Below are 115,343 nucleotides of genomic sequence, written 5' to 3'. Positions count from 1 at the left end.
CTGGACCAGCTTGCGGATGCGGGTGTGATCGGGCGGCACGCGGGCCGACAGGCCGGAATAGGCGGTGAAGCCGCCTTCACGCATGATGCGCTTGCCTTCCTCGCACATCGGGCGCAGCGGCGCCTGGGCGTTCTCCGACGAGAACGTGCGCCAGTCGTCGAACACGGCCTTGATGTCGGCGTGGCGCGCGACGACGTAGTACTTGAGCTCGTCAGAGAAGAAGACCGGCGCCTCGGCGCGTGCCCATTCGTAGAACGGGAACGGATCGCGCATCTCGAACGGGTCGAAGTCCTTCGCGGCGTCGTGATAGGGGCATCGCGCCAGCTGAGCAGCCGAACCTGGCATGTGGTCCTCCCATTCGCCGCCCTCGACGGCGACCGTTTGTTATGGGCCCACTCTAAGCGGCGGCCTTTGGGTTTTCTTTAGTCGATAACTATATGATAAATCGAAGTAAATTGTCAATTTGGCGGGAAGGATGCTGTATTGCGGAGGCGAGCGGCAGGCCGCGTGATCGACTAGTGGCCAGCGTGCGGGGCTCAAGCCGTCAGCTTGCGATGCAGCTCCTGGAGCGAGGCGCTCTTCGGCCGGTTGTCGAAATGTTTCAGCGAGTCGAGGTAGAGCTTGAACTGGCGGTCGATCGCCTCGCGTCGTCCTTGCGCCTTGAACACCTGCATCGCCTCGGCATGCGCCATCTCGCACAACGGGTCGATCGCGAGCGCCTTCTGGCAATGCGCCAGCGCAGCCGAGTAGTCGCTGCGTTCGAGATAAATCCGCGCCGCGTCGCGCTGCACCTTGAAGAACATGTCGCGCAGCCAATAGCGCTTGCTCCAACACCAGTCGCGCTCGCCATCATCGGCATATTCAACTGGAATGTCCTCGAACAGGTCGCCGGTGTAGAGACGATCTGCCGCCTGCAGGCAGATCAGCGCCTCGTCGCTGGCGCCGGCCTTGATGTGTCCCTGGGACTGCCGGCATAGCTGCTCAAACGTCGAAATGTCGAGCCAGCTTCGCTCGGGCGGCACCAGCACGTAGCGCGAGCCCTCGCGCCGGACGTAGTTGCGGCTGCTGTCGCGTCCGTCCGATTGGCCGAGCGCCAGCCGTAGATAGCGCACGGTGTGATACAGGCGGTTGCGCGCCGCCTCGATGTCGTCGGCGTTGGGCCAGAGCAGATCGGCGAGCTCGTCGGTGCTGGCGCCGTGGCCGCCTTTTTGCAGTAGGTAGGCGAACAGCGTCTTGGTCTTGCGGGTGGCACCGCCCGGCGGGTCCCAGTTCACCTGGCTGCCGTCGTTGCGATAGATGCGCAGACGGCCGAAGCAGCGGATCTTCCAGCGGTCGCGGCTGTCGAGATGAACCGAACTCGGCTCCTCTGCCGATCGGCGCAACAGCCACATCGGATCGGCTCCCTCCGCGGCGTGCAACGCGGCTGCCGACGTTCCGATCCGCAGCTCGGGCGCGATCGCGCCAAGCCAGAAATCGACCTGCTCGCGCAGCGCGCCGCGTGTCTGCAGTCGCGACGGGAGCCAATGTGGGTTGCTGACCAGTCCGGCGCTTGTGAGAATCTGCGGATGGCCGCGGAGGGCGACGAGCAGCTGCTCGTCGATCAGCAGCCGGCGGTTGTAGAGCGATGCAATCGAGAGCGCGGACTGTCGCGTGAGCGCTTCCGCAAGCGCCGGCCAGCCCTCGAAATTGGCGGTCGCGGAGTTGGTCTCAAGGCCCCAGCTCATGTCAACCACGAGCATCGCAGGGCCGTGATCACGAGTGGGCGAGACCCACGTCTCGATCTGGGCTGCGACGTCTCGGAACGAGATCGGTACCCGCAGCAGCGCCATGTCGACGAAGGTTCTTCCCTCGACGCATCGAATCTTGTTGACGCGCTTCGCAAGCCTTTCGGCGATCGTGATCGCTTTTGCGTCCGCCGCGATCACGAAGATCCGCGAGGGGCGTGCAACGGCGAGGTAGTGTTTGAAGAAATCCGCAAACAGCAGTCTTTGCTGCGTCGCAAAATGGGCGAGGTTGACGCAACTGTTCTCAGCCATCGGTACCGACCCGCAACAACCTCTATCGGAGGAGGCAGTCTAAGAGGGGCCGTTGGAAACGTGCAAGGCCCTGTTCGCAAGCACGCGTCACGAGCTCGAAGTGGTCTATGCGGATTTCGAGCGCATTGTGGCGCCGGCGGACTTTTTTGCTCGTCGTATCAATTCACACCGCAAGTTCGACAGCGAACAAGTCAAACAGACTCTGTTCAAAATCCTGCACCAGCCGACACTCAGTTTCGCCCTCGATCGGGTAGCGTGGAAGGTGACTTACTTGGTGCGCGTCATATCCGGGTCCGGACAGCTGGTCTGCAAGGACGTTGTCCGGACGATCGTGAAACGAGCTGGTTGGATGCAAGGATCTCGTCCAGGAGGTCTGAGTTGTACGAGGCGTTGGCCATCCCTTGCCGATATCCGCCGGCGGCAGAAGAGGGCGCTGGCATCTCAGCTCTGCCCAGCTTCGTTGCGCCACCTGTGCGGAGTCTCCCGCACGTGGAGAGTCCAATTCTCGGGCGATGATGGGGAAGTCGGCCTTCCCCTCACGGTGATGGATCAAGAACTGCAATTCTGTGCATCATACCTTTGTCCTCGTGCTCGAGAATGTGACAGTGAAAGACGAAACGCGCAGGCTGCAGCACATTGTTGCCATCCGGCTGCGCGGAGAGCCAGGCGCCTGTCAGCGCGATGTTGACGAAGATCATGCCGCTCCCGTCGGGCGAAGCGTTGGCTTGCGCCAGCGGACGCTGCGCCCGGTCCAGCCCGGTACAGGCGGTGTTCGCTGCGCTTCGGTCGAGAATGAAGGCTTCCACCGGGTGCATTCCAGCGCCGCCACCGACAGTGCCGACGAACTTCAGGCTGGTCTTGCCGGTGGCGTCGTTGCGGCAGTCGGTGACACCACGCGGCACGATGATCGTGTCGTGCTGGAGTTCTGCGCGGGAGCCGCCGGCGGTCAGCAGCAGCGATGCTGGCAGCTGAACCAAATCCAGTGCGGAGGGCGCACGCATGATCGGTTGTCCATTGTCATCTCTTGCGACGGTGAACTTCATCTGGTGGACGTGGAAGTTGTGAACTTCCTTGGAGACGTTCACCAACTCCCATTGTTCCACGGTGGCGCGCTTGAGCGCACAGAGCCCCTTGTGAGGATTGAAGGTCGTCAGAACGACCGGGTTGCTCGGCGAGATCGGACGGCCGTAGAGATCGGTCTCGATCAGTTCGGGACCGTCCGGATCATGACTGGTCGAGATGAATGTCTCGCCCAGCGCGAACTGCTCGTTGGCGCCGTCGGTCTGGATGCCGAAATAGATCCGCCGGTGCGTTGTGCGCGGGTCGAAATGCATGCTCTGCCAATAACGGGAATGCCGATCTTTGTTGGCGATCGCATGATGCCCCGGTACCTTGCTCTCGATCAGGACGTCGATCGCCGCGCGGGCGTCGCTGTTCTCATAGCCGTCGCAATTGTCCTGCAGCCAGCGCGCCATGCGCGCACCGGAGGACTCTGGATAGGCAGGGACCATTGCCGGTGACGCGCCGTGCGCCATGGGCGCAAGGGAAGGCGCCGGCGTGCGTGGGGCCGCTTCGGGCAGCGGCGGTACGCTGCTTGGCGCGGTGCCCGGAGGTGACGCCCGGCGCGAAGCCAGGGCGCGCGTCAGTGGCGTGCCGCGTAGCGCCGCCGCCTCGCTCGGCTCGACGGTGACGTGAACACGGTCCGGTGACGGCGTCCTGCCGGCGCGCCGCAGCGGCTTCGGCGTTTCAAGAGTCGAAGGCGGCGGTGCTGCGTTGCCCGCAACCGGCGCAGGAGCGGGGAAGACAATTCGGGCCAACGCGACATGCGGCCAGATGTCGGCATCATCTGGTGCGAAACCAGCCTGGAATGACTCGTTGACCAATTGATAGATGAGGTCGCCGGTCCCGCCGTCCTCGGGACGTCTCACCCTGAGATCGGCGCGGCTGCCCGGCATGAGCAGGATCTCCCTTGTCTCCGGCGCCAGCGGGCCGGTTCCGGATGCGCCGGCAAGCCCGGCTCCGTCCAGGGAGATCACTTCGAATGGTGCGTCGGCCACGACGTCACCCGCCGCAGGATTCAGCGCGCGCAGGCTCAAGCGATAGGTGATGTTGGACGATGCGTTCTGAACGCGCCAGACCTGAGGTTGGTTGGCGACGATCGTCGGGTATTGGGCGCCGTTGAGCGTGAATATCCAGCGCCCGGCAGCTGGTTTCATCGTGGACTGGGCGGTCGTGAGCGACTGACCTTCCGGCAATGCGCAACTGCCGAGATTGGTCGCGGCAAACGGAGGGCCACCGCAGAATCCAGGATCCTGGTCAGCGAAATTGACCCAGTGCAGCGCGTCGCGGTCTTGCACCTGCACCAGCTGGATGTCTCTGAGCAGGATGGGGCGTACGACGCTGCACTGAGTGGGATCGGAGCAGGCTGGTTCGTCGATCAGGATCATGCCGGCCATGCCGCTCGCGACTTGCGGCTTGGCAATGCCGTGAATGTGCGGATGGAACCAGTCGATGCCGCGCGGATGCGTTGCTGGTATGGCAATCTGATAGGAACGCTGGGCCGTCGCACCGCTTCCTGAGGTACAAGTCAGGATGAAGTCGCCGAACGGCTTCGTCGCATCACCAGGCTTGCCTTCCTTCGGCGGGACGAGCAGGCCGTGAAAATGCTGATTGCCGAGGCCGCCGGCGCTGGCCCAGCCTCCGCTGTCGCTCCAGGGGCCGGTCTCGTCCATGCACATCGCAGCCATCGGACCGCCGCTGCCGCCAAGCTGGTTGTCGAATGTGACTTTCAGTGTCGCGCCGGGCCTGAGCTTGAGGGCTGCGCCGACATAGGGCTGTCCGCAATCTGTCGGCACTGCCGTGCTGCAGACCGTCAATGTATTCAGACCATCGACGGCTATCGGGTTTCCGCTGGCATCCTTGCCGATAGTGATCGGCGCGGTCTCCCGTTTCATGGTGAAGGTCAGATCGAGGACGTCGGCAGCGTCAAATTGCTTTAGAGCCGGCAGCGTATCCACTTCTGCGCTGGCTGGAGCGATCGTACACCCGAGTGCAAGAGCAGCAGCACAGAGCAAACGCCGGAATTTTGGACTGGGCAACGACATGCGGGGCTCCTACCTGCTTACGTTACATTCGTCGTGCAAACAAAAGGACGGTAAAGGCCCCCTGAGTTGTCTGCAGTCTCTTGTAAGAAGTGGATTGTTTCGGCCGAGTCTCCTAACGCCCTAGAGGCGACAAGCAGCGATGTCGCTCGCTCGTTCGCAACGCAGTGATCTGAGCAAAAGCGGAGTTTCGTCTGATCAAAATAGCCTGTTCGAGGATCATGTATGAAACGGGGGCTGCATATCCGCTCAATAAAGATACCAAGCAAATAAAACCCGTAACACGCCAAGACATGGCGCGCCCATCTAACTATGCAAAAGTGATTTTGCGATTTAGCTAGTGACTGATTTTTTTGTCAACTGAAAGTTGCGCAAAATAAGCACGGATGATTTTGCGCCGTTGCAAAAACAGGACATTGCGAAGCGCAACCGTATTCGGGCAATCCTGCGTGCTGGCAGCGTGGCCTTGTCCGCGATATCGCGAGTGTGACCTCGTCCAAGTGATGCGAACCGAAGAGCAGGGCCAGTGATTTGTCCCGCTTTGCTGAACGGGTTTCGGCCCGTCTCATGGCAGAGCAAATTCTTAAGCGCCGGGGTCACAGCCGCGCCGACGAAAGAAGCGAGGCGACGGCGAAAGCTGTGGTCCTGGCGTCCCGACGCTGACGCCAAGCCGGCGGTGATGATGAGCCGCGGGCGAGGGAGTGTGCAGAAGGGGCTCGTGACGATGTCTTGCCGCAACGCGGAGAGGCCGCCAGCATGCGTCCGGACGTCAATGACTCATCCGGAACAGGTTGCGCACGGCCGGGCGCCATTCTCCTGTCATGGTATATTCGAGGCCGAGGCGCGCACCGCAGGCGATCGCCAGCATGGTCAGCGGCGCCGACAGCGCCAGCGTCGAGAAGGCCGACAGGCCCTGGCCGATGGTGCAGCCCATCGACAGGATGCCGCCGGTGCCCATCAGCAGCGCGCCGGTCATGTGGCGCTTCAGCTCGCGGGCGTCGTCGCAGGCTTCCCAGCGGAAGACGCGCGAGACCATCGCCGCCGCAAACGAGCCGAGGATGACGCCTGCGACCGAGCCGATCGCAAAGTCGGCGTGGCTGCCGGAGAGCGTGGCGATGTACAGCACGGTGTTGCCGAGCGGCGCGACGAAGGTGAGCGAGGCGACCCGCTCCGGGTCGAAATCGTCGTGGCCCAGCCATCCCGTGGCAAACCAGCCGAACGCGACCGCGCCGCCGACGGCAAGCCCGGAGACCAGCAGCCGCGGCGATTTCAGCAGCCGGCCGTCGGCCAGCGCCCAGGCCGCCAGCGCCAGCGCCGCGACGGAGACGACGACCGGCCGGGCGTATGCCCCGAGCGCAGGCGACAGCAGAGCGTCCATGCCCTGGGTCATCGCGTCGGGCAGACGCACCGACAGCGGCTCGATCAGGCCGACGCGCATGAAGCCGATGAGCCCGCGCATCGCCGCCAGCGCCGACACGCCGAGCACGAGAAACACGACGATGGCGCGCAGGTCGCCGCCGCCGATGCGCACCAGGGTCCCGAAGCCGCAGGTGCCGACCAGCGCCATGCCGATGCCGAACAGCAGGCCGCCCAGGATGGCGCCGCCGAGCGGAATGGAGGAGGTGAGGTAGATCGAGCGGGAGAGATCGACGAGGCCGAAGCTGGCGAGCAATTGTGTCGCAACCAGCGCGACAGCCGCAGCCAACGCGAAGGATTTGAGCCGCCGCGTATCGGCACCGAAGAACGCGTCCTCGAGCATCGCGAGCGTGCAGAAGCGTCCAGCGCGGCCGGCGACCCCGAGCACGGCGCCTGCCAGCAGCCCGCACATGAACGTCAGAGCTGACGGACTGAGCATGCCTCCCCGATGTCCTTGTTCTTGTCCGGGCGATTGTGCGCCAGGATCGACGGCGAAGCCAGAGCTGTTGCGACGTTCGCTGCCGGCGCTCGCGTGTTGCGCGCGGCCGAGGACATCGCCGCGAAAAGAAGCGTTCAGCGGCGGCGCTTGCGGACCGGCTCGCAGAACACGTCGTAGATCGCGGTCAGGATCTTGCGGACGTCATCGCTCGCGAGGCTGTAATAGATCGTCTTGCCGTCGCGCCGGGTCGTCACCAGCCGATCGAGCCGGAGACGGGCGAGCTGCTGCGAGACCGTCGACTGCCGCTCGCCCAGGAACTGCTCGAGCTCGGTGACGGATTTCTCGCCTTCGGAGAGGATGCACAGCAGCAGCAGCCGGGACTCGTGGGACAGCGCCTTCAGCATCTCGCTGGCCTCGCGCGCCCTCTCGATCATCTGCTCGAGCTCGGCGGAGGTTTCGATGTCCTTCAACTTCGGCAGCGGCATGAATGTGGGATCCTCGATTGTCCGTCAGGAGCGGGCCGGCGTCCCGCTTGTAGCATTTATGAAGCGTCCGAGCAGCCCAAAGAAGAACGAGTCGCCCGGATAGCCGCGGATCCGGCCGATCTCGCGGCCCTGGTCGAGCACCACGAAGGTCGGCGTGAAGGCGCCGGGGTCGATGCCCGCGAGATCCGCCGGCAGTGGCTGGGTGAGGTCGACCCGTCGCAGGGGAAGGGCGCGCCCTTCGTCGGTCTTGGCATAGATCGGCGCGATCTCGGCATTGAACCGGGCGCACCAGCCGCAGCCGGGGCGCTCGAACATCACGAGCTCGGAGGCGGGGACCGGGGACGACAGGCACAGCACGGCGAGCGCGGCCGAGGCGAGTGCTGCGAGCCTGCGAGCGGTGATTTGACCGGACATGCCACCATCCTCTCTGGACTTGCCGACCAATCTATCATTAAATTCGAATATGTACTAGTGCGCGATTTCCGAAGTTGCGGTGCAGGCCGGGGCCCGCAGCACTGGCCACGGGGAGGACAAATGGATCTCGACGTCACGCTCGGCGCTGCGCTGGCCGCCGGCCTCCTGTCGTTCCTGTCGCCCTGCATCCTGCCGCTGGTCCCGCCCTTCCTGTGCTACATGGCCGGCGTCTCGGCGGCCGACACGATCACCGAGGGCGGCGGGGTGCAGCGGCGGCGGACGGTGCTGACGGCGCTGTGCTTCGTCGCCGGCTTCTCGCTGGTGTTCATCGGCCTCGGGGCGACCGCCTCCGTGTTCGGGCGCTTCATCGCCGGCCATCTCGGCCAGCTCGGCATCGTCGCGGGACTCGTCATCATCGCGATGGGGCTGCATTTCCTCGGGGTGCTCAGGATTCCCTTGCTGTACCGGAGCGCGACGATCGATGTCGGCCGCAAGCCGGCCGGCCTGCTCGGGGCGTTCGTCATGGGGCTGGCGTTTGCGTTCGGCTGGACGCCCTGCGCGGGGCCGGTGCTTGCGGCCGTGCTGATGATGGCCGGCGCGGAGGCGACCGTGGGGAAGGGCGCGCTGCTGCTCGCGGCCTATTCGGTCGGAACGGGAATCCCGTTCCTGATCGCGGCGGCCTTCACCGGGCAGTTCATGACCATGCTGAAGGGCATCAAGCCGCATTTGCCCTTGATCGAAAAGACCATGGGCGGCTTTCTCGTCCTCACCGGCATGGCCTTTCTCGCCGGTGTCATTCCGGAGATGTCACAATGGATCTTCGAGCGCTTTCCCTCGCTCGCCACCATCGGCTGATCAGCCGAAGCGGAAGTCGAGCAGGTTGACGAAGGATTGCAGCTCGATCTCATAGCGATGCACAAGGCCGGCATCGCCCTCACCAGCGGCGCGGCCGATCTCGGCTGCGCTCGCGGTGGCGCTGTCGATCAGGCGGCGGAATTCGGCCTGGCTCGCGACGTCGGGCGCGGCGAGGCCGTTGCAGCGTTGCAACTGAGCGCGCAGCGCGGCGCCCGCCTCCACGACCTCGCCAGGCCCGGCTTTGGTCGAGGCGAAGCGCGCCGCGACGTTGCGCACCGCGTCCATGACCGGCGCAAGTTCGAACACGCAGTCGCTGAGCTCGATCACACCCGCATCCCGCCTCAGCGCGTGGATCGACTGGCGCAGCGCGGCGATATCCGCCGCGGCGCGGGCGCCATCACCCGCGGTCAGCGCCGCGTCGGCCTTGCTCAGGCGATCGTTGCCGCCGGCGATCAGCTGCGAAAGCGACTTGTCCGAATAGGGGGCCAGCGCGCGCTCGGTCACTCCGCCGAGCTTCGCCCAGGCCCGCCGGGCATCGTCGAGCTCAGTCTGCGCGAGACCGATATTGCCGGTGCGCGCATAGCTCGCAGCGGCGCGGAGATTGGCCATCGCAGCCGGCATCAGCGCCGCGATGTCTGCTTTCTCTGCGGCATGCAGATGGACGCTCGGCGCGAGACACGACAGCACGAGGGACAGAATGATGGCGCGGCGCAGCATCGAATGTCCTTTTCACATTCTATTATTCGAATATGGTGTATCGAACTTCAGCCGATTTGGCAAAGCGCGTGAGCAGGCTCATGACCTCGAACCCGACGATGACGCGGCGCGATCTGATGGTCATGCTCCCCGCCGTTTCGGTGCTCGGCGCCGTGCCGAGGCCGGCGCAGGCGGATGCGGTGCTCGGTGACGACGGGCTGTATCATCAGTCGTGGTTTCTCAACAGCTTCCTCGACCTGCGCGAAGATCTCGACAGCGCGGCATCGGAAGGCAAGCGGCTCGCGATCATGTGGGAGCTGCGCGGCTGTCCGTATTGCCGCGAGACGCATCTGGTGAACTTCGCCGATGCCGGTATCGCCGACTACATCCGCGCGAATTTCGAGGTGCTGCAGCTCAATCTGCTCGGCGCCCGCAAGGTCACCGATTTCGACGGCAAGGAGCTCACCGAGAAGGAGCTCGCCGAGCGCTATGCCATCAGGTTCACGCCGACCTTCCAGTTCTTTCCGCCGTCCGCCGATGGCGTCGCCGCCAAGGAGCCGCTCGCGCGCGAGGTGGCGCGGGCGCCGGGCTATCTCAAGCCACCGCATTTCCTCGCGATGTTTCGTTTCGTGCGCGAGAAGGCCTATGAGCGCGGCACGTTCCGCGACTATCTCGCCGCGTCCAAAGGTTGAGTGCACCGCCGCATCGAATTCGGTTGACATCAATCATATTCTCAAATCATAATTCGTGAATATGACGGGCCGTAAGTCCGTCGGGTTAGCAGGCGAGGGGAAGCCTCGTCGGTCAGGGTGGAAGCATGCGCCGTTTGATTCCGGCCGCCTTGTTCTGCGCGTTGCTTTCAGCAACGGCGCGGGGCGACGAGCCGATCAGGCTCGATGTCGTCGACTACGCCATTCCGAAGTCACTGACGGGCGCGCCCGGCAATGCCGATGCCGGCAAGAAGGTGTTTTTGACCAGAACGCTGGGCAATTGCCTCGCCTGTCATCAGGTCTCGGCGCTGAAGTCCGAAGAGTTTCACGGCGAGTTCGGTCCGTCACTCGACGGCGTCGCGACCCGCTACAACACAGCGCAGCTGCGCCTCATCGTTGCCGATCCCAAGCGGATCTTCACCGATACGGTGATGCCCGCCTTCTACAAGAACGACGGCCTCAATCGCGTACGCCCGGAGTTCGCCGGCAAGCCGGTTCTCACCGCAGCGCAGGTCGAGGACGTCGTGGCCTTTCTCGAAACATTGAAATAACCGCCTCTGGAGGATGATGCATGGGCGCAATCAACAGACGACAGGCGTTCCTTCTCGGCGGCGGTTTCGTCGCCCTGACGGTCCTGCCGATGGCCGCCAACGCCGAGCCGAGCAACGACGCGGCCGAGCTGATCAAGAAGTTCACCGGCGGCAAGGAAGCCGCGAAGGGCAAGATCACGCTGGATCTGCCGGAGATCGCCGAGAACGGCAACACCGTGCCGCTCGCGCTCACGGTGGAGAGCCCGATGACCGCCGAGAACTACGTCAAGGAGGTGCTGTTCGTGGCCGACGGCAATCCGAACGCCGGCGTTGCGACGCTGATGTTCACGCCGATGTCCGGCAAGGCCGAGGCTTCGATCCGCATCCGTCTGGCGCAGACCCAGAACGTGATCGCGGTCGCCAAGATGAGCGACGGCTCGCTGTTCACCGAGCGCAAGACCGTCAAGGTCACCATCGGCGGCTGTGGCGGCTGAGACAGGGGAGAGACTGATATGGCAGACAAGCCGCGGATCAAGCTTCCGAAGGAAGCCAAGAAGGGCGAGATCATCCAGATCAAGACGCTGGTCTCGCATCTGATGGAATCGGGCCAACGCAAGGATGCGCAGGGCAAGCCGATCCCACGCAAGATCATCAACAAGTTCGCCTGCGAGTTCAACGGCAAGCCGGTGTTCTCCTGCACGCTGGAGCCGGCGATCTCCGCCAACCCGTACATCCAGTTCGACGCCAGGATCGACGAGGAAGGCACCTTCAAGTTCGCCTGGACCGATGACGACGGCTCGGTGGTGACGGCCGAGGAAAAGATCGCGTTGAAGGCCTGATCGGCCGGCTGCCGATCGCTACGGGGAGTGACGGATGTCCATTCGCTACGGTTCTCTCGCTGTCCTGGCCACGGCCGCGCTGACCCTCTCGGCCATGGCTGTGTTCGGGCAGGAGGCGGAACGGAAGGGCATTCCGGCGCCTCCCGGTCATGTCTTCAAGACCATCATCTCGGGCTATCAATTCCGCACCAAGGAGACCCGCGCGCTCCAGGACGACGACCTGGAGAACCCGGGCTTCCTCGCGGTGGAGCGGGCCGCCGACATGTGGAAGACGGTCGACGGCAGCGAGGGCAAGTCGTGCATGAGCTGTCATGGCGAGGCGGAGACGACCATGAAGGGCGTCGGCGCTGCGATGCCCAAATGGAGCGAGAAGCTCAACAAGCCGGTCAATCTCGAGCAGCAGATCAACATCTGCCGCACCGAGCACATGAAGGCGCAGCCTTGGGCGTTCAAGTCCAAGGAGCTGACGGACATGACGACCTTCATCCGCTTCCAGTCCCGCGGAATGCCGGTGGCGGTGAAGACCGACGGTCCGATGTCGCCGTGGTTCGAGAAGGGCAAGGAGATCTACTATACCAGGGTCGGCCAGCTCGATCTCGCCTGCGCCTCCTGCCACGAGAAGAACAACGGCAAGTTCATGCGTGCCGACTTCCTCAGCCAGGGCCAGACCAACGGCTTTCCGACCTACCGGCTACGTGATCAGCGCCTGATCCCTCTGCACGAACGGTTCGAGGGCTGCATGTTCGACGTGCGCGGCGTGCCCTACAAGCCGCTGTCGGATGAATTCCTCGCGCTCGAGCTCTACGTCGCCTGGCGCGGCATCGGCCTGCCCGTCGAGACACCGTCGGTCCGCAACTAGCGGACACAAGGAAGAGACATCATGATATCGCGTCGCGAATTCGTTCAGGTCGCATTGGCGGCGGCTGCCTTGACGGGCGGCACGTCCCGCGCCTTCGCCCAGCAGAAGCTGACCGAGAAAGAGCTTCTCGCGTTCGAGCCGGTCGGCAACGTCACGCTGGTGCATGTCACGGACATTCACGGCCAGCTCATGCCGCTGTATTTCCGCGAGCCCTCGACCAATCTCGGTGTCGGCGACGCCAAGGGCCAGCCGCCGCATGTCACCGGCAACGAGTTTCTCACCCGCTTCGGCATCGCGCCGGGCTCGTCGTCGGCCTATGCGCTGACCTCGGAGGATTTCGAGGCGCTCGCCAAGACCTATGGGCGGATCGGCGGGCTCGATCGTGCCGCGACCGTCATCAAGGCGATCCGCGCCGAGCGCGGCGACAAGGTGGTGCTGCTCGACGGCGGCGACACCTGGCAGGGATCCTGGACGTCGCTGAAGACCCGCGGCCAGGACATGATCGACTGCATGGCGCTGCTGAAGCCCGATGCGATGACGGGGCATTGGGAGTTCACCTACGGCACCGAGCGCGTCAAGCAGGCGGTCGATGCGCTCGGCTTCCCGTTCCTCGGTCTCAACATCCGCGACACCGAGTGGAACGAGCCGGCGTTCGAAGCTTCGACGATGATCGAGCGCGGCGGCGTCAAGATCGCGGTGCTCGGCCAAGCCTTCCCGTATACGCCCGTCGCCAATCCGCGCTGGATGATTCCGAACTGGTCGTTCGGCGTGCGTGAGGAGGACGTCCAGACCCAGGTCGACAAGGCGCGCAAGGACGGCGCTGGCTTGGTCGTGCTGCTGTCGCACAATGGCTTCGACGTCGACCGCAAGCTCGCGAGCCGCGTCAAGGGCCTCGACGTCATCCTGACCGGTCACACCCATGATGCGCTGCCTGAAGCGGTCAAGGTCGGCAAGACCTTGCTGATTGCGTCGGGCTCCTCGGGCAAGTTCGTCTCGCGGCTCGATCTCGACGTTGGGGATGGCGAGGTGAAAGGCTATCGCTACAAGCTGATCCCGCTGTTCTCCGACGTGATTACACCTGACACGGCGATGGCCGCCAAGATTGCCGAGGTGCGCAAGCCGTTCGCCGCCGAGCTCGCCCGTCCGCTGGGACGTACGGAGACGCTGCTGTATCGCCGCGGCAATTTCAACGGCACCTTCGACGACCTGATCTGCCAGGCGCTGCTGCAGGAGCGCGACGCGGAGATCGCGCTGTCGCCGGGCTTCCGCTGGGGCACCAGCGTGATGCCCGGCCAAGACATCACCTTCGAGGACGTCACCAATGCCACCGCGATCACCTATCCCGCGGTGTATCGCATGGGCATGACCGGCACGCGCCTCAAGGAGATCATCGAGGACGTCGCCGACAATCTGTTCAACGTCGACCCGTACTACCAGCAGGGCGGCGACATGGTCCGCATCGGCGGCATGTCCTATGCGATCGATGTCAATAAGCCCCAGGGGCAGCGCATCTCCGACATGCGCCTGATCAAGACCGGCGCCGCGATCGATCGGGCGCGCGAATATCAGGTCGCCGGCTGGGCCAGCGTCAATGAAGGCACGCAGGGCCCGCCGATCTGGGAGGTCGTGTCGAACTATCTGCAGCGCCAGAAAACCGTGCGTCTCGAGCCCAACCGGGCCGTCAAAGTCTCCGGAGTGTGACGACGATGTCCAAGGACAAATCTTTTTACTCATCCCCTCGCGCGTCGCGCCGCGGCTTCCTGACGGCGGCGGGCGGCCTCGCAGCGACCGCGCTCGCGACGCAGGCGCGTGCGGGAGCCGGCAATCCCGCCAACCAGCCGCCGAACGTGCCGGAATGGACGCGGACGCTCGGCGAGGGCGTGGCGGTGCGACCCTACGGCAAGCCATCGAAGTTCGAGAAGGACGTCATCCGCCGCGACGTCGAATGGCTGACGGCGTCGCGCGAATCCTCGGTCAGCTTCACGCCGCTGCATGAGCTCGAAGGCATCATCACGCCGAACGGGCTGTGCTTCGAGCGCCATCATGGCGGCGTCGCCGAGGTCGATCCGGCCGATCACCGGCTGATGATCCACGGCCTGGTCGAGCGGCCGCTCATACTGTCGCTCGACGAGCTCAAGCGCTACCCGCGTGTCAACCGCATCCACTTCATGGAATGCGCGGCGAATTCCGGCATGGAATGGCGCGGCGCCCAGCTCAACGGCTGCCAGTTCACCCACGGCATGATCCACTGCGTGCAGTACACCGGCGTCTCGCTGCGCACGCTGCTGGAGGAGACCGGCGTCAAGCCCAGTGGCAAATGGCTGCTAGTCGAGGGCGCCGACTCCGCGTCGATGGATCGCAGCCTGCCGATCGAGAAGGCACTCGACGACTGCATCATCGCCTACAAGATGAACGGTGAGGCGCTGTATCCCGAGCAGGGCTATCCGATGCGGCTCGTCGTGCCGGGATGGCAGGGGAATCTCTGGGTCAAGTGGCTGCGGCGCATCGAGGTCGGAGATCAGCCCTGGCAGACTCGCGAGGAGACCTCGAAGTACACGGACCTGCTGCCGAACGGCAAGGCGCGGCGCTTCACCTGGTCGATGGATGCGAAGTCTGTCATCACCAGCCCGAGCCCGCAGGCGCCGATCAAGCATGGCAAGGGCTTTACGATCGTCTCGGGCCTGGCCTGGTCGGGCAACGGCAAGGTCAAGCGCGTTGACGTGTCGTTGGATGGCGGCCGCAACTGGTGGCCGGCGCGGATCGACGGTCCGGTGCTCGACAAGGCGCTGACGCGCTTCTACTACGAGTTCGACTGGAACGGCGAGGAGCTGCTGCTGCAGTCGCGTGTGCAGGACGAGACCGGTTACGTCCAGCCATCCAAGGCCGAGCTGCGCAAGGTGCGCGGCTACAACTCCATCTATCACAACAATGGCATCCAGACCTGGCATGTGCAGGCAAACGGTGAGGTCGAGAATGTCGAGGTCGCCTAAGCTGATCATTGCAGTCGCGCTGGCCACCTTCACGGGCTCGGTCGCGCTCGCCGGTGGTCCGCAGGAGAAGATCGCGGCCAAGACCGAAACAAAGACTGAGGCCAATGCGCCGCAGCGCTTCAACATCGGCCGCGCGCCGACGGTCGAGGAGATCCGCGGCTGGGACATCGACGTGCGTCCGGACGGGCAGGGTCTGCCGACCGGCAAGGGTACCGTCGCCCAGGGCGAGAAGCTGTTCATGGACAATTGCGCCAGCTGTCATGGCGAGTTCGGCGAGGGCGCCGGCCGCTGGCCGGTGCTCGCCGGCGGCAAGGGCTCGCTGACCTCGGACAACCCGGTCAAGACAGTCGGCTCCTATTGGCCTTACGCTTCCACCTTGTTCGACTATGTCCGCCACGCGATGCCGTTCGGCAGCCCGCAATCGCTGAAGGTCGACGAGTACTACGCGCTAGTCGCCTATGTGCTCTATCTCAACGACGTCGTTACCGATCAGAACTTCGAGTTGACCGACAAGAATCTCGCCACGATCAAGATGCCGAACGAAGGCGGGTTCATCATGGACGACCGGGCGACCAGCGAGAAGGCGTTCTGGCAGAAGGAGCCGTGCATGAAGAACTGCATCGCGCCGGTCAAGATCACCGGACGTGCGACCGCCGTCGACGTCACGCCTGAGGACAAGGACGGCAAGCCGCGGGGCGTCGAGTGACGAGCGCCGGATGCAGCCGTCGCCAGATGCTGCTGGCGGCCGCATCCGTTGCCCTGGCCGCAAGCGGGGCCGCTTCGATGGCGACCGCAGCGGAGCCGCACAGGCTCGCGCTGCAGATCAGCGATGAGGATCCGGTCAAGATGCGCGCCGTGCTCGACGTCGCCGCAAATGTCTCCCGTCACTATTCCGGCGAGGGTGACGAGGTCGAGATCGTGGTCGTGGCGTTCAATGGCGGCCTCGACATGCTGCTGGCGGATCGCTCGCCGGTGAAGGAGCGTGTCGCTGGCTTCGCCAAGTCGATGCCCAATGTCAGCTTCATCGCCTGCGGCAACACATTGGAGACGCTTGCGAGCAAGGAGGGACGGCAGCCCCCGCTGCTCGCCGGCGTGACCGTCGTCAAGACCGGCGTCGCGACGTTGCTGGAGCTATCCGAGAAGCACTGGACGGTTGTGCGTCCGTGAGGGAAATTGCGATGCGGTGGTGGCTCGCTCTCGTCGTTAGTCTCGTTGCCTCGGTTGCGCTGGCGGCTGAGGAGCCGCGCGAGCTCGTCATCGGCGGCCGCACGGCGCTCGCCACGCTGAGGCTGCCGGGGCGGCCGGGGCCTGATGTCCCGCTGGTGCTGATGACGCACGGCACGCTCGCGCACAAGGACATGGAAACCATCCAGGGCCTGTCGAAGGCGCTGGCGGAGCGCGGCATCGCCTCGCTCGCGCACAACCTCGTGCTCGGCCTCGATCGCCGTACCGGCATGTACGACTGCGCCAAGCCGCATGACTACGCACCGGACGATGCGATCGAAGAGATCGCCGCCTGGCTCGCCGAGGCGCGCAAGATGTCGTCGCGGATCTTCGTGCTCGGGCATTCGCGCGGCGCCAATCAGCTCGCACGCTATCTGGTCGCCAACCCGAAAGCCGCCATCGCAGGCGCGATCCTGCTGGCGCCGGCCACGGTGGGCATCGAGACCAGCCTGAAGGCTGCCTATGCGGAGAGCTATGGCCAACCCTTGGCGCCGCTGCTCGACAAGGCTGAAGCTGCTGTGTCTGCTGGACGCGGCGGCGAGTGGATGTCGGTGCCGGGTTTCATCTATTGCCGCGACGCCAAGGTGACGGCGCGCGCCTTCGCCGCATTTTATCGCGCCGACCGGCGCCAAGACACGGCGGCGCTGATCGAAGACGTGAGCCTTCCGGTCCTGGTGCTTGCGGCCGCGCAAGACAAGACCGTACCTGACGTGGCAGCCTCGTTCGCGCCGCTGGCCGCGCGCGCCGGCAGTCGCGTCCGGCTGGAAACGATCGACGACGCCGATCACTTCTTCCGCGATCTTGCCGCCGAGGATGCCGCTGATCGCATCGCAGGATTCATTGCAGCCGCGCGTTAGGAGTGACCATGGAACGACGATCCTTGATGCAAGCCGGGCTTGCCAGCCTGTTCGGACTATTGGGTGTCGGCAGCGCTCGCGCCGCGACGGAGTCTCCGCGCCAACGCGTGGCCTATCATCTCGCCGATCAGGACCGCGCGCTATTCGTGCTCGGCAACGTCCAGAACCACGTGGATGGCACCGGCGGGCCTGGCCGCGCCGACATCCGGCTGGTGATCCACGGGCCGGGCCTGCGCGCCTTTCATGCGATCTCGGCCGATCAGACCATCTCGGATCTGGCCGAGCGGCTGATGAAGGCGGGTGTGGGCTTCGAAGCCTGCGCCAACACCATGAAGGCGCAAGGTGTCAAGCTCGACGACCTCTTGCCTGGCTTCGCGGTGGCGGAGAAGGGCGGCGTGGTGCGCCTTACTGAACTACAGCAGAGCGGATATTCCTATCTGCGCCCGTGACGGGCACCCACGTCCCAGCCGATGCCGCCCGGTTCGATCGTGGCGGACCTGAACGACGAGAGCGCTCGTGCTCACCGCATTGATCGACCTGTTGGGTGAGGAACTGGTGTCGCTGCTGGGCGGCCTCGCCGTCGGCGGCACGTTCGGCTTCTTCGCCCAGCGCAGCCGCTTTTGCCTGCGCGCGGCGACGATCGAGTTCGCGCGCGGGCAGGGCGGGCCGCGCCTTGCAGTGTGGCTGCTGACCTTCGCCTCGGCGCTGCTCGGCACCCAGGCGCTGGTTGCGATGGGCCTGCTCGATGTCTCGGAAGCCCGCCAACTCGTGCAGCAGGGCAGCATCTCCGGCGCGATGATCGGCGGCACTTTGTTCGGCTGTGGCATGATCCTGGCGCGTGGATGCGCCAGCCGGCTGCTGGTGCTCTCGGCCAATGGCAATTTACGGGCGCTGCTCTCGGGACTGATCTTTGCGGTGACCGCCCAATCCGCCTATCACGGCCTGCTCGCGCCGGCGCGCGAGTGGCTCACCAATCTCTGGCTCGTCGACGGCGGGCCGTCGCGCGACATCATGAGCCTGTTCGGCGGCGGCACGCCGGAGAAGCTCGGCTTCGGCATGCTGTGGTTCCTGGCAGGTCTCGCCGCTGTGTCGAAGTTTCATGTCGGCGGAAAGATCCTGCGCTCGGCGATCGCCGCTGGCGCGGCAGTCGCCGCGGGCTGGCTGCTGACCTATCAGCTCGGCCAGGCGTCGTTCGCGCCGGTGCCGCTGAAAAGCCTGACCTTCAGCGGCCCGTCTGCCGAGCTCCTGATGCAGGTGCTGGCCAGCCCGCAGCTGAAGCCGGGCTTCGATCTCGGCATCATTCCGGGCGTCTTCATCGGCTCGTTCATCGCCGCCGCGCTGGCCGGAGAGCTCAATCTCGAAGGCTTCTCGGACGGCCGCGGCATGCGGCGCTATCTGATCGGCGCCGTCCTCATGGGCTTCGGCGCGATGCTCGCCGGCGGCTGCGCCGTCGGGGCCGGCGTGACCGGAGCGTCGGTGTTCGCGCTGACGGCCTGGATCGTGCTCGGCGGCATGTGGTGCGGTGCTGCCATCACCGATTTCGTTGTTGATCGCTGGCTGTTCGCCACCAAGCCGGCGGCAAGCGATCTGCGGAGCTCTGCATTGACGAAGCTATCATAGATTATCTTGCGACAACTCAGCCGACGCCAGCTCGCTATGCGCTAGCGAGGCAGTCTGTTAACTAATCCGCGAAGGTTGAATGTTACTTTCACGAGTATCACGGCGCCATCATGCGGTGGACCGATATGAACCGCTGTTGCAACGAAAGGCGCATGCGATGTCGCAACTCTCAATTCGAGCAAAGATGGCTGCAGTCATTGCGCTGCTGCTGCTGGCCATGGCAGCAGTCGGACTGCTGGCGGTCCGCGGCATGCACACGATCAACACGCATACTGAACAAATCGCCAAGAACTGGCTGCCCAGCGTCCGTGTTCTCGGCGAGTTGCGCTCCGCTATCAATCTCAATCGCGCGCAGCTTCGCGCCTATATGACGGCGGACACGGCCGAGGAGCGGGACAATCTGGACCGCAACATGAAGGCGACGCTTGCGGTCATTACGACGGCACGCCGCTCCTACGAGACGATGATCTCGTCTGCCGACGAGCGCGCCCTGTTCGAGAGCTGGTCGCGTGCCTGGGAGCAATATCTGAAGACGGCGGACGGCGTGCTCGACGTTCTGCGCGCCGGGAACGGCAATGCGACCAAGCAGGCGAGTGATCTGTTCAACAAGACGGTTCGCAGCATCGCGAACCAGTCGGATGAATATCTGAAAAAATCCATCGAGCTCAACAACCGTGGCGCCGACGCGGAGACAAAGATCGCCGCCGATGGTTACGCGGAGACATTCGTGCTGATGTCGACGGTCATTGCCGTGGCTGTCTTGGCCGGCGTCGGGATCGGAAGCTGGTTCGTTCGCGACATCTCCAGGTGTATCGCCTCGATCATCCGGCCGATGCAGGCGCTCGGCGAGGGGAACCTGGCGACGGAGATTCCGTACCGCGGCCAGAAGACCGAAGTCGGCATGATGGCCGATGCCCTGGAGGTCTTCAAGGTCGCGTTGATCGCCAAGAAGGCAGCCGACGACATTGCGTCAAGGGAGGCGGAGGTGAAGCTGGATCGCAGCCGGCGGCTCGACGAGATCACGGGCCGTTTCGAGACGGTGGTCAGCGAGATCGTCGAGACCGTCTCCACCGCATCGAGTAAGTTGGAGGGGCACGCCGGAGGACTGAGCGACACGGCCAATCGCGCACGGAACCTGGCGACGTCCGTCTCTGCCGCCTCCGAAGAAGCCTGCAGCAATGTGCAATCGGTGGCCTCCGCGGCGGAGGAGCTGTCCGCATCCGTCAACGAGATCAGCAGACAAGTGCAAGACTCGGCGCGCATGGCCACCGAGGCGGTGGCGCAAGCCCGCAAGACCAATGAGCAGGTCGGCGAGCTCACGAAGTCCGCTGCGCGCATCGGCGACGTCGTCGAGCTCATCAATACTATCGCCGGGCAGACCAATCTGCTCGCGCTCAACGCCACGATCGAGGCGGCCAGGGCCGGCGAGGCCGGCCGCGGGTTTGCCGTGGTGGCATCCGAAGTCAAGGCCCTGGCGGAGCAGACGGCCAAGGCTACAGGCGAGATCGGGCAGCAGATCTCGGGCATCCAGTCCGCGACCCAGCAGTCGGTCGGAGCAATCCGGGAGATCAGCATCACGATCGAGAAGCTGTCGGAGATCTCGTCGACGATTGCGGCGGCGGTGGAGCAACAGGGAGCCGCGACGCAGGAGATATCGCGCAACGTCCAGCACGCGGCGTCCGGGACGCAGCAGGTCTCGGCCAACGTCACGGACGTGCAGCGTGGCGCTGTCGACACCGGCACCGCGGCGTCCCAGGTTCTCGCGGCCGCGAAGTCGCTGGCCGGCGACAGCGCTAGGCTGAGCATCGAGGTCAAGAAGTTCATCAGTGGTGTGAGGGCGGCCTAGCAGGTCGCCGTTACGGGGAGGCGGGGAGAGGTGGGTGCCCGCCTTGAGCCGCTGCGGCGGCCAGGATAGGCCCGTCTGCATCAGCAATGCTGCGCATGCGGCTGCGGGATTGGGCCCGCGTCGCAGCCTGCTCGCGACCAAGCGGCTCGCTCATCTTTGCCTCGGCGACGAAGCCGCTCCGGATCGACGGAGCTTCGGCTCAACGCGCCGCATGACGTTCCCAAAAATACATTCACAAGTTCGAATATAAGTATATACTGCTTCCTTATCGATCGCGGCACCGCGCCGCGCGAGCAGGGAGGACAGGCGTCATGACGATGATGACCGACGTCGTGGTCGAAAATGCAGGGAAGTCCGGGCGGATCGATTGGTCGCCCTATCTGGTCGGCACAGGCATCGGCATCCTCAGCTGGGTGGCCTTTGCCGGATTCGGCGATCCGCTCGGCGTGACGACCGCGTTTTCACGCGTCGCATCGCTGTTCGCCGCGCCGGTGATCGGATCCGAGGCCGTCGCCGCCAACAGCTATTGGAAATCGATGCCGCTTAAGTGGGACTATGGCGTCTGGTTCCTGGTCGGCATTCCGCTCGGTGCGTTCCTGTCGGCGATCATCTCGGGGACCTGGCGTCTCGAGCTGGTGCCGGAGGTCTGGAAGGAACGCTTCGGTCCATCGGTGTTGAAGCGCTTCGTCGCCGCGTTTCTCGGCGGCATCGTCATCATGTACGGCGCACGTCTGGCCGGCGGCTGCACCAGCGGACACGGCATTTCTGGCGGGCTGCAATTGGCGCTGTCGAGCTGGCTGTTCCTGGCGGTGATGTTCGCGACCGGCCTGGTCGTGTCGCGCCTCATGTTCCGCAAGGCGTGAGAGGGAGAGAGATCATGACGTCATTGATGAGCATCGCCGGTCCGATCCTGATGGGCGCCGTGTTCGGCTATCTGCTGCAGCAGGGCAAGGTCACGAGCTGCAACGTGATCGAGAATCAGTTCCGGCTGCGTGACTTCACCGTCCTGAAGGTGATGGGCACCGCGATCGTGGTCGGCGGCATCGGCGTGCTGCTGCTGGTCGATACCGGGAACACCAAATACTACGTCAAGGATGCCAACATGCTGGCGGTCGCGCTCGGCGCGGCCTTGTTCGGCGTCGGCATGGTGGTTTACGGCTACTGCCCGGGCACCGCGCTCGGGGCCATCGCCAGCGGCAGCGTGCATGCCGCCGTCGGAGCATTCGGCATGATCGCCGGCGCCATCCTGTATGCGCTCAGCTTCGACTGGGTGAAGGCTCACATCCTCAATGTCTGGGCGCTCGGCAAGGTGCGGCTGCCCGATATCACCGGCGTGCCGGACGGCGTCTGGTTCGCCGCGCTCGCGATTGGCGCCGGCGCGTTCTTCGTCTGGGTCGAGGCTTCGGAGGCGAAGGCGAAGCGCGCGCAAGGTTAGGCCGCTTCGCCCGATCCGCCCATCATCAACAGTCGAGAGGTTGCTCCAATGCTAGCAGGATTGTTCAACAGACTGACGGGATCGACCAGTGTGCCGGCCATCGAGCACGACGAACTGGTCAAGGCGCATCAACAGCGCAGCTGCGTCATCGTCGACGTCCGTGAGCCGCACGAGTTCAAGGGTGGCCACATCCCGGGCGCGATCAACCATCCGCTGTCGTGCTTCGATCCGGGCAGCCTCGCGCACGACAAGCCGGTGATCCTGATCTGCCAGGCCGGCGGCCGTTCGGCGACCGCGCTGCGACGGGCGCTGGCGGCAGGCCGTCAGGACATCCGTCACTACGCCGGCGGCATGAGCCGCTGGCGCGCGCATGGCGGTCCGGTTGCCTAGCGCGGCCGGACGAACCGCGTGCAAACCGAACAGCCAGCGCCGGCGCCGCAATCCCCGCCGCGAGGGACGAGGGAACCGCAAGACCACGACGATCTCACCGCCGATCACGATCGCTTCGTCATCCAGCAGTAGCAAGCAGTTGCGCATGGGAATGTCGAGATGGCACGCGGTGGTCGTGGGCCGCCCAGTTCGTTCCCCGCCGCGGAGCGCTTGGTGGTATGGACAAGTCGTAGGCTAGACGAATCGGAAGTGACACGATTTGAGCGCGAGAAAGTCCGGCACGGCATGGCGACACGCCAACATGGGTCGTCTGCTCAATAATGCGGTTCGTCGGTTCGAGACGCGGGTCCTCGAGCTGATGAGTGCTCGGGGACATTCCGAAACGAGAAGCGCCCATGTCAGCTTGACCCGGAACCTCGACATCGAAGGCACCCGGCTGACCGAGCTCGCCAGAAGAGCCTCGATGAGCAAGCAGGCGATGGGCGAACTGGTGGATCAGTGTACCGGATTGGGCCTGATTGAACGCGTCCCAGACCCGAGTGACGGCCGTGCGCGCATCATCATGTTTACTCCGGCCGGCTTGACCTGGCTCAACGCCTTCCGCGAAGCGGTGGACGCTGCCGAGCGTGAGATGCGCGCTGAATTGGGAGGAAGCACCATGGATGTGATCCTGAAAGGCCTCCGGGCCTACGGTGCGCGCTTCGATACCCTTGAAGACAAATCCTGACGCCAATCGGCTTGATTATATTGTCAGGTAACCTTACCATCTGCGGAAAGCGGGGGTAAGGAGACGAAGCTTGGAGAATGGTCTCACGGCGTCAGTGCTGATCGTCGGCGGCGGTCCCTGCGGCCTGATGCTGGCCAATGAGCTTGGGCGTCGTGGTATCTCCGCCATTTTGGTGGACGTCAAACCAGGGACGGCCTTCAATCCGCAGGCCAACGCCACGCAGGCGCGCTCCATGGAGCACTATCGCCGCCTGGGCTTTGCCCACGAAATCAGGCAGGCGGGCTTGCCTCTCGACTATCCGACTGATGTCGCGTACTTCACCCGTTACGCGGGCTATGAACTCGCGCGCTTCCAACTGCCATCATCCAGCCGAGCGACCGAACTGATCAAGGGTCTCTCTGGGTCCTGGAGCGCCGCTGAGCTGCCTCACCGGGTTTCGCAGAAGTATGTCGAGGCCATTTTGCGCAGGCATGCAGAGCGGCTGCCTGGCATTCGAATTCACTACAGTCATCGCCTTGTGCAATACACGGAAGATAGCCATGGCGTCGTGGGGGAGGTGGAGAGCCTCGAAGACGGGCGTCGCTTTCGTGTCACCGCAGAGTTTCTGGTCGGTGCCGACGGGCCGCGTTCGACGGTCCGTCAGTCGCTCGGCATTCAGTACGGCGGCGAAACCGGAACGCGACGTGATTTCATGGGCGGCCGCATGTTGGCGGTCTACCTGAAGTCACCTGAGTTCTACAGCGGCGTCCCGCATCCGAAGGCGTGGATGTACAACTGCTTCAACCGCAACCGCCGCGCCTTCATGGCGTCTGTGAACGGGCAGGACGAATTCGCGTTCCACACACAGCTGCGGCCCGGAGAGGACGAAAGCGCGATCGGCGTAGCCGACGCGAAGGCAGCCTTTCAGCGTGCCTGCGGAATGCCGATCCCGTGTGAGGTTCTGTCGCATCTCACCTGGACCGCCGGCCATGCGCTGGTTGCCGATCACATGCAAAGAGGAAGAGTATTTCTCGGCGGCGATGCAGCTCATTTGTTTACCCCCACGGGCGGACTCGGCTACAACACCGCGATCGAAGATGCCGTCAATCTCGGTTGGAAGCTGGCGAGCGTCATCAAGGGCATCAGCCCGAAATCGCTCCTCGACAGCTATGAAATCGAGCGGCGTCCAGTCGCGGTGCGAAATACGAGCTTCGCTCGGCACTTCGCCAATTCGCTCGGGCACTACGAGGCACCTCCGGATCTCGAAGACGCGACGAAGGCGGGCGAAGCGGCTCGACGGCAGGCCGGCGCGTACCTCGATAGACATGCGCGCGCGGAGTTCAGTATTCCCGGCATCACTTTCGGCGGACGTTATGACGGCTCGCCGATCGTCGTTGCCGATGGAACCTCGCCGCCGCCGGATAGCGCGAATGAGTATGTGCCAAGCGCCTGTCCCGGCGGGCGAGCTCCGCACGCGTGGATCGATGACAATGTCTCGCTCTACGACAGGCTTGGTTTCGAATGGACTCTGCTGCAGTTTGGCGAGGTGCTTTCAAGCACCGAAACCATAGGTGAAATGGCGCGCGCGGTCGGGATCGACCTCAAGATCGTGACTTTGCCGAGAGCCCTGCGCGATCTCTATGAGGCAGACTTCGCGCTGATCCGTCCCGATCAGATCGTAGCGTGGCGAGGAAGTGCATCGACCGCTCTTTCATTCGGTCCAGTGCTCGACCGTGTTCTCGGCAGGCCCTTGAAAAACTAGTGTACTCATACACTCGCTCGCGCAGACATTGGTGTCGGTCCGGTTTCCGAACTGCTCGATACAACGTGTATTCGCACCCCGAAGGCCGCTTCACCATTTCGTCGGGCGCGCTGCCAGTCGGCGGATCTCGAAGAGAAGCTGTGCTGCTGGTGCCGGCAAAATGTCAAGACGGCGCTTGAAGGCCGTCAACGTCCTCACGCTCGTTGTTCCGGCGTGAGACCGCGACGCGAATTTGCGAATGGGGGACCGTGTATCGACACCCCAGCAGTCGCTGCGCAAGTCCGGCCTGCATCGAGCCCCTCAAACGAGCTCGATGTCGGCAGGATAGCCGGCATCGTTGAGCTTCTCGAATAGTGCTCCGGTCGGGATGTGTCGGGGCTCTCGCAGGCCGCCGGGCGTTCCCCATGCGCAGCCGGTGCTCCGATGCGCCTCCATGTCGTAGACGAAGGTGGCGGCAAGATCGATCAGGATCTCCCGCCAGGTGACGACATAGACGTCGTCGCGGATCTTCCAATAGCTCGCTTCGTCCGTGCCGCAATCGCCCCGGCGCATTCCCTTCAGACACTGATACGAGTACCAGTGGGTGTTCAGGTAGATGTGCTCGTAGATCGTATCCTCGCTGTAGCGGTAGATCGCCCGCGTTCCGATGAGATCGCGGGTCGGCGCGGGCGCTGGCGAGTGTGACGTTAGCGGCTGGCCAAGCAGGCGCCCGGTGGTGAATCGCTGGGTCACTCGGGTCTTTCGTTCGAAAGGCAAATCAGCGTCGGCAAGCTGCGAGGCGACGAACAGGACATGGTGGGTGCTATTGTCGAGTACGATCGCCATGGTCTCACGCCCCGATGCGGGCAGCATCGCGATGATCAGAAGAACGTCAGGTGCGGCTTCGACCACATCGACCGGACAGGTCCCGCTCTCGCCAAGCGCGAGGCCCGGAAGACCCCGCCAGCTGAGGACGCGATTGGGCCGGAATTCGAGCGCGGCCTCATCATGGCCGTCCAGTTCGATCTGCAAGGTCTGGCCTTGCAGTCGATCAGTGCTGGCCTGCCGATTGACTGACAACCCGCTGGCGACAGCGGACGAGGACGGCGGACCCGCGGTTGAGGTGAGGCTGTTGGCAACGGAGCTGCTTGAAAAGCTCTCACCGACGAGGCGCTCCGACAGTGACCAGACCGCCTCGGCGTGCGCATGGTCCAACGCCCAGGGCATCACGCCGTTTGGCAGGCGCGGATCGGGGTTCACCTCCGAGAAACTGCAGTCTTCGAGGAACCGGCCGCCTTGGCCTGCGAGCGCCGGATGGACCAGAGCCCACACGATCGTCGCCGCGCCAGCTGCAAGGCGCTTGCGCGGGAGATTGACGACTTCGGGCTGACGACGTCGCAGCGGCGCGAAATCCTCCTGTGTCAGGTGATGGTGAAGATTCGTGTCCGTGATGATTCCGGGTGCGACGGTGAAGGCTCGCACCCCTTTGTCGCGATGGCGCGCATCGAACAGCAGGGCGAACTGCGCATTGGCTGATTTCGACTGACCGTAGGCGTCCCAGCGGTCGTAGGGCTTGTCGCGGAAATTGGGATCCGCGACGTCGACGTTGTGCAGCCTGTGAGCACCAGAACTCATGACCACGAGCCGGGACGGCGCGCCGGCCTCGAGCAGCGGCGCCAGCCGATTGACGAGCAGGAAGTGCCCGAGGTGATTGGCGCCAAACTGCATCTCGAAGCCATCCGCGGTGAGGGCATGGTCGATCGCCATCACGCCGGCATTGGCCACGATGCCGTCGAGCCTGTCGTATGACGCAGCAATGGCGGCAGTGAAGGCGCGCACACTGGCCAGCGATGCCAAGTCGACGAGGCGGACTTCCAGCGCAGCGCCCGGCACATTGGTCCTGATCGCGGCGGCTGCTGCTTCGCCTTTCTCGCGCGAGCGGACGGCCATGATCACACTTGCACCGCGCAAGGCGAGGGCACGTGTGGTCTCCTGGCCCAGGCCCGATGAAGCGCCCGTCACAAGGTAGACTTTGCCCGACAGGTCGATGCCCGCGAGCACCTCGTCTGCGGTGGTGTCACGATTGAAATTGGTCATCGCGTTCATCGGCTAGGGCCTTTTCGAAGAGAGAATTACAAGATCATGTCCGAGCCGTACGCCACGGCGTGAGCCCAATTTCGAGGAGCCCAAGAAGCGCATTGTTGGCCGCACCGACCACGCCGAGCAGCACGATCCCGGCATAAAGATCGGTGCTTCGAAACGAGCGCGCCGCCATGATGATGGTGGAGCCCAGCCCTTGCTGCGCCGTTATCATTTCGCCGACCACAGTGATGATCAGACAGGCGGTCAGTGACAGCCGCATTCCCGCGATGATGTCGGGGAGCGCGTTGGGCAGTCCGAACTTCAACGCGAAGGCCAGGGGGCCGATGCGGAGAGTCTTGGCAACCTCGCGGAGCCTTGGCTCGATCGAGCTGAAGCCGTGGATGGTAGGCAGCAGCACAGGCCAGATTGCGCCAAACGCGATGATGCCAAGCAGCATCTGCGGATGTAGTCCGAACAGCGCAATGCCGACGGGGAGAAGTGTCGACGCAGGAAGTGGACGAAGCAGCTCGAGCGTGGGGCTGAGCCAATAGCGCGCACGGGACGACAGGCCGATCAGAGCACCAAGCAGGACGCCGCCGAGCGACGCCAACAACCAGCCGAAGATCATGCGTTGCATGGTCGACATCGTGAGAGCCAGCAGGTCGCCTTGGGTCAAGCCGCGCCAGAGGTCGACAAATGTTGCGGCGGGCGTCGGCATGAAGATGGGCCGGACGAGTCCGGTGGCCGTCACCAGCTGCCACAGCAGAAGAACCACCGAGGTCAAGAGGATCGAGCCCGCGCGCAGCAACCAGTTGTTCATCTCGGCGCCTCGCCATACGCAGCGCCGAACAGGTGCTGATGCATCGCGACTAGACCCGTATTGAGCAGCCATCCGAGGATGGCGAGCCAAAAAAGGAAAGCGTACATCACCTCGGGACGGAGACTGAGCCCGGCGGAGATGATCGCGTAGCCGATGCCGATCGGGTTGGCAGCAATCTCGGTCGTCACTGCGACGATCAACGCGATGCCGAGGGTCAGCCGCAGCGCCGCGAAGATTCGCGGAAGCGCCGCGGGCAAGGCAATCTTGGTGATTTGCTGGCGGCGTGGAAGGCCGAGCATACGGGAGACTTCGATCAATTGCGGCTCGACCCCGAGCACGGCGTCGCGGCTCAGGAGCAGCATCGGCCAGAAGCATGCAAAGGCGATGATCGCTGCTTCCATTTTGATGCCAAGTCCGTAGATCAGCATCATCAAGGGAATGATCGCCACCGGCGGAATCGGGCGAACCAGTTCGACCGTTAGGGAAGCGAGCCGTGCCGCCGTGGGTGAGAGGCCCATCCACACGCCGAGCAGCAAGCCGAGCGTGCCCCCGACGGCAACCCCAATGGTGACGGCCCCGATTGTCTCCGCCGTTCGCAGGACAATCTCGCCATTACCGATCAGGCCGAGCAGCGCGGTCGCAACCTCACTCGGCCGTGCGAGCCCGTCGCTCTCGATGCCCGAGGCGCGCATGGCGAACTCGGTGACGGCAAGCATTGCGAGCGGGACCAGCCAGGCCGGTAAGGCGCGCAGGACGGGATCAATGCGTGTTCTGGACATGGTCGAACAGCACGTGGCGAAGGCGCAGGAATTCCGGCTGCTCCCGCGTTCCAAGTTGGTCGCGGGGCCTCGGCAAGGCGACGTCGATCACCTGAGCCAGGCGGCCTGGATTGGCCTGAAGCGCGAACACCCGGTCGCCGAGATAGATGGCTTCATCGAGATCATGGGTCACGAAGAGGGCGGTCGCGCCGCTATCCCTCACCAGCATCGCGATCTCGTCCTGGAGAGCCTGGCGGGTCAGTGCATCGAGGGCACCGAACGGCTCGTCCATCAGGAGGATGCGCGGCTCCTGAGCCAGGCACCGGGCGATCTGCACGCGCTGCTGCATGCCACCCGACATTTGCGCAGGATATTTATCGCCATGCCCGGCGAGACCGACCTTGTCGAGGAGAGCGGCAGCGCGCGCGGCGCGTTCAAGTCGTGGCGTCCCCATCGCCTCCAGCGCCAAGGCAACATTCCCTGCGGCGGTGCGCCACGGCAGCAAGGCGCGCCCATAGTCCTGAAACACGATCGCCACGTCGGGCGACGGTCCGCCGACGAATGCGCCAAGGCGATGGACAGTGCCTCGGGTCGGCGACAGCAAGCCCGTCACCAGTCGAAGCAAAGTCGTCTTGCCGCAACCGGAAGGACCGACGACGCAAGCGAACTCGCCAGGAGCGACCGAAAACGATAGGTCGTCAACGACGCACTTGCCGCCCAAATCCAGTCGGATCTTGTCGAACGCAATAGCGGGCACCGCGCAAGCCGCTGCGGAAGGCGCGAACCGGGAGGTCATCTGGTTCATTTCAGGAAGAGCGCGTCGGGTGACTTGAAATTGCGCAGCATGTCCTGCTTGTCCATCATGTCGACCCACAGCTGGACCTGTTGCGGAGTGACGTTGGTATCAAGCTTGTTGATCGTCAGCGTCTTCAGCACCTCCGGAGGCATCTTCACGTATTTGCCGAAGATCTCGAGCGCAGCCGGCAGGTCGTGCTGTTGAAAGGCGATCGCCTCGTCCATCGCGCGCTTGAAGCCGGTGGCTGCCTCGCGGTGCGCGTCGGCCCAGGACCTGCTGCCAGCATAGACGAACGGCGGAAGCCGGTCGGGGAGGTCGGCCGCGATATAGAAGACCTTGCCGCCGATCCCCGGTATGGCGGCGCGCTGCAGAAACGGGTTTGTCGAGAGCACAGCGTCCACCGTCCGAGCCTTCAAGAGGTCGCCGAGTTGCGGAAAAGTGCTTTCGACGAAGGTGATCTTCTTCCAATCGACGCCTTTTCGCCGAAACCATTCGCGCGCCATGATATGAAAGAAGCTTCCCAGGCCCGGCGTCCCGATCCTCTTGCCGATAAAATCTTCCGGCTTCTCAATTTCGGAATTTGCGCCGGCCACGATCCCGTAATTGGTGTCATCGACAGAGGCGATCGCGCCGCCCGAGACGACCACGAGATCGAGGCCGCTGTCAGTCACCTGGATCAGGGACGCCGTACTCAGCGCCGCGATCTGGAGGGAATCGGACTGCAGCGCAGCGGGCATCGATTGCCCGCCGGGAATGATCTTGATCGTGGCGTCGATGCCGTGATCCTTGAAGTAGCCCTTCTCGACCGCGATCATCGGCAGCACGAATTCGGGCACCGGTGGCACGCCGATCGTGATCTTGGTCTGAGCCGCGGCAAGGCCGGTCATCGACAGCTGGACCGCGAGAGCCGCCAGCATCATCTTGAGAAGAGTGGGAACGGCAGCTCGCATCGTGGAACCCGCTTGTTCGGAAATTTCCGCAACGATAGCAGCGGGCGCAGGTCAAACCACCTCCCCAAGATTGGGGAGGTGCGAGGTTGGGATATCTATCGGACTCTGGTTTTTGCGGTCTCGCCGGCGATCAAGCCTCTCACGTCCGAGCCGGTCAGTGTGTGACGCTGCACGGCGCGTCGCGTTCGGCGTCGGCCCGGTGCAGCAGACGCGCGAGCTGTGTCCGGTTGCGAACTCCGAGCTTGGCGAATGCCTTGTCGAGATGAGCCCTGACCGTCGCAAAGCTCACGTTGAGGTTCCGGGCGATTTCCTTGTCGGACAGGCCATTCGCGGCGAGCTCAGCGACGGCCGCCTCGCGCGGCGACAGCTTGACCGGAATGCCTGGCCTTGCTCCTGCTGTTATCGAAGGCGCCGTGCGTTTGAGCGCCTGGACGAATCCCGGTTCAATCAAGCTCAGAAGCCCAACATCGTTGGCGTCGAAATCGGGGCGTCCGTTTGTCCGCCATATCCTGACGTCGCCAATGCTCTCCTGTCCATCGAAGGCGAAAAGATTGATGCCATAGTGGTGTCCAAATGGACGTAGGAACTCGTTGTAGATCTCCGTCTTCATCAGGTCGGAGTGAGAGATCAGCGCGCTGACGGGCGTTACGCCCTGACGCATCCAGCGGGACAATCCAGCCCTATGGCGATGCTGAAAATGGCGTTCGTAGTTCAGGACGCAGGCATCGTCCAGATTGACGGATACACCGAGCTCGAACGCTTCCTTCTGCGTGTTCCAGGCGTAGGACGCATAGAAATCGGCATCGAGAAGATCAAGCAAAAGCGGGCCGATTGCGCTTCTCAGTTCCTGATTGCTCGCGTGCTCGGCAGAAAGCATCCCGATGATGCCGGACAGCACGCGCTGCTTCTTTGTGCTTATTTTCATCGCCATCCTCCCGTCGCGAACATAGGTCAGGGTGAGCGCAACTGTCCAGTTCTGAGGCCTTCAGCGTTCGCCGCAGAGCTCGTCGGATGAAGTCTTCCGCGGCGAGGCGAACCCAAGAAGGGGGGCGGGCTGCCGAGCTCGATCAGTATCGTTTGCGTCGCGGCCGGGACGATGGGGCGCTCGGCTTCGAGGGGCTCGTCTCAGCACTCCAGTTTCGGATCCAGGGAATGAGAAATTCGCCGAACGCTTCGGCTGCCGGCGGAATCGAGCGCCTGGCCGGCCGATACAGGCACACCTCACGAACCGTCTCTGGTTTCGTGATGCGGCGCATCGTGAGTCCGAGCGGGCGCGCGAGGACGCCGACATAGGCGGGCGCCGGTGTCGCCGCGAGTCCCTGCGCTGCGATGCCCAAGGCCGTGGTGATGTTCTCGACGATCTGCGGCGATGTGGTCGAGCTTGTCCCTGGATCGGAGTGGCGCATCTGGGCGACGCTGACCTCGTGATCCCGGCTCGCCGCGACCAGCGTGATGCCGCGCAGATCGTCCCACCGCAGCGTCTTTCGTGCGGCCATCGGATGGTCGGGGGCACACCAGAGCACCCAGGGACTTTGAAAGATCGTCTCGGCACTGACCGCGGGATCCGGCGGGCGGTCAGGTCCAACAGCAAGGTCGAGATCGCCTGCCGCGACGCGATCGACGGTCAGCTCGACGGTCACGTCCCGGATGTGGATCGCCACGTTGGGCCGCTGGCGCCGGAATTCCCGCACGGCTGCCGGCAGAACCGCGCTGGCCAGAACGAGCGGAGCTCCGATGCGCACGACCCCCGCCGCCCGGTTGCGGACGTCAGCGGCTGCCGTCTCGGCCAGCTGGACATGCCGCAGGACGCTCTGGGCAAAGCCGAGAAAGTCGCGGCCGGCGCTCGACAGCGCCACCCGCCGCGTGCTGCGGTCGAAGACGCGGAAGCCAGCCGTCGACTCCAGCTCGCTGACGAGCTGGCTGACGGCCGATGAGGTCAAGCCGAGCCGCTCGCCCGCCGCGGAGAAGCTCAGCGTCTCGGCGACGGCGACGAGCGCCTCGAATTGACGGATGGTGATGCGCGACAGGGGCATGTCGTCATTATTAAGCATCTCTAATCAATTGAAAAGAATCAATCGGTTTTGTGCGGCGCCCTCCTGAGCAAAGATCGTCGCAGGCGGGACGACGAGGAGTCGGCGGCAATTGGCTGCCGACCTGCACACCAAGGGGCCGCGTGAGAGCCCATGGCGTCCGCATTCGCACCGGGGAGGCAGCGATGATCGAATCTCAGGAGGCGCCGCGCGCCGGCCTCGTTGCAATTGAGCTGCGCGCAGCCGCGACACTGGGAAATGCGGGAGCGGCAATACCGCAGCGTAAGCCATGACGGACCACGAGACAGTTGGAGAGAAGGTCGCACGCTCGTTGATCGCGCACGGGGTCGATACGGTCTTCGGCATTCCCGGCGCGCACATGTACGATTTCAACGATGCGCTCCATGGCCGTCGCGACGCGCTTCGCTTCATTCATACCCGCCACGAGCAAGGTGCCGGGTACATGGCCTATGGCTACGCCAAGTCGACGGGAAGGGCCGGCGTCTACACGGTCGTGCCGGGTCCGGGCGTGCTGAATTCCAGCGCGGCGCTTTGTACCGCTTTCGGGGCCGCTGCGCCGGTGCTGTGCGTGACCGGCAACATCATGTCTCATCTGATCGGGCAGGGGCGCGGACAACTCCACGAACTGCCTGACCAGCTTGCCACCTTGCGAAGCTTCACCAAGGGCGCTGAACGGATCAATCATCCCAGCGAAGTCTCTTCCGTCCTGGCGAACGCGTTTACGCGCATGCTCTCCGGCCGCCAAGGTCCCGTCGCCGTCGAGGCGCCCTGGGATGTCTTCGGCAAGAAAGGCCCGGTAGGCGATCTCGCGGTCGGTCAACCGGACAAGCCGCCGGAGATCGATCCTGACTCTGTCGCCGCAGCCGTGGCGCTGATCGCCAAGGCGAAAAATCCGCTCGTCATGGTCGGCGGAGGGGCGGTGGGGGCCGCGCAGGAGGTCGCCGAGCTGGCGGCGCGTCTTCAGGCGCCTGTGACGGCGCATCGGTCGGGCAAGGGAATCATGCCCGACGATGATCCTCTGGCGCTCAACTCGGTTGCAGCGTTCGAGCATTGGAAGCGCACCGACCTCTTGATCGGGATCGGTAGCCGCCTGGAGCTGCAATATATGCGCTGGCGGTGGTTGCCGCCGGGCATGAAGGTCATTCGCATCGACATCGATCCGACCGAGATGGTGCGCCTGAAACCTGATGTCGCGATCGTTGCGGACGCAAAGGCCGGGACTGCGGCGCTGGCCGCGGCAGTCGATGGGACGTCGCCGGGATCACGGCATTGCGAGTTCCTCGCCATCAAGGCCAGAGCGCGCGCTGCGTTCTCCGAGGTGCAGCCTCAGATCGCCTATCTCGATGCCATTCGTGCCGTTTTGCCCGCCGACGGCTTCTTTGTCGAAGAGGTCAGCCAGATCGGGTTTACGGCGCGGTTCGCCTTCCCCGTCTACGAGCCGCGCCAGTATGTGACCTGCGGCTACCAGGACAATCTCGGCTTCGGCTACGATACGGCGCTCGGGGTCAAGATCGCCCATCCCGAGAAGGCCGTGGTTTCCGTGTCCGGCGACGGCGGCTTTCTGTTCGGACTGCAGGAGATGGCGACCGCCGTGCATCACGGCATCAACGTCGTCGCGATCGTCTTCAACAATTCTTCTTACGGCAATGTGTTGCGCGACCAGCGACAGGCCTATGGCGGGCGCTTCATCGGTTCCGACCTGACCAACCCCGATTTCGTGAAGCTCGCCGAGTCCTTCGGCATGCGCGGCTATCGTGTGTCGTCGCCGGATGCCTTGAAGCAGGTGCTGGCGCAGGCGCTCGATCTCGACGCGCCGGCACTGATCGAAGTGCCGATCGAAAAGGGGTCGGAAGCGAGTCCCTGGCCCTTCATCCATCCACCCGCACCGGTCGGCGGCAACTCGAATCCTTGAAGAGGCAGACATGAGCGAGCCGAATTCGCTTGTTGCGAACCAGACGAGAGCCTCCAAATATCTGGAACGGTTCACGCAGGGCGTGGTGCCGCACGTCATCAATGGCGAGCGCGTGGTGTCCCTGGCCGGTCGGACCTTCGAGACGCTCGACCCGACGACGAACGCCAGGCAATGCACGGTCGCTGCCGGCGATGCCGCCGATGTCGACAAGGCGGCTCGGGCCGCGGCCGATGCATTCCGGATCTGGCGTGATGTCTCCGGTCAGAAGCGCCGCGCGATCCTTCACGCCATTGCCGATGCGATCGAGGCGAGAGCGGACGAAATTGCATTGATCGAGTCCTCGGACACCGGCCAGCCGATCCGCTACATGGCCAAGGCGGCGCTGCGCGGCGCCGAGAACTTTCGCTTCTACGCTGATCGGGCGCCTGGTGCCGCTGATGGCCAGTCGCTGCCCGATGCCGACCACATCAACTACACGATGCGCCAGCCGATCGGGCCCGTCGGAGTCATCACGCCCTGGAATACGCCGTTCATGTTGTCGACCTGGAAGATCGCGCCGGCGCTGGCCGCGGGCTGCACGGTCGTCCATAAGCCGGCCGAGTGGAGCCCGCTGTCGGCAGTTGTTCTGACCGAGATCATGGATGAGGTCATCCGTGCGCATGGCGGGCCGCCCGGAGTCGTCAACCTCGTTCACGGCCTTGGCGAAAGCGCGGGCCGGGCGCTCACGGAGCACGACGCCATCAAGGCGGTGGCCTTTGTCGGCGAGACCACGACGGGTTCGCACATCATGCGGCAAGGTGCTGCGACCTTGAAGCGCGTTCATTTCGAGCTGGGCGGCAAGAATCCCGTCATCGTCTTCAACGACGCCGATCTGGATCGCGCGCTCGATGCGGTCCTCTTCATGATCTATTCGCTCAATGGCGAACGCTGTACATCGTCCTCGCGCGCGCTGGTGCAACAAGCGATCTATCAGACCTTTGCGGCCAAGGCTGCCGAGCGCGTGGCCGCCATCAAGGTTGGCCACCCGCTCGATCCCGCCACCGAAATCGGACCGCTGATCCATCCCCGCCATGCCGAGAAGGTTCTGAGCTATCCCGCGCTCGCACGGGCCGCCGGAGCAACCGTCGCGACAGGCGGCGGAAGGGCTTGCGACGGCGCAGGCAACTATGTCGAGCCGACACTGTTCACGCACGCGGCCAACGACATGCGCATTGCACAGGAGGAGATCTTCGGACCGGTCCTCACCATGATTCCGTTCAGCGATGAGGCGGAGGCGGTCCGGATCGCCAATGACGTGCGTTACGGCCTCACAGGCTACATCTGGACCCGTGACGTCGGCCGCGCGCACCGCGTCGCCCGCGATCTCGAAGCGGGCATGGTCTGGGTCAATTCGGAGAATGTCCGCCATCTGCCGACGCCGTTCGGGGGCGTCAAGAACTCCGGCATCGGACGCGACGGCGGCGACTATTCGTTCGATTTCTACATGGAGACGAAGAACATCGCCATTGCATACGACAGTCACAAAATTCCGCGTGTTGGCCTGTGAGGACAAGAGCTATGTCGGTTCCCGCGAGCGTCCTGTACCCGCCGTTCAACATTGTTCGGCTGAGCCACATCGTCCTGACGGTCACCGATCTCCAGGCGGCACGTGCCTTCTATGCCGACACGCTCGGCCTGCAGGTGACGGCGGAAGATGAGAGGCGCGTCTATTTGCGTGCGCTCGAGGAGCGTGGTCACCATTGCATCGTGCTGGAAAAGGGCGATCGCGGCGTCGCTAATGAGCTGGGCTTCAAGGTGTTCGACGAGGAGCATCTGGAGCGCGCCAAGGCGCATTTCGATCAGCAGGGGCTGCCGACGGAGTGGGTCGAGGTTCCCTTTCAAGGCCGCACGTTCCGCACGCGCGATCCACTCGGCATTCCCCTCGAATTCTACGCGCGGATGGATCGGCTTCCCCCGATTCATCAGCAATACGCGCTCTACAAAGGCGTCAAGCCGCTGCGGATCGACCATTTCAACTGCTTCTCGCCTGACGTCCGAGCCTCGGTCGAGTTCTACAATTCGATCGGCTTCAGGCTGACAGAATACACCGACACCGAAGATGGCGCTGAGCTCTGGGCGGCCTGGATGCATCGCAAGGGAGGGGTGCACGACATTGCGTTCACGAACGGCCTTGGGCCGCGGCTTCATCATGTCGCATTCTGGGTGCCGACGCCGCTGAACATCATCGATCTGCTCGATGTCATGTCGACGACCGGCTATGTCGGCGACATCGAACGAGGACCTGGTCGCCATGGAATCTCGAATGCATTCTTCCTCTATGTCCGTGACCCCGACGGACATCGGGTCGAGATCTATTGCTCGGACTATCAAACCGTCGATCCGGATCTGGAGCCGATCCGGTGGGATCTGAAGGATCCGCAGCGCCAGACCCTGTGGGGCGCTCCCGCGCCGCGATCCTGGTTCGAGGAGGGAAGTCCGTTCCGCGGCGTCGGGCTCACGGCTTCAAAGCTCAAATCCACTCCGATCGTCGCACCCTGACCGGACCGGCGTGGCGAGCAGCCAAACAGGAGCGCCCAGTGAGAGAAAGCGCCGAGACTCGCGAGACACCGGCAAATTCGCATCATGCGATCTGGTCGGTGTCGGCTGAGCACGTGCCGGCTGAGCGATCGCAGGCTGCGATCGAGGCGGCCCGAGGTCTGCTTCGTGAACGGCTCACGACCAATGTCACGCTGCGCGAGCAACACGGGCATGGCGAGGGGCCGGTGCGGGCTCACGCGCCCGATGCGGTGGCCTTCGTCACATCCGTTGATGAAATCAGCGAGATGTTGCGCCTGTGCCATCGCGAAGGCGTTCCGGTGGTGCCGTTCGGCGCGGGATCGAGCCTGGAAGGGCAGGTCAATGCCGTGTGCGGCGGCATCAGCCTCGATCTTTCGCGGATGAACGCGATCATCGAGGTCAATCAGGAGGACATGGACTGTCTGGTCGAGCCAGGCGTGACGCGCGAGCAGCTCAACGCGTTCGTCCGGGACCGCGGGCTGTTCTTTCCGGTGGATCCGGGTGCCGCGTGTACCATTGGCGGAATGTGTGCCACGCGGGCCAGCGGAACGAACGCTGTTCGCTATGGGACGATCAGGGAAAATGTGCTGGGCCTCGAAGTCGTGCTGGCGGACGGTCGCGTCATCTCGACCGGCGGGCGCGTCCGTAAGGCCGCCAACGGATACGATCTGACGCATCTGTTCATCGGCTCGGAAGGCACGCTCGGTGTCATCAGCAAGATCCGGTTGCGTCTGCAAGGTATACCCGAAGCGACCAGCGCGGCCGTCGCTCAATTCCCAACCCTGTCCGCCGCCGTCGAGGCGGTGTTCGCGACGATGCAACTCGGCATCCCCGTCGCCCGCGTGGAGCTCCTGGACGACGTGCAGATGGCGGCCAGCATCGCCTATTCGCGGCTGAATGAATTTGAGCCGCTGCCGACCCTGTTCTTCGAATTCAACGGCAGCGCGTCGAGCGTCAAGGAGCAGGCCGAACTGGTAGAAGCGACGGCGGGCGAGGCGGGATGCATCCGATTCAGCTGGGCGAGCGAAACCGAGGCGCGCAGCCGGCTGTGGGCCGCGCGTCATCGCGCCTATCCTGCAGCCGTGGCGCTCCGTCCGGGAGCGCGGGGCATCGCGACCGACGTCTGCGTTCCGATCTCGCGCCTGGCCGAGGCGGTCCTCGGCGCCAAGGAGGACATCGCTGCCTCCGGCCTGATTGCGCCGATCGCCGGTCACGTCGGTGACGGCAACTTCCATTGCTGCATTCTGGTCGATCCGGACGATCCGTCCGAACTCGAGCGTGCGCTCGCACTCGACCACAGCATCGTCGCGCGCGGCCTGGCGCTCGGCGGCACTTGCTCCGGCGAGCACGGGATCGGTCTCGGCAAACGCGCGTTCCTGCAGCGCGAGCACGGCGACGATGCGCTCGATGTCATGAAATCAATCAAGTTCGCGCTGGATCCAAAGGGCATCCTTAATCCAGGGAAGGTCTTTCTCGATACGTCCCTGCCAAATCGCGGCAGCGGCCGCGTCGAATCTTGAAGAGGATCAAATCATGTCGATGCCTGCTATCAATCTTGGTCGGATGCCCGCAGTTGCGCGGTCTCTGGTCTTCGGACGGTCGCTGCGCAATTTGGCGGCGTTGACGGCGGGGTGCTTGATGCTGGGAGCGGCTCTGGCTGAGCCGGCGACGGCAGAGCCGTTCGAGGGGTGCCCCTCGAACGACATCCGCGCGCGCTTTGAAGAGTTCGGCCGTACCGGAAAGATGCCGCCGGACATGGGGGCTTGGCTTTCAAATCCGAAGGCGCAGTACATCGAGCCCTGGAAGGCGTTCGACAACGTCTACTATGTGGGGATTTGCTGGGTATCGGCCTGGGCTATCCGAACGAGTGACGGCGTAGTTCTGATCGACACTCTGCATGAGCCACATGTCGATCAACTGATCGCCAATCTGCGCAGGGTCGGGGTCGATCTTGCTGAGATCAAATACGTCCTGATGACGCATGGACATTTCGACCACGTTGGCGGCGCCGCCAAGCTCAAGCCGCTCCTGCCCAACGCCAAGTTCGTCATGACGCAGACAGGGTGGAACGAAGCGATCGAGGCAGCCAAGAAGTCCGAGGCGACGCCGCGCCCCTGGTCGATGATTGCGCAGGATGTCGTCGCCAAGGGCGGCGATATGATCCGGGTCGGCGACAACAGCTTCGGTGTCGAAGAGACGCCGGGACACACGCACGGGACCGCGTCCTATACCTACGATGTCAAAGATGGTGCAAAAACCTACCGTGCGATCACCGTCGGCGGTCTGGGGCTCAACGCGATCGAGAACTCGAAGCAGGTCGAGGAGTACATCGCAAGCATCGACAAGATCGCGGAGCAGGTGAAGCGGCCGACCAATCCCGTGACGGTTCATCTCACGACGCACCCGTTCTCGAATGGTCTGACAGAGCTTCGCGAAAAGGTGCTGGCGCGAAAGGCAGGCGAGCCAAACCCGCTAGTCGATCCCAAGGGACTGCTTGAACAACTGGCCTATCTGCGCAAAGGAGCCGAAGAGCGGCTGGATGCGGAGCGCAAGGCCGGTCGCTGAAGCAGCCGGGGGTTAGCGCAGGGTTGGCCGCCGCACTTGGACGCAATGCGGATTCTCCACTCTTCGCGATCGAGCCCATCGACCGAGGAACGCGCTTCCAAACTGACGGCGGCTCCTGCCCGGGTTCGCCGTGCTCGAAACAACAAGACTAAAGTGGAGAACACAATGTTGAAGGCAGTCGCATCGATCGTAGCAGCCGGCACTTTGCTATGGGCTCACGGCTCGTCGGCCAGTGAAATCAAGGTCACGCTGCTTGGAACGGGCACGCCGACACCACGGGTCGGAAGCTTTAGTGCGTCTACGCTCGTCGAGGCCGGACCTGAAAAGCTGCTGTTCGACATTGGTCGCGGTTCGACCATCCGCCTCTTTCAGAAGCGGATTCCCCTTGGCGCGATTACGGCCCATTTCATCACCCATATGCATTCAGACCACATCGTCGGTCTGCCGGACCTCTGGTTGAGCGGTTGGATCGCGACTCCTTGGGCGTCACGCAAGTCGCCCATGGTCATCTTTGGTCCGGCCGGAACTGTCGCTATGACGCAAAACCTGACCAAGGCGTTCTCCGAGGACATCCGCATCCGTGAAGACGACGAACATCTTCCGCCGGAAGCTGTGGCGTTCGAAGCCAAGGATGTCGAGCCTGGACTCGTCTACGACAAAAACGGCGTGAAGGTTACGGCAATCGAAGTCAATCATGGCGAGAAGATCAGACCGGCCTTTGGCTATGTGATTGAATATGACGGCAAGAAAGTTGTCCTGTCCGGCGATACCAAATACGACGAACGGATAGCAAACGCCGCAAAGGGGGCTGATCTCCTGGTTCATGAGGTCGCCATCATCGAACCCGAGCTCTCCAAGGCGTATCCCTCCTATCGCGATATCGAGGCGCACCACAGCTCTCCGGAAGAGGCTGGGCGCATCTTCTCGTTGGCAAAACCGAAACTGGCCGTCTACTCGCATATCGTGTTTGCCACGAAGATACCGGTGCAGGACGTTCCGGATCAGGCGCTTGTCGAGAGGACGCGTGCGACATACCAGGGACCCCTGGTGATCGGCCGCGATCTGACGTCGTTCGTCATCGATGGCGATGTCTCCGCAGCGGGCGCCAACGGCGAGCCGATCAAGCCGCTGGAACAAGCACGCTGACGGTCTGGACCAGAGCGGCTCGAGCATTCTTGCGCTGTCGGCAGCAGCGGCGAGGCGCTGAGTTCACAGGCGGCCAATTGTCTTCGGCTCAACATGTGGTCGATGGCCCAGAAATCGATGCGGCGGATGATCCGCCGTCGCAAGCTCCGACATGTCGGGTCGAATGATTGCTGCAGATCCTTCGGTGCAGCTCAGTCGGCGCCTATGGCATGTCGGCGTGGGCGCGCGGCCTGTTCAGGTTCGGAACCGCTGACAAAGCCGAGGCTGCCTCGCCTGGTCTCTGCTGGAGAACTGATGCGCGGTACTTAGTAGTCAATTAACGGCGAAGTAGCGTTTCTACGCTAGACGATGACGATCGATTTACCAGTCTGAAAGTGGGCGGATGAAGATGCGTATCCGAGGTCTGTTTGCGCTTGGCATGGGCATCATCTGCGTGTTCGCGCTGGCGCTGGCGGGAATGGTGATCGCAGGGGAATGGTCGCGCTATTCGCAGTCCCAGGCGAGCATACTGATGGTCAACGATTTCGCCCGCGTTCTCGTGACGATCGAAAAGCTGACTGCCGAGCGTTCGCCGAACCAGCTCTGGATGGTGGCGAGCAGCGCGGACGAGCCGGAGAAGAAGGCCGCTCTGCTCAAAGCGCGTGACGCCGCCGATCGCGCGCTGGCCAATCTCCGCGCCGGCCTCGCCGACGGGGCCGCGCCGTATCGCGACATCGGCCTCACTGTCATCCGCGCCGTTGTGGACAAATTGCAGCTTGCGCGTGCCGGCGCCGAGCGTGCCAGGGCGTTGTCCGACCAGGCGGCGCGCAGCGCCGCGATCGGAGAGTCGGTCAAGCAAATGCTCACCGTCACTGCCGACCTGTCGTCTCTCATCAACGACGTTCAGCGGCATATCGCGCCGAACGACCCCGACTCCCTGACGTTGTCCGACATCGCCCGGCTCGCGATGGACTTGCGCGACACCGCCGGCAAGTTCGCCTCGGTCGTTGGACTGGCAGTGGCGGAGAGCCGTCCGTTCACAGCCGACGATGCGCTTCAGGTTGAGGAGTTACGTGGGCAGCTGAATGCGCTATGGCGGCTGGTTCAGCAGAAGGTGGCCTCGGTGCCGCAGAGTCCCGCATTGGACGCGGCAGTCGCGACGACCCGCAGCCGCTATTTCGGCGACATGATGACGGTGATGCGCGATGTGATCGCGGCCGGACGGGATCATGGCCGCTACACGATTACGTCGCCGGAATATCGCAAGCTCAACGTGCCTGCTCTCGACACTATCGTCGGCATCCGCGAAGCGGCGCTTGACGTCGCGGCCGCTGGCGCGGCGGAGCGCAACGCCGGAACGCGAAACCGGCTCGTGCTAGCGCTCGGCCTGATCGCCCTCATCATGGGTACGGTCGCCGCGACGACCGTCTTGTTCGGCCGCAGGATGATCAGGCCGCTGATCGCCCTGACCGGCGTTGTCGTCGAGATTGCGCGCGGCAGACGCGACATCGTGATACCGTTCGAGCGCCGTAAGGACGAGATCGGCGAAATCGCCGGTGCGCTCGGCGTTCTGCTCGAGAGCGCGCGCACCGCCGATCGTCTCGGCGCCGAACAGCAGGACGCGAGCCGTGCAGAGGCTGCCCGCGGCCAGCGGCTCGCGACCCTGACCCGCGATTTTCAGGCAGGCGTTGCGAGGCTGGTCGACAAGCTCAGCGGCGCGGCCAGTGGCATGACCGAGACCGCTGCGGTGATGAGCAAGGCGGCGGGCAAGGCCGTCAACCAGTCCGCCAACGTGTCGAATGCGTCGACCCAGACCTCACAGAACGTGACCACCGTCGCCTCCTCGACCGAGGAGTTGTCGATGTCGATTCGCGAAATCAGTCAGCAGGTGTCGCAGTCGGCCACGATCGCGATGCAGGCGTCCGCAGACGCCAATCGAACCGGCGAACTGGTCCGCGCGCTGGCGGAGCGTGCGCAGCAAATTGGAAAGGTGGTCGAACTGATCAGCGGAATTGCCGGCCAGACCAACCTGCTGGCGCTCAACGCCACCATCGAGGCTGCGCGGGCGGGTGAAGCCGGAAAGGGGTTTGCAGTGGTGGCGACGGAGGTGAAGAGCCTGGCTGGGCAGACCAACAAGGCCACGGACGAAATCACGGCGCAGGTGAACGAGATCCAGGCCGCGACGGAATCGGTGGTTGGTGCCATCGGCAGCATCGCGGCCACGATCTCGCAGTTTAACGAGATCGCGGCGGCGGTGGCAGCGGCCGTAGAAGAGCAGGGCGCGGCGACCGGCGAGATCGCCCGCAACGTCCAGGAGGCGGCCCGCCTGACCCGCGAGGTGACCGGCAGTATCAGCGAGGTCCGGGCCACCGCCGAGGAAACCGGCAGCGTCGCGAAATCCGTGCTGGATGCGGCCGGAATGCTTTCAAACCAGGCGGCAATCCTTCGAACCGAAGTCGAGCAGTTCATCCAGGCGGTCGAGGCCGCCTGACGTAGGTCGCGCAAGGCGAATGGCGGAGGTCGCATCACTCCTCCGAAAAACACCGGATATGATTTTGAGGCAAAGATCACATCGGGTTGCAAGCTACCCACAGCGGTCCAGGACAAACGCCCGACTCAGCCTCAGGAGCAAACCTCACCGGACCCGGCATGCAGTTCGGCTATGGCCACAAGTCGATCTGAGGCGTCCCTTCCAGGGAGCCAACCTCGGCTTGCGCGTCGGCCACTGCAGCTTCGCGGCGCAGCCGCCCACGAGCCGCAGGGGCTGACGCCACGGCGTCTTCACAAGTGGTATTCGGCCATAATCTGCCCGCTGCCGGAGGACGGGAAGTAGGGACACAGCAGTTCGGTCTCACCCTTGTAGCCGTCCCACCCGAGCATGCCGAACATCATGTGGGTGTCGGCCATCAATGCTTCGCCGTTGCACTTGGCGGAGTATTCCGGAAGCATGCGGACGAACTCCGCATAGCGACGTTCCTTCCAGAGATCCAGGACGCGCATGTCGACCTGGCGGTTGAATTCGCTGCCGATCTGTTCCCATTGGCCATCACCGACTTGCTCGTTGGCAACGAGCTTGTGCGACATCGAGCCGGACGCAAGAACGGCGACCTTGCGGTTGGACGCGGCGATCGCCGCGGCGCAGGCCGCTCCGAACGTGCGGTTCTCCTCGACGCTGGCGAAGATCGGCGCGGCGACCGATAGGACGCGTGCCCAGCTCCCTTCATTCATGTAGTGCATCGGCACGATAGTGCCGTATTCGAGCGGCAGCGTGTCGACCTTGTGTGCCAGCACCTGCAGGCCGCGTCGCGAGGCCTCCGCCGCGATGACGTCAGCGAGCTCGGGATCGCCGGGATAGTCGTAGCTCATGTTCTGGATCATGTGCGGCGCCTCATGGCTGGTATAAACGCCGTGGTGACGCGCGTTCGCGTTCATGTGGCAGCCGAAATTCGAGATCCAGTGCGTGTCGAACACCAGGAACGTATCGGCTCCCCTGACGCGGGCGCGCTTGCCGATCTCACGCAGCGCTTGAATGGCCGCCGCACGTTTTCCCTCCAGCGGTCCTTTGCGCTCTGAAATCATGATCGAGGGGACGTGCGAGATTTTGGCCGCCAACACAATCTGACCCATGGACGTTTCCCTGTTTTTTGAGTTGAGGCGCAGACCGTAGTCAGTGCAGCCGTGGCGGCCCTTAATTCAGATCAAATCTGCGAGCGGGAGGTGCGCTGACAAACCAAGCCGCCAACCGGCTTTTGGCCAGGATTTCAAGGGCCTGCTCGCCCCGGAGACGGATCATTTAGCAGAACTAATCGATTGCCAAGAAAATATGGATTGTGAGTCCGTCGCCGCGAGGAAACTGTTCGTCTCGGCGCTGCAACAGCGTCGTGCGAGGCCGTCGAGAATCGAGGGGGCGAGGTGAGACAGGTGCTGTTTGACTGGGCGGGAGCGGCGGTGCTCCTGGCAATCATTGCTTCCGGTGTTGAAGCGCAGGATGCCGCGGTCTACGAGAAGCAGAGCTACAATTATAGCGAATGGGCCAAGGGACGTTTTTCGGAGGTGGTGACCGTGAAGAATCCGGGCCGGCTGCTCTTTCTTGGCGGGATAGGGTCTGAGGATGAAGCGGCAAACTCCGGCGGATCGATCAGGCACCTCGGAGATTTCGGCGCACAGTGCCGATACGCGTGGGACAAGATCAAGCGCATCCTCGAGAAGCAGGGTGGTTCGTTGAATGACGTCGTCAAGGTCACGACCTACGTGACCGACATCAGGAGCTTTCCAGAGGCGGGGAAGTGCCGCAGCGAAGTCTTTTCAGGCTTGACTCAGCCCGCAGGTACGTTCGTGGCCGTCAGCCAGTTGGCCTGGCCGGGCATGATGATCGAAGTCGATGTGATAGCCGCGACGGCCAAATAGAAACCCGAGGCAGCTCAACCGGACTGGAGCGCCGGTGCGGAGCCGGCGCTGATCTGCAGTTCGCTTAAGGGGGCATGTATCTGGCTGCCCCGAAGACGTGTCGCCAGAGTCGACCGGTCTCAATTCTCGGAATCCGTGAAGACTTCGTCGCGCTTGCTTCGCAGTGCCGGAAGTACGGCCAGCACAAGCAGGGCAGCGGCAATTGCGAGCAGCACCGCAGACAGCGGACGGCTGACGAATACGGTCCAGTCATTGCGTGAGATCAAGAGCGCCCGGCGCAGGTTCTCTTCCATCAGGGGACCCAGCACGATCCCGAGCAGCAGCGGCGCTGGCTCGAACTCGTGCTTGATCAACCAGTAGCCGACCAGGCCGAAGACGCCCGCCAGAATGACGTCGACTGGCGCATTGTTGACGGAGTAGATTCCGATTGCGCAGAAGATCACGATGGACGGAAACATCAGCCGATACGGGACGCGCAACAGGCGGACCCAGATGCCGACCAGGGGCAGGTTGATGATGATCAGCATCAGGTTTCCGATCCACATCGAGGCGATCATGCCCCAGACCAGATCCGGCTGCTTCTGCATCACTTGCGGGCCCGGCACGATGCCGTGAATGGTCATGGCGCCGACCATCAGCGCCATGACGGCGTTCGGCGGGATCCCGAGCGTCAGCAGCGGGATGAACGATGTCTGCGCCGCGGCGTTGTTGGCGCTTTCGGGCGCGGCCACGCCTTCGATCGCTCCGCGGCCGAACCGTGACGGGTCCTTCGCAATCTTCTTCTCGAGCGTATAGGCGGCGAAAGACGCAATCACGGCACCGCCGCCGGGCAGAATGCCGAGGATCGAGCCGAGCAACGTACCGCGGGCGATCGCCGGTGCGGATGCGGCGAGGTCGGCTTTCGTCGGCATCAGTCCCGTGATTTTCTGCTGCACGAGATCCCGGTCCATTTCCGAGCCGGCATCGAGATTGCGGATGATCTCGGCAAACCCGAACACACCCATCGCAACGGTGGCAAAGCCGAGCCCGTCGGCAAGCTCGGGAATATTGAAGGCCATGCGCGAGGCGCCGGTCTCGATGTCGGACCCGACCATCGACAACAGGAGACCGAACACGATCATTGCGATCGCCTTGAGGATCGAGCCCTTGGCCAGCACCACCGCGAAGATCAGTCCGAGCACCATCAGCGAAAAATACTCCGCGGGGCCGAACGCCAGCGCGAGCTTCGTCAGCGGCGCGCCGAGAATGGCGATGAGGACAGTGGCGATACATCCGGCGATGAAGGAGCCGATCGCGGCGATCGCGAGCGCCGGACCCGCGCGGCCCTGCTTGGCCATCTGGAAGCCGTCGAGGGCAGTGACAACCGACGTCGCCTCACCGGGAATGTTGACCAGGATCGAGGTGGTCGAGCCGCCATACTGGGCGCCGTAGTAGATGCCTGCCAGCATGATCAGCGCGCCGACCGGGGGCAGTCCGAACGTGATCGGCAGAAGCATCGCCACGGTCGCGATGGTGCCGATGCCCGGCAGCACGCCGACCAGCGTTCCGACGAGCGCGCCGATCAGACACATCAGGAGGTTGATGGGTGAGAACGCAACGACAAAGCCGTGCGCGAGGTTGGCGAAGAGATCCATCACGCCCTCACTGAGCCAGCCAACGCGGAACGATCGGCATCGGCAGCCCCAACACATAGGGGAAGAGCAGGGCGCACCCCAGCGTCAGGACGACGCCGACAATGATCGTCTCTCGCCATCGCGTTTCGTGCGTGCCGAGCGCAGCAACCAGGAAACTCGTCAGCCCGGAGATCAGGAGCCCGAGCGGCCGGATCGCCAGCGCGAAGATCAGGATCGAGGTCATGACGAAGAGCGGCCCTCGCCAGGAATAATGTGCGAGCGCCGGTCCGTCGTGTAACAGGCCTGACAGCGCGATACCGGCGGCCAGTGCGACGAGCAGGCCGCCGAACATGCGCGGCGCTGTGCCCGCACCGAACGAGAAGCCGTTCATGCCCTGGAGGTCATTGGAGGCCCAGAGCGCGAACAGCGCGAGCGCCATCAGCACGATGCCACCGATATAGTCCTGCGCCGAGCGGATGGTCATGAACGTCGTGAGGACGGCGACCGCAAGGAGCGGATAGGAATAGATCAGCGCCAGCAGGGTGTCCTGAGAGATCGTGGGTCTTGTGCCGCCCGCGAACGCTCCCGCTAGTGCTGCCGGAGCTCCGACGAGCAGCGCTGCCGCATGACTGGTGACGAGAACCGTGGGACTGCGCGCGCTGCCCCAGCCGACCAATGTTCCGATCGACCAGATGAATTCGAAGATTTGCGGCGCGATCGCCAGCAGGCAGATGCCGAGCGCTACTCGCGTGTTCCGTATCTCTGATGCCGCCGCCTGATCCACGATGTGGGCCATGCATGTCTCCCCCTATGATCCGCCACCCCCTTTTTTGCGCAGTTCTCGGCTGCTACGGATGCGCGGAGGCTTCCCTTGAATAAGTCGGCTTCGACGCCGCTTCTCTCGTTCATTGGTTGATCAGCAATGCTTAGCCGACGCGCGCCCTTGGAAGGACGCGCGCTCGGTGACGACGGCGGCGGGCTTGCGATGATCGCGAGACCAGCCGCTTTGTCCGTCAACGCTGTCCGTCGTGGACGGAGATGTCCGAAACCGCCAGCCCGCCGATCCGGGCGTGCGGACGCCCGCCGGTCGCCATGACCAGGCCGAACGCGATCTCGTCGCGCCGCGGCGCATCCCACATCGTCATCTCGGCCGTGCCGAAGTGACTTCGGACGTAGGCGGCATGGATATGACCAAGCGGCACCATGAGACGGGTGCCGGGGCCTCCGATGGTCTTGGCCGCGGGGACGATCGCCTTGGGTTGACCGAGCACTTCGCGCATGCCCTGTCCGCCGGCCTCGTGCCAGACGGCGCCATGCTCGAGCTCGCCGTCCTCGCCGACGATGATGCCCTTGCCATAAGCTTCGATGTGCGACGCGCCACCAAGCCGTTCGATCAGCCGCGTTGCTAGGTCGCGCCCGAGCTCACGCAGGGACGCCTGAAACGGCATCAAATTGGGCTCGTAGCGACCGGCGAAGGGATTGCGGATGATCGCAACGGCCGTCCCGACCAGAAGCGGCTTCTCCAGGCGAGGCCCGCGCTCATGCCAGATCTCCTCGACACTGAGTGCGGTCTTGCGAACATCGTAGGACATGCGCGCCTCTATGCTTCGTCGACGACCGGATTGCTGAGCACGCCGATGTTTTCGATCTCGACCTCGACCACGTCGCCAGGCTTGAGGAACATCGGCGGCTTGCGGGTGAAGCCGACGCCGGCCGGCGTGCCGGTGGCGATGACGTCGCCGGGCACGAGGTCGAAAATGGTCGAGCAATATTCGATCAGCCGGGGGATCGAGAAGATCAGCATCGAGGTGTCGGACGACTGCACCACCGTGCCGTTCACGCGCGTCTCGAGCTTTAGCTTGGCGGGATCGCCGATCTCGTCCGGGGTCACGAGCCAAGGTCCGAACGGACCGGTGCCGACGAAGTTCTTGCCGGAGGCAATTTGTCCGGCGTGACGCTGCCAGTCGCGCACGCTGACGTCGTTGTAGATCGAGTAGCCTGCCACGTGAGTCCAGGCATCGTCCTGGCTGATGTGGCGGCCGCCCTTGCCGATGACGACGGCGAGCTCGCCCTCCCAGTCGAAATTGTCGGAGACCTTCGGCCGGATCACCGGTGCGTTGTGGCCGACCTGCGACCGCCACACCCGCAGGAAGATCGGCGGAAACTCGGTGATCTCGCGCTTCATGCCGAACGCCACCGCCTCGTTGTGGTGGTCGAGATAGTTCCGCACGGCGCAGACGATCTTTTCGGGGCGCGGGATCACGGGAAGATATTTGAGATCGGCGAGCACCAGCGTCGGCTTGTGTTCGGCGACAATGGCCTCGCGGCGCGCATAGTCGTTGCTGCCGAGGAAGTCGGCGAGCGTCGGATATTGGGGCAGGGCGCGAGCGAGATCGACCACGCCATTTTCGACGACGGCCCCCCAGCTTTCCCGATTTCCATCCAAGAACGACAGCAGCTTCATGGCTCCACCCCAAAAAATCTCGTTTTTCGATCTTAGCTATTATTTTCGAAAATATGGGAGGGCGCAAGTCTGCTGCGAACGAAAATTGCGGACGCGTCCTATTCGGTGTCGAGCAGGTGCCCGGCGTGGTCAGCGACATTATCCGCGGTGGAGCGGATATGCGTCTCGATCAGCTGCACGGCGAGATCGGCATTGCGCGATATGGCGGCTTGCATGATGGCCTGGTGCTCGCCGGCCTTGTCGCGCGGGCGTGGCCGGAAACTGGCCGACAGATGCCGGTAGCGCTCGGCGCGGTCGAACAGCTCGGCGCGAATCGCGAGCAGTGTCGCGGAGCCGCAGGCGGAGACCAGCGCCTGATGGAATTGCCGGTGGGCGATCTTCCATTCGGGGTCGCGCAGCGGATGCTCGGGATCACGCTGTTCGATCCGCTTCAGCCGGTGAAGGGTCGAAATGACGGCAATCTCCCAGTCGTCATCACCCTTCTCGATCGCGCGGCGCATCAATTCGACTTCGATGAGCACCCGCGCGTCGGTGACCTCCACCAGATCCTGCCGGCTGACGGGCGCCACGCGAAATCCGCGCTGCTCCTGGGCGTCGACCAGGCCCTCGGCGGCGAGAGCCGTCAGCGCCTCGCGCAACGTCGTGAAGCTCGCGCCGAAACGCTCACGCAAGACGTCGAACCTCAACGGCTCGCCGGGCGGCAGACCGCAGGTCACGATCTCCTCGCGCAGCCGATGAGTGATGTCGGCGGCGATCGTCTTGCCGAATTCCTTGCGGGGGCGAATGGCGCGGTCAGGCATGGTCCTGCCAATGAATCGATGGCTCAAGATGCCGCGCCAAGGACCATCTTGCAATAATTTTCGTAACCGCTATCATTTTCGAAAATGTGAGTCCGAAGAGGGGGAGGAGCTCATGAGAGCGGTCCTGGTACGTCAACCGGGCGGGCCGGATGCCCTTGAACTGGTCGAGCTGCCGGTGCCCACGCCCGGCGCCGGACAGGTTCAGATCCGGGCGGAAGCGTTCGGCGTGGGGCAGCCTGACGTGCTGATCCGTCGCGGCGTGTACAAATGGATGCCGCCGCTGCCGGCCAATCCCGGCAATGATGTTGCCGGCATCATTTCCGCGGTCGGGGCAGGCGTTGAAGACCTACGCGTGGGCCAGAAAGTACTGCTGAGCGCGCGCGATCTCTCACAGCGCGGCGGCTGCTATGCCGACTACGTCGTCGCTCCTGCCGACGCCATTCATGTGCTGCCCGACAATGTCGATCTGCAAGCAGCGGTGTGCTTGTCGAACTATCAGGTGGCTTACGCCCTCCTGCAGGAGTGCCGCCATCCGCGCGCGCCCGCGAGCGTCCTGGTGATCGGCGCGGCCGGCGGCGTCGGCACCGCGCTGGTGCAACTGGCCAAGCTCGCACAGATGACCGTGATCGGCACGGTCTCCACCAAGGAGAAGGCGGAGTTCGCGCGCAGCAACGGCGCCGACCACGTCATCTTCTACCGCCGCCAAGATGTCGTGGCGCGGACACGCGAGCTGACCGGCGGCGCGGGCGTCGGTCTCGTTCTCGATCACGTCTGCGGACCCGAGTTTACTTCTTATCTCAAGGTGCTTGGAAAATGGGGCACGCTGCTGTCGTACAACGCCTTCGCCGGGCTGCCGGAGGAGAACCTGATGGCGGCGATGCGCAATCATCTCGACATCTGCCCGGCGGTGCGCTGCTTCTCGTTCCATATCTACGACCATGATCGCGAGGGTCGTCGCGCGCTGATGCGCAACGTGATCGAGGCCCTGAGCCGCAATGCGATCAAGCCGGCGATCTCGGCGGTTCTGAAGCTGGATGACGTCAGGCAGGCTCACACCTTGCTGGAGCAGGGCTCCGCGCTCGGCAAGATCATCATGACGCGTTGAGAGAGTGGATGATGACAATGACGACGCAGGGACCCATTGCGCGATTCACACGGCTGAGGCACGCCACGTTTACCTCGCCGGATACCGAGCGATTGCTGGATTACTACCGCGGAGTGATCGGTCTCGGTCTGATCGGCCGCGATGGCGATCGCATTTTTCTTGCCAGCGATTCCGAGCAGCTCTCGCTTGTGATCGAGCCAGGCGAGGCGGCTTTGGCGAGTATTGCGTTCGAGATCGCACCTGGCGTGGAGATGGAGGCGCTGGGTGCGGCCCTGAAGCGCTTGGATCTGCATACAGAACTGCGGAGTGATCCACTGCCGGGGGTGTCCCGTCTGCTCTCGTTCATCGATCCCGAGGGAACACGGTTTGAGTTGATCCAGGGCTGGACCCCGACGCCGGCGCAGGAGCGGATTGGCGCGCTCGCTGTCACCAAGCTGGGCCATGTCGCGCTCAGGACACCCGACCCGCTCGCGACATCGAACTTCTGCGCAAGCGTCATGGGCTTGCGGGTCTCCGATTGGATCGAGGACCGTTTCGTCTTCATGCGCAGCGGCTACGACCATCATACGCTGAACTTCGCCCGTGCGCCCGTGCGCAGCCTCCATCACCTCGCATTCGAATTGCGCGGCCCGTCCCACATGCAACAGGCTTGCGATCATCTCGCTCGCCAGAAGCTCAATATCCTGTGGGGACCGGTCCGCCACGGCCCGGGCCACAACACGGCCGTCTACCACCGCAATCCCGATGGCCATCTGGTCGAGCTGTTTCACGATCTCGATCGGATGATCGACGAAGACCTCGGCTATTTCGATCCGCGTCCTTGGCACCGCGATCGTCCGCAGCGTCCGAAAGTCTGGGTCGGGCTGCCGCGCGACGTCTGGGGGATGCCACCATCACCCGAATGCGCCGAGTTCGCTCGTTAGGCGTCCGGCACTCGTCTCGAAGACCGCCGCCTCGACCGCGGCCAATGAAACAAACAACGTATCAAAAGGGAGGATGCATCCATGCAGTGGATGAGGCGGATGGCTGCGACCGGATTTCTGCTTGGCAGCGTCGTTGCTGCCGGCCCGGCCCAATCGGCGGACAACTACCCGTCACGGCCGATACGCCTGGTTCATGGCTTCGCCGCTGGCGGCGCGGCTGATACGCTGTCGCGCATCGTTGCCGACGGGCTGTCCAAGAAGCTCGGGCAACCCGTCGTCGTCGAGGCCAAGCCGGGAGCGGGCGGCAACATCGCGGCGGACGCGATCGCCAGGGCCGAGCCCGACGGCTATACGCTCGGCCTCGTCACGGGCGCCCACGCCATATCGGCAGCGACTTACAAAACTCTGACCTACCAGCCCGCCGACAGCTTCGACATGATCTCGACGCTGGTCTACTACGCGCTGGTCATTGCGGTGCGTGACGATCACCCCGCCAAGTCACTCGGCGAATTGATCGCGATGGCGAAGCAGAAGCCCGGCGCGCTCAGCTTCGGCTCGGTCGGTTTCGGCAGCACGCACCATCTCGCGGGAGAGCTGCTCAATGCGATGGCCGGCACGGAAATCGTGCACGTGCCCTATCGCGGGGATTCCCAATCCATTACTGCGTTGCTTGGCGGCGAGGTTCCGGTCATCATCGGCACGCCGGTCCTGCTCGCGGCACAGATTCAGAGCGGAGCCGTTCGCGGGCTGGCCGTGACGTCCCCGACGCGGACGGCGCTCTTGCCGAATGTCCCGACGGTCGAGGAGGCCGGAGTCAAGGGATACGACGTGCGCACATGGGCAGGCCTTCTCGCTCCCAAGGGCACCCCGCCTGCGATTGTCGCCGCACTCAACGCCGCGGCGCTCGAGATCCTGAAGAACCCCGACATCAAGCAGCGCCTGGAAACAGCGGTGGGAGGCGAAGTTCGTGGCAGCTCTCCAGAAGAGATGAAGAAGCTGATCCAGTCCGAAGTCGCGAAGTGGTCGGGCGTGGTGGAGCGGGCGAAGATCCCGAAGATCTGATCATCGAGCGCGCGGCAGACGCCGGTCGCACCGCGGCTGTCTTCGTCGCAGGCAGGCCGATCATGAAGGCCGCGGCCTTCGCGCATGGAGATGACCTTCCGAAAGCTCAACCCTTGTTGGGGCATCAGTTCCAGCTACTGGAATCCGAGTGATGCTGTCCAGTTGATGCTCGGACTAGGTATGCTCTCGAACGAAGAACCTCGCCGGACATGGTCCGGCGAAGGGAGGGAGCCGATCTCATGCCAGCAGTCTCACCTGTCCGTGTTGCCGTGCTCGACGATTTTCAGGACGTCGCGCGCTCGCTCGCGGATTGGAGCTCGCTCGAGCCCCGCGCCACGACGACGTTCTTCAACGACAATGTGACGGGGGACGCGCTCCTGGCGCGATTGCTGCCGTTCGATGTGATCATGCTGATCCGCGAGCGGACCAAGTTGCCGGCGTCACTGATCGCCCGTCTGCCCAATCTCAAGCTGGTGGTGACCGCGGGGATGCGCAATCTGGGCATCGACTTGGCCGCGTGCACGGCGCGTGGCATCCCGGTCTGCGGCACCGAGACCGGCAGCAGCTCGACCGCCGAGCTAGCCTTCGGAATGCTCCTGGCGTTGTCGCGGAATATCGTGGTGGAGGACCGCGCGCTTCGCGAGGGACGCTGGCAGACACGCATGGGCTATGCCGTGAAGGGCTTGACGCTCGGCATTCTCGGGCTCGGCCGGCTCGGCGCGCAGATGGCCGGATACGGCCGGGCGTTCGGCATGGATGTGATCGCGTGGAGCCAGAACTTGACTCCGCAGGATGCGGCAGCCGGAGGCGCCGCGTTCGTCGATAAGGACGAGCTGTTCCGGCGCGCGGACTTCATCAGCCTGCATGTCGTCTTGAGCGAGCGGACCCGTAACATCGTCGGCGCCGCGGAATTGGCGCTGATGAAGCCGTCGGCCTGTCTGATCAATACGTCGCGCGCCGGCCTTGTCGACGAGGCCGCCCTGATCGCCGCGCTCAAGGACGGCAGGATCGCGGGCGCAGCGCTCGATGTGTTCGATGTCGAGCCGTTGCCGCAGGACGCGCCGATCCTGTCCGCGCCCAACACCTTGCTGACGCCGCATCTCGGCTATGCCTCGCGCGACAGCTACAAGACCTATTTCAGCCAGGCCGTGGAGGACATCGCCGCCTGGCTCGACGGCACGCCGATCCGGGTCCTGGGCGCCTGATCCCGGGACCCGTGCGATCCTCAAGCCTGATATGTGCTGGCGGTCGGCGCCGATGGTGCCGTGCCGCGTGGCTGGTCGCTTGAAACCTTGGCCGCCCGGCGCCGCGCCACAAGCCCGGACACGATCTGCCAGGCGAAGATCAGCGCGACGATTCCGAGAATGCCGCCGCTGATCGGATGCTCGACGAACGTCGTGAAGCTGCCGTGGCTAAGCAGCATCGCGCGCCGGAAATTCTCCTCCAGGATCGGTCCCAGGATGAAGCCTAGCATCAAGGGTGCGGGATCGAGGCTGAGCCGGAAGAAGATATAGCCGAGGACGCCGAAGACTGCGGTGGTGTAGATGTCGTCCAGACTGTTGTTGACGCTGTAGGTGCCGACGCAGCAGAAGAACAGGATCGATGGGAAGAGGGCGCTGTAAGGGATCTTGAACACCGTCAGCCAATAGCGGACCAGCGGAACGTTCAGGACGACCAGGAACAGATTGCCGATCCACATGCTGGCAACCAGTCCCCAGAACAGATCGGGATGATCGGCGATCATGGTGGGCCCCGGCTTGATGCCGTTGATGATGAAGGCCGCCATCATCAGCGCCATCACGGCATTCTCCGGAATGCCGATGCTCATCAGCGGAATGAAGCTCGTTCTCGCGGCCGCTTCGTCGGCTGCCGCCTGTCCGGCCACGCCCTCGATCGCGCCCTGGCCGATCTCGTCGCGGTATTTGCTGAACTTCTTGTCGACGGCATAGGCGGCGAATTGAGCAATCACGGGACCGCCGCCGGGCAGCAGCCCGAGGAGCGAGCCGGCGGCGCTGCCGCGGAGCGCGCTCGGGATGATGCGCTTGAACTCGACCCAGCTCGGTATCAGCTTGATCTCACCACGAAACGGCGAGGTCTGCCGATCCTTGTCCAAATTCTTGGTGATCTCGGCGATGCCGAAGCAGCCGAGCGACAGGCTGACGAGCGCGATGCCGTCGTACAGCGACGGAAGGCCCATCGTGAACCGGAGTGTGCCGGTATTGACGTCGGTGCCGACGAGGCCGAGCAGGACGCCGACGAGGCACATCGACAGGCCGTCGAGAACGCTTCCCGTGGTCACGAGGCTGACGCAGAGGAAGCCGAGCAGCACCAGCGCGCAGTATTCGGTCGGGCCGAACATCAGCGCCACCTGGCTCAAGGGCGGCGCGAGCGATGCCAGCACGATCGTCGCGATCGTGCCACCGATAAAGCTGGAAATGCCCGCCGTGAACAGCGCCAGGCCGGTCTTGCCCTTGAGCGTCATCTCATAGCCGTCGATGCAGGCGATGATGCTGGATGCGTGCGGCATCCTCATCGTGATGGCGCTGACATTGTCGCCATACTGGGCGCCGTAATAGATGCCGGCCAGCATGATCAGTGCGCCGTCGGTCGGCAATGAATAGGTCAGAGGCAGCAGCAGGCTGATCGTCGCCAAGGGCCCGAGCCCCGGCAGCAGGCCCACCAGCGTGCCGATGGTGCAGCCGGCGGCGCAGAATAGCAGATTGTTGAGCGTCAGCGCGTGGCTGAAGCCGAAGGAGAGATTGGACAGGATATCCATCGGTATCGCCTCAATAGAGCGGGAGCTGCAGTCCAAGGCCGAGCTTCATCGCAAGCGCGACGGAGGCGAGGACGGCACTCAGCATCAGCGCGCGCGACAGCTTGAAGTCGGAGGCGGCGTAGGAGGTGATGAGCACCATCACGACGAGGCCGACCAGCATGTTCACATTTTCGGAAAGCAGCACGAAGCTCAGCAGGCCGGCGGCCACGAGGGCGATGTTCCTCGCCTTGAATTCAAGTCTGCCGCCGCTGACGAGACGTGTGCGCACGACGATCGCAAGGCCCACGAGGAAGAGCAGGGCGGACACGACCAGCGGAAACATGCCGGGTCCCGCGCGGCCCAGCGTACCCAGGGAATAGCCACGTGCCTGCAGGCCGAAGACCAGGGCGATGGCGATCAGGCTCAGCCCTTTCGCCAGATCTCGATTGATCGTCATGTTTCCTCCGCTGGGCGTGCACTTGAGATCGGCACTTTGTCCCTGAGGAGGAACGCATGGTCGTCTGGCCCGCTTCGATGGGCTCGGCGCCGGGCCGGAACAGACGTAGTGAGCTTCCTCCACTCGCATCGAGAATAGCTGTCGTGCTAGGGTCGAGATGCACCCGAATTCCACCTGATGGAACATGAGACGATGGCGGCAGACCACAGCTATGACGGCATGAACCGCTCGCTGGAGCGAGGCATCGCGATCTTGCGGGCGTTCAAGCCTGGGGTCGCTGATCTCGGCAATGCCGAAATCGCGGAACGCACCGGGCTCGCCAAGGCGACGGTCAGCCGGCTGACGCAGACGCTGGTGAGCGGGGGGCTGCTGCAGAGGGATCCGCGACGCCGGGTCTACAGGTTGGCGCCGGCGGTCCTCAGCCTGGCGCACGCGATGCGTCTCAGTTCGCCGATGCTGTCCGTCGTCGCCCCCTTGATGCGGGCCGAAGCCTCGCGGCGTCGCGTCAATGTCGGGCTGGCTGCGGCGGACCAGGACATGATGGTCTACCTCGAGTCATTCCGCTATCACCCGCGATTGACCCATCGGACCGTGGTGTCGGGCCAGCGCATCCCAGTCGAACTGACGTCGCTCGGGCGCGCCTATCTATGGGCGCTCGAGCCCTCCGCGCGAGAGCGCGAATATGCGGCCATCGCAAAGCGGCGCCCGAAAACCTACAAGCGGCTGATTCGCGAGGTCGAGCGATCCTTCGCTGAGCTGGACAGGCTCGGCTATTGCGCGGTCGGATGGCAGCCAGGAGTCGTGGCCGTTGCGACGACACTGCCTTTCGGCGCTGGCGAGCCGCATCTCATGAACATGAGCATTGGGAGCGTCGAGCCGCTCGAAGAGGCCGCGCACCGGCTGGCGCCCTGGCTGCTCGATCTGAAGCGCCGCTGTCTCAATCGGCTCGAGCATGCAGCGGTCTCCGAGTTGAGTTGAGCGCGCGGCCGATGCAGCGTAGTTCCAGCAGGTGGAATTGGGGGGCGTCCCGGACGCGCCGTCGCATCGTAGTCTCCTCCGCAACAAGTCCGGCGGCCTACGCCGGATACGATGGAGGAAACCTGCAATGGCGGATCATCGCGTAGGACGAAGAGTCTTGATGCTGGCGAGCCTGGGACTGGCCATCGCCGGCGCAATCCCGGGAACTGTTCGCGCCGAGTATCCCGATCGGCCGATCAAGTTCGTCGTTCCCTTCTCGCCAGGCGGCGGGACGGATCTGATCGCGCGAACCCTTGCGAAGCCGATGGCCGCGAAGCTCGGGCAATCGCTCGTCGTGGAGAACAAGGCCGGCGCGGGCACCATCATCGGCTCGGATGCCGTCGCCCGGAGCCAGCCGGATGGATACACGCTCCTGATTGCGACGCTCGCCCATTCGGTCAATCCGAGTCTTCACGCCAAGCTGCCCTATGATACGGACAAGGCGTTCGCCCCGGTCACGCTCATCGGCACCTATCAGAACATCCTGGTCGTCAAGCCGGAGAGTCCGTTCAAGACCGTCGAAGACGTCATCAAGGCAGCCAAGGCAAATCCCGGGAAGTACACCTACGCCTCGCAGGGCATCGGGACCTCGGCGCATCTGGCGGGCGAGCTTCTGAACAATCTTGCTCATATCGAGCTGACCCACATCCCCTACAAGGGCGCGGGCCCCGCATTGACGGACGTCCTCGGCGGCCAGGTCGACATGATGTTTGCGAGCAGCGCCGCCGTGTCCGGGTTCATCGCGAGCAAGAGCCTGCGGCCGATCGCCGTCACGGGCGCCAAGGGGCAGACCCAGGTGCCGGGCGTTCCCAGTGTCGAGGAGACCGTGCCCGGCTATGTGTTCGACAGCTGGTACGGGCTGTATGTGCCCGCGAAGACGCCGAAGCCCGTGATCGACAAGCTGCTCGAGGCCGTCAAGTTCGCCGCGCAGGATCCGGAGTTTATCAAGCGGGCGCAGGACGAAGGCCTGCTGCTGCGGGTCGGCACGCCTGAAGAGCTCGACGCCTACGTCAAGGCGGATACTGAACGCTGGCGCAAGGTCGTGACTGAAAACAAGATCAAACCGGAATAGGCACCATGGGCACGGATATCGTTCTGAAGACCGTCAGCGACGGCATTGCAACCGTGACGCTGAACCGCCCCGAGAAGCGCAATGCCATGAGCGACGAGATGCGATCGTTGCTGATCGAGGTGCTCGAGGACATCGCCGCGGACAAATCGGTTCGCGCGCTCGTGCTCACGGGGGCAGGCAAGGGGTTCTGTGCCGGCGGCGACGTTGCCGGCATGAAGCGACGCATGGAGGCGCCGGCCGGCGAGGTCGGGTTCAACGGCTGGGCGCGTCAGCAACGGGTGCATCGGACGCAGATGCTGCTCCACACCATGCCCAAGCCAACCATCGCCGCCGTCAACGGCGCGGCCGCGGGCCTTGGCGCTGATACGGCGATGGCTTGCGACTTCATCATCGCGAGTCCCCATGCGAAATTCGTGTGGTCCTACATCCTGCGCGGTCTCATTCCGGACGGCGGCGGCATGTATTTCCTGCCGCGGCGCGTCGGGCTCGCGAAAGCGAAGGAACTGATCTTCACCGGTCGGCAGGTCGGTGCTGACGAGGCCGTCAAGATCGGCATCGTCGATCGCACGAGTTCGGCCGAGACGCTACTCGGGGATGCGCAAGCCTGGGCGCGCGAACTCTCCGCCGGTTCGAGCACCGCGCTCGCGCTCGGCAAGGCCATACTCAACCGGTCGTTCGAGACCGACGCCAACAACATCTTTGCGAGCGGAAGCCAGGCGCAGGGCATCTGCTACACCAGCACCGAGCATCGCGATGCGGTCCTCGCCTTCCTCGCCAAGTCGAGCAACTGACGAGCACTGCCGATGTCCCTCGACGCCTTGTTCAATCCACGCAGCATCGCCATCGTCGGCGCCTCCGCCGACGCGGCCAAGACGTCCGGTCTGCCGATCCGGTTCTTGCGAGAACAGAAGTACGAAGGTGAGATCTTCCCGGTCAACCCGCGCGTGGCCGAGATCGACGGTCTTCGGTGCTACCAGAGCATCGAGGCTCTGCCGGCTTCGCCTGATGTTGCGATGGTCCTGCTGGGTTCGGCTCACGCGGTCGATGCGGTGCGCGAACTGGCGGCCAAGGAGACAAGATACGCGATCGTCCTGGCCGGCGGATTCGGCGAGAGCGGAGAAGACGGACGCGAACGCCAGCAGCAGCTTCTTGCCGCGGCCGGCGGCATGCGCATTCTTGGACCGAATACGATTGGCCTCGTGAACGTCTCGAATGCCGTGCCGTTGTCGGCGAGCGGCGCGCTGTCCGCCGGCACGCTGTTGAAGGGCTCCGTCAGCGTGGTCTCCCAGAGCGGCGGAATTCTCGGCGCCTTGCTCTCGCGGCTGACGGCGAGCGGTGTCGGTCTCTCCAAGCTGATTGCGACCGGCAACGAAGCGGATCTCGAGATTGCCGACTTCGTCGACCACCTCGCCGACGACCCCGACACATCCGTGATCGCTCTCTACATCGAGGCGATCCGTAACCCCGAGAAGTTCCGCCGCGCGGCGCGCCGGGTGCGAGAGGCGGGCAAAAAGATCGTGGCCTTGAAGATCGGCCGCTCGGCGGCCGGCGCGCGCGCCGCTGCCTCGCACACCGGCGCGATGGCCGGCACGGACCGGACCTACGATGCCTTCTTCCGCGATCTCGGCATCATCAGAGCGCAGAGCTTCGGCGACCTCGTCGCCATCCCCGCGGCACTGGCGACGCAGCCGGCCTTGATGGGACGCCGGGTCGCGATCCTGACGTCGACCGGCGGGGCAGGGACTCTCATCGTCGACAGTTTCGGCCTGAACGCTCTCGAAGCGCCGGACCCGGACCCGACAACTGCGGCGCAACTCGCCGCTCTCATGCCGGATGGCCCATCGTCACTCACGACCAATCCGATCGACGTCACCCTTGCAGGCCTGCAGCCGGCGATCCTGAAGGGCTGCATCGAAACGCTGCTGGACAGCCCCACCTATGATGCCCTGGTGGTGATCGTGGGGGCGACGAGCGTGCGCAATCCCGACCTGATCAGCAACGCCATCCGCGAAGCGAAGTCCGTGGGTTCGAAGCCCTTGCTGGCCTATGTGAGCCCGCATGCGCCGGAAGCCGTGTCGCGATTGACCACGCAGGGCGTTCCGACCTTCAGCACGCCGGAGGCGGTCACCGTTGCCCTCGACGCCCTGTGGACCGTCGGACGTCCGCTCCGTCGGCTCGAAGCACCTCAACCGCGCCCGGCCGTCGACATTCCCCGCGACTGGGTTGGTTCGCTCGACGAGCACAAGGCCAAAGCGCTATTCGCAAGATTCGGCATCCCCGTCGTGCGCGAGACAATCGTCGCGACTGCATCCGAGGCCCGTGAGGCGGCGCGAGAGTTCGGCGGCAATGTCGTCCTGAAGATTCTCTCGTCGACGATCACCCACAAGAGCGATGTCGGCGGCGTGGCCGTCGGCCTCGATGCCGCGACCGTCGGCGATGCGCTGGATCGGATGCGCGAGGTCGTCACGGCCAGAGCAGGACGCGCGCCGGACGCCTTCATCGTGCAGGAGATGGTTCAAGGCGGCGGATTGGAACTGATCCTCGGCTGCCACCGCGATCCGCTCGGTCTGGTCCTGCTGCTCGGCATGGGCGGCGTCACGGCCGAGCTCATGAACGACACGGTCATCCGGCTGCTGTCCCCCGAGACCTCGTTCTCGCACGACCTCGCGCTGGAGATGATTCAGGAACTCCGGTGCTGGCCGTTGCTCGACGGCTATCGAGGCCGCGCCAAACTCGACGTCGAGGCGCTGGCCGGCGCCATCGTCAATTTCGCCGCGATGGCCATCGCACTCGACGGGCGCATCGTCGAGGCCGAGATCAATCCGATGTTCGTTCTCCCGGCAGGCGCAGGCGTCCGCGCTGTCGACGCGGTGGCCGTGCTGACGAGTGGTCAGGCGTCGGAACGATGACCTCTCGCATGTTGCCGCGCAGGCTTGGACCAAGAGCGGGGTACTCATGGAGAGGAGGGAGGCATTTGATCATAAGCTTGATGCGGGAGAGCACGCTTTCACTCCTCCCCCTGAGGAGCGCGCCGCTTGGCGCGCGTCTCGAAGGGCGAGGCCCCACCTGAGGCCTCATGGTTCGAGACGCGCCGTCATGAAGAGTCCTCGTCATGGCACAACTGGTGGCACGGCGCTCCTCACCATGAGGGTCAAAAGCCGGGGGCGCTGCACACCGGACCATGAACACGCCGAGCGGCGTGTTCATGGAGAGGGGGCAGCTCCGCGCCCGGAGCTGTCGCTGGGCCATGAGCAGCGTGCACATTGAGAAGGTTGAGGCTACGTCTCGGCGCTCCTTCGCTGTCGCCGACCGGCTGACTGATCGTCTGCCCGACGGGCAATCCTGGCATGCCCCGCATGCGCCAACTGCCCGTCGTGCCGGTTTGTCGCGAGCTTCTCCCTTGCGTCGTCGGGCAAATCAGCTCCACATTTCCGCGCATCCCGGCTCGCTGAAGAGGGACGTTTCGCGATCGTCACGAGCGTCGAGCTGGTAGATGCGATGGGCGCGTTGCTCTGCAGCCTGGTCTCACGACCGGGCCGACGAACGGAGCGAGGCGACGGCGAAATGGTGTGGTCCTGGCATCGCGGTGCTGATGTCAAGCCGGTGGTGATGATGATGATCCGCTGGTGACGGGGGCAAACAGCCGATCCCCGGGGAGAGCGCCTATAAGTCGCAAAACCGTCGCGCAGGGAAGGCCGGATATTGGGCTATACCTGTGGTTCTGCCGCGTGCTTGTTTGCTGCACGCGGACCGCGGGTATCAGCCGATACCCGGTCTTCCCTGCGCCTCTTCTTCCGACGAAGAGGTTCACTCGAGACGACAACTCGGGCGGATACCGCCGCGAGATCGCCTCGCCATGCCCTGCTGTTTGAAACGTGGATAAGATTGGTCACGATGTTTCGCGATGGCGTTGAGGCCGTGTCCGACGCTCATGAGGACGCGCCGGTGAATGCGAAGCCCCGCTGCCTGCGCCACCGCGCAAGGGGACACGATCCTCAAGCCGGTCAAATCGAGCGGGCGCCGGCATCCGTCATGGCTGAAGGGCAGGTTCGTCTATTATTGCGCCGGCAGGCCTGCGTCGACCATGAGCTGAACGATGCGGCCGGCGACCTCGCGATAGAGCGGGCTGGTGTTCTTCATCGGCGGTGAGACATTGAGCGCGGTTGTGCCGGGCCGCATCCTGAGGCCCTTCTGCATCGCGGCTTGTGCCTCTTCCGTCTGCCCAAGTCTCTGGTGGGCGGCGGCCAGGAGCATGTAGGGACGGCCCGAGGCCGCCGTGATGGCGATGGAGCGCTGCAGCCAGGGCAGGGCGTCGTCAGCGCGGTCCATCATCAAATGGGCCCAGCCGATGCCCAGTAGCCAGGTCCACCGCGAGACCGCCGGCGTGTCGTAGCGATCGGCCTGCTGGAACGTCGCCAGCGCATCCTCGAAGCGGCCGAGATTGAGCTGCCCGAGGCCGACTAGATACATCGCCAGCCCATCCCAGGGATCGCGGCTCAAGGCTCTGGCACAGATGACGAGGCTCTCGACGAACCGGTTGGTCGCGCTGAGGAAGCGGCAATAGGTCTCTAGCACCGGGATGGCGTTCGGCCTGGTGCGCAAGGCGCGCTCGAGGTTGGCGGATGCCTGCGCCTCGGCCGCCGCGGCCTCCTGGGGATTGTACCAGACCATCTGGATGCCGCGCATCTGCAGTGCTGCGAGCGCCACCGCCGCGTCGACATTGTCGGGCTGCTCGGTCAGCGCATTCTGCAGCATCGTCTGCGCCATGCCGAAGCGCTCCAGCGTCACGCTGTTGATCGATGCGGTGGCTTGCTCGATGGCAGCCTTGGCGCCGCCGGCAGCGCCGTCGACCGCAGAGGTCCCGGACTCCGTCGATGCGTTGAGGCGGCGCGCCAGCACGTCGCCGACGCCGGCGGCGAGCCGTGTCTGCTGCAGCGTGGGTGCATTGTCATCGGCTTCGACCGAGACGGTTGCGACGCCCTCGACCTTGCCGGTCGCCGTCTGGATCAAGCGGGCGCGCAGCGTCCAGGATGGCCCATTGCGTTGCAGCTCCCCATGGATCTCGAAATCCGAGGAGGCGGTGGCGGCTGCAGCGACCTGTTCGGGACGCGGCGCCGTCGATGCCGGCGCCACCACGCTGATGCCGTCGATCCGCGCGAAGCCGTCGGTCAGCCGGGCGCTGATCTCGTTCGCCATGGTCGATCCGCGTGGATCCTCCGTCGCATTCGCGATCGCCATGATGGCGACGACCGGCGGTGAGCTCCTGAAGATGAGGTTCGGCTTGAACAGCGGAGTCGCCGCCGCCAGCCCGACGATCGTGCACAATCCGAGCGCAATGGCGGCGGCCACGCGCCCGCGCGAGAACCATCGTGATTCCGCCGGTGCGGTCGCAATGTCGGCCGGGAGGGCGGTGTCGAGCTCGGCGGCCACCGGCTGCAGCTCGGGCTCGGCGGCAGGGACGTCACGCGCGACGATCGCGATGTCGGCCGTGAAGATGTATCCGCCGCCGGACGCCAGCTTGACCATCTGGCGCCGGTCGTCGCGCAGCGCGTTGCGAATCTCGCGGATGCATTGAAACAGGCTGTCCTCGCCGACATGGACCTCGGGCCAGACGGCCTCCATCAGCTCCTGCTTGCTCAGCACCCGGCCGGGATTGGCGACCAGCAGCCGCAGCATCTCGAACGTCTTCGGGCGCAGCTTGATGGGCACGCCGTCATGTCCACGCAGCTCGGCATGCTGCTGGTCGAGGTCGAACCCGGCGAAACGGACGATCATCCACTCTCTCTGAGATATGCTGCCCACGTAGCATTGGCGTGCCGGTAAGTCGCCTCACCATGGGCAGACATCCGGCCTCGACGAAAATTTCAGAAAACTTCAGAAACCGATACCCCAACCTGATACCGCGTTGTGACATCGTGAACGGCCATGGCGCGTCTCTGTTGGGGGGCAGGACGAGCGCAAAGACTTCGCTTCCCCCGCCGACTGCCTGAATGAGCCGCTTGCGGGATGGTCTCGTTCCGCCTGGCGAGCCCGTCCTGCGGCCGCGGTCGGTCAGCGAAAGAGCGCGCGGGCTCTCCTCTGGTCACGCCGGCGCATCCCGCTGCAAGCCGAATGACGCGAGCTAAATCGTTGCTGCAGCCGCGCATTCCGATTCTGAATCAGAAAATTTCACAGCGCCGCCGTCCGCTTCCTCAGGACTTCCCGCGGTCCGGATGAGACATCAGGGAGGGAAGGAGCGCCCGCTGACTCGCCTGTTGTTGTCATGCGGGAGCTGGCTTCGCCGCACGGCAATGAGGGCATGGTGCTGACCGTCAACGACACTCCGGATGATCCCGCCCGCGTTCGGAGGCCGGCGCAGCCCTGCGCCGCGCGCGGCGGCTTTCGTCCGGCGCGGTCCGTCACCCCGCAAGCATCGATTCCGCCCTGCGATGACAACACCGTCTTCGCCCGTCAGCCGGCCGGGACGGGAGCGAAGGCATGACGCCTGATGCCACCGCCAGCCGTGCCCGTGCGTCGGTCCGCGCGGGCGGCCCGTGCCGGCGGTTCGAACTGACGCCCGCATACGACTTGGACTCATTGATTTGGACGAGGATATTTGAATGGCGGTGACGACGATCACATCCGACGGCTTGTCGTCGGAGCCGTCGCAAGACGCAGCGATCGCGGGCGCGAGAGCAGCCGGGGTCCAGCATTCGGAGGGCGCGGTCGGCAACGCCACTGGTCAGGGCAGGTCTTCGCACGAGCGGCCCTTGCCGCAGCCCTTCGCGCCGGTGGAGCGTCATGACGATCGTTTGCCTCTGCTGGCGGCGCGGCAGGAGCCGGGCGAGCAGGCCGGCGAGACGGTCTCGCACAAGCCCGCCCAGGTCATCGGGCGTGTGGTGGAGACCAAGGGGCACGTCCTTGTCGTGCGCAACGGCATTGCGGTCATCCTCCATAATGGCGACGCGCTGCGCACCGGCGACGTCGTTCAGACCGATCGTGACGGCGCCGTCAGTCTCATCTTCAAGGACGGCAGCGTCTTCCAGCTCGGGCACGACTCGCACCTGGCGCTGACCGCGTTCAGCTATGGCCAGCATGGCGTGGCGAACCGGGAAGGCTTCGACCTGTTGCAGGGATCTTTCAGCTTCGCCGCCGGCGCCATCGCGCGGACCGGCGACATGCGGGTCGGCATGGCATCGGCGTCGGCGAAGATCATGGGCGGCGTCGGAGGCGTCGACATTGCCGAGAGCGGCGGCATCGCCAAGCTCTCGATGTACCATCAGGAGCAAGGGGGCGGGCAGGCGACGATCTACGACGGCGACGGCAGTCCGGTCACGACCATGGATGGCGATGGCGGCAGGCTGACCCTGACCTCGACGGGGCCGTCGCATCTTGCTGCTGATGAGCAGGCGAAGTCGGAGGCCGACAAGGCCCTGGAGGCCACGACGCTCAGTCAGATCCTGCAGATCAAGATCCTGGCGAACGACACCGTCGATCCCACCACGACCGGGATCCGCGGCTCGTCCTTTGCGGCGGTGGGCGGAGACGATCGCGGGACGCCTCTGTTCGCGCCGGGCGTCTTCGGCTCTCCTCAGCCCGCGCCCTCCGATCCCGCCGGCGGCTTCGGCCAGCGCGGGGGAGACGGCGGCTATGGAGGCGCGTTCGGCGACATCGGGTCTATTCGGGTCAACCACGCGCCGGTGCTCGATCTGCATGCCGCGGCGGTCACGGCGCTGGAGCAGACCCCGCTGACGGCCTTGCCGCGCCTGACCTTGAGCGATGATGACGGCAAGACGCTGCTGCAGGCGACGGTCAGGATCACCGGCCACTATGAGCCGGGCAAGGACACGCTCTCCTTTGCCGGCACGACTGAGATCGAAGGCCACCTCGAGGCGGGCACCGGGACGCTGACGCTGACCGCCGTGCCCGGCCACACCCCAAGTCTGGCCGATTTCCAGGCCGCGCTGAGCAGCGTCCGCTATGTCTACGCAGGTGATGCGCCGTCGGCGCTTCCCCGGACGTTGACCGTCACGGTGCAGGACACTGGCGGCACCGGGTTTGGCGGCCACGACGTCGCCTCTGCATCGGTCACGCTGACGGTCACGGGCATCAACGATGCGCCGACGCTTGAGTTGCCCGAGGTCTCGATCGTCGCCGCCGAGCAGATCCCGACGGCCGTTGCCCCGCATGTGTCGCTGTCGGACGTCGACAGCGCCACGCTCGATCATGCCTCGCTGCAGATCACGGGCAACTATATCCCCGGCGAGGACGTGCTGTCGTTCACCGACACGGCTCAGATCCATGGCGTCTTCGACGCTGCGACCGGCACGCTGATCCTGACCGCGCGTCCCGGTCAATCCCCGACGGTTGCGGATTTCGAGGCCGCGCTGCGGTCCGTCACTTATGTCGACACCAGCGACAATCCCTCGTCGCTCACTCGCACCGTCACCATCAGTGTGCAGGACGTCGACGGCACCGCCCATGGCGGACACGACACGACGGTGCGCACCGTCACCCTGACGGTGACGCCCGTCAATGATCCGCCTGTCATCACCGGCGAAACAAATCCGGCTGGGGTCGCCGAGCTGGCGGATGCGCATGCGCAATCGGCAGGTCCCATCACGGGCACGCTGTCGGCGAGCGATCGCGATATCGGCGACGTCCTGACCGGACATGTGACGGCGTCAGCGACGGTCAACTACAGCGGCGGTGCGTTGCCGGCGGGCGTCGACATCGATGCGCTACGCGATACAGCTGCGATCTCGTTCGACAGCGCGACGACCACGGTCAGCGGCGGCGTCAACACGCTGACCTGGACCTATCATCCCGCCGCGGCCAATCTGGATTGGCTGGCTGCCGGCGAGACGCTGACCATCACCTATCTCGCAGAGGTTTCGGACGGCACGGTCAGCGTCGGCAGCCAGCCGCTCACCATCATCATCACCGGCAGCAACGACGCGCCGACCATCGTCGCCGCGCAGACCGCGGCCACGGTGACGCAGGGCGTTGTTGTCGATGCGCACGGACAGCTTCACGCGGACGGCAGCTTCGGTTTCGCCGACCTCGATCTCTCCGACACGCATTCGGCCTCGGCCGCGTTCCTGAGCACGACCGACCCCGGCGGGGGGGCGCTCGGTACCATGGGCGCGCTGATCGACACGGATACGGTCGGCGGCGGCAGCGGCGAAGCGACGTGGAGCTACCACGTCGACGACAACAGGGTGAAGTTCCTGGCCGTCGGCGAGAGCGTGGTCGAGACCTACCGGGTCACGGTCAGCGATGGCCATGGCGGAACGGTGAGCCGCGACGTCAGCGTCACCATCGCCGGCACCAACGATGCGCCAGTGATCACCGCCGCTCAGACGACGGGCGCGATGACCGAGGACAGCGCCGTCGATGCGCACGGCCAGCTGCACGCCAGCGGCGTCATCGGCTTCGCCGATGTCGATCTGACCGACACCCATTCCGTCTCGGTCGCGCTCGTCAGTTCCAGCAACGCCGGCGGCTTCGCGCTGGGCGTGATGAGCCCGCAGCTGGACGCTGACACCAGCCACGGGGGTGGCGGCGAGGTCGCCTGGACCTATCAAGTCGACAACAGCAGCGTGCAATTCCTGCAGGCGGGCCAGACCGTCACCGAGATCTATGCGGTGACGATCAGCGACGGTCATGGCGGACTGACCACGCAGGACGTGACCGTCACGGTGACCGGCACGGAGGATGCGCCGGTGCTGACCAGCGGCGGCTCGGGCGCGGTGACCGAAGCTGCCGATGCTTCGGCGCAGGACATCGGGCCGATCACCGGCGCTCTTGGAATGACCGATCTCGACGTCGGCGACACGCTGACGGCGTCGGTCATAGGCTCGCCCGCGGTCACGCTCGACGGCCACGCATTCTCGCTGCCGCCAGGCGCGGCATCGCTGATCGACCATGCGCTGTCGTTCCAGACCGGCGTCATGTCGAATGGCGGCGCGGCGAGCATCGGCTGGAGCTACGATCCGTCGGCTGCCAATCTCGATTTCCTGCGGGCAGGACAGCAGCTCGTGCTCACCTACACCGTCGGAGTGAATGACGGGCTGACCGACAGCGGCACGCAGACCGTCTCGATCACCATCACCGGCACCAACGACCTGCCGACCATCACCGGCGGTGCGGCGTCGGTCGATGAGGCAGCCGACGCCCACGCCCAGACAGTCTCGCTGGCCGGCACGATCGCGGTCACCGATCTCGACGCCGGCGATCCGTTGACCGCATCGGTCATCAGTTCGCCGACCGTGATGCTGGATGGCCACGCCTTCACGCTGCCGCACGGGGCGGCCGCGCTGGCCGACGCCGCGGCCTTGTCGTTCGACAATGCCGGATATTTGTCGAATGGCGGCACGGCCAACATCGCCTGGATGTATCACCCGGGTGCCGCGGATCTGGACTTCCTGAAGCAGGGCCAGACGCTGACGCTCACCTACGCCGTCGACGTCAGCGACGGGATCGGAACCAGCGCGCCGCAGACGGTGACCATCACGATCAACGGCACCAACGACGCGCCGGTGGCGGTCGCGGACAGCTACACGACGGCCGAAGACAATGCGTTGATCGTGCCAAGCGCAGGCGTGCTCGCCAACGATCACGATGCCGAGGGCGACGCGCTCAGCGCCATCCTTGTCGACGGGCCGAGCCACGGTACGCTCGCGCTGAATCACGACGGCTCGTTCACCTACACGCCATCGACCGACTACAACGGCGTCGACAGCTTCACCTACAAGGCCAATGACGGCCTCGCGGATTCCGGCATAACCACCGTCAGCATCACGGTGACGGCGGTGAACGACCCCGCGGTGATCTCCGGCGTCAGCAGCGGCGCGGTCACCGAGGCCGGCGGCGTGAACAACGCGACGGCGGGAATGCCGACGGCGACCGGCGTGCTGACCGATACCGACGTCGACAATCCGGCCAACACCTTCACCGCGGTCGCGACGCCCACGGCCAGTGCCGGCGGCTACGGCACCTACACCATGACCTCAGGCGGGTCCTGGACCTATCATCTCGATGACGGCAACGGCGCGGTGCAGGCGCTCAATGCCGGTGCCGTGCTGACCGACACATTCACGGTGACGACCATCGACGGCACGGCGCAGGTGGTGACGATCACGATCAACGGCGTCAACGACGCCGCAGTGGTTTCGGGAACGACGAGCGGTGCAGTGAGCGAAGCGGGCGGCGTCGGCAACGGCACGCCGGGGACACCGACCGCGACCGGCACGCTGACCGACAGCGACGTCGACAATGCGGCCAACACGTTCAGCGCCGTCGCGACGCCGACAGCCAGCGCAGGCGGTTACGGCACCTACACGATGAGTTCGGGCGGCGTCTGGACATATGCGCTCGACAATGGCAATCCCACGGTCCAGGCGCTCAACGCCGGGGCTGTGCTGACCGACACCTTCACGGTCACGACCATCGACGGCACCGCGCAGGTGGTGACCATCACCATCAACGGCGCTAACGACGCGGCGGTGGTGTCGGGCACGACCAGCGGCGCCGTGACCGAGGCGGGTGGCATCAACAACGGCACGCCGGGAACGCCGGTCGCGATGGGCACGCTGACCGACAGCGACGTCGACAATCCGGCCAATACTTTCACGGCGGTTGGAACGCCAACCGCGAGCGCGGGCGGCTACGGCACCTACACCATGACCTCGGGCGGCGTGTGGACGTATACGCTCGACAACAGCAATGCCACGGTGCAGGCGCTGGACGTCGGCGCCACGCTGACCGACACGTTCACAGTGACGACCATCGACCGCACCACACAGCTGGTGACGATCACCATCAACGGCGCCCACGATACGGCGGTGGTGACGGGCACGATCAGCGGCGCGGTGACGGAGGCGGGCGGTGCCAACAACACGACACCGGGAACGCCGATCGCGACCGGCCGGCTGACCGTCTCCGAGGGAACCTTCATTGCCAGCACTGCTGCGACGGCGAGCACCGGCGGCTATGGTAGCTACAAACTCTCATCATCCGGAGTCTGGACCTATACGCTAAACAACAGCAATTCCGCGGTCCAGGCGCTCAATACGGGCGCCGTCCTCACCGACACCTTCACCGTCGCCACGACGGGGGGCAGTACGCAGATCGTTACCATCACGATCGCCGGCACCGACGATGCGCCGGTCCTGTCCGGCGATGCATCGGCCGCGCTGCTGCAGGGGCTGTCGACGACGATCACGACCGCCGATCTCAACGTCACGGATGTCGACAATCCGGCGAGCCAGCTGGCGTTCAACGTCAGCGGCACCGTGCATGGTCATGTCGCGCTGGCCGGCGCCCCGGGCGTGGCGATCTCGAGCTTCACGCAAGGGCAGCTTGCCGCGGGGCAGGTGGTCTTTGTCCAGGACGCCACCCAGACTCTCTCAGCAAGCTTCACGGTCACGGCAACCGACGGCAGCCTGAGCTCGGCGGGGATGACCGTCAACGTCGCCGTCAGCAGCGACTTCGTCATCACCAGCAACATCGATCTCGGCAGCGTCTCCGAGACGATCCACAGCCTGAGCCAGTCGGGCGGCACGATGTCCGGCTCGGGAACGCTGATCGACGCCAACGGCGCGACGTTCACCGGCGGCACCGAGAGCGGCAGCGGCGCCACGGTCGTGAATGGCCTGGCGACATTCTTCGATGCCAACAACGAGACATTCACGCTCGAGGGCCGGACGTTCGAACTGCATGGCTCCGCCCAGACCGGGGCGTTTGCCGGCGACACGCTACGTCTCAACAATGGCGCGGTGCTCAAGATCGATGCCGGCGTCACCTTCACCGACGCGTCCGCCAGCGGCGCGGCCTTCAACATCTCCTCCAGCGCCGGCACCGGCACGGTCAATATCGCCGGCAGCTACGACAAGGTCGGCGCTGGCACCACTGCGATCTCCACCGCGCTCACCAACACCGGGATCATCGACGCCGAGGCCGGTACTCTCAACCTGGCCGGCAGCGTCAGCAACGCGGGTGTGTTGAAGGCGGAGAGCGGCGGAAAGCTGCTGGTCTCCGGCAATCTCGACGGGACCGGCGCGGTCACGGTCGGCGAGAACGGCACCGTCGAGTTCGGCGGCGCCGTGGCGGCGGGACAGACGGTGAGCTTCAGCAGTTCGCCCGGCGTGCTCAAGATCGACGCACCCGCGAGCTTTGCCGGTTCGATCGCAGGCTTCAGCGCCGTCAGCGACACGATCGACCTCGCGGGGATCAACTACAATTCCGGGCAGTTCTCGCAGTCATTCAATGCCGGGACCGGCGTGCTGTCGGTCAGCGACGGCGTCCACAACGCCAGCCTGCATTTCAGCGGGCCGACCTATGGCTTTTCCTTCGCGAGCGACGGCGCCGGCGGCACCTTCATCAGGCCGTCCAACGTCTACACCGTCCACAACGCGGCCGAGCTGAATGCGGCGCTGGTGGCGGTCAGCCAGGGCGGCTCGGCCGCCGCCGCCAACAGCAACTATTCGATCGAGCTCGCCGCCGACATTTCGATCGCCTCCCTCGGCACCAATCTGTCCGCGATCAACCTGGCGAGCGGCAGCTCGCTCGTGATCCACGGCGCGGGCCATGCGCTGGACGGCGGCGGCGCCTATCGCGGCCTGTTCGTGTTCGGCGGCAATGTCGCGCTCGATAATCTCGACATCAACAACACCGTCGCGCAGGGCGGGGCGGGCGGCAATCCCGGCGGCGGCGGTGGCGCCGGACTCGGCGGCGGATTGTTCGTCGGCACCGGGGCGACCGCCTCGGTCAGCAACGTGAACTTCACCGGCGATCGTGCGATCGGCGGCAATGGCGGCGGACGGACGAGCCGCGAAGGAATTTATACGTCGGTCGCCGGCGGCGGCGGCGGCATGGGGACCGCGGGCCATGATGCCGGCCCAGGCCTGTACAGGGCGAAGTTCGGGCGATCATACGTCTACTACAACAGCAATCTGCATGCGACGTCCTACTCGCTGCCGTGGCAGTCGGAGTTCGCGTATGAGAACGGTGGCGGTTCCGGCGGGACCCTCGGTCTCGGCGTCGGCGGACACGCCGGCTACGCAAGTGCGGCAAGCGGGAGCAGAGCGGCGCCTCAAGTCGTCGGCAACACCAACCACATCGGCGGCTTATTCGGCCAGAACGGCAATGTCCTTGTCGGATACAAGGGCTACTTCGTTCAGTATATCCACGGCAGCGTGGGGTCGGCCGGGTCTGGCCCGCCGGCTGGCTGGGGCGTCGCCAGTGTGGCCCAGAGCGGTGGCTTCGGCGGTGGCGGCGGCGGCGGCCTCCACGGGTCGTTCGGTCTCTATAACGCCAACACGAACGGGGGCAATGGCGGCTTCGGTGGCGGCGGTGGTGCCGGGGCCATGAACCAAGGCTACTCGGGGGGCGGGCTCGGCGGGGCCGGCGGCTTCGGCGGCGGCGGCGGCCGCAGTGCATTCGGCCAGGCCGGCGGTGCGGGCGGCTTCGGCGCCGGCAATGGCGGCTCCGGAGTCGGCGGCGGCGGCGGTCTCGGCGCCGGCGGCGCCATCTTCGTCGAGCAGGGTGGGTCGCTGACCTTCGCCGGCGGATCGCTGTCGGGCAATTCCGTTGCCGGGGGCGCCGGCGGCCGCAACGGGAGCCAAGGAGGCCAAGATGGCCAAGGGCTCGGCTCCGGCATCTTCATCCAGGGCAACGACACCATCCACTTCGCGCCGCAAGCGGGCGACTCGCTGACCATCGCGAGTGGCATCGCCGACCAGACCGGGAGCGGCGGCACTGGCGCCAATGCCGGCACCGGCAGCGTCGAAATCGGCGGCGCGGGCGTGGTGCACTTCGCGGCCACCAACAGCTATTCCGGGACGACCATCGTCGATTCCGGCGCGACGCTCGCGGTCGACGCTGGCGGCACGGTCGGCACGGGCGCCCTCACCGTCAATGGGACGTTCAACTGGAGCGGCGGGGGCACGTTCGCCAATTTCGTCACCAACAACGGCACGATGAACGTCAACGTCTCGACGACGTTCAGCCAGGTCGTCCACGATGTCGGCACCTTGAATCTCAACGCCGCGAGCAGCTTTGCAGGCGGCGTGGATTCCGGTGGCGCGATTGCGCTCGACGCCAACGGCACGTTCACCTTCGCCTCGGTGTCCGGCAGCGGCACATTCAGCTTCGGCAGCGGCGATACCGCGACAGCGGTGATCCTGACGGGCTCGCTGTCCAAGACGATCAAGGGATTCACCTTCGGCGACGCCATCGATCTCAGAGGCGTCGCGGCTGCCAGCGCTTCACTCGACACCCACAATGTCCTGACCTTGAAGAATTCCGCCGGCTCGACCGTCGGCACGCTAAATTTCGATCCGACACAGACCGGCCTGACCGTCGGCTTGAAATCGGATGGCCAGGGCGGGACGCTGCTCAGCGCGATCCAGACCACGTTCCTGGTTGGCTCGGCGGCGGACCTCAACGCGGCGCTCGCGGCCATCAGCCAGGGTGGTGTCAACTATTCCCAGAGCCAGACAGCCTACAAGATCACCTTCACCAGCGACATCTCGCTGGCGTCGCTCCCCGGCCAGCTCGGGGCCATCAATCTCGGCAGCACCGGCAGCACGCTTCTCATCGACGGCGCCGGGTTCGATCTCGACGGTGCGAACACGCATGTCGGCTTGATCGACAATTCGGCAGGCGTCACCCTGAAGGACCTGTCGATCGGCAACGCGCCGTCCTGGGGCGCCCTGGTCGAGGGCAACAATACGCTCACTCTGTCCGCCTCTGCGGGACAGTCCTCGACGATCTCCAGCGCCATTGTCGATGCCGGCAGCGGCAACAGCGGGGCCGTCGTCATCAGCGGCGCAGGGACGATCAAATTGGCCGCGGCCAACAGCTACACGGGCGGCACGACCGTCATGTCCGGCGCCACGCTCGATCTCGCCGGCGGCAGCATCAAGACAGTCACGGACAACGGCAATATCAAGCTCGACAGCACGTCGGTGGTCATCGGCGGCGCGGTTACGGGGAGCGGCGCCATTACGTTCGGCATGCCCCAGACCGTGCTGAAGATCAGCAGCGGCGTCCCCACCACGACGTTCTACGGCATGGCGGATGGCGACATCATCGATCTCGCCGGCGTCGCCGCGACGGGGATCAGCTCGCTCGGCAACAACGCCTATGCGTTGACGTCTGGCAGCACGACGCTCGGCACGCTGCATTTCGATCCGTCGCAGGATCTGGCATCGGACGCGCCGGTCATCGTTGCGGACGGCGCGGGCGGCACCTTCGTGCGGCTTGGGCACATTCCGGTGTTTACCGCGAGCACGGCCGCGGAGTTTGCCAAGATTATCGCCGAGATCGACATCGGCGGGGCCTATTCGCTGGCCAATACCCACTATGAGATCGACCTGACCGGCGACATTGCCCTGAGCGGGAACTTGCCGGTGATCTACCTCGCCAGCGGCGACAGCCTGTCCGTCGTCGGCAACGGCCATACGATCAGCGGCGCCTTGAACGGCATCGCCAACTATTCCGCGTTCTATCTGCAATCCGGAAGTCTGTCGCTCAGCGACCTGACGCTCGCGCAAACCAAAGGCAACGGCAGCGGTCTGTACATGGCCCCGGGAACGTCGGCTGAAGTGTCCGATGTGACCTTCGTCGGAAATCAGGCACCGGGAGGCCTTGGCGGTGCGATCCGTGTTGATAGCGTTGTCGGTGCCGGCAGTTCGTTGACCCTCGGCGCCGGCTCCTTCTCCGGCGATACGGCCGTTTTCGGCTCCGCCATCTGGCTCGACGGCAGCACTCTCAATATTGCTCCGCCGGCCGGCGAGTTGCTCTCCGTGGCCAACTCGTTCGGCGGCAACGGCACAATCAATATATCCGGCCCGGGAGATATCGTTTTCTCCGGAGGCTTCGACCTGGGAAGCCAGACGATCAACGTCGCCGGTTCAGGTGACGTCACCCTGTCGGGCGCCTTCTTCGGCAGCCAGAGCGTCGTCCATACCGGTTCCGGGACGCTGACCATCGCGCCCTTCTACAATGTGGAGTCGGCCGGAACGTTGGGCGGAGTGGTCAATGCGATCGATACCGACGCGATCGGGCTGGTCGGCGGCATCAACTATGTCGTCAACGTCACCGCCGACATTGCCGGGAACGCGGGCCTGCCGGCGGTCACGCTCGACCCCGGCAATACGCTGACGGTTCATACCAACGGCCATCTGTTCGACGGCGCCATCAACGGGACGGGCAGCGACTTCACCTTTGCGGCGACCGGCCCGGGCGGCAGCACGGTGCTGACCGGCGGCGCCGAGCCGATCTTCAACGTCACATCCGCCGGCGATCTGGGGAACGCCGTCGCGGCCCTCGACACCGGCGGCCTGCTGTCGAGCAGCAACACGCACTACGTCATCAACTTAACCGCCGACATCGGGGCGACCACCGGGCTGCCGCCGATCAAGCTGGCCAGCGGCTCGACGCTCACGGTCGCGACCCACGGCCATCTGCTCGATGGCGCCAGCAACGGCGCGGGCGGCGACTTCACCTTCGCGGCGACGGGCGCGGGCGGCAGCACGGTGCTGACCGGGGACGCCGTGCCGACCTTCGATGTCGGCTCGATCAGCGGATTGCTGACGGCGTCCTCCGCCATCAGTGTCGGCGGACTGCTGTCGAGCGCCAACACGCATTACGTCATCCACCTGACCGCCGATCTGCCGCTGACGGCCAATTTCCCGAGCTTCAATCTCGCCGTCGGCGACACGCTGACGATCGTGACCCACGGCCACCTGTTCGATGGCGCCACCGATGCGAGCGGCCACCTGACCTTTGCGCCGGCGGGCGCGGGCGGCAGCACCGTTCTGACCGACAACACGGAGCCGAGCTTCAACGTGGCGTCGTCTGCCGACCTGGCCGGCGTCATCGGCGCGCTGAATTCCGGCACGCTCGCCTCCATCAATACGCACTACATCATCAACCTGACCGCCGACATCACGCTGTCGGCCAACCTGCCGCTGATTGCGCTCGGCGCAGGCGATACGCTGACATTCGAGGGCAACGGCCACAGCATCGACGGCGGCAACAGCTTCGGCGGTTTCTATCTGCGTTCGGGAGATGCGACGTTCTCCGATCTCACGATGCAGCATCTCGTCCAGCGTGGCCAGGACGGCGGCTTCAGCACGGTCGGCACGCGATACGGCGGCAGCGGCGGTGGTGGCGGTGGCGGTCTCGGCGCCGGCGGCGCGTTCTTCATCGCGAGCGGGGCCTCGGCCACGATCAAGGACGTCATCATCAGTCAGGACGGCGCCATCGGTGGCAACGGCGGAAACGTCAACGGCGGTGGCACCAGAGCGGCCTATGCTGGCGGTGGTGGTGCGGTCGACGGACAAGGCTATCAATCGGGCGGCACCGGCGGCGGTGCGATGAGTGGCCACCACGGAGCCAATGGCGGTTTTGGCGGCGGCGGTGGCGGTGGCTATGGCCACGTCGTGCATTTTCAAAATCCATCCAGCTACGCCGGTGGTTCGGGCGGCTACGGTGCGGGCAACGGCGGAAACCCGGTCTATGTCGGTGGGCTCGTCGGCGGCGGTGGCGGCGGCGGTGCGGGGCTCGGTGGCGGCATCTTCGTCGCAGCGGGCGGCTCGCTGATCATTGCTGGCGGCAGTTCGGTGTCCGGAAACTATGTCCGCGGCGGACTGGGCGGCATGGGTGGGAACAACGGCGGAAACGGCACGGGCCTCGGCGCCGGTCTGTTCGCCGCGTCGGACAACGTCACGCTGGCGCCGGATGCCGGCAAGACGCTGACCATCTCGGATTCGATCGCCGGCGCCATGACCGGCGTGCTTCACATCGCGGGCGCCGGCAGCGTCGTGCTCGGCGATGTCAAGGCGACGACGATCGCGGTCGACGGCGGCGGCACGCTGACGATCAATGGGGCGCTCGTCAACGACTCCCTGACAGTGTCAGGCGCGGCGAGCTACACGCTGACGAAGAGCCTGCAAGGCAGCGGTCATTTCGGCGTGTCAAACAACGGCTTCCTGTCGTTGGACACCGCCAGCACCATCGATGGCGGCGCGCAGCTCGCCGATCACGGCGTGATCGAGCTCGGTGCCGTCGGCGCGGTCGGCAGCGGACACATCACCTTCGCGCAAGGTGCGATGGCCACGCTGATCATCGATCAGGGCGATACGCCGTCCAACCAGATCGACGGCTTCCTGCCCGGCGACACCATCAAGCTCGCGGGCTTCGCCGCGAACGCCACCGCGACGCTCGGCGCCGGCAATGTGCTCACGGTGAGCGACGGCACGCATACCGTGCAGCTCCACCTCGATCCGGCCGTCGATTACTCGACCGCTCAATTCAGTGTAGCGGCCTATAATGGCGGCGTCGCGGTCACGGACACGATCGCGCCGAAGATCGTCCTCGTCGGTCAGCCGCAGAACGGCAATCAGGTCGTACTCAGCGGCACGGGCATGCCGGGCAGCAGCATTGCGATCTTCGTCGACGGCAACCAGGTCGGCACCGCCACGCCGAATGCTGGCGGGCATTTCACCTTCACCACGGCCGCGATCGCTGACGGCGAATACGTCTTTACGGCCACGCAGACGGGCGGAGGCCAGACGCTGACCACCGCGCCGCTGATCGTCGACGTGCTGCCGCTCGCGCCATCGCTCGCGCTCGCGCCGGGGCAGGCGGTGCTGGCCAATAATGTCGGCGTGCATCTGCAGGGCAGCGGCGAGCCGAACCAGACCGTCACGCTGCATCTCAGCGGTCCCGGCGGCAGCTCGGTGAGCTACACCACCACGACCGATTCCAACGGCAACTACGATTTCGTCACGCCGCACCTTGCCGACGGCCACTACACGCTCAACGCCACCGAGACCGACGCGGACGGCGTCGTTAGCCTGCCGTCGAATGTCGTCGCGTTCGACGTCGTTCCGCAGGCGCCGCTCATTTCGGGTGTCGTCGGTCAACCGGTCGACGGCGGCAGGATCGAGGTGACGGGCAGCGCCGAGGCCAACATCCGGATCAACCTGTTTGCCAATGGCCAGTACATCGGCTCCGGCAGCACCAATGCCAACGGGCTCTTCGACATCACGGCAGCGGCGCCCTTGGGGCATGGCGTCTACGCCCTGGTGGCGACGGCCCAGGATGCCGCGAACTTCGTGAGTGGCCAGTCATCGGCGGTTGCCTTCCACGTCGATCCGCTGGCGCCTGCGATCAGTGCGATCGTCGGCCAGCGCGTCAACGGCGGCACCGTCGAGGTCAAGGGCACGGCGCTGGCGGGCAGCACCGTTACGCTCTACGAGGGCAGCACGGTGGTGGGCTCCGGCGTCGCCAATGGCGCCGGCGTGTTCGACATCGTCACCAGCGCGACGTTCGCCGATGGCATCCATGCCTTGCGGGCGACGGCAACGGATGCCAACGGCCTGACCAGCCTGCTCTCCGCCGCGAGCAACGTCGCCGTCCTGCCGACCGCGCCGGTCATCTCGGCCGTGATCGCGACGGCGCCGCAGACCATCCAGCTCCAGGGCACGGGCGAGGCCGGAGAGACCATCAAGGTCTATGCCGACGGCACGACGCTGCTGGGCTCAGCCGTGGTCGATCAGACCGGGCATTTCGCTTTCAGCGTCGATGCGCCCGGCGGCCATCATGTCATCACCACGACCGAGACCAACGGCGACAATCTGACGAGCGCGATCTCCACCGGCGTTGCGATCGACGTGACGCCGCGGGCGCCGGTCATCACATCGATCGTGCCGCTGGTCGCCACGCAGGTCGACGCGAGCCATGCCTTCATCGTCAAGGGCACCGGTCAGCATGCCGGCGAGACCATCACGCTCTACGCCGATGGCGGCGCGAGTCCGATCGGCACGGGTGTCGTTGCCGCCGACGGCACCTTCACCATCACCACCACGGCGGCGCTCGCGAACGGAGCTCACATGCTGACCGCCACCGATGCGGCCAGCGCCGACGTCAGCGCGCCGTCGGCGAGCTTCGCCATGTATGTCGATCCGGCTCCGGTCACGGGCATCATCCAAATCGGGATCGCCGCGGATCACGGCGTTATCGAGCTGCAGGGCTCGGGCCAGCCGGGCGACACGATCACGCTGATGCTGGGCAATACCGTGATCGGCACCGGAGCGGTCGATGCCTTGGGCCATTTCGACGTCACGAGCGACGCAAGCGCAAGCGCGCTGCTCGGCCCAGGCCACCAGCACATCACGGTGATCCAGACCGACAGCCTCGGTCATGCCAGCCCCGGAGCCACATTCGATGCCAGCGTCGCTCCGGCCGCGCCCGTCGTCGCAGCGGTGCTCTCGGTGCCGGACACGGTCGGCCGCGTCGAGGTGAAGGGCAGCGGCGAGGCCGGGACCATCATCAAGCTCTATGCCGACAATGGCACTACGGTGATCGGCACCGGCACCGTCGATGCATCAGGGCATTTCGATGTCACCAGCGATTTCCAGTCGGTCGGCGGCGGTGTGCACAGCATCACGGTGACCGCGACCATCGACGGCATCACCGGACCGGTCTCGGCGGGCGCTGATGTCACGGTCACGCCGGCGGCGAACACCTGGACCATCACCTCGGCGGCCGATCTCGCCAAGGCGATCGCGGCGATCGACGTCTCCGGCGCGAGCGCGCAGAGCGGTGCGCACTACACGTTCGACATCGTCGGTGATCTACAACTCAGTGATCAGCTGCCTGCCTTCAATCTGCCGCCGGAGGCCTCGCTCACCATTGCCGGCCATGGCCACGTGCTCGACGCGCACGGCCTGCCGGGCCTGTTTGTCTACGCCGGCAGCGTCGAGATCGATGATCTTGGCATCATCAACGCCGTGGCGAAGGGCGGCGACAGCAATTTCGGCGGTGGCGGCGGCGCCGGTCTCGGCGGCGGATTGTTCATCGCATCGGCCGGCACGGTGACGTTGTCCAACGTCAATTTCGCCAACGACAAGGCGGTCGGCGGCAACGGCAGCGGCTCGTTCGGCTACATAGGAGGCTGGCTGTATGGCGGCGGCGGCGGATTAGGCGGCGCCGGTGGTTTGCAGGGCGGCGGCGGCATTGGCATTCATGCCTCCGGCAGTAGTCATCCGCGGCCCTACGACTCCGGAACGAGTGCTGGTGCCGGCATCGCGCTGGGCGCGGCCTCGGGCGGCGGACAGACTGTCGGTACCAACCCGGTCTATCTCGGCGGAGCCAATGGCGGCGGCGGTGGCCAGGGCGTGGGCTTCTACACCAGCGCGGCCTATGTCGGTTTTCCCGGATACGGCAACCCGGGTAGCGGCGGCGGCATCGGCGGCGGCGTCGGGATCGTCAATACCAGCAACGGCACGATTGCCACGGGCGGAGCGGGCGGCTTCGGCGGCGGTGGTGGCGGCGCCACGTTCGTCCTTCCGTCTGGCGCCAGTGGATACGGTGGGGCCGGCGGCTTTGGCGGCGGTGGCGGCGCGGGCCGGCATGGCGGCGGTGCCGGTGGCTTCGGCGGTGGCGGCGGTGGCGGTGGCGCCTCTTACGGCTTCACCGGTGCCGCGGGCGGCTTCGGCGGCGGCGCCGGCGGCAGTACCGCCTATGGCGGCGGCGGCCTCGGCGCCGGCGGCGCGATCTTCGTGCAGCAGGGCGGCACGCTGATCTTCGCCGGCTCGGGCAGCGAGCAGAACGATGGCGTGACCGGGGGCACGACGACCGGGTTCGACGCCCATGCCGGCGCGGCCTATGGCAGCGGCATCTTCCTGCAAGGCGATCAGACCATCACCTTCGCGCCGGACGCGGGACACAGCATCACCCTCGCCGGCGTCATCGCCGACATGACCGGCTCGCATGATGCCAGCGGCCAGACCGGCGCAGGGCATCTGCTGCTCGACGGCGGCGGCACGCTGGTGCTGGGCGCGGCCAACACCTTCACCGGCGGCATCACGATCGAGAACGGCACGCTCGATCTGATCGCCCATGGCGCCGCCGGCGCCGGCGCGATCAGCTTCTCTCCGGCCGATCATGCCGCGCTGGAGTTCAGCGCGGTGAACGCGCCGACCAACGCGATCGAGAATTTCGGCACCCGCGACCAGATCATCGTCGACGGCTTTCATGCGACCAGCGAGAGCTACAGCAATGGCGTGCTGGTGCTGAACGGCGCGAGCGGCTCGGTCAGCGTCACCGTGGGTGGCTCGGACCTGCACGCGCTGTCGGACTTCCACTTCGCCTTCGATGCCACTAGCGGCAACACGATCATCACCGGCGGGCCCGACCGGTCCGGCAACGATGTGATCCATGGCGGCCCCGGCGCGCAGATCCTGACCGGCGGCACTGGCGACGACGTGTTCTTCTTCCGCGCGACCGAACTCGCCGCCGGCGCCACCGACAGGATCACGGATCTGTCCTGGGCCAACGGCAGCGGCGAGCACGATCGCATCCATCTCGAAGGCGTCGACCCGAATGCGGTGACGGTCACGTCCGTCAATGGCGGCCACGACACCGACATCGCGATCGGCGTGAACGGCGGCACCGCGCATATCCTGGTCCAGGGCAGCGGCGCATCGCCGCTCGAGATCGAATTCCAGAACACGATGCCGACCAGCGATGCGGATCTGAATACGCTGCTCACACCGTCGACGGCGAACGAGACCGTGGGCCAGTTCACGACCGGAGCCAACCCGCCTTACATCAAGTCCCTGACCAGTTATGGCGCCGATGGCGCCCCGGCCGTGCAGGACGTCACCAACAACGACGGATCACACACCATCACGGTGCAGGCCCCCAACGCCGTGCTGACGGCCTCCGCGGCGAACGACACGTTCGTGTTCCAGTTCGGCTCGCAGCCGGCCGGCAACACGACGATCGGCAGCTTCGATGTCGCACACGATGCCCTGCAGCTCAGCCACGCCGTCTATGCCGACGCTGCGGCCGCGCTCGCGGCCATCGCCGCGGATCCGCACAACGCCGGAGGGGCGGCTGACACCACCATCGCGATCGACGCCAACCACACAGTCATCCTGACGGGCGTGAACCCGACCCAGCTTACACAGCACGATATTCTGCTAGTGTAAGATCTCGCATTCCAGGCTTTTGAGAACAATGCAGGCTGACATCCATTTCATCTCCGGGCTTCCCCGGGCCGGCTCGACATTGCTGTCCGCCATCCTGCGGCAGAACCCGCGATTTCGCGCCGGCATGACCGGGCCGGTCGGCTCGCTGGTCGATGCCATGCTGCGCAGCATGAGCATGAGCAACGAGACCTCGATCTTCATCACCGACGCGCAACGCAGGGCGCTGATCGAGGGCATCTTCTCGGCCTATTACGCCGATGTGCCCAAAGGCGACGTGGTGTTCGACACCAACCGCAATTGGTGCGCGCGGCTGCCGCTGCTGACCGAGCTGTTTCCGCGCGCGAAGGTGATTTGCTGCGTGCGCGACATTCCCTGGATCCTCGATTCCGTCGAGCGGCTGATCCGCAAGAACAAGTACCAGCCCTCGGGCATCTTCAGCTTCGAGCCGGGCGGCACGGTGTACTCGCGCGTCGACGGTCTGGCCGCGCCGAACGGCATGGTGGGGTTCGCGTGGAATGCGCTGCGCGAGGCGTTCTGCGGCGAGCAGACCGACTGCCTGCTGGCGCTGACCTATGAGACGCTGACGCAGCGGCCGCAGCAGGCGATCGCCGCCGTCTACGACTTCATCGGCGAGAAGCCCTTCGTGCATGATTTCGAGAACATCGAGTTCGACGCCGAGGAGTTCGACCGCAGGCTCGGCACGCCCGGCCTGCACAAGGTCGGCCGCCGCGTGGAATCGCCCGGCCGAAAGACCGTGCTTCCCGGCGATCTCTGGCGCAAATACGAGAACGACGCCTTCTGGCGCGATCCCGCCCGCAACCCCAACAAGGTTCGCGTCGTTTAGTCCCGACAGAGCGCGACGAGCGGGTGCGCGGGCTGCTCGCCGAGATCGACCTGCCGCCGCAGGCCGCCGAGCTGTTTCCGCATCAGTTTTCGGCGGCCGGCGTCAGCGGCTGTGCATCGCCCGGGCGATGGCGCCCGAGGCCGCGCCGATCGTCCGCAGCGAGGCGGTGTCCGCGCTCCACGTGATGATCCAGGCGCAATCCTGAATCTGTTGAAGCGGTTGCAGCGAAATTGATCCGCCAACTCCCTGTCGGGCCGATGGTCGCGGCAACGTCCCGTCGATCACTATTGCGCGCGTCACCCTGGACAACTCCATCATCTCCAAATATCTTCCATGGAAGATGATAAAGAGGCAGCCCGAGGGGATGACGTGGTGTTATTCGAAAGCGTGAAGCAGGCAGCCGAGGCTGCGCGGGCCTATATCGAAGCGTATTGCGAGAAGGATTTCGCAACGCTCCGCGCGTTGCTCGACCCCGATCGCTTCCAGTTCTCGCACCAAAGTCGTGGCGCTTACGCCGCAGACGCCGACAGCTTCATCGCGATGCTGGAGCGGATGGCCACCGACATATTTCCCGATCGTCGTTTCACGGAGATTCGCGGGATGCACGTCGTGGACGATGTCGTGCTGATCGACACCGAATGGCGTGGCACGCCAATCGTAACGATCGCAGGGCGGTTCGAGGCCGGCGTCACGCTGGCGATGGCGCTCAAATCGATGATCGTCGTGCAGGAAGGCCGGATCACCGAGATCCGCGATCACGATTCGTGACCGGGTGAGTCAGGACCTCGCCATCATCGGGCTGATCCGACCGAGCGCGACGGGATCGCTACCGACGTGATCGCCGGGCGCGATCCCGCCGCGATCTGTCCGGCCGCCGATGTCATTCGAATTCCGCATCGAAAGCAATGTCATGGCCCGAACGAAGAAAGCGACCCTGCCTGCCGGACTTGCACGCGATATTGCCGTGACCTGGGCGAGGGAGCGGCCTGACCTCGATCCGTTGGACTATCTGTTGCCGATTTACATTCTACGACTCGGCAGGATTGTCGAGTGGGACGGCAATCGCCTGTGGAAGAACAATTTCGGGATTTCCAGCCCGGACATGCGCGTGTTGTTTGCATTGCGCCGTGCCGGCGGCGACTGCTCGCGACGCCCGACGGATCTCTTTCGGGCGTTGTTGGTCACCTCCGGGGCAATGACCAAGATTGTTGACAGGCTTGGGGCCGAAGGGCTGGTGAAGCGGCGCCCGGATCCATCCGACAAGGGTGGGTTTCAGATCCAGCTTACCGCCAAAGGCAAGCGGATCGCCGATGATGCCATGACGCAGATGGCCGCGGCTACGATCCTGACATCGTCGCGAATCTCTCTCTCAAAGACGGAGAGGAAAGTGATGGTCGATCTGCTGCAGCGCGTCCTGCTGGAGGTAGAAGAGATTATGTCAGCCGAGGAAGCTTCGGATCGCTGACGATTTCGGTCCCGACCCAACCACCCCCGGATGTTGGGCTTAACCTGTGGTTCTGCCGCGTGCTTATCTGCTGCACGCGGATCGCGGGTGTCAGCCGACACCTGGTCTTCCCTGCGCCTCTTGTTCGAGAGGAGAGGTTCACCCAAGAGAACAATTCCGGCGGAGACCGCCGCGAGATAGCTTGGCCGTGCCCGCTGTTCGAAATGTAGAGCGCGCGCTTGTGCGATGTCCCGAGGTAGATCGGCCAGGGCAGGGGGCCTGCCTTCGCTCTGGCAAGTCGAGTTCGCCGTCGAGCCGCATCAACGCCCTGTCGCTCGGCACGAGTGCTGCCGAGCGAATGGACGGCGGTTGAGCCTTAGTGCTTCGCGGCAGCCATCTGCCGGCGCAGGCTGAGAGGGCGCATATCGGTCCAGACGCTGTTGATGTAGTCGAGGCATTGTGGCTTGGCGGCCTTTTCGCCGACGATCGACCAGCCTTTGGGTGGATCGCGATCGGCGCGCCAAATGGAGTACTGCTCCTCAGAGTTGACGACGACGTAGTATAGACGGTCTGAATTCACGTCGTCACTGTCCATTTTTGGATCTCCTTGTTGGAAAGACGCCGGTCGATCAACTCAACTTGAGGTTATTGTTGATTTCAAGCGTGCACAAGATCATTAGCATACCTCTACGGTGATTTTTCGTGGCTGAGCGGAGGTGACACCTCGCGCATGCAGGACGTGCCTGATGCCGGTTCGTGAGATAGGCTTCCGCAAGAAGGTGTTGCGCAGGGTCATCCTCGGCGTCGCGCTGGCTCTCTTTATATGTGTGGCTGCCATTGGAAGCTTGCTGCTTTGGTTGCATGGCGGCCTGCCGCAATCGTCCCTGACGTTGGTGAGGCCTGGGACGAACGCTTCGATCCTTGTCACGCGCGATGATGCGGGATTGCCGACGATCGAGGCGCCGACCGCCGATGACGGTGCATTTGGGCTCGGCTACGTTCATGCACAGGACCGTTTGTTCCAGATGGATCTGGCGAGACGGTACGGGGCAGGGCGCCTGTCCCAATGGTTCGGCCGACCGAGTCTGGGCAGCGATCGCTTCATGCGGACGCTCGGGTTGAGCGGGTTGGTCGAAAAGCAATATCGCCAGCTCTCGGCGCCGGTGCAGGCGATGCTGCGCAGCTATGCTGAGGGCGTGAACGCCTATGCCACGTCAGGACCCCGCGCGCTCTCGCCGGATTATTACGCGCTCAACGTCGGCTTCGAGCCTTGGCGTCCAGAAGATTGCCTGCTCTGGGCAAAGCTGATCGATCTTGAGCTGACTGGAAACTTCCGGGACGAGCTGTTGCACGCGCAGTTGCTGCGCAAGCTTCCGCCGGCCGATCTCGATGTCCTGTTTCCGGCCTACCCGCGAACGGCGCCCGTCGTGCTCGAGCGGATGCGGGCCGAGCTCGACCGCATTCCCCTCGAGCAGATCTATGCCAGCCTGCCGGACCGTGTCGGCGCGTTCGAGGCGTCCAACAACTGGGTTCTGTCAGGGGAGCGAACCGCGTCGGGAAAGCCGCTGCTCGCCAACGATCCTCATTTGAGATTCGGGATCCCGAGCGCTTGGTATCTGGCGCGCGTGAAGACCCCCATGGAAACCTTGACCGGAGCAAGCGCTCCCGGAACTCCGTTCATCCTGATCGGACACAACCGACACATTGCGTGGGGGATCACGGCGACGCGGAGCGACGTCGCAGACCTCTTTATAGAGAAGCTCGATGCCGCCAACCGCGAGGCCTATTTGACGCCCGATGGGTCGGAGCCGTTCGAGCGACGCGAGGAGGTCATCGCGGTCAAAGGCGAAGCGCCTGTTGCGATGACCGTTCGCAGCACCAGGCACGGGCCCGTGATCTCGGACCTGGCCGAGTTTGCAAAGCAGGTTCCGGCCGCCGATCACGTCCTGTCGCTGCAGGCGACCTGGCTCGGCAGCGAAGACACCTCGCCCGAAGCCGCCTGGGGCTTGAGCCGCGCGCAGAACTGGGACGAATTCCGTCAGGCGCTCCGCAAGCTGACCGCGCCGCAACAGAATTATGTCTATGCCGATACGTCGGGCAATATCGGCTTCATCGCGCCGGCGCGGATTCCGATCCGGTCCCAGGGCGACGGCTGGCTGCCGGTGCCCGGCTGGGACGGCAAGCATGATTGGAGCGCAATCGTCCCGTTCGACGATCTGCCAGCAAGCTTCAACCCGTCGAACGGCGTGATCGTGACCGCCAACAACAAGTTGCAGGAGGGCGATTATCCGTTTCTTGCGCGCGATTGGATTCCGCCCTTTCGTGCCGAGCGGATCAAGGAGCTGCTTGGGCGGGACCGGAAATTCTCCGCAGACGACATGGGTGATATCCAGGGCGACACGGTGTCGTTGGCCGCCCGGCAACTCGTGCCGTTTCTGCGCAACGTCAAATTATCGACCCCTCTGTCGCAAGATCTCGCTCGCCAGTTGCAGCGGTGGGACGCGCGGATGGCGGCGGATCGCATCGAGCCGCTGATCTTCTCGGCCTGGCTCAAGGAGCTGAACAGGTCGTTGCTGCAGCCTCGCCTCGGGCCTCTCTATCAGAGTTATGGAAGCTTCCATCCGGACGTCATTCACCTGATCCTGACCCGGCATCCGGACTGGTGCGACGATCCCACGACGAGCGAAGCCGAAACGTGCGACACCAGGATTGCGACAGCGTTCGACCTCGCCGTCTCGCAACTCGTCGCGCGACTCGGTCAGCCGTCGGAGCGCTGGCGCTGGGGTGATGCCCACCATGCCATTTTTTCCCATCCGCTGTGGTCGCGCGTGCCCGTCATTGCGGGAATGTCCAACTTCGAGCCTGCAGCCGAAGGAAGCACCGACACGATCAGCAATGCCGCGATCTCGTTTCCAAATGATGTCGGAAGGTTTCCGAGCTATTTCGGCTCGACGATGCGAATGGTCGTCGATCTCGCCGATCTCGATGCCACCCGCTTCATGATCGTGCCCGGCCAATCCGGGAACCTGATGTCCAGGCATTACAGCGACCTGCTGCCGTCCTGGCAGAGCCGGCAGTGGCTGCAATTCAAAAAGCCGTGACGCGAAGGGCAAGGTCGTGAGCCGTCCCGCTCCACGGATTGATTTCGTCGTTGCGAGGTCTTGCACAAGCCAGGAAGCGCAGAACGGCTTGTGCTGTCATCTTTTTCAGTTGCGTCAAGCAATTAAAGGTTGCGTTGTTATTTCGTAGCTGGAACCGGCGGCCGCTCTCCTCACCTCGAGATCGATTGATCTGCAAAGCTATTAGTTCTTGAAAAAATCCGATTGACTCCTTTGCAACCTTAGCGAAAATACCTCTCATAAGACGACCGTGAATGCCGCGGGATTTTCATTGTTCGTTATCCGGCGGGGGAAGTAGGTGGTGTTATGTTGCGTGGCGCCACGTCTCGAACGATCAATGATCTCGTGCTTGATCGTTCGATCCATCAGCCAGACGACATCGCATACCGCTTTCTGTCCGATGACGGCGCCGCATGCAGAGAGATTTCGTACCGCTCTCTTGAAGAGAGTTCGCGCCGGATCGGCGCTTGGGTTGAAACGCGAGGTCTTTCCGGTCGACCGATTCCGCTGATCTTTGCGCCCGGCCTCGATTTCATCTGCGCGTTCTATGGCTGCGTTCGCGGCGGAGCCATTGCTGTCCCCCTCAGCCTTCCGAGCTTCACCGGCGGCGCGGGACGAGTGGGTGCAGCACTCGCTGACATCAGTCCTTCGGTCATTCTGGTGGGGGCCTCGGAGGCCGAGCGTGTTCGCCGAGAGCTGACGCGCGGCAAGGCGGGGCTCGCATTCGACATCGTGGCGTTTCCCGAGGCGCTCGAGACCGAGCATCGGGGGCGCGAGCCTGATATCGACCCGGATGGTCTCGCCTTTCTTCAGTACACGTCGGGTTCGACGGCCGCACCGAAAGGCGTCGAGATCTCGCACCGCAACCTGCTCCACAATATCGGTCTGATGGCGGCGACGTCTCAGGTCGATGAACGAAGTGTGGGTGTGAGTTGGCTGCCGCATTTCCATGACATGGGTTTGATCGGTGGAATCCTGATGCCGATGTACGCGGGATTTCCCGTCACCTTGATGTCGCCGGCGTCGTTCCTGCGCCGCCCGATCCGGTGGTTGGAGGCAATCTCGAGATTTGCGGCGACGATCAGCGGCGCGCCGAACTTCGGATATGAGCATTGCCGGCGTGAGCTCGCCGGCGACGCGTTGCAATCGATCGACCTGTCGTCGTGGCGGACGGCTTATACGGGTGCGGAGCCGATCCGTGCAGAGACGGTCGAGGGCTTCTGCGCCGCCTTCGGTCGCGCAGGCTTCCGCAGAGAGGCGATGTTTCCTTGCTACGGGCTGGCTGAGGCGACGTTGATGGTCAGCGGACAAGGCTGGAGCGATCGCAGCGCGCAACGCTTCGACCGATCATCGCTGGAGATCGGCCGCGCGGCAGAGCCTGTTCGCGACACCGAGGGCGTGGCCTTGATCGGAGCGGGCCCGGTGCTCGATGGTCACCGCGTGCTGATCGTCGATCCTGCGTCGAGGAGGATCTGTCCTGACGGCGTCGTGGGCGAAATCTGGCTGCGCAGCGAGAGCGTCGGCCGGGGATATTGGAATCGTCCTGACGAAAGCCTGGAGATATTTCGGGCGCGCCCCTTTGGCCTCGACGAGGAATTCCTGCGCACGGGCGATCTCGGATTTCTGTGGCATGAGCAGTTGTTCGTCACGGGCCGTCACAAGGATCTCCTGATCATTCGCGGTGCAAACTTCCATCCGCATGACATCGAGCATGTGCTCGAGGCGGCGATCCCATGGCTTCGTGCCGGCTTTGGAGCGGTGTTCTCGGTCGAGGAGGAGCGCGAGGAACGGCTGGTCGTTGCTTACGAGTTGGACGATGTGGGACGCCGGCCGTCGGAGGCTGAGTTCGAGGCTGTGGTGAGCGTGCTGTCCAGGGAGTTCGGACTGCAGCCGCATGCAATCGTGCTGGTCAGGCGCAACAGGATTCCGAGAACCACGAGCGGGAAGATCCGGCGCCAGCAATGCCGCGCAGAATTCCTCACCGGGCAGCTCGCGGTGGTCGCGGAGTGGCGATCGCCAGCCAGCCGGGCACGGAGCGAGGCAGATAGCTTGGAAATCCGCCTGACCGACGGGACCGATGTGGAGCAGGCGGTTCGGCATATCTTCAAGGCGCATCTCGCCGAGCTGCTCGGAATGCCGGCGGATCAGATCGACGAGAATCGATCGATCTACGATCTCGGCATCGATTCGCTGATGGCCGCGCGTCTCCAGAACAGGGTCGAGGACAGCCTCGGCGTCAGGCTCGAACTGGCCAGAGTGCTGGATGCCGGAACCGTCGACTGCATGGTGCGGCAGGTGGCGACGCAGGTGAGGAATCGCGCGCGGCCCGGATCTGCGGCCATCATCGACGAGATGTTCGCGCGGGTCGCCGGCCTTTCGGATGACGAAGTGTCCCGCCTGCTGGCCTTGGGCGAGCACCAGGAAGCTGGGGAACGTCGTGAATAAGCAGCATGACTTTGGTGCTCTGTCCGACGACAGACGGCGGCTTCTCGAGCGATTGTTGAAGCAGGAGGGCATCGGCCGAACGAGCCATCCAGCCGCGCAGCGCCGCATAGGCGAACGTCTGCCGTTGTCCTTGGCGCAGAAACCGCTGTTGTTCGGCGAGCAGCTGTTTGGAGACGGCGCGATCTACAACATCTGTGCTGCAGCAGAGCTGAGCGGGGCGCTGGACGCAGCGGTGTTGAGGCAGTGTCTCGAGGAGATCGTACGCCGGCACGAGACGTTGCGGACGCGGTTCGAGATCGTGGACGGGGAAGGCGCGCAAGTGGTCGATGCGCCCGGACCGTTCCACATCGACCTGGCTGATCTCTCCTTACTCGGCATGGATGCGCGGGAGAAGGCCAGTCGCCGCCTGATGGAGGAGGAGGCGAGCCGTCCCTTCGTTCTGGCGGAGGCGCCGCTGCTGCGAGCCAAGGTCGTCCGGCTCGGCGACCGCGAGCATCTTGTGATCGTCACGATGCATCACATCGTGTCCGACGGCCTGTCGATGGGACTTCTGATCAGCGAGCTGGCGGCGCTCTATGATGCGTTCGTCCAGCGGCAGCCGTCGCCGCTGCCGAAGCCCGTGATCCAGTTCGCCGACTTCGTGCAATGGCAGCGGTCCGCGCTGGATGACGAGACGCTGAGGAAGCATGTCGACTATTGGAGACTTCGGCTGCGGGACGCGCCTGCGGCTCTCGACCTTCCGACGGACAGGCCAAGACCGAAAACGACGAGCTCCGCGGGCGCAGCATTGAATTTTACGCTATCGCCCGACCTGACGGACAAGTTGCGCGTGTTCGTGCGGCGCGAGCAGGTGACTTTATATATGGTGCTGCTGACGGCGTTGCAGATCCTGCTGAAGCGCTACAGCGGCCAGCTCGACATCATGATCGGCACACCGATCGCGGGGCGGCCGCGCCGTGAGTTCGAAGGACTGATAGGGCTGTTCGTCAACACGGTGGTGATGCGGGCGGACCTGTCGGGCGACCCGCCGGTTCGTGATCTGCTGAAGCGGGTCAAGGATGTCGCTCTCGGTGCCTATGAGCACCAGGGACTGCCGTTCGCAACGCTCGTGGAAGAGCTGATGCCGTCGCGCGACCCTGGCCGCCATCCGCTCGTTCAAGTCTTGTTTGCGCTTCAGCCGGCAGCTTTGCCGGTCAAGACCTTTGGTGGACTGAAGCTGACGCGCTACGAGGAGGTGAAAACCGCCGCCAAGTTCGATCTCTCGCTGTACATGACGCCAGGGGATCACGCGCTCGAAGGGCAAATCGAGTACGCCAGCGATCTTTTCGACTGCACCACGATCGAGCGGCTGGCCGGACATTACCAGGCGCTGCTCGAGGCGATCGTTGTCTCGCCCGAGAGGCGGTTGTCCGAGCTCACACTGTTGTCCGCGGCCGAGCAGCATCGGCTGGTGGAGGAATGGAACGCGACGACGGTCGCGGTCGCAGTGCCGCGTGATATGTGTATCCACCAGCTGATTGCGCGACAGGCGGAGCTGACTCCGGACGCGGTGGCGATCGTCCATGAGGACCAGCGTCTGAGTTATCGCGACCTTGATGGCCGCGCCAACCGACTGGCGCATCATCTCCGGGAAATCGGCGTCGGACCGGAGGTCGTGGTCGGACTGTGCGTCGAGCGTGGTCTCGACATGGTGGTCGGGCTCCTCGGCATCCTGAAGGCGGGCGGAGCCTATCTGCCGCTGGATCCGAGCTATCCGCGGGAGCGGCTGGCCTTCATGATGTCCGATGTCGGGGCGTCGGTGCTGGTGACTCAGGAGGACCTTGTCGGCGCATGGTCTGATCACGACGGTCATGTCGTGCGGATCGATTCCGATTGGAAGGACATCGAGTCGAGGCCGGCCACGGCTCCTGTCGGCCGTCTTCCATCTCCCGACAATCTCGCCTACGTCATCTACACCTCGGGATCCACGGGGACGCCGAAAGGCGTGCTGGTGACGCACGCGTCAGTGGTTAATTTCCTCCACGATATGGCGAAGGTGCCTGGGATCGATGCAACCGATGTGCTGGCTGCGGTCACGCCGATCTCGTTCGACATCGCTGCCCTCGAGATCTATCTGCCGCTGACGGCAGGCGCGCGCGTGGTGATCGTTCCACGGCGCACCGCCGTCGACGGTGTGGAACTGAAACGCGTCCTCGACGAGTCCGGGGCGACCATCGTCCAGGCTACACCGTCCACCTGGCGCCTGCTGGCAGAGGCGAACTTTCGCCCGGCACGGCCGCTGAAATGCCTGTGTGGCGGCGAAGCGATGCCGGTCGATCTTCCCGCGCAGCTTGCGAAGATGGCGTCATCGATCTGGAACATGTATGGCCCGACCGAAACGACGATCTGGTCGACGGTCTGCAGGCTGGATCCGGCGCAGGACGTCGTCATAGGTCGTCCGATCGCAAACACGACGATCTATGTGCTGGACGAGGATTATAATGTCGTCCCGATCGGTGTCGTCGGAGAGCTCTACATCGGTGGCGCAGGCCTAGCCCGCGGCTATTGGCACCGGCCCGACCTGACGGCCGAGCGATTTGTGCCGGATCCGTTCGGCGACGGTGCGCGGCTGTACCGGACGGGCGATCTGGTCCGTTATCGCGCCAACGGTCATCTCGAATATCTCGGGCGGATCGATCATCAGATCAAGGTCCGCGGCTACAGGGTCGAGCTTGGTGAGATCGAGGCCGCGCTCGCGGACCACGAGGCCGTGGCACAGGCTGTCGTGGTGGCGGGCGGCGACGACACGGACCGGCATCTCATTGCCTATGTCGTTCCTCATCAGCGGCCCGCGACGGCCGAGCCGGCCCTGCCGTTCGGTCTGTTCTACTTCGCCGAGGGCGGCGGCAACGACAATCCGGCAGACATCTATCGTCTCTATCTCGACAGTGCGCGGCGCGCCGATCAGCTCGGGCTGTCAGCGATCTGGACGCCGGAGCGGCACTTCACCGACGTGGCCGCGGCCTATCCGAATCCATCGCTGCTCGCGGCTGCGATTGCCACGTCGACCACGCACGTGAAGCTGAGGGCAGGCAGCGTCGTGCTGCCGCTGCACGAGCCGCTCAGGGTGGCGGAGGAATGGGCGGTCGTGGACAATCTGTCCGGCGGCAGGGCAGGCGTGGCCTTTGCGCCGGGATGGTTGGCCGACGATTTCGTCTTCGCGCCCGGACGCTATGCCGATCGGGCGGCACAGACCTTGACGATGGTCGATGAAGTGCGCCGGCTCTGGCGGGGCGACGCCGTCGAGCGCTGCAATGGTGCAGGTCAGACGGTTGCGGTGCGCACGCTTCCGCGCCCCATCCAGCGCGAGCTGCCGGCCTGGTTGACGACATCAGGTTCGGCGCGGAGCTTCGAATCCGCTGCGGAAAACGGTCTCAACGTCCTGACCGGATTGTTGAACCAATCGATCGAAGAGCTTGCGGACAACATCGCGCGTTACCGCAGCACGCTGAAGTCGAAAGGTTTCGATCCGGCCAAGTTCGTTGTCACGGTGATGCTCCACACGCTGGTGGCCGACAGTGATGAGACGGCCCTTGCGCTCGCGCGAGAGCCGATGCGCAAGTACTTGGCCTCGCATGCGGAGCTGAGGCGGCGGCTGCTCGGTTCCGGCAATCTGGCTGCCGAGGCTGGCGATGTCAGCACCGAGCTGATGCTCGACGAGCTGTTGAAGCGCTATGTCGGGCAGATTTCCCTGCTCGGCTCGCCAAGCAGCTGCGCCGATCTGGCCGAGCGGCTGCATGCGATCGGGGTCGACGAGATTGCTTGCCTGATCGACTTCGGCGTGTCCGAGGACGGCATCCTCGGCAATCTCCACTACATCAAGCGTCTCCAGGACGTCTGCGATCTTCGCCTGAAGCGTGGCGAGCTGCAGGACCGGCTCGCGCTTCGCCTGCCGCCGCACATGATGCCGCAGGAGATCGTGGTTTTGGACCGGCTGCCGCTCACGGCGAATGGAAAGGTCGACCGGCGACGGCTGTCGAGCCATGTCGCTCTCGTCGCGGAGAGCACCGCCGCGCCGGTGGCCGCGCGCACCGCGACCGAACGAAAGCTGGCGGAGATCTGGGCTGATGTGCTGCACCGGAGCGCGCCCGGCATTCGCGACAACTTCTTTCAGCTCGGCGGCCATTCGCTGCAGGCCCTTCGCCTCGTCGAACGGATTCGATCGGAGATGGGAGTAGAGCTGTCGCTCCGCCAGCTGTTCGAAGCGCCCACCATCGAAAGGCTGGCGCAGCATATCGGCCAACCGGCGGGCCAAGCGGTCGTCGCCGATCCGACGACACTCCTGGTCCCGGACGAGGACGCACGGTTTCGACCTTTCCTGCTGACGGATATCCAGCAGGCCTATTGGGCCGGCCGCGGCAGCGCATTCCCGCTCGGCAATATCGGCGCTCACAGCTATTACGAGTTCGGTGCGGCCGAGCTCGACCTTCGACGGTTCGAGCAGGCGGTCAGATCGGTCATCGAACGACATGACATGCTGCGCGCGGTCATCCTCTCCTCAGGAGAGCAGCAGGTCATGCCGGAGGTCCCGCTTTATCAGGTGCGGATCGACGATCTGCGTGACCTGACGTCCGATGCGGCGGCGGAACGCATGTCCGCCTTGCGCGGACGAATGTCCCACCAGGTGTTCGACGTCTCGCGATGGCCGCTGTTCGAGATCCGGGCTGCCATGTTGCCGGGAGGCAGGACACGAGTCTTCGTCAGCTTCGACATCCTGATCGGAGATGCCTGGAGCTTCTCGATCTTCAATCGAGACCTCAAGGAATTCTACCAGGACCCGGCCAGGCAGGTTGTGCGTCCGGCTTGCGCCTTCCGCGACTATGTCCTGGCGCGTCAAGAGGGCGGAGCGGCCGCTGAGCGCGCGCAACATTATTGGGAACAGCGGCTGGCGGATTTTCCGCCGGCTCCAGCGCTGCCGCTGACGCAGGATATCCGGCGCATCGAGCGGCCGGAGTTCAGACGGTTGTCCAGGACGGTGACGGCGAGCGCATGGCAGGAGCTGCAGCGCCAGGCCAAGCAGTCGGGCGTGACGCCGGCCGTCGTCCTGCTCACCCGATTCGCTGATGTCCTTTCGCAGTTCAGCGGCCAGTCGCGCTTCGCCCTCAATCTGATCCTGTTCGATCGCAAGCCGCTGCATCCGGCCATTGCTGACGTGATCGGCGACTTCACGTCGATGACGCTGCTGGACATCGATCTGGCGTCTGCCTCGCCGTTCGCGTCGCGGGCGCGGCGCGTGCAGGACCGGCTCTGGCAGGATCTCGACCATAGCGCCATCAGCGGCGTTCAGGTTTTGCGTTTGCTGTCGCAACAGGCCGGGAAGCCTGTCCTGATGCCAATCGTGTTCACGAGCCTGCTGGGCGCCGGCGAGCCCGACGGCGAGGTAAAGGAGTTGCTCGGCGCGTCGGAAGTCAGCTTCAATCTGACGCAGACGCCGCAAGTCATTCTCGACTGTCAGGTCTCCGAAAGCAGGGATGGGTTGCACGTCGCCTGGGATGCGGTGTTCGCGCTGTTGCCGGACGGCCTGCTGGAGGCGATGTTCGAGAGCTATCTGAGGTCGCTCAACAGCCTCGCCGCAGATGCTCGCCGTTGGCAGGATGTCAGTCGTCCGGAGCTGCCGGACGAACAGGCGGCGGTCCGGATGCGAGTCAATGCCACCTCGAAGGCGATCCTGCCGCGCGCCTTGCATCACGAGTTTCTCGCGCACGCCAAGGCGACGCCGCAGGCGCCGGCGCTGTTGGCGGATGATTGCGAGATGAGCTACGCCGAGCTCGAGCGACAATCTCGCCTGTTGGCCAGTCGGCTCGTCGCGATGGGAGTAGTTCCGAACCGGCTCGTCGCCGTCGTGATGGATAAGGGATGGGAGCAGGTCGTTGCGGTCCTCGCTGTGCTGCGGGCGGGAGGCGCCTACCTTCCGATCGATGCCCGGCTTCCGGATGCGCGCCTGCAATTTCTGCTCAGCAACGGCGAGGTCAGCATCGCCCTCACGCAGCAATGGCTTGCCGAGACGATCGGCTGGCCGGAGGCCGTGACTCCCGTCGTCGTGGCGAAGGAAGGCGACGGCGCGGCGGCGCTGGAGCACCGGCTGCCGGAGGTCGACCCGTCCGACATCGCCTATGTGATCTACACCTCCGGTTCGACCGGCCAGCCGAAGGGAGTAGTCATCGCCCATGAGGCGGCCGTCAACACCGTCCTCGACATCAATGACCGGTGTCGTCTTGGCGCCGGCGACCGGGTGTATGCGCTCTCCTCGCTGAGCTTCGATCTCTCGGTCTACGATATTTTCGGACCGCTGTCGGCGGGCGCTGCGATCGTCGTTCCGGCTCGGGCAGAGACAGCCGATCAGGGGAAATGGACATCGGCGGTCAGACGCTGGAACGTGACGGTCTGGAATTCGGTTCCGGCGCTGTTCGATCTTCTGGTCGAAGAGGCGCTCGAGACGCAAGTAATGCTTCCGAGACTGCGGATCGCGATGCTGAGCGGCGACTGGATTCCGCTCGGTCTGCCCGCCAAGGCGCGACGTGTCGCGCAAGGGCTCGGTGTGCTGGCGATGGGCGGCGCGACCGAGGCGGCGATCTGGTCGAACTACAAATGGGTGGACGAGATCGAGCCGGATTGGAGCAGCATTCCCTATGGCTATCCGCTGACCAACCAGTCCTACGAGATCCTCAATGACGATCTCGAGCCCTGTCCTGACTGGGTCGAAGGCGACCTCTATATCGGCGGCCTCGGGCTTGCGCGGGGATATTGGCGCGACGCCGAGCGAACGGCCCGGAGCTTCTTCGTTCATCCTCAAACCGGACGGCGCTTGTACCGCACGGGCGATCGCGCCAGGTACCGTCCGGATGGCCAGATCGAATTCCTCGGCCGGCGCGATCAGCAGGTCAAGGTGCAGGGGTATCGGATCGAGCTGTCCGAGATCGAGCAGGCGCTGCTCGAACGTCCCGGAGTGCGGGCTGCCGTGGTCGTGATGGTCGGGGAGCGGTTCGGCGCAAAACGCCTCGTCGCTTACGTCGTTTCGCCGCCGGAATTCGACGTCGAGGCGCTGCGGGATCAGCTGGCGGACCGCATTCCCGACTACATGATCCCCAACGTTTTCGTCCGTATGGACAGGCTCCCGCTTTCGTCTAACGGAAAGGTCGACCGTATGGCGCTTCCTCAAGTCGTTCCATCATCGTCCGCCGGCAAGGGCACCGAGGCTCCGAGCGACGAGATCGAACGCTTCATCTCCGGTGTATGGGCCGAAGTGCTCGACATCGAGAGTCCCGGCCTTCATGATAATTTCTTCGAGATTGGCGGCCAGTCGATCTCGCTGATGCGGATCCGAAGAATTCTCCAGACCAAGTTCGAGCGTGACGTTCCGGCTGCGATCTTCTTCGAACGGCCCACAATTGCGACGCTCGCACAGTTCTTCCGCAACGCCGACGCGGGCGGCAACCTCGACCGAAGCCAGTCGCGCGGTGAAAACCGCAGGAAGCAACTCGCGCGACGTGGGTCTGACCAGTTGCCGACCCAGTCGGTCGCCGACGAGCATGAAGACAGCTGGCAGATCCTGACGCGGATCTATCAGACGCCCGACTCGTGGCGTGCTCACGTCGAGCGCGACCCGATCGTTCCCTCGCTCCAATCGGAGGTCGCGCGCGAGGAGTTCAAGCGCCGGCGGCCGGGAATTCGTACGGGAGTGGTGCTGTCGTCGATCGCGCTGTCCGGCGCAGGTCCGGATGATACGGCACTGCGCCGCCGCAGCAGCGCGCGCGACTTCGAGGATGCGCCGATCGATGCCGCTGACCTGGCGGACCTCCTGCGCAATCTTCGCAGCACGGGCGCGACCGACAAGATCAAGTATCGCTACGCCTCCGCGGGCGGGCTGTATCCCGTACAGCTCTATCTGGCCATTCATCGGATGACCGAGGCCGGAGGCGTCGAGGGGATCGCAAGCGGGAGCTATTACTACAATCCCGATCGCCATGCGCTGGAGCTGATCAGTCCGGATGAACCGTCGGCATCGGGGCTGCACCTTCCGATCAATCGACCGGTCTTCAAGCGAGCGTCGTTTTCGCTGTTCCTGATCTGCGACCAGGATGCGATCGCTCCGGTCTATGGCGGTGAAAGCCTCCGGTTTGCGTTCCTTGAAGCAGGGATGATGTGCCAGCTGCTCGACGATGCCGCGCCGGACTGCGGCATTGGTCTGGCTCATCTGGGAGGAGTCGATTTCGACGCCTATCGATCACAGTTCCAACTCGGCCCCCAGCACGTCCTTCTCCATGCCTACCTTGGAGGAGCGCACAAGAAGGTGTTTGCCGAGGTCTAGATATTTGGGTCGATTGACGGGATCGGCCGGGGGAAATGGGAGAAGAGGATGGTGGACGCCCACGAACACAGCATTGCTGTGATCGGCATGGCTGGAAGATTTCCCGGCGCGCCCGATCTCACGACCTATTGGTCGAACCTGACGCAGGGCGTCGAGTCGATCAGGCGGGTGTCGGAACAGGATCTCAAGGAAGCCGGCCTGAGTGCCGACAGGGTCGCCGATCCCAACTATGTCAGGGCATTCCCCGCGCTCGAGGGAGCAACGCTGTTCGATGCCCGCTACTTCAACATCAGTGCAAAGGAGGTCGAATATATCGATCCCCAGCATCGGATCTTCCTCGAATGCGCCGTGCATGCCCTGGAGGATGCAGGGTGCGATCCGAAGCGCTACGACGGCAATATCGGCGTGTTCGGCGGGGTCAATCCGAACGCCTATCAGTTTCTCGCGCTTCGCAACCGGCTGCTATCGGGAGCCCATGGATCCGTCGAGGATATCTTCGAGTCGCTCGAGACCGATCTGATGTTCTTCCTCGGGGGCGACAAGGACTATTTGTCGACCCGCGTCTCCTACAAGCTCGATCTGAGGGGACCGAGTTTGAGCGTGCAGACCGCGTGCTCCACTTCGCTCGTCGCCATACATCTCGCCTGCCAGAGCCTGCTCTCGGGGGAGTGTGAGGCGGCGCTCGCAGGCGGCGTTTCGGCCACGCCGGGCAGCTTCATGAAGCTCGGCTATATGGTCTCTCCCGGCATGACGTCGGCCGACGGGCATTGCCGGCCGTTTGACCACCGTGCCAACGGCACCGTGTTCGGCGACGGTGTCGGCATCGTCGTGTTGAAGCGGCTGGATCGTGCGCTGGCCGATGGCGACAATATCAGGGCCATCATCCGCGGATCGGCCATCAATAATGACGGCTCGTCAAAGGTGGGATTTGCAGCGCCGAGCCTGGAAGGTCAGGCGTCGGTCGTCGTGGAGGCGCATGCGGTCGCCGGCGTGCCCGCGTCGGCGATCAGCTATGTCGAGGCTCATGGCACCGGGACATCGCTCGGAGACCCGATCGAAGTTGCATCGCTCACCCGTGCGTTCCGCAATTCGAGCGCGAATACCGGCTTCTGCGGTCTCGGCTCGGTCAAGTCCAACCTGGGACATCTCAACACGGCCGCCGGCGTCGCCGGGCTGATCAAGGTCATCCTGGCGCTCGAGAACGAATGCCTGCCCCCGAGCATCAACTACGAGGCACCGAACCCGCAGATCGAGTTCGAGCAGACGCCGTTTTTCGTAGTCAACTCGCGGCGTGACTGGCCGCGCTCCGAGAAGCCGCGGCTCGCCGGGGTCAACGCTTTCGGGATCGGTGGCACCAATGCGCATCTCGTCGTCGAGGAGGCGCCGCTCCGGCGATCGATCTCCTCCCGCAAGACGTGGCATGTGCTGCCCATATCGGCAAAGAGCGAGCAGGCGCTGACGCGCCTGGCGGATCGCCTGCAGGAGTACATGTCGGCAGAGCGGGAGATCGAGATTGCCGACGTCGCGCACACGCTCGCCACTGGCCGCGCACTGCACAAGGTCCGGCGAGCCGTCGTGTGCCAGGACCGCGCCTCGGCGATCGAAGCCCTGCGCTCGGCATCGGCGCGCGCTGTTGCCTCCAGCGACAACTGCCCGGTGTACTTCATGTTTCCGGGGCAGGGCACGCAGCGACTGGACATGGGACGGGCGCTCTATCTCGAGGAGCCGGCCTACCGCTCGGCGTTCGACGACTGCGCCAATGGTCTGAAGCGGCATCTCGAAGCGGATCTGCGCGAGATCGTCTTTCCGCGCAATGGGGCCAGCGATGATGCAACTGCGAGATTGACGTCGACCGAGTTCGCGCAGCCGGCGATTTTCTCGGTCAGCTACGCGATGGCGGCGCTGTGGCGCTCGCGCGGCGTCGAGCCGGCCGGCATGATCGGGCACAGCGTCGGGGAGTTTGCCGCGGCCTGCATCGCCGGTGTGCTGACGCTCGAGGATGCGCTGAAGGCCGTCGCGTTGCGCGGGCGCCTGATGCAGCAGCAGCCCGGTGGAAAAATGCTCGTCGTGCCGATGGCGTTGGACGACGTCCTGCCGCTGCTGGGAGACGATGTGTCAGTCGCCGCGATCAATGCGCCGGGCGCAGTCGTCGTGTCCGGCCCGGCAGCCGCGATCGCCGAGCTTGAGGTCAGGCTGCGTGAGCGGGCCGTCATGTGCTCGGCGCTGCACACGTCGCATGCGTTCCATTCGGCCATGATGAGCGGGGCGGTGAAGCCGCTCGTCGAGGTCATGAGCGGGATCACGCTTCGTGCGCCGAGGATTCCCTACGTGTCCAATGTCAGTGGAACGTGGATCACGGCGGAGCAGGCGACGAACCCGGCCTATTGGGGCGAGCAGCTGCGAGCGCCCGTGCGCTTTTCCGACGGCGTGCGGACCATCCTCGGTAACAATCCGGGCGCGCTGATCGAAGTCGGTCCCGGCCGCGCTTTGTCCAGCCTGGCACGCCAGAACCTGCGCGAGTCCGACAGCGCCGTGATCCTGAGCTCGATGCCGAGTCCGGGCGATCTCGCCGGAGAAGTAAGATCGTTCAACCAGGCGCTCGGCGAGGCCTGGATGTCGGGATGCGCGATCCGCTGGGACGCGCAGTATCGTGACGAACGACGGGTCAAGGTGTCGCTGCCGAACTATCCGTTCGAAGGCGAGGAGATCCTGCACAAGATCACTCTGGCATCCGAGCGGCCAGCGCGCGCGAGCGCTCCTCGGCCGTCCGAACCGCGGTCTCAGGCGCCTGATTTCATCCTGGCCCCGTATTGGCGATCCACGAGCGCGGCTGGGCGTTCGGCTGCCGACGTCCAGCTCGACGGCCAGAACTGGCTGGTGTTCGCCGGCGCCAACGGGCTGAGCGGTGCTGTGGTCGATCATCTGAACCGGTGCGGAGCAAACGTCGTCGTCGTCAGATCCGGCCGCGACTTCGGTGTTTCGGGCAACGAGATATCCTTGTCGGCTGTCACCCCCGACCAATTCGAGAAGCTGTTCAACGAGCTCGGCAGGCGATCCTTCATGCCAGAGCGTGTCGTCTATCTCTGGTCCCTCGACGCGCCGCGCATCGATCTCGACAATATCGACGCGGTGCTAGACGCCGATTTCTTCGGCTTGCTGTATCTGGTCCAATGGATCGAGCGGACCCAGTCGGGACGACGGACACGGATCGCCATCGCCGCGACACGAAGTGTCGACGTGATCGGTGGCGAGATCGTCGATCCCACGGCGGCGATCGTGCGTGGGCCCTGGCTGGTTGCTCCGATCGAGCACAAGTCCATCTCCTGTCTCTACGTCGACGTTCCAGAGAGCTGCAGGTTGCCGGGAGAGCAGGACCAGGATGTCGTCAGCAGGTTGATCGGAGATGTCGCGGCCGAGGACACGCCGACGCTGCTCGCCTATCGACAGGATCGGACGTGGACGACCGCGTTCGAAAAGATCGCGCTCAAGGCTCCGGACCAGGACAAGCCCATCATCCGCGCAGGCGGCGCATATCTGATCACGGGAGGGCTGGGTGACCTCGGCCTCGCGGTGGCCTCGGCGCTCGCGGACATGGGGGCCGGCAGCCTCGTCCTGACCGGACGTACGCGATTGCCGCCGCGCGCGGAGTGGGACAGCTGCCTGGCATCCGCCGACGGCGACTCGCGCGTGGCGCAGATCCTGGCCAGCATCCGTCAGATCGAGGCGAAGGGCGCAACCGTGATCATCGGGACGGCTGATGTCGCTGACCGCAACGCCATGCGTGCGGTCGTCGACGACGCGCGCACGGCGTGCGGCCAAATCAACGGCGTGTTCCACGCCGCCGGCCTGCCGGGCCGCGACATCATCGTCTCGCGAACGCGGGAGGACGCGCTCACCGTGCTGCTGCCCAAGATCGCGGGGACGCTGATCCTCGACGAGCTGCTCCGCGATGAGCCGCTGGATTTCGTCGTGCTGTTCTCGTCGCTCAGTGCCGTGGCCGGCGGAGTCGGCATGGTCGACTACGTGGCCGGCAATGCATTCCTGGACGCGTTCGCCGTCAGCCGCCGTGCCGCGAAGCGTCCGCCAAAGATCGTGTCGATCGACTGGGACATCTGGAGCGAGATCGGGATCGCGGCCCGCCTGGCGCAGGACTTCAAGGGCTCGGGCAGCCTGCGCCTGCGCGATGGCCTGGCGACCGACGAGGCGATCGACGCCTTGATGCGGATCCTGCAAAGCGGCCTGTCGCAGGTGGTGGTGTCGAAGAATCTGAGCAGGAAGCTCGGTCATTTGTCGGCTGACGGAGCTATGAGCGGGCTCGCGGACGAGCCGGCCGGCGACGCCCCTGATGGCGCTCGGAAGGAGACCGGGCAGCGCCGCGTGCGGCCGGACATCAGCGCCAGATTCAGGGAGCCGAGCAACGAGATCGAGCAAGTGATCGCTGAATTCTGGGCGACCGCCTTGAACCTCGACCGCGTCGGCACCGAGGACGATTTCTTCGAACTGGGCGGCGACTCGCTGCTGGCGATGCAGATGATCCCGAAGCTCATCAACCGCTTCCAGATCGAGCTGATGCCCCGAGACCTGTTCGAGGGCGGCACGGTCGCAGGCATCGCGCGGGTCATCGAGAACAAGCTGATCGACGAGATCGACGCTCTCGAGGACGCATAGTCGGCGCTGGCTTCGACCAGCCCGACAAACTGTTTGACCGACGAGCTGTTGCTCTTGGAGACTGGTCATGGAGACGATGGATCCCGCGACGCGCCGCAGGCGATTGTCGGCGCGCCAGCAGATGCTTCTCGAAGAGCGCATCAAGGGAACGAGAGGCGCGGCTGCGCCGATCCCGGTCAGGCGCGACGCTGCAGGCTCTCCCGTGTCCTACGCCCAGGAGTCCCTCTGGTTCCTGGACCAGCTCGGATTCGCCGGCGCCGCCTACAACTTGCCGTTCGAGGTCCGGCTGGAAGGCGTGCTGGATACGGCGGTGCTCGAGCGGAGCCTGTTGGAGATCGTGCGGCGTCACGAAACTCTGCGGAGCCGGCTGGACGTGGAGGACGATCGGCCGGTTCTGGTGGTTGATCCCCCCGGCGGCTTCCGGCTCGACCGCGTCGATATTTCCGCCCTCGCGCCGGAGCTCAGGGAGGCGGAGATCATACGCCTTGCCGACGAGGAGATTGCGCGACCGTTCGATCTCCGGCGCGGACCGCTGTTTCGAGCGACGTTGGTTCGCGTCGACGAGGCCGACCATGTCGTGCTCGTGACCATGCATCACGTCGTCTGCGATGGGTGGTCGATCGCTCTTCTCATCGATGAGGTCAGCGCGCTCTACGAGGCCTTCAGCCGGGGCCGCGCCTCGCCGCTGCCGGAGCTGCCGGTCCAGTACGGTGATTACGCGATCTGGCAACGTGACACGGCGCAGGATCGCGTCCTGGACAAGCAGGTCGGCTATTGGAAGGAAAGGCTCGCAGGCGCACCTGCCGCACTGGATCTGCCGATCGACCGTGTCCGGCCCAAGATGGCCAGCTTCAACGCCGGCACGATCAATGTCGCCTTGTCTGCGGACCTGTCGCGTCAGCTGTTCGAGCTCGCGCGGCGCGAAGGGGCCACGCTGTACATGCTGCTTCTCGCCGCCTACCAGATCCTGCTGCAGCGCTATAGCGGGCAGGACGATATCGTCGTGGGATCGCCAACCGCCGGGCGATCCCGTGCTGAATTCCAGGGGATGATCGGTCTGTTCGTCAATACGATCGTGTTGAGGACGGATTTGTCAGGTGATCCGACGTTTCTGGAGCTGCTGAAGCGCGTCAAGCAGGTGGCGATCGGTGCCTATGCGCATCAGGATGTGCCGTTCGAGCGGCTGGTGAAGGAGCTGAACCCCGTCCGCGATCTCAACCGGTCTGCGATCTATCAGACGGTGTTCTCGCTGGAGAACCTGCCGCAGCGGCTGCTGACATTCGCCGGCATCAGGGCGCGGTGGATTCGCAGCAACATGCCGAAAGCCAAGCACGAGCTCGCGGTCTATTTCTACGAGCGCGGCAACCGGCTCGAGGGCCATGTCGAATATGCCAAGGACTTGTTCGAAGCGGCGACCATCGAGCGGCTCGTCGCGCATTTCCAGGTCCTGCTCGAAGCCGTGGTGGCGCGGCCCGAGGCGCGTCTGTCGGATTTGCCCCTGCTTGGCGAGGCCGAGCGCCATCGCCTGATCGTGGAGTGGAACGCGACAACCGCCTCGTATCCGGCCGACAAGTGCCTGCATGAGTTGTTCCAGATCCAGGCGAGACGGACGCCGGAGGCGACGGCGGTCATGTGTGGCGATGCGTCGCTGAGCTATCGCGAGCTGGACCGTCGTTCGAACCAGCTGGCGCAGCATCTGCGCCGGCTCGGGGTCGGGCCCGACCTGGTGGTCGGGCTCGGTCTCGAACGCAGCCTCGAGATGATCGTCGCGCTGCTCGGGATTCTGAAGGCGGGCGGGGCCTATCTACCGCTCGATCTGAGCTATCCGGATGACCGGCTGGACGTCATGCTGGACGATGCGGCCGTGACAGTCGTGGTAACACTCTCGGCATTCGCTGCGCGGTTTGCGAGACCAGGCCGTCGCGTTGTTGCTGTCGACGTCGACCTTGCGGACGCCGACGATCTGGCTGATGGCTCGCCCTGGAGCGGTGTGCTGCCGGGCAACATGGCCTATCTGCTCTATACGTCCGGATCGACCGGTCGACCGAAAGGCGTCGTCCTCGAGCATCGGCATGTCACGAACTATGTGTCGGCGGTCGTGGCGGCCGCGGGGCTGGCAGAGACATCCAGCTACATGATGCTGCAGCCATTGACCGTCGATTCCTCGGTGACGGTGCTGTACCCATCGCTGCTGAGCGGGGGAATGCTGCATCTCGTCGGCTATGAGGAGAGCCTCGACGCGCAATATCTGTCGAGCTACGTGAGGGAAAACCCGATCGACTGCCTCAAGATCGCTCCGCCGCATCTGCATTCGCTGCTGGATGCCTCTGGCGGCAGCGAGTTGCTGCCAAGGAAGGTTCTGATCGTCGGCGGTGACGTCAGTCGGTGGGAATGGGTCGACAGACTCAGAGCCGCGGCGCTCGGCTGCCGGATCTTCAATCACTATGGACCGACGGAGACGACGGTCGGGGTCACCGTCCAGAGCGTCGATCGCTGCACCCAGCGCGGCACCACCGAGTGTGTTCCGATCGGCCGCCCGCTCGCCAACACCCAGACCTTCATCTTGGACGGGAATCTCGATCCGGCTCCGATCGGGGTGGTGGGTGACCTGTATATCGGTGGGGCGCAGGTCGCGCGCGGCTATCTCCGTCGCGCGGACCTCACGGCCAGCAGCTTCATTCCGGATCCGTTTTCCGACGCCGGGCGCAGGCTGTATCGCACCGGCGATCGGGCCCGTTTTCTTTTGGACGGAAGCATCGAGTTCCTGGGGCGGGGTGACGATCAGGTCAAGATCCGAGGTCACCGCATCGAGCCCGAGGAGATCACCGCAGCGCTGCTGACGCATCCTGCGGTTCGGCAGGCCGTCACCGTGGCGCGCGCCATCGGCCATGAGAAGACGCTGCTCGGCTACGTGGTGCTGCATGACGGAAGCCGCGCGGATGGCGCCGAGCTTCGACGTCATCTGTCCGTCCGGCTGCCTCCGCACATGGTGCCCTCGGCCATTATGCAGCTCGAGGAATTGCCGCGAACGGCACACGGCAAGCTCGACCGTCGCGCTCTGCCGGTGCCGGACCTGCAACGCCTCACCGAAGCCTATACGGCGCCGCGCAACCCGGCCGAGGACATGCTGGCGGCGATCTGGTGCGAGGTCTTGAGACGCGATCGGATCGGGATCGACGAGAACTTCTTCGAGCTCGGCGGACATTCCCTTCTGGCGACGCGCGTGATGGCCCGGTTGCGCGATGCGCTGCAGGTCGAGCTGCCGCTGCGCGCGTTGTTCGAAGCGCCGACGATCCGGGATCTGGCAGCCCGGATCGAGGCGGAGCAGCCCGGCGGAGCGGGGGCTGTGCTGCCGCCCTTGCTCCGGCTCCCGGACCGCTCGGACCGGCCGGCGATGTCCTATGCGCAGGAGCGGCTGTGGTTTTTGGACCAGCTTGGTCTGGTGGGAGCGGCCTACAACATGCCGTTCGCGCTCAGACTCGAGGGTGAGCTCGATGTCGTCGCGCTGGAGCGGAGCCTGTCGGAGCTGGTGCGTCGGCACGAGGCGTTGCGGACGCATTTCGAGACGCTGGACGGGCAGGGCATGCAGGTGATCGACGCTGCGGGCTCGTTTTGTCTTGCCAAGTGGGACGTGTCGGAGCTTGGCGTCGACGCACAGCAGGCAGAGGTTCGCCGCCTGGTACAGGACGAAGTCTCGCATCGCTTCGCGCTGACCCGCGGGCCGTTGTTCCGGGCGACGCTGATCCGACTGGGCGAGAGAGACCACGTGCTGCTGACGACGATGCATCACATCGTGTCGGATGGCTGGTCCATCGGCATTCTGACGCGCGAGGTGGCCGCGCTGTATCAGGCGTTCAGCGCCGGCGATCCATCGCCGCTGGCGGAGCTTCCGGTCCAGTATGCTGACTATGCGTCGTGGCAGCGAAGCTGGTTGCAGGGAGAGGTGTTGCAGCAGCAGATCGGCTACTGGAGGCGCCAACTGGAGGGAGCGCCGCCCGCCTTGGACCTGCCGGCCGACCGGCCGCGGGCGGCGGTCGCCAGCTTCGCTGGTGGCGCGGTTGACTTCGCGCTCCCAGGCGAACTGTCGGGGAAGCTCGCGGCGCTGGCGCGTCGCGAAGGCGTGACGCTGTACATGCTCTTGCTGGCGGCGTATCAGCTGCTGCTGAGCCGCTACAGCGGTCAGGATGACATCGTGGTCGGCACGCCGATCGCCGGGCGCCGGCGTCCCGAGCTGGAAGGCTTGATCGGATTCTTCGTCAATACTCTGGCGATGCGGACGGACCTGTCCGGAGATCCGACCTTCGTGCGGCTGTTGAAGCGCGTGAGGGATGTAGCGCTCGGCGCCTATGCGCATCAGGATCTGCCGTTTGAGAAGCTCGTCGAGGAGTTGCAGCCGACGCGGGATCTGAGCCGTCAACCGGTGTTCCAGGTCTGCTTCAGCCTGCAGAACACGCCGCGTGACGTCGTGGAGCTGCCGGCGCTGACGCTTCGGATGCTCAGCGGCGAGCACCGGACCTCATTGTTCGATCTGACGCTGTTCATGCGCGAGACCGACGCGGGGCTGATCGGGACGTTCGAATATGCGTCGGATCTGTTCGATCGCACGACGATCGAGCGGCTGGCGGACCACTTCGCGCGGCTGCTGGAAGGCATCGTCGAGACGCCCGACGCGCGCCTGTCGGAATTGCCGTTGCTGAGCGAAGAGGAGCATCACCGGCTCATCGTGGAGTGGAATGCGACCGCGGCGAATGGTCCTTCGGACAAGTGCCTTCATCAGCTCTTCGAGGCGCAAGCGCTGCGAACACCCGACGCGATTGCGCTCGTCGACGACGATCGGCAGCTGAGCTATGCGGAGCTCGACGAGCGCGCGAACCGTGTGGCGCACCATCTGCGTCATCTCGGGGTGGGACCGGAGGTCGTGGTGGGGCTGTCCATCGAGCGCAGCCTCGAGATGATGATCGCGCTGCTCGGCATCCTGAAGGCGGGCGGCGCCTATCTTCCGCTGGATCCGTCCTACCCGGCCGATCGCTTGGCCTACATGCTGAGCGATGCGAAAGCGCCGCTCGTGGTCACCATGGCGCATCTGGTGCCACATTTGCCCGCCCATGCCGGCTCCACGTTGCGGATCGATGCGGACTGGGAGGATATTGCGCGTCGGCCCGCGACCCCACCGGAGAACATCTCCGTTCCCGCAAACCTCGCTTACATCATCTACACCTCGGGCTCTACAGGCCGGCCGAAGGGGGTGTGCGGACTGCACCAGGGGATGGTGAACCGGATCGTGGCGCAGGACGGCATCGACGCGTTCGACGACGATGATGTCTGCTGTCAAAAGACCTCGATCGGCTTTGTCGACTCCATCTTCGAAAGTCTCGGACCGCTCTGTCGCGGACTTCGCCTGGTCGTTGCGCGCGACGCTGTCGGCCGGCAGCCGACGGAGCTGGTCGCGATGATGGCCGAGCGCGGAGTGACGCGTGTCGTCATCGTGCCGTCCCTGGCGTTCGCGCTGGCGTCCGATCCGGCGACGAGGGCGCATCTGTCTGGCTTGCGAAGCTGTACGCTGAGCGGCGAGGCCCTGAGCAGGGACTTGATGGTCCGTCTGACGGAGGCGTTGCCGGATTGCCGCTTCGTCAACATCTACGGCTCGTCTGAAGTCTCCGCCGATGCGTCCTCTTATGTCGTCGGAGCGCCGATCCCTGCGGCCATTCCCATCGGCCGGCCGATCGCGAACATGAAGCTCTTTGTCCTCGATCCCGATCTTCGTCCCGTCCCCATTGGGGTCGCGGGGGAATTATATGTCGGTGGCGTCGGTCTTGCGCGCGGCTATCTTGGCCGCCCCGATCTCACGGCGGAGCGGTTCGTGCCGAATCCGTTCGGCGACGGCGAGCGATTGTACCGGACCGGCGATCGCGTGCGGTGGTGCGCCGATGGCAATCTGGAATTCCTGGGCCGGTCGGACCATCAGGTCAAGATCCGCGGCTTCCGGATCGAGCTTGGTGAGGTCGAGGCGACGTTGCTCGCCGATGAATCCGTTGCGCAGGCTGCGGTGGTCGCGCACGAGGAGAACGGCGACAAGCGCCTCGTCGCCTATGTGGTCGGAGCGGAGAATGGCGGGCCACTCGATGCCGACAAGCTTCGCAATCATCTGAAGCGGAGCCTGCCCGACTACATGGTGCCGTCGTCCTTCATGGCGATGGAGACCTTCCCGTTGACGCCGACCGGCAAGCTCGATCGCCGTGCCTTGCCGGTCCCGGGGCCGCGGGTTTCGTCTCGCCCCTATGTTCCGCCCCGTACTCCGGTGGAGCAGACGCTCGCAGCGATCTGGTGCGACGTCCTGAAGCTGGATCGGATCGGGATCGACGACAACTTCTTCGAGCTTGGCGGGCATTCACTGCTGGCGATGCGGATGATGGCGCGGCTGCGCGAAGCGCTCGCGATCGATGTGCCGCTCCGCGCGCTGTTCGAAGCGCCGACCCTGGCTCGGCTGGCCGACTGGATCGATACGGTGCGTTGGGCCGCCCGGCATGGCGCAGCCGATATCGCAGATGGCTCGGAGAATCGTGACGAAGAGGTGGGGATCGTATGAGCACGGTCCAGGCTCTCCTGACGTCCCTGCGCAAGAACGGCGTGAGCATCTGGCTCGACAACGGGCAGCTCAAATACCGGGCGCCTGCCGGCGGCCTGTCACAGGCCGAGTTGACAGAGCTTCGCGCGAACAAGGAAGGCGTGATCAGCTTCCTGACATCAGCGCATCGCGCTGCGGGCGGCCGGCCAAGGCTGGCGGCCAGAGAGCCGTCGGATCGCGTGGCGATGTCGTATGCGCAGGAACGCTTGTGGTTCCTGGATCAGCTCGGGCTCGTGGGATCGGCCTACAACATGCCGTTCGCGCTCCGGCTGGATGGCGAGCTTGACGTTGACGCGCTGGAGCAGAGCCTGGTGGAGGTTGTGCGACGGCACGAGGCGTTGCGGACGCATGTCGAGTTGGTGGACGGGCAGGGCGTGCAGGTGATCGATGCGGCCGGCTCGTTCCGTCTTGAGCGGCTGGATCTGTCGCAGCTTGGCGTCGATGCTCAGGAAGCGGAGATTCGATGTCTGGCCAAGGAGGAGGCTGCGTACCGCTTCGAGCTGACACGCGGGCCGCTGTTCAGGGCAAGGCTGATCCGGCTCGGCGCCAGGGATCACGTGGTGCTAGCGACGATGCATCACATCGTCTCGGATGGCTGGTCGATCGGCGTCCTCACGCGCGAGGTGGCTGCGCTTTACGAAGCGTTCAGCCAGGGCAGGTCATCTCCGCTGCCGGAGCTCGTGGTCCAGTATGCCGACTACGCGCTCTGGCAGCGGGCCTGGCTGCAGGGCGACGCACTGGAGCGTCAGCTTGCGTATTGGAAGGAACGGCTGAAGGGAGCGCCGGTGGTGCTCGAGCTGCCGACAGACCGTCCGCGTCCGTCGGTGGCGAGCTTTGCCGGCGGCATGGTGCCTTTCACGCTGTCGCGTGAGCTGTCGGAGGGACTGACGGCGCTGTCGCGCCGTTCGGGCGCGACGCTCTACATGGTGCTGCTGGCCGCGTATCAGCTCCTGTTGTCGCGTTACAGTGGCCAGACCGATATCGTCGTGGGCTCGCCGATCGCCGGGCGTGTCGACCGCCAGCTGGAGGGGCTGATCGGGTTCTTCGTCAACACGCTCGCGATGCGCACGGACCTGTCGGGTGATCCGAGCTTCATGGAGCTGCTGGCGCAGGTGAAGGAGATGGCGCTCGGCGCCTTTGCGCATCAGGATCTCCCGTTCGAGAGACTGGTGGAGGAGCTGCAACCGGTCCGCGACCTGAGCCGGCAGCCGGTGTTCCAGGTGAGTTTCAGCCTGCAGAACGTGCCGCAGGAAGCGATCGAGCTCTCGGTTCTGACGCTTCGTCCGCTCGCAGGCGAGCAGCGGACGTCGGTGTTCGATCTGTCCTTGTTCGTCTGGGAGATCGACGGCTGCCTGCAGGGCCGTGTGGAATATGCGCTCGATCTGTTCGATCGCGGGACGATCGAGCGGTTTGCGCACCATCTCGAAGTACTTCTGGAAGGAATCGTCGCGGCGCCGGAGCGCCGGCTGTCATCGTTGCCGGTGCTGAGCGCCGCGGATCGTCGCGTTCTGCTGGAGGATTGGGCGGGCCAGGCGGCGTCCTATCCCGAGGGCTGTCTGCACGAGCTGTTCGCGGCGCAGGCCGCGCGAACGCCGGACGCCGTTGCGGTGGCGTTCGAGGACGAGCAGCTGAGCTACCACGAGCTGGATGCACGGTCGAACCAGCTGGCGCATCATCTGCTCGGGCTCGGCGTCGGGCCCGAGGTCGTCGTGGGACTTTGCGTCGAGCGCAGCCTGGAGCTGGTGGTGGCGCTGTTGGGAATCCTCAAGGCGGGCGGGGCGTATCTGCCGCTCGACCCGGGCTACCCGGCCGACCGGCTGAGCTACATGCTGCACGACGCAGGCGCGCCGGTCATCGTGACCCAGAGGCACCTGGCCGGCGTGCTGCCCGCTCATAAGGCGCGGGTGGTGGAGCTCGATACGGAAACGGCTGACATCGCGGCCCGGCCGCGGCAGGCGCCGGTCAATACCAGCCGGCCGGCCAATCTCGCTTACGTCATCTACACCTCGGGCTCGACCGGACGGCCCAAGGGCGTCGCCGTCACCCATTCCAATATCGTTCGATTGGTCAAGAATACGAACTATGTGAGCGTGGGGACTGACGACGTAGTCCTGCATCTGGCGCCGCTCGCCTTCGATGCCTCGACATTCGAAATCTGGATGCCGTTGTTGAACGGCGCGAGGCTCAGCATCTACGCGGCGGGATTTGTGGAGGTCGCGACGCTCAAGCGGGTGATCGCGGAATCCCGTGTTACGGTTCTCTGGCTGACGGCGGGACTCTTTCACACCGTCATCGAGCACGACATCGAGCTTGTCAGACCGCTGCGCTATCTGCTGGCGGGCGGAGACGTGCTCTCGCCGTCTCATGTCCAACGCGTCCTCGACGAGATGCCCGACTGCCAGCTCGTCAATGGTTACGGTCCGACGGAAGGCACCACATTCAGCGCCTGTTTTGCGGTCGCGCCGCGGCCTGGACTGGCTGTGAACGTGCCGATCGGGCGGCCGATCTCGAATACCGAGCTTTATGTTCTGGATGACCAGGGTGAATTCGTCCCCGTGGGCGTCGCCGGCGAGCTGTACATCGGCGGGGCAGGGCTCGCACGCGGCTATTTCGGTCGTGCCGATTTGACGGCGGAGCGGTTCGTGCCGAGCCCGTTCGGCCGTGGCGAGCGGCTGTACCGTACGGGCGACCTGGCCCGGTGGCTGGCGGATGGCGTGCTCGAATATCTCGGGCGACGCGATCAACAGGTGAAGATTCGCGGCTTCCGGATCGAGCTTGGCGAGATCGAGGCGGCGCTGATCGAGCATGGCGACGTTGCGCAGGCGGTCGTCGTGGCCCGGGAGGATGGCGGCGGCGGCAAGCGGCTGGTGGCCTATGTCGTGGGACATGCGAAGCTTGCCGCGGAAGATCTGCGAGCTCATCTTGCGCGTCGTCTTCCCGACTACATGATGCCCTCGGCCTTCGTGCAGCTTGCGGCTCTGCCGTTGACGGCGAACGGCAAGCTGGATCGCGCGGCGCTGCCCGCACCGGAATTGGCAGCATTTCCACATGACGGCTACCAGGCTCCGCGGGGCGAGACGGAGGAGCGGCTGGCGCAGATCTGGTGCGAGCTGCTGAAGGTCGCGCGGGTCGGCCGCCACGATGACTTCTTCGCGCTCGGGGGGCACTCGCTGCTGGCGATCACGCTGATCGAGCGGATGCGTCGAGCGGGCCTCGTCGCGGATATCCGGGCCGTGTTCAGCGCGTCTGATCTCGCCGGGCTTGCGGCCGCAGCCGGCAGCGAGGTGCCATCTGTCGATGTGCCCGCCAATCTCGTTCCCGAAGGCTGCACGGCGATCACGCCGGCGATGCTGCCGCTGGTCGAGCTGAGCCAAAGCGAGATCGATCTGATTGCCGCGTCGGTCGACGGCGGCATGGCCAACATTCAGGACATCTATCCTCTCGCGCCGCTGCAGGAAGGCGTTCTCTTCCATCACATGATGGATGCGGGCCATGATGCGTATCTGCTGTCGAGCGTGCTGGCGTTCGACACGCGCTCGCGGCTCGACGGCTTCGTCGCGGCATTGGACGCGGTGATCGGCCGCCACGACATTCTGCGAACGTCCGTGATGTGGGAGCAATTGCCGCAGCCGGTGCAGGTGGTGTGGCGGCGCGTGCGGCTGGCGGTCGAGGACGTGGTGCTCGATGAGCCGGGCGGCGATGCGCTTCTGCAGCTGCGGTCCCGCTTCGGACGCAGCCAGCGGCTCGATGTGCGGCATGCGCCGCTGTTGCGGGGCTGCGTGGCCCACGACGCGCAGCATGGACGCTGGTTGCTGCTGCTGACCTATCATCATCTGGTGATGGATCATACGACCCTGGAGGTGCTCACGCATGAGGTCCACGCCCATCTGACGGGCCGGCAGGCGGAGCTGCCTGCGCCGGTGCCGTTCCGCGATTTCATCGGGCAGGCGCTGCACGGCGTCAGCACGGCGGAGCACGAGACGTTCTTCCACGAGCTGTTGGCGGATGTGACCGAGCCATCGGCGCCGTTCGGGCTCGTCAATGTGCAGGGCGACGGTACGGACATCGAGGACGCGCGTCATGTGCTTCCTGCGGCCCTGTCGGCACGGCTGCGCGCCCACGCGCGTGAGCTCGGGGTCAGCGCTGCAAGCCTGTTTCACCTGGCGTGGGGGCTTGTGGTGTCGCGGACGTCGGGAGGGCGCGATGCGGTGTTTGGGACGGTGTTGTTCGGGCGCCTGCACGGGCTGTCCGGTGCGGATCGGACGGCGGGGATGTTCATCAACACGCTCCCGGTGCGGATTGCTGCCGGAGAGAAGAGCGCAGCCGCGAGCGTTCGCGATGTCCATGCGCTGTTGGGACGGCTCCTTCGTCACGAGCATGCCTCGCTCGCCCTTGCGCAGCGCTGCAGCGGCATCGAAGGTTCCGGCCCTCTGTTCACGTCACTGCTGAACTACCGCTACAGCGGCGGTGTCGCCAACGGCCCGGCGTGGGACGGCATCGAGCTGCTCTGGGGAGAGGAACGCACGAACTATCCCGTGATGCTGTCGGTCGATGACGCCGGTGACGGCTTTGGCCTGACGGCGCAGACGATGAGGTCGGTGGGAGCGGCCGCGCTGTGCAGGATGATGGAGACGGCGCTGGCCGAGCTTGCGGATGCGCTGGCGCAGCATCCGGAAAGGCCGATAAGACGGATCGGGGTGCTGAGCGCCGCGGATCGTCGCGTTCTGCTGGAGGATTGGGCAGGTAGGGCTCAGGCCTATCCCGAGGTATGTCTGCACGAGCTGTTCGCGGCGCAGGCTGCGCGAACGCCGGATGCCGTGGCGGTGGTGTTCGAGGGCCAGCAGCTGAGCTATCGCGAGCTGGACGCACGCGCAAATCGGCTGGCGCATCATCTGCGCGGGCTCGGCGTGGGGCCGGAGGTGGTCGTGGGCCTTTGCGTCGAGCGCAGCCTGGAGCTGGTGGTGGCGCTGCTGGGAGTCTTGAAGGCCGGCGGGGCGTATCTGCCGCTCGACCCCGGCTACCCGGCGGAGCGGCTGAGCTACATGCTGCACGACGCAGGCGCGCCGGTCATCGTGACCCAGCGGCAGCTAGCCGGTGTGCTGCCCGCTCATGCAGGGCGGGTGGTGGAGCTCGATGCGGATGCGGCCGACATCGTGGCCTGGCCAGAGCAGGCGCCCGTCAACACCAGCCGGCCGGCCAACCTTGCTTATGTCATCTACACCTCGGGCTCGACCGGACGGCCCAAGGGCGTGATGGTGGCGCATGCGGGGCTGATCAATTTCCTGACGGACATGGCCATGCGTCCTGGCATCGACGCCTCGGACGTCGTGGCGGCGGTGACGCCGATCTCGTTCGACATCGCAGGGCTGGAGATCTACCTGC

Annotated in this window: 70 protein-coding genes and 1 pseudogene (1 of these 71 running past the window's edge); 45 read left to right on the top strand and 26 right to left on the bottom strand. The window is 64.8% G+C overall.

From position 1 onward, the window contains the following. The 6 genes from NLR35_RS19220 to NLR35_RS19195 form a co-directional block, all read right to left on the bottom strand. Positions 1-345 carry the 5' end (the start) of a cytochrome P450 gene (locus tag NLR35_RS19220; protein WP_257168091.1) on the bottom strand. 912 nt of this gene lie to the left of the window's left edge, so 345 of the gene's 1,257 nt are visible here — the first part of the coding sequence; the start codon lies at positions 343-345; its stop codon lies off the left edge, out of view. Between the two features lie 191 nt (positions 346-536). After that, complete coding sequence (locus tag NLR35_RS19215; protein ID WP_257168090.1) at positions 537-2,036, bottom strand: BTAD domain-containing putative transcriptional regulator; 1,500 nt, start codon at positions 2,034-2,036, stop codon at positions 537-539. A 536-nt stretch (positions 2,037-2,572) separates the two neighbouring features. After that, positions 2,573-5,140, bottom strand: a complete 2,568-nt coding sequence (locus NLR35_RS19210; RefSeq protein WP_257168089.1) for a multicopper oxidase domain-containing protein — start codon at positions 5,138-5,140, stop codon at positions 2,573-2,575. 766 nt (positions 5,141-5,906) lie between these two features. Further along, complete coding sequence (locus NLR35_RS19205) at positions 5,907-6,992, bottom strand: YeeE/YedE family protein (RefSeq protein ID WP_257168088.1); 1,086 nt, start codon at positions 6,990-6,992, stop codon at positions 5,907-5,909. Positions 6,993-7,126: 134 nt separating this feature from the next. Then, positions 7,127-7,477, bottom strand: a complete 351-nt coding sequence (locus NLR35_RS19200) for a helix-turn-helix transcriptional regulator (RefSeq protein WP_257168087.1) — start codon at positions 7,475-7,477, stop codon at positions 7,127-7,129. Positions 7,478-7,501: 24 nt separating this feature from the next. Then, entirely contained in the window at positions 7,502-7,891 is a 390-nt protein-coding gene (locus tag NLR35_RS19195; RefSeq protein ID WP_257168086.1) for a thioredoxin, read from the bottom strand. 120 nt (positions 7,892-8,011) lie between these two features. Between NLR35_RS19195 and NLR35_RS19190 the strand changes: the two genes are divergently transcribed. Beyond that, on the top strand, positions 8,012-8,746 hold the full coding sequence (locus NLR35_RS19190; protein WP_257168085.1) for a cytochrome c biogenesis CcdA family protein: 735 nt from the start codon (positions 8,012-8,014) through the stop codon (positions 8,744-8,746). Here the strand turns inward: NLR35_RS19190 and NLR35_RS19185 are convergent, their stop codons facing one another. After that, positions 8,747-9,463 (bottom strand): hypothetical protein, encoded by a 717-nt coding sequence (locus NLR35_RS19185; protein WP_257168084.1) that lies wholly within the window; start codon positions 9,461-9,463, stop codon positions 8,747-8,749. It abuts the gene before it with no gap. A gap of 122 nt (positions 9,464-9,585) precedes the next feature. Here NLR35_RS19185 and NLR35_RS19180 point away from each other — a divergent pair, with 122 nt between their 5' ends. The 16 genes from NLR35_RS19180 (at position 9,586) to NLR35_RS19105 (ending at position 22,742) form a co-directional block, all read left to right on the top strand. Further along, complete coding sequence (locus NLR35_RS19180; RefSeq protein ID WP_257168225.1) at positions 9,586-10,134, top strand: thioredoxin family protein; 549 nt, start codon at positions 9,586-9,588, stop codon at positions 10,132-10,134. Between the two features lie 125 nt (positions 10,135-10,259). Then, positions 10,260-10,703 carry a sulfur oxidation c-type cytochrome SoxX gene (gene soxX, locus NLR35_RS19175; protein ID WP_257168083.1) on the top strand — a complete coding sequence of 148 codons (444 nt, stop codon included), beginning with the start codon at positions 10,260-10,262 and terminating at the stop codon, positions 10,701-10,703. Positions 10,704-10,723: 20 nt separating this feature from the next. Beyond that, complete coding sequence (gene soxY / locus NLR35_RS19170; protein WP_012043761.1) at positions 10,724-11,176, top strand: thiosulfate oxidation carrier protein SoxY; 453 nt, start codon at positions 10,724-10,726, stop codon at positions 11,174-11,176. 18 nt (positions 11,177-11,194) lie between these two features. Next, positions 11,195-11,521 (top strand): thiosulfate oxidation carrier complex protein SoxZ, encoded by a 327-nt coding sequence (gene soxZ / locus NLR35_RS19165; RefSeq protein ID WP_257168082.1) that lies wholly within the window; start codon positions 11,195-11,197, stop codon positions 11,519-11,521. 34 nt (positions 11,522-11,555) lie between these two features. Then, positions 11,556-12,380 (top strand): sulfur oxidation c-type cytochrome SoxA, encoded by an 825-nt coding sequence (soxA, locus tag NLR35_RS19160; RefSeq protein WP_257168081.1) that lies wholly within the window; start codon positions 11,556-11,558, stop codon positions 12,378-12,380. Positions 12,381-12,401: 21 nt separating this feature from the next. Then, on the top strand, positions 12,402-14,081 hold the full coding sequence (soxB, locus tag NLR35_RS19155) for a thiosulfohydrolase SoxB (RefSeq protein ID WP_257168080.1): 1,680 nt from the start codon (positions 12,402-12,404) through the stop codon (positions 14,079-14,081). Positions 14,082-14,086: 5 nt separating this feature from the next. Continuing rightward, positions 14,087-15,370: a sulfite dehydrogenase gene (soxC, locus tag NLR35_RS19150; RefSeq protein ID WP_257168079.1), complete on the top strand. Its 1,284-nt coding sequence runs from the start codon at positions 14,087-14,089 to the stop codon at positions 15,368-15,370. Beyond that, positions 15,309-16,076: a c-type cytochrome gene (locus NLR35_RS19145; protein WP_257168078.1), complete on the top strand. Its 768-nt coding sequence runs from the start codon at positions 15,309-15,311 to the stop codon at positions 16,074-16,076. Before soxC ends, NLR35_RS19145 begins: the two co-directional genes overlap by 62 nt. A 26-nt stretch (positions 16,077-16,102) precedes the next feature. Continuing rightward, positions 16,103-16,537 carry a hypothetical protein gene (locus NLR35_RS19140; protein WP_257168224.1) on the top strand — a complete coding sequence of 145 codons (435 nt, stop codon included), beginning with the start codon at positions 16,103-16,105 and terminating at the stop codon, positions 16,535-16,537. Between the two features lie 11 nt (positions 16,538-16,548). Continuing rightward, positions 16,549-17,451: an alpha/beta hydrolase gene (locus NLR35_RS19135; RefSeq protein ID WP_257168077.1), complete on the top strand. Its 903-nt coding sequence runs from the start codon at positions 16,549-16,551 to the stop codon at positions 17,449-17,451. 8 nt (positions 17,452-17,459) lie between these two features. After that, the gene (locus NLR35_RS19130) at positions 17,460-17,900 is read left to right on the top strand and encodes a DsrE family protein (protein ID WP_257168076.1); all 441 of its coding nucleotides are present in this window, start codon (positions 17,460-17,462) and stop codon (positions 17,898-17,900) included. A 67-nt stretch (positions 17,901-17,967) separates the two neighbouring features. Then, on the top strand, positions 17,968-19,071 hold the full coding sequence (locus NLR35_RS19125; RefSeq protein WP_257168075.1) for a YeeE/YedE family protein: 1,104 nt from the start codon (positions 17,968-17,970) through the stop codon (positions 19,069-19,071). Between the two features lie 157 nt (positions 19,072-19,228). Next, positions 19,229-20,917 carry a methyl-accepting chemotaxis protein gene (locus NLR35_RS19120; RefSeq protein ID WP_257168074.1) on the top strand — a complete coding sequence of 563 codons (1,689 nt, stop codon included), beginning with the start codon at positions 19,229-19,231 and terminating at the stop codon, positions 20,915-20,917. Positions 20,918-21,237: 320 nt separating this feature from the next. Continuing rightward, entirely contained in the window at positions 21,238-21,780 is a 543-nt protein-coding gene (locus tag NLR35_RS19115) for a YeeE/YedE family protein (RefSeq protein WP_257168223.1), read from the top strand. A gap of 14 nt (positions 21,781-21,794) precedes the next feature. Beyond that, positions 21,795-22,352, top strand: coding sequence for a YeeE/YedE family protein (locus tag NLR35_RS19110; RefSeq protein WP_257168073.1), 558 nt, complete (start codon positions 21,795-21,797; stop codon positions 22,350-22,352). A gap of 48 nt (positions 22,353-22,400) precedes the next feature. Further along, on the top strand, positions 22,401-22,742 hold the full coding sequence (locus NLR35_RS19105; RefSeq protein WP_257168072.1) for a rhodanese-like domain-containing protein: 342 nt from the start codon (positions 22,401-22,403) through the stop codon (positions 22,740-22,742). Positions 22,743-22,826: 84 nt separating this feature from the next. Here the strand turns inward: NLR35_RS19105 and NLR35_RS34335 are convergent. Next, positions 22,827-22,936 (bottom strand): annotated as a pseudogene (locus tag NLR35_RS34335) (leucyl aminopeptidase); the annotation flags it as partial. Positions 22,937-23,001: 65 nt separating this feature from the next. On the opposite strand from NLR35_RS34335, the gene NLR35_RS19100 reads away from it, so the two are divergent. Together NLR35_RS19100 and NLR35_RS19095 are read left to right on the top strand one after the other, a co-directional pair. Next, entirely contained in the window at positions 23,002-23,469 is a 468-nt protein-coding gene (locus NLR35_RS19100) for a MarR family winged helix-turn-helix transcriptional regulator (protein ID WP_257168071.1), read from the top strand. 70 nt (positions 23,470-23,539) lie between these two features. After that, entirely contained in the window at positions 23,540-25,210 is a 1,671-nt protein-coding gene (locus NLR35_RS19095; RefSeq protein WP_257168070.1) for an FAD-dependent oxidoreductase, read from the top strand. A gap of 300 nt (positions 25,211-25,510) precedes the next feature. Here NLR35_RS19095 and NLR35_RS19090 read toward each other — a convergent pair whose 3' ends face one another. From NLR35_RS19090 to NLR35_RS19060, 7 genes are all read right to left on the bottom strand, one after another. Next, positions 25,511-27,295, bottom strand: coding sequence for an SDR family NAD(P)-dependent oxidoreductase (locus tag NLR35_RS19090; RefSeq protein ID WP_257168069.1), 1,785 nt, complete (start codon positions 27,293-27,295; stop codon positions 25,511-25,513). A 34-nt stretch (positions 27,296-27,329) separates the two neighbouring features. Further along, positions 27,330-28,091 (bottom strand): ABC transporter permease, encoded by a 762-nt coding sequence (locus NLR35_RS19085; protein WP_257168068.1) that lies wholly within the window; start codon positions 28,089-28,091, stop codon positions 27,330-27,332. Next, entirely contained in the window at positions 28,088-28,870 is a 783-nt protein-coding gene (locus NLR35_RS19080) for an ABC transporter permease (protein WP_257168067.1), read from the bottom strand. Before NLR35_RS19080 ends, NLR35_RS19085 begins: the two co-directional genes overlap by 4 nt. Continuing rightward, positions 28,851-29,654, bottom strand: coding sequence for an ABC transporter ATP-binding protein (locus NLR35_RS19075; RefSeq protein WP_257168066.1), 804 nt, complete (start codon positions 29,652-29,654; stop codon positions 28,851-28,853). The genes NLR35_RS19080 and NLR35_RS19075 overlap by 20 nt, the downstream gene beginning before the upstream one ends. Beyond that, entirely contained in the window at positions 29,651-30,595 is a 945-nt protein-coding gene (locus NLR35_RS19070) for an ABC transporter substrate-binding protein (protein WP_257168065.1), read from the bottom strand. The genes NLR35_RS19075 and NLR35_RS19070 overlap by 4 nt, the downstream gene beginning before the upstream one ends. 154 nt (positions 30,596-30,749) lie before the next feature. After that, on the bottom strand, positions 30,750-31,520 hold the full coding sequence (locus NLR35_RS19065) for a helix-turn-helix transcriptional regulator (protein ID WP_257168064.1): 771 nt from the start codon (positions 31,518-31,520) through the stop codon (positions 30,750-30,752). A gap of 142 nt (positions 31,521-31,662) precedes the next feature. After that, complete coding sequence (locus NLR35_RS19060; protein ID WP_257168063.1) at positions 31,663-32,628, bottom strand: LysR family transcriptional regulator; 966 nt, start codon at positions 32,626-32,628, stop codon at positions 31,663-31,665. A 286-nt stretch (positions 32,629-32,914) separates the two neighbouring features. Between NLR35_RS19060 and NLR35_RS19055 the strand changes: the two genes are divergently transcribed. From NLR35_RS19055 to NLR35_RS19025, 7 genes are all read left to right on the top strand, one after another. Further along, positions 32,915-34,558: a thiamine pyrophosphate-dependent enzyme gene (locus tag NLR35_RS19055; RefSeq protein WP_257168062.1), complete on the top strand. Its 1,644-nt coding sequence runs from the start codon at positions 32,915-32,917 to the stop codon at positions 34,556-34,558. A 10-nt stretch (positions 34,559-34,568) separates the two neighbouring features. Continuing rightward, complete coding sequence (gene hpaE, locus NLR35_RS19050; protein ID WP_257168061.1) at positions 34,569-36,104, top strand: 5-carboxymethyl-2-hydroxymuconate semialdehyde dehydrogenase; 1,536 nt, start codon at positions 34,569-34,571, stop codon at positions 36,102-36,104. Between the two features lie 11 nt (positions 36,105-36,115). Further along, positions 36,116-37,096: a 3,4-dihydroxyphenylacetate 2,3-dioxygenase gene (gene hpaD / locus NLR35_RS19045; protein ID WP_257168060.1), complete on the top strand. Its 981-nt coding sequence runs from the start codon at positions 36,116-36,118 to the stop codon at positions 37,094-37,096. Positions 37,097-37,134: 38 nt separating this feature from the next. Further along, positions 37,135-38,634 (top strand): FAD-binding oxidoreductase, encoded by a 1,500-nt coding sequence (locus NLR35_RS19040; RefSeq protein WP_257168059.1) that lies wholly within the window; start codon positions 37,135-37,137, stop codon positions 38,632-38,634. 13 nt (positions 38,635-38,647) lie between these two features. Then, a complete protein-coding gene (locus tag NLR35_RS19035) occupies positions 38,648-39,679 on the top strand; it encodes an MBL fold metallo-hydrolase (protein ID WP_257168058.1) in 1,032 nt (343 codons plus the stop codon). Between the two features lie 165 nt (positions 39,680-39,844). Beyond that, positions 39,845-40,825 carry an MBL fold metallo-hydrolase gene (locus NLR35_RS19030; protein WP_257168057.1) on the top strand — a complete coding sequence of 327 codons (981 nt, stop codon included), beginning with the start codon at positions 39,845-39,847 and terminating at the stop codon, positions 40,823-40,825. Positions 40,826-41,243: 418 nt separating this feature from the next. Beyond that, positions 41,244-43,295, top strand: coding sequence for a methyl-accepting chemotaxis protein (locus NLR35_RS19025; RefSeq protein WP_257168056.1), 2,052 nt, complete (start codon positions 41,244-41,246; stop codon positions 43,293-43,295). A gap of 290 nt (positions 43,296-43,585) precedes the next feature. On the opposite strand, the gene hpaD (NLR35_RS19020) is transcribed toward NLR35_RS19025, so the two are convergent. After that, positions 43,586-44,431, bottom strand: a complete 846-nt coding sequence (hpaD, locus tag NLR35_RS19020) for a 3,4-dihydroxyphenylacetate 2,3-dioxygenase (RefSeq protein ID WP_257168055.1) — start codon at positions 44,429-44,431, stop codon at positions 43,586-43,588. Between the two features lie 285 nt (positions 44,432-44,716). Between hpaD (NLR35_RS19020) and NLR35_RS19015 the strand changes: the two genes are divergently transcribed. Next, positions 44,717-45,211, top strand: a complete 495-nt coding sequence (locus tag NLR35_RS19015) for a RidA family protein (RefSeq protein ID WP_257168054.1) — start codon at positions 44,717-44,719, stop codon at positions 45,209-45,211. 119 nt (positions 45,212-45,330) lie between these two features. Here NLR35_RS19015 and NLR35_RS19010 read toward each other — a convergent pair whose 3' ends face one another. The 5 genes from NLR35_RS19010 to NLR35_RS18990 all read right to left on the bottom strand — a co-directional run bounded on the left by NLR35_RS19010 (position 45,331) and on the right by NLR35_RS18990 (position 50,088). Continuing rightward, on the bottom strand, positions 45,331-46,845 hold the full coding sequence (locus NLR35_RS19010; RefSeq protein ID WP_257168053.1) for a tripartite tricarboxylate transporter permease: 1,515 nt from the start codon (positions 46,843-46,845) through the stop codon (positions 45,331-45,333). A gap of 7 nt (positions 46,846-46,852) precedes the next feature. Continuing rightward, complete coding sequence (locus NLR35_RS19005) at positions 46,853-47,620, bottom strand: tripartite tricarboxylate transporter TctB family protein (RefSeq protein WP_257168052.1); 768 nt, start codon at positions 47,618-47,620, stop codon at positions 46,853-46,855. Between the two features lie 217 nt (positions 47,621-47,837). Then, positions 47,838-48,416: an amino acid synthesis family protein gene (locus tag NLR35_RS19000; RefSeq protein WP_257168051.1), complete on the bottom strand. Its 579-nt coding sequence runs from the start codon at positions 48,414-48,416 to the stop codon at positions 47,838-47,840. An 8-nt stretch (positions 48,417-48,424) separates the two neighbouring features. After that, complete coding sequence (locus NLR35_RS18995; RefSeq protein ID WP_257168050.1) at positions 48,425-49,288, bottom strand: fumarylacetoacetate hydrolase family protein; 864 nt, start codon at positions 49,286-49,288, stop codon at positions 48,425-48,427. 98 nt (positions 49,289-49,386) lie between these two features. After that, positions 49,387-50,088 (bottom strand): GntR family transcriptional regulator, encoded by a 702-nt coding sequence (locus NLR35_RS18990; RefSeq protein ID WP_257168049.1) that lies wholly within the window; start codon positions 50,086-50,088, stop codon positions 49,387-49,389. Here NLR35_RS18990 and NLR35_RS18985 point away from each other — a divergent pair. From NLR35_RS18985 to NLR35_RS18970, 4 genes are all read left to right on the top strand, one after another. After that, positions 50,030-51,193 carry a zinc-dependent alcohol dehydrogenase family protein gene (locus tag NLR35_RS18985; RefSeq protein WP_257168048.1) on the top strand — a complete coding sequence of 388 codons (1,164 nt, stop codon included), beginning with the start codon at positions 50,030-50,032 and terminating at the stop codon, positions 51,191-51,193. The genes NLR35_RS18990 and NLR35_RS18985 overlap by 59 nt on opposite strands. A gap of 17 nt (positions 51,194-51,210) precedes the next feature. Continuing rightward, positions 51,211-52,116, top strand: coding sequence for a VOC family protein (locus tag NLR35_RS18980; protein WP_257168047.1), 906 nt, complete (start codon positions 51,211-51,213; stop codon positions 52,114-52,116). Between the two features lie 81 nt (positions 52,117-52,197). Next, on the top strand, positions 52,198-53,178 hold the full coding sequence (locus NLR35_RS18975) for a tripartite tricarboxylate transporter substrate binding protein (RefSeq protein WP_306577634.1): 981 nt from the start codon (positions 52,198-52,200) through the stop codon (positions 53,176-53,178). Positions 53,179-53,417: 239 nt separating this feature from the next. After that, positions 53,418-54,383, top strand: coding sequence for a D-2-hydroxyacid dehydrogenase family protein (locus NLR35_RS18970; protein WP_257168045.1), 966 nt, complete (start codon positions 53,418-53,420; stop codon positions 54,381-54,383). A 20-nt stretch (positions 54,384-54,403) separates the two neighbouring features. Here NLR35_RS18970 and NLR35_RS18965 read toward each other — a convergent pair whose 3' ends face one another. Then, positions 54,404-55,954 (bottom strand): tripartite tricarboxylate transporter permease, encoded by a 1,551-nt coding sequence (locus tag NLR35_RS18965; RefSeq protein WP_257168044.1) that lies wholly within the window; start codon positions 55,952-55,954, stop codon positions 54,404-54,406. Between the two features lie 10 nt (positions 55,955-55,964). After that, entirely contained in the window at positions 55,965-56,390 is a 426-nt protein-coding gene (locus NLR35_RS18960; protein ID WP_257168043.1) for a tripartite tricarboxylate transporter TctB family protein, read from the bottom strand. A 177-nt stretch (positions 56,391-56,567) separates the two neighbouring features. Between NLR35_RS18960 and NLR35_RS18955 the strand changes: the two genes are divergently transcribed. From NLR35_RS18955 to NLR35_RS18940, 4 genes are all read left to right on the top strand, one after another. Next, positions 56,568-57,368: an IclR family transcriptional regulator gene (locus NLR35_RS18955; protein WP_257168042.1), complete on the top strand. Its 801-nt coding sequence runs from the start codon at positions 56,568-56,570 to the stop codon at positions 57,366-57,368. Between the two features lie 160 nt (positions 57,369-57,528). Beyond that, positions 57,529-58,479 (top strand): tripartite tricarboxylate transporter substrate binding protein, encoded by a 951-nt coding sequence (locus NLR35_RS18950; RefSeq protein ID WP_257168041.1) that lies wholly within the window; start codon positions 57,529-57,531, stop codon positions 58,477-58,479. A 5-nt stretch (positions 58,480-58,484) separates the two neighbouring features. Continuing rightward, positions 58,485-59,270 (top strand): enoyl-CoA hydratase/isomerase family protein, encoded by a 786-nt coding sequence (locus NLR35_RS18945; RefSeq protein WP_257168040.1) that lies wholly within the window; start codon positions 58,485-58,487, stop codon positions 59,268-59,270. Between the two features lie 12 nt (positions 59,271-59,282). Next, positions 59,283-61,388 carry an acetate--CoA ligase family protein gene (locus NLR35_RS18940; protein WP_257168039.1) on the top strand — a complete coding sequence of 702 codons (2,106 nt, stop codon included), beginning with the start codon at positions 59,283-59,285 and terminating at the stop codon, positions 61,386-61,388. A gap of 1,147 nt (positions 61,389-62,535) precedes the next feature. On the opposite strand, the gene NLR35_RS18935 is transcribed toward NLR35_RS18940, so the two are convergent. Next, positions 62,536-64,254 (bottom strand): winged helix-turn-helix domain-containing protein, encoded by a 1,719-nt coding sequence (locus NLR35_RS18935; protein ID WP_257168038.1) that lies wholly within the window; start codon positions 64,252-64,254, stop codon positions 62,536-62,538. Between the two features lie 824 nt (positions 64,255-65,078). On the opposite strand from NLR35_RS18935, the gene NLR35_RS34255 reads away from it, so the two are divergent. Beyond that, positions 65,079-82,469: a VCBS domain-containing protein gene (locus NLR35_RS34255; RefSeq protein WP_306577633.1), complete on the top strand. Its 17,391-nt coding sequence runs from the start codon at positions 65,079-65,081 to the stop codon at positions 82,467-82,469. A gap of 28 nt (positions 82,470-82,497) precedes the next feature. Further along, positions 82,498-83,313 (top strand): sulfotransferase, encoded by an 816-nt coding sequence (locus tag NLR35_RS18915; RefSeq protein WP_257168037.1) that lies wholly within the window; start codon positions 82,498-82,500, stop codon positions 83,311-83,313. Between the two features lie 102 nt (positions 83,314-83,415). Here the strand turns inward: NLR35_RS18915 and NLR35_RS18910 are convergent, their stop codons facing one another. Further along, positions 83,416-83,631 (bottom strand): hypothetical protein, encoded by a 216-nt coding sequence (locus NLR35_RS18910; RefSeq protein WP_257168036.1) that lies wholly within the window; start codon positions 83,629-83,631, stop codon positions 83,416-83,418. Positions 83,632-83,646: 15 nt separating this feature from the next. On the opposite strand from NLR35_RS18910, the gene NLR35_RS18905 reads away from it, so the two are divergent. Together NLR35_RS18905 and NLR35_RS18900 are read left to right on the top strand one after the other, a co-directional pair. Further along, positions 83,647-84,081, top strand: coding sequence for a nuclear transport factor 2 family protein (locus NLR35_RS18905; protein WP_257168035.1), 435 nt, complete (start codon positions 83,647-83,649; stop codon positions 84,079-84,081). 109 nt (positions 84,082-84,190) lie between these two features. After that, the gene (locus NLR35_RS18900; protein WP_257168034.1) at positions 84,191-84,778 is read left to right on the top strand and encodes a MarR family winged helix-turn-helix transcriptional regulator; all 588 of its coding nucleotides are present in this window, start codon (positions 84,191-84,193) and stop codon (positions 84,776-84,778) included. A 355-nt stretch (positions 84,779-85,133) separates the two neighbouring features. Here the strand turns inward: NLR35_RS18900 and NLR35_RS18895 are convergent, their stop codons facing one another. Then, the gene (locus NLR35_RS18895) at positions 85,134-85,352 is read right to left on the bottom strand and encodes an MbtH family NRPS accessory protein (protein WP_257168033.1); all 219 of its coding nucleotides are present in this window, start codon (positions 85,350-85,352) and stop codon (positions 85,134-85,136) included. 151 nt (positions 85,353-85,503) lie between these two features. On the opposite strand from NLR35_RS18895, the gene NLR35_RS18890 reads away from it, so the two are divergent. The 6 genes from NLR35_RS18890 to NLR35_RS18865 form a co-directional block, all read left to right on the top strand. Continuing rightward, positions 85,504-87,858, top strand: a complete 2,355-nt coding sequence (locus NLR35_RS18890; protein ID WP_257168032.1) for a penicillin acylase family protein — start codon at positions 85,504-85,506, stop codon at positions 87,856-87,858. Between the two features lie 363 nt (positions 87,859-88,221). Next, positions 88,222-90,321, top strand: a complete 2,100-nt coding sequence (locus tag NLR35_RS18885) for an AMP-binding protein (protein WP_257168031.1) — start codon at positions 88,222-88,224, stop codon at positions 90,319-90,321. Then, positions 90,314-98,668, top strand: a complete 8,355-nt coding sequence (locus NLR35_RS18880; RefSeq protein WP_257168030.1) for a non-ribosomal peptide synthetase — start codon at positions 90,314-90,316, stop codon at positions 98,666-98,668. The genes NLR35_RS18885 and NLR35_RS18880 overlap by 8 nt, the downstream gene beginning before the upstream one ends. A 48-nt stretch (positions 98,669-98,716) precedes the next feature. Next, positions 98,717-103,336, top strand: coding sequence for a type I polyketide synthase (locus tag NLR35_RS18875; protein WP_257168029.1), 4,620 nt, complete (start codon positions 98,717-98,719; stop codon positions 103,334-103,336). Between the two features lie 67 nt (positions 103,337-103,403). After that, entirely contained in the window at positions 103,404-109,922 is a 6,519-nt protein-coding gene (locus tag NLR35_RS18870) for a non-ribosomal peptide synthetase (protein WP_257168028.1), read from the top strand. Then, a partial coding sequence (locus tag NLR35_RS18865) for a non-ribosomal peptide synthetase (protein WP_257168027.1) occupies positions 109,919-115,343 on the top strand: 5,425 nt, incomplete at its 3' end. The genes NLR35_RS18870 and NLR35_RS18865, both read left to right, overlap by 4 nt.

This window comes from Bradyrhizobium sp. SRS-191 (assembly GCF_024586915.1).
In the GTDB taxonomy this organism is placed as follows: Bacteria; Pseudomonadota; Alphaproteobacteria; order Rhizobiales; family Xanthobacteraceae; genus Bradyrhizobium.
This window is presented reverse-complemented; position numbering and strand designations above follow the sequence as displayed.

Excerpts from the sequence above, each read along its gene's own strand:
- NLR35_RS19180 (WP_257168225.1), top strand. The coding sequence starts at position 9,586 with ATGCTCCCCGCCGTTTCGGTGCTCGGCGCCGTGCCGAGGCCGGCGCAG.
- NLR35_RS18935 (WP_257168038.1), bottom strand. The coding sequence starts at position 64,254 with ATGATCGTCCGTTTCGCCGGGTTCGACCTCGACCAGCAGCATGCCGAG.
- NLR35_RS19025 (WP_257168056.1), top strand. The coding sequence starts at position 41,244 with ATGGGCATCATCTGCGTGTTCGCGCTGGCGCTGGCGGGAATGGTGATC.
- soxX (WP_257168083.1), top strand. The coding sequence starts at position 10,260 with ATGCGCCGTTTGATTCCGGCCGCCTTGTTCTGCGCGTTGCTTTCAGCA.
- NLR35_RS18955 (WP_257168042.1), top strand. The coding sequence starts at position 56,568 with ATGGAACATGAGACGATGGCGGCAGACCACAGCTATGACGGCATGAAC.
- NLR35_RS18890 (WP_257168032.1), top strand. The coding sequence starts at position 85,504 with ATGCCGGTTCGTGAGATAGGCTTCCGCAAGAAGGTGTTGCGCAGGGTC.
- NLR35_RS18970 (WP_257168045.1), top strand. The coding sequence starts at position 53,418 with ATGCCAGCAGTCTCACCTGTCCGTGTTGCCGTGCTCGACGATTTTCAG.
- NLR35_RS19000 (WP_257168051.1), bottom strand. The coding sequence starts at position 48,416 with ATGTCCTACGATGTTCGCAAGACCGCACTCAGTGTCGAGGAGATCTGG.
- NLR35_RS19070 (WP_257168065.1), bottom strand. The coding sequence starts at position 30,595 with ATGCGAGCTGCCGTTCCCACTCTTCTCAAGATGATGCTGGCGGCTCTC.
- NLR35_RS18980 (WP_257168047.1), top strand. The coding sequence starts at position 51,211 with ATGACGACGCAGGGACCCATTGCGCGATTCACACGGCTGAGGCACGCC.
- NLR35_RS19075 (WP_257168066.1), bottom strand. The coding sequence starts at position 29,654 with ATGAACCAGATGACCTCCCGGTTCGCGCCTTCCGCAGCGGCTTGCGCG.
- NLR35_RS18875 (WP_257168029.1), top strand. The coding sequence starts at position 98,717 with ATGGTGGACGCCCACGAACACAGCATTGCTGTGATCGGCATGGCTGGA.
- NLR35_RS19060 (WP_257168063.1), bottom strand. The coding sequence starts at position 32,628 with ATGCCCCTGTCGCGCATCACCATCCGTCAATTCGAGGCGCTCGTCGCC.
- NLR35_RS18985 (WP_257168048.1), top strand. The coding sequence starts at position 50,030 with ATGTCGGCGGCGATCGTCTTGCCGAATTCCTTGCGGGGGCGAATGGCG.
- soxB (WP_257168080.1), top strand. The coding sequence starts at position 12,402 with ATGATATCGCGTCGCGAATTCGTTCAGGTCGCATTGGCGGCGGCTGCC.
- soxA (WP_257168081.1), top strand. The coding sequence starts at position 11,556 with ATGTCCATTCGCTACGGTTCTCTCGCTGTCCTGGCCACGGCCGCGCTG.
- NLR35_RS19205 (WP_257168088.1), bottom strand. The coding sequence starts at position 6,992 with ATGCTCAGTCCGTCAGCTCTGACGTTCATGTGCGGGCTGCTGGCAGGC.
- NLR35_RS18910 (WP_257168036.1), bottom strand. The coding sequence starts at position 83,631 with ATGATGGAGTTGTCCAGGGTGACGCGCGCAATAGTGATCGACGGGACG.
- NLR35_RS18870 (WP_257168028.1), top strand. The coding sequence starts at position 103,404 with ATGGAGACGATGGATCCCGCGACGCGCCGCAGGCGATTGTCGGCGCGC.
- NLR35_RS18900 (WP_257168034.1), top strand. The coding sequence starts at position 84,191 with ATGTCATTCGAATTCCGCATCGAAAGCAATGTCATGGCCCGAACGAAG.
- NLR35_RS19080 (WP_257168067.1), bottom strand. The coding sequence starts at position 28,870 with ATGTCCAGAACACGCATTGATCCCGTCCTGCGCGCCTTACCGGCCTGG.
- NLR35_RS18990 (WP_257168049.1), bottom strand. The coding sequence starts at position 50,088 with ATGCCTGACCGCGCCATTCGCCCCCGCAAGGAATTCGGCAAGACGATC.
- NLR35_RS18965 (WP_257168044.1), bottom strand. The coding sequence starts at position 55,954 with ATGGATATCCTGTCCAATCTCTCCTTCGGCTTCAGCCACGCGCTGACG.
- NLR35_RS19105 (WP_257168072.1), top strand. The coding sequence starts at position 22,401 with ATGCTAGCAGGATTGTTCAACAGACTGACGGGATCGACCAGTGTGCCG.
- NLR35_RS18915 (WP_257168037.1), top strand. The coding sequence starts at position 82,498 with ATGCAGGCTGACATCCATTTCATCTCCGGGCTTCCCCGGGCCGGCTCG.
- NLR35_RS19190 (WP_257168085.1), top strand. The coding sequence starts at position 8,012 with ATGGATCTCGACGTCACGCTCGGCGCTGCGCTGGCCGCCGGCCTCCTG.
- NLR35_RS19195 (WP_257168086.1), bottom strand. The coding sequence starts at position 7,891 with ATGTCCGGTCAAATCACCGCTCGCAGGCTCGCAGCACTCGCCTCGGCC.
- NLR35_RS18945 (WP_257168040.1), top strand. The coding sequence starts at position 58,485 with ATGGGCACGGATATCGTTCTGAAGACCGTCAGCGACGGCATTGCAACC.
- soxZ (WP_257168082.1), top strand. The coding sequence starts at position 11,195 with ATGGCAGACAAGCCGCGGATCAAGCTTCCGAAGGAAGCCAAGAAGGGC.
- NLR35_RS19145 (WP_257168078.1), top strand. The coding sequence starts at position 15,309 with ATGGCATCCAGACCTGGCATGTGCAGGCAAACGGTGAGGTCGAGAATG.
- NLR35_RS18995 (WP_257168050.1), bottom strand. The coding sequence starts at position 49,288 with ATGAAGCTGCTGTCGTTCTTGGATGGAAATCGGGAAAGCTGGGGGGCC.
- soxY (WP_012043761.1), top strand. The coding sequence starts at position 10,724 with ATGGGCGCAATCAACAGACGACAGGCGTTCCTTCTCGGCGGCGGTTTC.
- hpaD (WP_257168060.1), top strand. The coding sequence starts at position 36,116 with ATGTCGGTTCCCGCGAGCGTCCTGTACCCGCCGTTCAACATTGTTCGG.
- NLR35_RS19215 (WP_257168090.1), bottom strand. The coding sequence starts at position 2,036 with ATGGCTGAGAACAGTTGCGTCAACCTCGCCCATTTTGCGACGCAGCAA.
- hpaE (WP_257168061.1), top strand. The coding sequence starts at position 34,569 with ATGAGCGAGCCGAATTCGCTTGTTGCGAACCAGACGAGAGCCTCCAAA.
- NLR35_RS19130 (WP_257168076.1), top strand. The coding sequence starts at position 17,460 with ATGGAACGACGATCCTTGATGCAAGCCGGGCTTGCCAGCCTGTTCGGA.
- NLR35_RS19035 (WP_257168058.1), top strand. The coding sequence starts at position 38,648 with ATGTCGATGCCTGCTATCAATCTTGGTCGGATGCCCGCAGTTGCGCGG.
- NLR35_RS18960 (WP_257168043.1), bottom strand. The coding sequence starts at position 56,390 with ATGACGATCAATCGAGATCTGGCGAAAGGGCTGAGCCTGATCGCCATC.
- NLR35_RS19085 (WP_257168068.1), bottom strand. The coding sequence starts at position 28,091 with ATGAACAACTGGTTGCTGCGCGCGGGCTCGATCCTCTTGACCTCGGTG.
- NLR35_RS19055 (WP_257168062.1), top strand. The coding sequence starts at position 32,915 with ATGACGGACCACGAGACAGTTGGAGAGAAGGTCGCACGCTCGTTGATC.
- NLR35_RS19185 (WP_257168084.1), bottom strand. The coding sequence starts at position 9,463 with ATGCTGCGCCGCGCCATCATTCTGTCCCTCGTGCTGTCGTGTCTCGCG.
- NLR35_RS19090 (WP_257168069.1), bottom strand. The coding sequence starts at position 27,295 with ATGAACGCGATGACCAATTTCAATCGTGACACCACCGCAGACGAGGTG.
- NLR35_RS19010 (WP_257168053.1), bottom strand. The coding sequence starts at position 46,845 with ATGGATCTCTTCGCCAACCTCGCGCACGGCTTTGTCGTTGCGTTCTCA.
- NLR35_RS19120 (WP_257168074.1), top strand. The coding sequence starts at position 19,229 with ATGTCGCAACTCTCAATTCGAGCAAAGATGGCTGCAGTCATTGCGCTG.
- NLR35_RS19005 (WP_257168052.1), bottom strand. The coding sequence starts at position 47,620 with ATGGCCCACATCGTGGATCAGGCGGCGGCATCAGAGATACGGAACACG.
- NLR35_RS19115 (WP_257168223.1), top strand. The coding sequence starts at position 21,238 with ATGACCGACGTCGTGGTCGAAAATGCAGGGAAGTCCGGGCGGATCGAT.
- hpaD (WP_257168055.1), bottom strand. The coding sequence starts at position 44,431 with ATGGGTCAGATTGTGTTGGCGGCCAAAATCTCGCACGTCCCCTCGATC.
- NLR35_RS19135 (WP_257168077.1), top strand. The coding sequence starts at position 16,549 with ATGCGGTGGTGGCTCGCTCTCGTCGTTAGTCTCGTTGCCTCGGTTGCG.
- soxC (WP_257168079.1), top strand. The coding sequence starts at position 14,087 with ATGTCCAAGGACAAATCTTTTTACTCATCCCCTCGCGCGTCGCGCCGC.
- NLR35_RS19210 (WP_257168089.1), bottom strand. The coding sequence starts at position 5,140 with ATGTCGTTGCCCAGTCCAAAATTCCGGCGTTTGCTCTGTGCTGCTGCT.
- NLR35_RS18975 (WP_306577634.1), top strand. The coding sequence starts at position 52,198 with ATGCAGTGGATGAGGCGGATGGCTGCGACCGGATTTCTGCTTGGCAGC.
- NLR35_RS19065 (WP_257168064.1), bottom strand. The coding sequence starts at position 31,520 with ATGAAAATAAGCACAAAGAAGCAGCGCGTGCTGTCCGGCATCATCGGG.
- NLR35_RS19140 (WP_257168224.1), top strand. The coding sequence starts at position 16,103 with ATGCTGCTGGCGGCCGCATCCGTTGCCCTGGCCGCAAGCGGGGCCGCT.
- NLR35_RS18950 (WP_257168041.1), top strand. The coding sequence starts at position 57,529 with ATGCTGGCGAGCCTGGGACTGGCCATCGCCGGCGCAATCCCGGGAACT.
- NLR35_RS34255 (WP_306577633.1), top strand. The coding sequence starts at position 65,079 with ATGGCGGTGACGACGATCACATCCGACGGCTTGTCGTCGGAGCCGTCG.
- NLR35_RS18895 (WP_257168033.1), bottom strand. The coding sequence starts at position 85,352 with ATGGACAGTGACGACGTGAATTCAGACCGTCTATACTACGTCGTCGTC.
- NLR35_RS18940 (WP_257168039.1), top strand. The coding sequence starts at position 59,283 with ATGTCCCTCGACGCCTTGTTCAATCCACGCAGCATCGCCATCGTCGGC.
- NLR35_RS18905 (WP_257168035.1), top strand. The coding sequence starts at position 83,647 with ATGGAAGATGATAAAGAGGCAGCCCGAGGGGATGACGTGGTGTTATTC.
- NLR35_RS19200 (WP_257168087.1), bottom strand. The coding sequence starts at position 7,477 with ATGCCGCTGCCGAAGTTGAAGGACATCGAAACCTCCGCCGAGCTCGAG.
- NLR35_RS19110 (WP_257168073.1), top strand. The coding sequence starts at position 21,795 with ATGACGTCATTGATGAGCATCGCCGGTCCGATCCTGATGGGCGCCGTG.
- NLR35_RS19030 (WP_257168057.1), top strand. The coding sequence starts at position 39,845 with ATGTTGAAGGCAGTCGCATCGATCGTAGCAGCCGGCACTTTGCTATGG.